Raw genomic sequence first — 113,446 nt, 5'->3', positions numbered from 1 at the left:
GCGCGCTTGATCGCCTGGGCGAGTTCGCGCTGCTTCTTCTGGGAAACGGCCGTGATGCGGGAAGGAACGATCTTGCCGCGCTCGGAAATGTAGCGCTGCAGCAGACGAACGTCCTTGTAGTCGATCTTCGGAGCGTTGGCGCCGGAGAAGGGGCACGTCTTGCGACGGCGGTGGAACGGGCGGCGTGCCTGGGAAGAGGATGTATCAGCCATTGGTCAATTCTCCTTATGCACGGTCTTCGCGCGGACGGCGCGGACGGTCTTCGCGGTCGCCGAAGCCACCTTCGCGCGGTGCGCGGGGGCCACGATCTTCACGCGGGCCACGGTCCGGACGGTCGCCGTCACGGCGCGGACGGTCGTCGCGATCGCGCTTCTGCATCATCGCGGACGGGCCTTCTTCGTGGGCTTCGACGGCGATGGTCATGTAGCGAAGAACGTCTTCGTTGATGCGCATCTGGCGCTCGACTTCATGAACTGCAGCCGCCGGAGCGTCGATGTCCATGAGAGCGTAGTGAGCCTTGCGGTTCTTCTTGATGCGGTAGGTGAGGGACTTCAGACCCCAGTTCTCGACGCGTCCGACTTTACCGCCGAACGATTCGATAACGCCCTTGTACTGCTCGACAAGTGCGTCGACCTGCTGGGCAGAAATATCCTGCCGGGCAAGGAAGATGTGTTCGTAAAGAGCCATTTAAGCTTTGCCTTTCTTGCGTTTCGTCCTTCACCCGGCAACGGCGCTAAGCCTCAACGACTGCTCTTGGGTGAGGCTGTGAAGCCTTAAAGCAAGAAAAGCGTTGTTCGAGACGGTCGAGAGCGGAGACACGGGAGGCCGGAAAAACCTTATGGTTCCTGCTGTTTCGTTACCGAAACCAGCCCTCCGTTCAGCCACCAGCCAATTGGACCGGGTGTTGTGAACAGCGCGCTTATACCCATTTTTGCCCGGAATGCAAGGACACAGGGTAAAAAAGCGCGCCGTGATGGTGTCAGATCGCCATCGGATATTTCCGATGGATCGCCGCGATCCCTTTGAGCACGTCATCCGACAAGGTCACGTCGGCGGCGGCAATATCCACCTTCAGCTGTTCCATCGTCGTCGCGCCGATGATGGCTGCGGCCATGAAGGGGCGGGTGAGGCAAAAGGCGATGGCGAGTTGTGCCGGGTCGATCCCATGCTCGGCGGAAAGCTCCAGATAGGCTTTGACCGGCGCTTCCTGGTGTGGCTGCAGGCGGCCGCCGAGCTCCTTGTTGATCGTGCCGCGGGATCCCGCAGGATATGCGCCGTTCTGATATTTGCCGGTGAGAAGCCCGGCCGCCAGTGGCGAATAGGCGAGAAGGCCGACATCCTCGTGATGGGCGACTTCCGACATGTCCAGATCGAAGCTGCGATAGAGCAGGTTATATTCGTTCTGGATGGTGGCGACGCGCGGCAGGCCGCGGGCCTCGGCGATGTCGATATATTTCTGCGTGCCCCACGCACTTTCGTTGGAAAGGCCGATGGCGCGGATCTTGCCGGCTTTCACCAGTTCACCCAGCGTATCGAGCTTTTCGGTGATTTCGGCGAGCGTGCGCTCCTTGTCCTGACCGGAGGCATCGAAACCCCAGGCGCCGCGGAAGTGATAGGTGCCGCGATTCGGCCAGTGGATCTGGTAAAGGTCGATATAATCCGTCTTCAGACGCGTGAGGCTGGTATCGACGGCCTCGCGGATGGCGGCGGCATCGATATCGCGGCCACCGCGAATATAATCGCGTCCCGAACCGGCAACCTTGGTGGCGAGCACGACCTGATCACGCTTGCCGGTCTTTTCGAACCATGTGCCGATATAGTCTTCCGTCCGCCCCTGGGTTTCAGCGGAAACGGGAGTGGTGGGGTAAAGCTCGGCCGTATCGAAGAAATTGACGCCGTTCGCAACGGCGTAGTCCATCTGCGCATGTGCTTCGGCTTCGGTATTCTGTGTGCCCCACGTCATGGTGCCAAGGCAAATTTCGGACACGGAAATACCCGTGCGGCCCAATAGTCTATGTTTCATGGAAATGTCCCGGTGCTTGGCGAGATGTTTTGAAGGGTGGCATGAAAGTAATGGGGAATTGCCGCAGTGCAAGAAAAAATATGATGAAAAGGCAGGGGAAAACAGGTCGGCAAAACTCCGGAGAAGGGCCTGCCATAGGGCCTCAAGCCTTGACTTCGCTGGCGGGAATGTGAATGGAAGTCGCAGGAATAAAGGCAAGGCCAGAAAAGAAGGACCACATCCCATGGGTATTGCATTCACATTTCCCGGTCAGGGAAGCCAGGCCGTCGGCATGGGCAAGGAGCTTGCCGATACCTATGCCGAGGCGCGCGCCGTGTTCGAGGAAGTAGACGAGGCGCTTGGCCAGAAGCTTTCCGATATCATGTGGAACGGCCCGGAAGAGACGCTGACGCTGACGGCGAACGCCCAGCCAGCCCTCATGGCGGTGTCCATGGCGGTCATGCGGGTTCTCGAAGCGCGTGGCCTGAAGCTCTCCGACGCTGTCTCCTATGTCGCCGGCCATTCGCTTGGCGAATATTCGGCGCTCTGTGCTGCCGGCACTTTTTCGATTGCCGATACCGCGCGGCTTCTGCGCATCCGCGGCAACGCCATGCAGGCCGCCGTGCCTGTCGGCGAAGGCGCAATGGCCGCGATCATCGGGCTGGAACATGATGCGGTTTCGGCAATCTGCGAGGAGGCCGGCATTCTTGGCGTCTGCCAGATCGCCAATGATAATGGCGGCGGTCAGCTGGTCATCTCCGGCTCCAGGGCCGCCGTCGAGAAAGCCGCCGCGATCGCTTCCGAAAAAGGCGCCAAGCGCGCCATCATGCTGCCGGTTTCCGCGCCCTTCCACTCCGCGCTGATGGCGCCGGCCGCAGAAGCGATGCGCGAGGCGCTGGCCAAGGTTGAAAAGAACAATCCGGTCGTGCCTGTTATCGCCAATGTGCGCGCCGCTCCGGTTTCCGATGCCAATGAGATCGCTGGCCTGCTGGTTGAGCAGGTGACCGGCCAGGTGCGCTGGCGCGAGACGGTGGAATGGTTTGCCGCCAACAACGTGACCCAGCTTTACGAAATCGGCTCCGGCAAGGTGCTGACGGGGCTTGCCCGCCGCATCGACAAGACGGTGAACGGCGTTGCCGTCAACGGTGCAGCCGATATCGACCAGCTTCTTGCCACTCTTATCGGCTGAGGCGGGCTTCGCCCCGCAACGGCTTTATTTTTGACAATTCCCGACGCAGAACCGCAAAAGCTCCTGCAGGATTTGCTCTAAAGAAGGAACGGACCATGTTAGATCTGACAGGCCGCAAGGCTCTCGTAACCGGCGCGACCGGTGGCATCGGCGAAGAAATCGCCCGCCTTCTGCACAAACAGGGCGCAACCGTCGGCCTGCATGGCACGCGCGTTGAAAAGCTCGAGGCGCTGGCGGCGGAACTTGGCGATCGCGTCAAGATCTTCCCGGCTAACCTTGCCGACCGCGCCGAGGTCAAGGCTCTCGGCGAAAAGGCCGAAGCCGAGCTGGAAGGCGTCGATATTCTCGTCAACAATGCCGGCATCACCAAGGACGGCCTCTTCGTGCGCATGAGCGACGAGGACTGGGACAACGTCATCGAAGTGAACCTGACCGCGATGTTCCGCCTGACGCGTGAGCTGACGCATCCGATGATGCGCCGCCGTTTCGGCCGCATCATCAACATCACCTCCATCGTCGGCGTCACCGGCAATCCCGGCCAGGCCAACTATTGCGCCTCCAAGGCCGGCATGATCGGTTTTTCGAAGTCGCTGGCGCAGGAAATCGCCACCCGCAACGTCACCGTCAACTGCGTGGCGCCGGGCTTCATCGAAAGCGCCATGACCGGCAAGCTGAATGACAAGCAGAAAGACGCCATCATGGGCGCCATTCCCATGAAGCGCATGGGGACGGGAGCGGAAGTCGCATCCGCCGTTCTTTACCTGGCTTCCAATGAAGCCGCCTACATGACCGGCCAGACCCTGCACGTCAACGGCGGCATGGCGATGATCTGAGGGCGCTTCAAAGGCGTCTTGAAAAGATTGCGGCGCTATTTCAGCACTTTCTTGGGTGCCTGGCGCCGCAAGGCCCTGCCGGCCGGTTTCCGGCGAAATTGCCTGTCATACGCTGTGCTTAGCGCGTTTTCAGGCTTTTCGACCGATTGAAACCGTGTTAAGCGGGCCAAGACTGTGAACAGTCGTCCCGGAGAGACAGGAAGCCGTTGCGATTTTGCGTGACGATGTCTAGCTTGGACCGGGTTGAACGGGTTTGCCAGCGGTGCCGGATTTGAACGGCGCATGAGGGCTTCTAACAGGGCAGGGTGCCGTAAGGCATTCCCTTCAAAATAAAGGTCGAGGAAACCGACATGAGCGATATCGCAGAACGCGTAAAGAAAATTGTAATTGATCATCTTGGCGTTGACGCCGACAAGGTTGTCGAAGGCGCCAGCTTCATTGACGATCTGGGCGCTGATTCGCTCGACACCGTTGAACTGGTCATGGCTTTCGAAGAAGAATTCGGCGTTGAAATTCCCGACGACGCAGCTGACTCGATCCTGACCGTTGGCGACGCCGTCAAGTTCATCGAGAAGGCCCAGGCCTGATCGACCTTCATGGGGGAGGTGCAATATCCTCCCATCTTGGCCCGGCTCGTCCGGGCCAATGTTTTATAGAGAGACGGTACGTGACCGAACCGGCGCGCGTTCCGGGCTCCGCATAAGCTTCCCGGCCGGAAACGGTGCGTGGTGAAAACTGTGCGGACATTCGAAATGCTGCAGCGTCCCGCAAACGTCAGTCCATGGCGTCCGGCCTTGCAGAGAAGACCGATGATTTGGATAAGGGCGGAGCGTTGGCGATGAGGCGTGTCGTTATCACCGGTACCGGCATGGTATCTCCTCTTGGATGCGGAACGGAAGTTACCTGGGAAAGGCTGCTGGCCGGCCAGAATGGCGCCCGTCTCGTGACTGAATTCGAAGTCGAAGACTTGCCGGCAAAGATCGCCTGCCGCATTCCCGTCGGTGATGGCTCCAACGGCACATTCAATGCCGATGACTGGATGGAGCCCAAGGAACAGCGCAAGATCGATCCTTTCATCCTGTACGGCATGGCCGCCGCCGACATGGCGCTTGCCGATGCGGACTGGCATCCGGAAACGGATGAAGACCAGATTGCCACCGGCGTTCTGATCGGCTCCGGCATCGGCGGCCTGGAAGGCATTGTCGAGGCGGGTTATACGCTGCGCGACAAGGGTCCCCGTCGCATTTCACCATTTTTCATTCCCGGCCGCTTGATCAATCTCGTATCCGGCCAGGTTTCCATTCGCCACAAGCTGCGCGGCCCGAATCATTCCGTGGTAACGGCCTGCTCGACCGGCGCACACGCTATTGGCGACGCCGCCCGGCTGATCGCGCTCGGTGATGCCGATGTCATGGTTGCCGGTGGTGCCGAATCGCCGGTTTGCCGCATCGCGCTTGCCGGTTTTGCCGCCTGCAAGGCGCTGTCCACCCAGCACAATGACGACCCGCAGAAGGCATCCCGCCCCTATGACCGCGACCGCGACGGTTTCGTCATGGGCGAGGGCGCCGGCATCGTCGTTCTGGAAGAGCTGGAACATGCCAAGGCGCGCGGCGCGAAGATTTACGCCGAAGTCGTCGGTTATGGCCTCTCCGGCGATGCCTATCACATCACGGCGCCTTCCGAGGACGGCGAGGGCGCGTATCGCTGCATGTTGATGGCGCTGAAGCGCGCCGGCCTGACGCCAGATGATATCGACTACATCAACGCCCACGGCACCTCCACCATGGCCGATACGATCGAGCTTGGCGCAGTCGAGCGGCTGGTCGGCGATTCGGCTTCGAAGATTTCCATGTCTTCCACCAAGTCGGCCACCGGCCATCTGCTCGGTGCGGCGGGTGCGATCGAAGCAATCTTCGCGACGCTCGCAATCCGTGACAACATCGTTCCGCCGACGCTGAACCTCGACAATCCCGATGTCGAGACGAAGATCGATCTGGTGCCGCACAAGGCGCGCAAGCGGCAGGTCAACGTGGCGCTCTCGAACTCCTTCGGTTTCGGCGGCACCAACGCCTCCCTCGTGCTGCGTCGTTACGAAGCCTAGAGCATGTCTCCCGAAACCGCGCTGCGGTTTTTGGGGTAGAGACTAGCCTGAAAACACGATCCAAATCGCGACGGATCTGCCGTCGCGATGGCGCCCCCGCCGCAAGCCGTCTCGGGCGGTTGCGGCTTTCTCCTGCCGGGTGCTGAAACAGGGCGCTCTTCCCTTGAAGAACGCCTTGCGGTCTGCGAAAGCCATTTCGATTTTCGCGCCGATATTGTAGTCGTTTACGGGAGATGATTTGCCGGTCTCGGGGTAATTTCCCCGGTGCGGGCGAATTTCAGATCACAGACGGCTATAGCTGACCGGGTTTTGCCCGAAACGATGTTTCGTGAAGCCGGAAAAGAGGCATTCACAATGTCTCCATGTGGTACAGGAAGATATTCCGAACCTGTTTTTGCCGCATTACCTGCGCAAAAAGCGCTGACAACGCCGAACTGAAAAGGACCGACGGTGAGCGACACGAACCAGAACAGCCAGGGACCATACGGACAGAACGGCGCGGGCGAAGGCAATCGCGGCCCGATCATTCCGAAATCCCCGACCGAGGCGTTGCGCCCGGAAAAGGTGCCGGCCCCGCCGAAGCGCTCCCGCAAGGCTCACGGCCAGCTGGTGATCTTCCTGAATTTTCTGATGACGCTTGCGGTTGCCGTCTGTGTCCTGGCCATCGCCGCGTTCTATTACATGATCAACGCGTTCCAGGAGCCCGGTCCGCTTCAGACGAACACGCATTTCACGGTGCGTAACGGCGCCGGCATTATCGAGATCGCCAATAATCTCGAACGCAACGACGTCGTTTCGAATGCCCGCGTCTTCCGCCTGATGACCGGCAGCTACCTGCAAAAGGACCAGACGCTGAAGGCGGGTGAATATGAGATCAAGGCCGGCGCATCGATGAAGGACATCATGGTGCTGCTGGAATCCGGCAAGTCGATCCTTTATTCCGTGTCGCTGCCGGAAGGCCTGACCGTCAAGCAGATGTTCGCGCGCCTCGGAGCAGACGAGGTTCTGGACGGCGAATTGCCCTCCGCCCTGCCGCCGGAAGGCAGCCTGCGCCCGGATACCTACCGCTTTACCCGTGGCACCAAGCGCGAAGAGATCATCAACCAGATGAGTGCTGCGCAGGACAAGCTGATCGACATGATCTGGGAGCGGCGTGACCCCGACCTGCCGATCAAGACCGTCGAGGAATTCGTGACGCTTGCCTCTATCGTCGAGAAGGAAACCGGCAAGGATGATGAGCGCGCCCACGTCGCCTCCGTTTTCTATAACCGCCTGAAGAAGGGCATGCGCCTGCAATCCGACCCCACGATCATCTACGGTCTGTTCGGCGGCGACGGCAAACCGTCCGACCGGCCGATCTACCAGTCGGACCTGCAGAAGCAGACGCCGTTCAACACCTATGTGATCAAGGGCCTGCCGCCGTCGCCCATCGCCAATCCGGGCCGGGCGGCGCTTGAGGCGGTTGCCAATCCGTGGCGCACCGACGACCTTTATTTCGTTGCCGATGGTACGGGCGGCCACGTCTTTGCCAAGACGCTGGACGAGCATAACGCCAATGTCCGCCGCTGGCGCAAGATCGAGGCGGAAAAGGCGGCAGCCGGCGCCAATCCTGATGTGGCCGTGGATGGCCAGCCGGGTGGCGCAGAGGCGGAAAAACCGACCAACAACTGATAATCCTGACCGGGCCCTGCCAAACGCAAGGCCCGGTTTTGTGAGGCATGACGGGGGGCTTCCAGATATGACATTGCAATCGATGACCGGCTTTGCGCGTAGCGAAGGAACATCCGGCCGTTACCGCTGGGCGTGGGAATTGCGCTCGGTAAACGGCAAGGGGCTGGATATGCGCCTGCGCCTGCCGACCGGTCTGGAAGCGCTGGAGACGGCCCTGCGGGAAATTGCGGGCGGGCATCTTTCCCGCGGCAACATCCAGGCGGGATTGACGCTGGCCATTGCGGAAAACCGGCTGGAGGCTGTCATCAATCGTGATGCTCTCGCCGCTGTTCTGGCGCTCAAACAAGAGCTTGGTGATGTCGTGGAAGACAAGCCGCTGAGCTTCGATACGCTGCTGTCACTGCGCGGCCTCGTCGATTTTCGCGAGGCGGAAGATAACGCTGAGGCGCAGGCTGCGCGCAACGCCGATGTGCTGGCCGGTTTTGCTGTTGCCATTGAGAAGCTGAAGGACATGCGCGAGCGGGAAGGCGCTTCGTTGTTTGCCATCCTGTCCGGGCAGATCGACAGGATCGAGACGCTTGTGGAGCTTATTGAAAACGATCCTTCCCGCCAGCCGGAACAGATCGCGGCAAGGCTTGCCCAGCAGATTGCCCTGATCGGCGAGGGCATGCACGGTCTGGACCGTGACCGTCTTCACGCCGAGGCGGCGCTGATCGCCACCAAGGCGGATCTGCGTGAAGAGCTGGACCGGCTGCGCGCCCATGTGCAGGCTTCGCGCGAGCTTTTGGCAAATGGCGGGCCTGTTGGCCGCAAGCTCGATTTTCTTGCACAGGAATTTAACCGCGAGTCGAATACAATCTGTTCCAAATCGAACGCCAGTGCGGTAACCGCAGCAGGTATAGAGCTGAAAGTGGTTATCGACCAGTTCCGCGAGCAGGTCCAAAATCTGGAGTAGACCCCATGGCCCCGGTGAATGATTCTCCCGTCACGATTGCCCGCAGAGGGCTGATGCTGGTGATTTCTTCACCATCGGGCGCGGGCAAATCCACGATTGCCCGCAACCTGCTCGAGAAGGACAAGAATATCAGCCTTTCCGTCAGCGTCACGACGCGCCCGCGCCGCCAGAGCGAGATAGAGGGCATCCACTATCACTTCATCTCCAAGCGTGATTTCGAGCGCCTGCGCGACAACGAGGAATTGCTGGAATGGGCCGAGGTCCACGGCAATTTTTATGGCACGCCGCGTGAGCCGGTGGAAGTAGCGATGGCCGCCGGCCGCGATATGCTGTTTGACATCGACTGGCAGGGCGCCGAGCAGTTGCAGGACAAGATGAAGGCCGACGTCGTCTCGATCTTCATCCTGCCGCCGACCATGACCGAACTGCAATCACGACTTCACCGCCGGGCAGAAGACACCGAAGAGGTGATAAAGACCCGGCTCATCAATTCCCGCGCTGAAATAGAGCACTGGCGCGATTATGACTATGTCATCCTCAACGACGACCTGCAGGCGGCCTTCGAAGCAGTAGAGGCCATCGTCAAAGCCGAACGCGTCCGCCGCGACCGCCGCCACGGCATGTTCGATTTCGTGCGGGCGCTGCTCGAGGAAGAGCCGCAGCTTTAAGCGCTTCCGGTGAGCTAAGGCTGGATTCCGAGAGCTAAATCCCTCTCATCCGCTGGGATGGGAAGATTCATCGTCCTGGCCGCATGGGATAATTTGTTTGGTCTGTTCCAGTTAGCTGCGCCCAAAAGCAAGATCGAAGCCAGTCAGGTTTCTGATTGCAGCACCGATCACACCAAAAACCGCGTTCAAAACTGTCTGGACGGTATCGTAAACGAGGAACTCAGAATAAAGCAGCACGCTGCTGAGGGCCAGCTCCTGTGTATGCATGGCCATATCCGCGTGCTCTCTGGAAATGGTGCCGTTCTTGAGGCCTGTCTGCGTTAGCCATGCCTTTTGTGCAATCGACTTAATATGAACGGCAATTTCATTTTTGACTTCGTTGAAGTGCGAAATGAGAACCGCTGAAACCTGCTGCAGAATGCCCTTATAGAGTTCCGACGCATCTTTCGGTTCAAATTTATCCAGATCTAGTGCCTTTGCCATGTGAACCTCACTTCAGCCGGGCTTCAAACAACTTCGGAACGCTGCAGGCTTCCTTCGTGGCGAATGTGGAAGCGGTCTCAACGTTAAAGGGTGCTTTTCGATGGGCAACCAATTGCGTCATCAGCACTTCCTGGCAGATCAGCAGCGCTTTGTGAATAATCTGGGCGGGTCTGCCGGAAACGCGGTTTCGAAGGTAAGTTGCACGACCTTCAGCAATATAAATCGCTGAGCGTACATTTGATACTGCGTCAACATATATGCCTTCGACCTTGGAGAAAGGAGTTTTACCTTCATAAACAGCAGATACGGCGGCATCAATCTTATCAATGTCGTTGTTTAGCGCCTCTATGTGCTTCATAAGCGCTTCGTCGAAAGTAGGCGTTACGCTAACGCATGAGGAGAGCGTGAATAGCGATATGGCCAAAACATAACTTATCTTCACGTGATCCCCCGTTATTCTGAAGCGCTGAAGTGCCAAAATGTGAAATATTAATGGATATATAATTTACAGTTGTGCGCATGGAGTCAAGTACTGGTTGTGTTTGGGCGTGGCGGATTGAGCTCTGGAGCATGCCGCTTAAGGTGGAAATCGGAAAATTTCCCAAATCGGTCAGCACCTTTTCAGGTGTTTCTTGCACACCAGCCTCCGTTAGCAGAGGTGAGCCTACTACTCTCCCGTAACGGGGATCGTCGAAAGTTCGTCATTGGAAGTTTGCAGGCCGCGCCGCAAATCAGGTTCTGTCGCAGACCTGCAGGCATCCCGTGCCAGTGGTGCTTCGCCCAAGCTTAGAGGCAGTTCGCCAATGTCACGAATTCCTCGACCGACAGCGTTTCTGCCCGCCGTGTGGGGTCAATGCCCGCCTTTTCCAGCAATGTTTCGCCGCCAAGGCTCTTCACGCTCTGCCGCAGCATCTTGCGCCGCTGACCGAAGGCGGCTTCAGTCACTTTTTCAAGCTTGGCGACATCGCAAGGCAGCGGCTTGTCTTTGGGCAGCAGGTGCACGACGGTGGATGTCACCTTCGGCGGTGGGCTGAAGGCCTGCGGCGGGACGTCGAAGGCCATTTCCGATACCGTGCGCCAGCCGGCGAGAACGCCGAGGCGGCCGTAATGATTGTCGCCTTCTTCAGCCACGATGCGTTGGCCGACTTCCTTCTGGAACATCAGCGTCATGGAGAGCCAGAAAGGCGGCCACGCCTTCGGCAGAAGCCAGTTGACCAGCAATTGTGTGCCGACATTGTAAGGCAGGTTGGCGATGATACGCACCGGTTCACCGGCGGGAATCATTGCCTCGAAATCGGTCTTGAGGGCATCGCCCTCAATCACCTCGAGACGCCCGGGATAATGCGCTTCGATTTCCGCCAGCGCCGGCAGGCAACGGCTGTCGCGTTCGACGGCGATGACTTTCTTTGCGCCGAGCGAAAGAATGGCGCGGGTGAGGCCGCCAGGGCCAGGGCCGACCTCGATCACCGTCACGCCTTCGAGCGGCCCCGCTGTCCGGGCGATCTTCTGGGTGAGGTTGAGGTCGAACAGGAAGTTCTGCCCAAGGGATTTCTTCGCATCGAGCCCATGGCGCTGGATGACATCGCGCAGCGGTGGCAGTCCGTCTATGGCCGCCATTATACGACGGCCCGGCTACGGGTGTAAATTTCCGCCGCCATCCTCAGCGCCGCCACAAGGCTCGCCTCATTGGCGATGCCCTGGCCGGCAATACCAAAAGCGGTGCCGTGGTCCGGCGAGGTGCGGATGAAGGGCAGGCCGAGCGTGACATTGACCGAATCGTCAAAGCCGAGCGCCTTGGCCGGAATGAGTGCCTGATCGTGATACATGCACACGGCGACATCATAGCGTTTGCGGGCTGCGTCATGGAACATGGTATCGGCGGGCAGGGGCCCGAAAGCATCGATCCCGTCTTTGCGTAGCCGCATGGTCGCCGGATGAACCACGTCGCGGTCCTCGGTGCCAAGCGCGCCGTCCTCGCCCGCATGCGGGTTAAGCCCGGCAACCGCCAGACGCGGCGCTTCAATTCCGAATTTCTGCCGCAGATCGGCATCGATGATGCGGCATGTCTCGACGATCAGCTCTTCGGTCAGCGCCGCTGGTACGTCTTTGACGGGGATGTGGATCGTGACTGGAACGACGCGGACCTTGGGACCGGCAATCATCATCACCGGCATCACCTGCTCGCCCGTTAGGCGTAAAGCCAGATCAGCCAGAAATTCGGTATGACCGGGAAATCCGAAACCCGCTTCGTAAAGCACGGATTTCGCAATCGGATTGGTAACGACGGCTGCAGTCTTGCCCTCAACGGTCAGGGAAACGGCTGTTTCTATCGCCTTGATAGTCGCATGTGCTGCTCCGACATGCGGCTGGCCCGCCTGAACCTCGAACCCGACGGGAAGAGGCAGGATGGGGAAAGCGCGGTCGAAAACGCTTATGGCATCCGCCACATCGCAGGTCTCGATATTGACCGGAATGCCGGTGAGCGCCGCCCGGCTCGCCACCACATCGGGATCACCGATAAAGATAAAGGGTGGTAGACCGTTCTCTTGACGTCTGGCCCAGGCGGCGACGGCGATATCGGGGCCGATACCGGCTGGATCTCCCTGTGTCAGGGCAAGCGGCAGGAATGCATGTGTCACGGAAAGACCCGGCTTTCGTATCAGTATCAGGTGTTGACGATCTGCGCCTTCTTGCGCAGCTCATCCATATACTTCTTTTCGTTCGGGTTTTCGCCGTTCTTGGCCTTCATCAGGTCTTCGGACTTGAACACCATTTCCGCGGCATAGTCGTCGGAAACCTGACGCTGCTTGCAGATGGCCAGATATTCGACACCCTTTTCGGTCACACGCGTTCCGGTGGTGCCGCCTTCCTTGGTTTTTTCCACCAAAGCCTTCCAGTCTTCCGGGAGCTCAGGCGCGAGAATGCGGCCAAGATCCTTGATCGCCACGTCGCGCATGGTCGCAGCGAAGGTCATGGCCTGGTCGCAGCCGGGATAACGCTTGCGCGAGGCTTCAGCCTCGGCCTTGCGCTTGCCGGTAATGGAATTGCGCTTGGATTCCGGGATGACGAAGATGACCTGCTGCAGGAAATATTCGGTCGTGACCGGCTTGTCGCCGCGTTCCTTCAGGCGGGTAACGAGATCCTGGTTCGACATCTTGCCGCGTGCGCCATAACGGGCGTTCACAAGGCGGGGCCAGCTCATCTGCACCGCGATGAAGGCCTTGAAATGGTCAGCGCCGACGCCCGCCTGTGACAGCACCTTCGTCAATTGCTCCGGTTTCATCTTGTTGTTGCCGGCAAAACGCGCAAAAGCGGCATCGACCTCATCAGTGCTGACCGACATTTTCACACGACCGATTTCCTCGCGTTTCAGCACCTCATCGACCAGCTGCTCGCGCGCCTTTTCGTTGAGATTGCCGGACTGACGCTGCAGCTTCAGGAAGGCGACTCGTTTGGCAATATCGTCATTGGTGATGGGTGTCTTGTTGACGACGATCTTGACCGTGGCGTCGGCGAAAGCCTGGCCGGTATAAGGCACGGCGGCCATGGGAACGGCAAATATCGCAAAGGCGAAAGCAGCGCCACGCAAAGCCGTCTTTCCGAAATTCATCATGTCCTTCTCCCTTTCGTCGGGTAGGGCCTGTCTCCCTGTCCCGCCAGTCTGTTCTGCCTGACGGTGGAAATTTCGCATTCCCCGGCCTGTCAGACCTGCATTTGCGCGTCAGCGCCGCGATTTTGCCACGTATATATCATCGCGATCCGCAAGACGGCAATGTGTCGGTTTGTTGAAAGAAAACCCGATAGGGGTTTATACCCGGCCGACACTGGCGTGTTGTTGCGGCGAAACCGTGACTTTTACTGGCCGAACGGCAAAAAGACGGGCCACGATGCTGCGTGACCCGTCTTTAAACTCAGTAATTATTCGGCTTCCAGCCGATATCCATGTCGGCCCAGTCTTCGTTTGCGGAACCGACACTGATGTCGCCGAGCGTACGGAAAGCCAGGCGGGCATTGATCGACCAGTCATTGGCGGCCTGCCGAGTGGAATTGATGTTGCCCTCGTTGGAATAGCTGACCGTCAAGATCGTGCATTCGTCCTGGTAGGCAATGCCGATACGGCGCTCGGAGGCAAATTTTCCGTTCAGATCATAATTGATCGAGCCGAATAGCGACCAGTTGTCATCCATGCGCAGCATGCCGGAAGCCTGAACGATATCCCGGTCTTCGGTGTAGCCGTATTTCGGCTGCGCCTTGACCTGCGTATAGCTGACCTTGCCGGTAAGGCGGCGATCCGAATAGCTGAGGCCCGTCTCCGACCGGTTGATGTCGAAGTTGTCCTTGTCGAGACGCAGGCTTGATGACAGCGAAAGGCCGATCGGCGCATCGAATGCCGCCATGGCAACGTAGTCCGAACGGTCGGATTCGAGACCGGAATCAGCGCCGACATTGGCCAGATCATAGGAAGCGAAGGAATTTTCGCCCGCCAGATGGAAAGACTGGCCGACAACGGCGCGAACGCCGTAGCCGTTGTCAAACGTGCCATTGTAGCGGAAGCCAAGATTGGCGCGTGTACCGCCCTCGATCCGGTCGAAACCGGAGAACTTGTCACGCTCGAACAGGTTGGTCGCATCGAATACGAATGCCTGCGCATCTTCGTTTGGAAGACGGCCGGAATATTGCTCGTTCGGACGCACGAAGATCTGCGCGATCGGTTCGATCACGTGGCTGCTGTTAAGCGCCGTGAAGAGCCAGGGATAACGCACTTCCAGACCGCCGGTGACCATGCCGCGAAACGCAGCATCGTCATGCATCATGCCCTCATAGGCATAAGATGTGCCGCCCGACGTAAAGCTCGACGGAGACATGTCCGTCCACAGCGCATCGCCGCGTGCAGCGAGGATCGGTGTGATCTGCAGACCGCTATCCATGGTGAAGGTGCGCTTCCACTCGGCTTCGGTGGAAAGGCGCGTATAGTCGCCCTCAAGTCCGTTAAAGCGCGAATATCCGCCCAGAGCGTACGCGTCCTGCTTCAGGCGGGTGATGCTCGTCAGGTTGGTGGTCAGCGAAAGCTCGCCGCCATAGATCGGATCAGGCACGAAATAACGGTAATCGACAACCGGATGAACGATCGCCTGCTTGCGCTCTTGGGATTCGGTATCGTCCGTATTCTGAACGTTGAAATAATAACCACGGGCGTCGAAGCTGTTTCGTGCGCTCGCGCCACTGAGGTAGATCTGGTTGGTCTGGACGTCGTTCTTGTAACCCTTCAGCCCATACGTGCGTGAAAAGTTGTTGTCGGTCTGCACCATCGCATCCCAGCCGAATGCCCAGCGCGGATTGATGCTGAAATCGCCCTTGCTGGCGATCATGCCGCGATTGTCGTTGAGAGCGTCGCTGGTGCCGGCCGTGAAGGTTTCGGATTTCAGCTGGCTGATGCCGGCGACCGTGACCGTGTGCATGCCGGTTTCGAAACGCTGGCGCAGTTCCGCCTGCAAGAGCAGACCCTGCGTCGTGTAATAGGTCGGCGTAACCGTCACATCCGAAGTGTCGGAAAGGACCTGGAAATAGGGAACGCCGATGCCAAAACCGAGATTGTCGGTAATGCTCATCTGCGGGAACAGGAAGCCTGATTTGCGCTTCACCGTATTGTCCGGAACCGTCAGGAACGGCACATAGGCGATCGAATGGCCAAAAAGCTGCAGACGGGCTTTTTCCAGCCGGATCGTATGGGTCTTGCCGTCCTGGACGACGCGCTCGGCCTTGACCTGCCAGAGCGGCGCCTTTTCAGGCTTTGCGGCGCAAGGCAGACAGGCGGTATAGACGCCGTTGTTGAGGACCATCAGGTCGCCTTCGAGACGCTCGGCGCTTTCACCCGCGATGCGGGTATTATCCGGAGTCTCGACGCGCAATGCATTGACGAAACCCTGACCGAAGTCATCGGTAACGTCCATCTCGTCGGCATAGATCTTGTTGCCGCCGGGCTCTATCAGCTCGATATTGCCATGCGCGATGACGCGGCCGGTCTGCTGATTATATTCCACTTGCTGGGCCACCATGCGGTAGCCCGAATATTTCATGCGAACCACGCCCTTCGCAATGACGCGCTGGGAGTCGCGATTATAGGTCAGTTCATTTGCTGTAAGCAGGAGTTTCGAATCGTCTTGGCTTGCCGACGCAAGCACCCCGCCCTGGCCGAAAGCGACCGGGCTTGATGCCAAATACGCGCACACAGCGGCACCCGTCAGAAGGGCCGTCCAAAGCCGCCTGATATTCCCGCGGTCAATTACCGCCACTAGCCGTCCTCCTGATGAAGCAGAATGGTTGCCCCCAAAGCCAACGCCACGACGACTGGAACCCAGACCGCGACGGTGGGAGGGACAACACCACCACTCCCGAATGCCCTTACGAGCACGGTTACTACATAAAGCACGAAGCCGGAAACGATTCCACCCAGAATCACGGAGCGCGATTGGGCGAAGCGGCTGAACTTTAATGAAACGGTCGCGGCGATCAAGGTCATCGCAACCAGAAGCAGGGGCGTCGATAGCAGGAAATGATACTGCGTCTCAAGCGCTTTTGAAGACAGTCCAAAAGACTTTGCAACTTCGATCTTGTGAGAAAGATCAAAGAAAGCAACGGTTTCCGTCTGCGTCATGCGTTCCTGCACGAATTCCCGTCTCAGATTGGTACTGATCCGCGTGCTCTCTTGTCGAACTGGCACATGTCCGGCGCGGGTTTCCGTAACGCCGTTAAGAAGCCAGTAACCATCTTCCAATTTAGCCGACTTGGCATCCTGCCGCGAGACGATGTTTCCGTCCTTGTCGAGGTGGATCAGAACCACATCGAGCAGCATCGTTCCGTTGTCCTCGAAGCTCTTGGCGCCGATAATCGTGTCCTGGCCGCCGCTCGCCTGACGCATCCATGGAATGATCTGCTGCTGGCGGCCGCCATTGGCTTCGTTGCGCCATCCCGCTTCCATAGCCAGCGACCGGTTCTGGCCCCATGCGGCGATGGGGTTCAGAACGACGACGGACAGAATACCGAGAAGGACCGATCCCAGGACGAAGGGAAGGATGAATTGCCAGGCGGAAACACCTGCTGCGCGCGTGACAACCAGTTCGTAACGTCGATTGAGCGAGATCAGCGTCGTCATGCCCACGAAAAGGGCGATGAAGGGAACGGTCTGCTGCAGGATCAGCGGCAGCCGAAGTGCTGTGAGGCCAAGTGCGCCCGGAACCGAATAGCCCGGCACACTGGACATGCGCCTTGCCGTCTCGCTGAAATCCGCGAGATAGATGATCGACGATACGCCGAGCACGAACCAGACGGCCGTCATCAGATATCGTTTCAGGAAATACCGGGCGAGGGTGTTGAAAATCATGCGTTGCCGCTCCCCGAATTGCGTGCCAGCCGGCTGGAGAACAGGCGACGCATGCGGCCAGCCGCATCCGCGATAATCTTCGGTATCTTCGGCTTGCGACCGGTTATCAGGATGAAGGCGGCCGCAGCGCCGCTGAGACCCGGCACGGCATAGACCAGCGGAATGAAGGCCGCGCTCTGCTTGACCTGGTTGGTGACGTAAAAACCAAGCCAGCGCAGCATGAAGGCCGTCACCAGCGCGGCGACCATCGGGTGCATGCGCGCCTCGCGATGCGAACGGGCATCGGCGGCGATGACCAGCGAGATCAGCGCGAAGGCAAAGGCGAACATCCAGTCCGACAGGCGCTTGTGCAGCTCGCTGCGGAAGTTTTCCGGAGACCGCTTGTAACTCGCATTGTTCTCATCTGGCGACAAAAGGAAGCCGAGGCTGGCATCGCCCGGAGACAGCGAGGGTTCGGAATCCTGCTTTTCCGACATGGTCGAAAGATCGAAGGCATAGGACAGGAACTTGACAATCGACACCTTGCCATCAGGGGTCTTCTGCTGCACTTCGCCGTCGCGCATGGTCAGCGATGTGCCGCTCTCATCGATCATGCCTTCCTTGGCATAATAGATGAGATCGAAATTCGGATCGCGGCGGTCGGCGACGAACAGGCCCTTGAGGATACGGCCCTGCCGCTGGGCGATCTGCACATAGAGACCGTCCTGAATGGTGCGGAAGGTCTTTTCTTCGATCACCGAGGACAGGAGGTCGGCATAGGCCGCGGCCACCATCTGCCGGGCGGAGTTACGCGCCGGCGGCTCGATGAAATTGGTGATGGTGAAGGAAAGCGCGCTCAGTACGGCGGCCAGAATGAGAACCGGGCGAAACATCACCGAACGCGGCGATCCTGCCGCATCGATGATGGCAAGCTCGGAATCATTGTTCATCGCCGTAAATGTCTGGGTGATGCCGATGACGAGGGCGAAAGGCAGCACAACGGGGATCAGCGTCGGCAGGATCAGGGTCGCGAGCGCCATGAAGGAACCCATCGACTGGCCTGTATCGGTGACGAGATTGATTCTCTGGAGAACCTGGATGGTCCAGATGATGGCCAGCACCGGCAACAGCGCGACCAGAAACATCTGCGTTGTCCGCCGCAGGATATAGTTCTCGAGAAGCTTCATACGGCCCTGTTCGACATTGTTTTCCCGTGCGCTTGCCCGCCGGATTTCCGCCTATCTAATCGCATCGTTTGCAATTGGCTATTCCGGCGTGCTCACAAATATGTTTTGCACGACGATTTTTCCATCGCCTGTGTCTTTTTGTGGAACAAGCTGTCGGTTTCATGACGTAATCGGCCCATCCGCAAAAATGTCATTCCTTTAACGAATGTGGACCTTTAAGGAATGTCTGCCTTTAAACAATGCAGGCCTTAAAAAATGTAGGGTTGCGCCGGGGGCTGAAAAGGCCATGATCGTGCGCATCATGCAATTTGACCATGAAGAGCAGGAAAACATGTCCGCCAAATTCGATATTTCTTTCGCCAATTCCGCTTCGCTTGAAAATTCCCTGGCCGTTGTGCTGCAAGCCTCCGGTGAGGCGCAGGCTGCCGCCGGTGCGTCCGAGGCCGATCCGGGTGGAGTGATCGAGAGGGCGGCGAAGATTGCGGGATTTGCCGCAAAATCCATGACGACTCTCGATGTGATTGCGCCGCAGGGGTCGAGCGCCGACCGGTTGCTCGTCATCGGCCTCGGCAAGCCGGCGAAACTTGTCGCACATGACTGGCTGCGTGCCGGCGGCACTGCCGCCGCCAATTTCCGCAAGGCAGACAAGGTCGCCATCTATCTCGACGCTCCGGGCGTGGAAACCAGCGCGCAGGCCGCTGCGGATTTCGCGCTCGGCCTTCTGCTGCGCGCCTATAGTTTCGATGCCTACAAGACCAAGAAAAAATCCGACGACGAAAAGACCCCGAAGAAAGTCGATATCGTCATCGTCACGGCCGCTCATCAGGAAGCGGAAAAGGCCTTTGCCGTCTCCGAGGCTGTCGCGGGCGGCGTTCTCCTGGCGCGCGACCTTGTCAACCTGCCGCCGAACGTTCTCGGCCCCGTCGAATTCGCCGAAAGGGCGGAAGAGCTGCGCAAGCTGGGTGTTGATGTCGAGATTCTCGGCGAAAAGGACTTGAAGAAGCTTGGCATGAACGCGCTTCTCGGCGTGGCGCAGGGCTCGGCCCGTCCGCCCCGGCTTGCCGTCATGCAATGGAACGGCGGTTCCAAGAAGGATGAACCCATTGCTTTCGTCGGCAAGGGCGTCGTTTTTGATACCGGCGGCATTTCGCTCAAACCCGGCCTCAATATGGAAGACATGAAGGGCGACATGGGCGGCGCTGCCGCCGTGACCGGCCTGATGCATGCGCTTGCGGCCCGCAAGGCGAAGGCAAATGTCATCGGCGTTATCGGTCTCGTGGAAAACATGCCCGATGGCAATGCCCAGCGTCCGGGCGACATCGTCACGTCCATGTCCGGCCAGACCATCGAGATCATCAATACCGATGCCGAAGGCCGCCTGGTTCTGGCTGATGCGCTCTGGTACACCAAGGAGCGTTTCAGCCCGAAATTCATGATCAACCTTGCCACTCTCACAGGCGCGATCACGGTTGCGCTCGGCAATCTTCAGGCCGGCCTTTTCTGCAATGACGACGAGCTTGCTGCGCGTCTTGCCCAGGCCGGTGACGCGACGGCCGAAAAGCTGTGGCGCATGCCGCTCGGCAAGGATTACGACAAGATCATCGATTCCAAATTCGCCGACATGAAGAACAGCTCGGGTCGCTTGGCCGGTTCCGTCACCGCCGCGCAGTTCCTCAAGCGCTTCGTGGGTGAAACGCCGTGGGCGCATCTCGATATTGCCGGCACAGCGATGGGATCGCCCATGACCGAGATCAACCAGTCCTGGGGATCGGGCTACGGCGTGCGGCTTTTGAACGAACTCGTTCGCGCCCATTACGAAGATTGATGCGAGCGGAGTTCGAGATCTGCGGATGACTGAAATTCTGTTCTACCATCTGACGGAATCGAAGCTCGAGGATGCGCTGCCGCCTTTGCTCGAAAAATCGCTGGAACGCGGCTGGAAGGTCGCGATCCAGACGGTGGATGAGGAGCGCCGCGATTTTCTCGACGCGCATCTGTGGACCTTTCGTGACGACAGTTTTCTGCCGCACGCCACGGATGCGTCTCCGGCGCCGCAAAGCCAGCCGATTCTCCTGACAGCCTCGGAAGTCAATGGCAACGGCGCAAATGTCCGATTTCTGGTGGACGGTGCCGAACCGCCGGCGGTGGAGGCCTATGAGCGCGTCGTCTTCATGTTCGACGGATATGATGCCTATCAGCTTGAAATGGCGCGAAACCACTGGAAAAGTCTGAAGACCGAAGGCCACGCGCTGACCTATTGGCAGCAATCGCCGGAAGGCCGCTGGCAGAAAAAGGCCTGATCGAAGGGTTCTCACACAAATAGACCGGCAAAAATTCGCATGTGGCGTCGCCTGCCGGTTTTTGCATGATGGGCCGAATCGAACGCATGGCCGTCTGATCCGCCCGGCGGGTTGCTGAGGGTGGCGTTGGCACGGCCGAAACAGCGGAAGGACATCATCATGGGGCAGGCGATTTCAAGGCCGGACGGAGAAATGGAGCGTCTGGTCGCGGTGCGGTCCATCATGTCCTTCAAGAATGCCGAGATGCCGGAACTGGAAGTTTTGTCTCGATTGGGGCAGGGCGTCTTTGACGTCCCGCGTGCGGCTGTCCACATCATCGATGAGGATTGGCTCCATATCGCCGAACAGGCCGGAATGCAGCTGTCGGAATGCCCGCGCGATCTGTCGATCTGCACCCGCGTCATTGCCAGGCAGGACGTGGTTGTCATTTCCGATCTGACCCAGCACCCGGATTTCCGCTTCATGCCCTATGTCAAAGGCGGTCCGGAATTGCGTTCCTATGCCGGCGCGCCGATCGAGCTGGAACCGGGTCTTGTCGTTGGCGCCTTTTGCCTCGTCGATACGATGCCGAGAAAATTCTCCCACAACGAAATTGACAATCTGAAGCATTTCGCGCTGCTGGCGGCTGCACTCCTGCGTCTCCAGAAGGCCAACTTCACCATGAGCCTTGCCGAGCGCGAATTGCGCGATGCGGCGATGACCGATCCGCTGACCGGTTTTTATAATCGCAAGGCGCTGGAGGCGATTGTCGATAGCCAACTCGGCGCGGCTCTGCGGGAAAACGAGACCTTCGGCGTGCTTTATCTCGATCTGGACGGCTTCAAGACGATCAACGATACGTTCGGCCATCCGGCGGGTGACCGGGTGCTGACCGTCGCCGCCGCGCGCATCCGCAACGCGATCCGTAGTGGGGATACGGTGGTGCGCATGGGTGGTGACGAATTTGCCATTTTCATGCCCCATCCCGGCACCCCTGAGGTGATGAATGGGATGGCGGACCGGCTTCTGGCCGCCTTCCGCGAAACCTTCGATGTCGATGGACAGGCGGTCGGCGCGCGTCTCAGCATCGGCGGCGCGATTGCCCCGCAGGCGGGCGCGGATCGCGCCACACTGTTGCGCAGCGTCGATGAGGCGCTATATCAGGCAAAAAAATCAGGGCGCGACCGTTTCGTCAGCCGCGCCCTTTGATGCATCTGTCGTCCGAAATTCTTTCGGCTTCTCAGTCGTAGAATGAATCCACGAACTTGTGGCGGCCAAGCAGGAAGGCGTCGGCCACATGCGTCAGCGGCGCAAGATCGACGTCTGAGCGGCCCGCCTTGATGATCTCGGCAAAACGCTCATAAAGCGCTGGATATTCCCGCTCGGGCGCGGTGAGTTTGTCTTCGCCGTTGATCGAGAGCTTGGCGCCGCCTTCCGAAAGCACCATTCGTCCGCCGGCCGTTTCGGCAACGATATCCCAGCTCTGCTTGCCGGTCTGGCGCCAGTCGAACTCGGCACGCAAAGGCATTTTCGTCACGTCGGAAAAATGCAGGTCAGCAGCGATCGGCGCGTCGCGGTTTTCCGGGAATTCCAGCGTGGCCTTGGTCAGGAACAGCGCGCGGGGCAGGATATGGGTGATGATGGAAAGTGCGTTGATGCCGGGGTCGAAAACGCCAAGGCCACCCGCCTGCCAGATCCATGCCTGGTTCGGGTGCCAGTGGCGTACATCCTCTTTCCAGATCACATGCACGCTGTCGATATTTGTGGAAGCCAGAAACGCCTTGGCCGCTTCCACCGCCGGCGCGTAACGCGAATGCCAGCTTGCAAACAGCGAAAGTCCCTTGGAATCCGCAAGGCGGACGAGATCCTGCACCTCGGAAAGCGTCGCGCCCGGCGGCTTTTCGAGAAAGACGTGCTTGCCGGCATTCAGCGCCGCGTAAGCCGCCTCGTAACGATATTGCGGCGGCATGCACAGCGACACGGCATCGATATCAGGCACAGCCTCCAGCATGGCCTCAATCGTGCCATAGGACGCGACGCCGTCCACGGTGCCGTGACGGCTTGCGGTGCAGATCAATTCAAAATCCGGATTGCCTGCAATGGCGGGAAGATGCTGGTCGCGAACGATTTTTCCGACGCCGACGATGGCAAGCTTGGTGGCTGACATGAAGTGGAACCCGTCTGAGTGCTGTATGGGATAAAGTGTGATTTTTACAAGTTTTTAGCAGAAACGCTCGAAGGAGCAAGGTGATCGTTTCCGGGCGGAACGTCTTTTTTTAGACTGTAATTCCATAACATATTTTTCGGTTTTAGTATTCCTGGAATATGTAGTGTTTGAGAAATGTAAATATTTTTTGGATTTTTAAGTGTTATTTATATTTTCAGATAGTTCAAAGTCTGATTTTTTCATGTATATTCAGTGAACATCGGTAATAATTTTAGATTTCGCTTGAATAAATTTTCCAACAGCAGGTGCATGGTGGTTTTATTTGGAAATGACCGTTCGTCCGGCTTCCTTCAGAGAGTCAATGAAAGCAGCCGTCAGTTCAATACATATGCCTTGATTTTTGGCGTCGTGCTCTACAATCTTTACCTGCTTGTGGATGTGACGCTCGTGCCTGACATCATCTGGCTGGATGTGACGGTCCGTCTGTTTCTCGTCACCCCGCTTCTGTTCCTTTATTTTCCGGCACGGTATTATGCGATCGGGATGCGGCCGGATGCGGTGGCGCACGAGGCCCTTCACGCGCTGGGCTGCATGATGGTCGTCGCATCGCTCATGTTCATCTATGCCAATGCGCGGACCTCGTCGGCCAGCGAATACTACATGGGCGTCGTCACCGTCATTCTCTATATGAATACGATCCATCGCCAACCGTTTCCGCTTGCGGTCATGGGCACGGTCGGCTGCATGGTGGTTTTCATTATCGGCATGGAATATGTCACCGTGACGAGCGAAGTGGCCAAGCTGCCGGCGATCATGTGTTCCGTTGGAATTAGCGCCGTCTCGCTGTTTGCGGCCTATCGTATCGAGCAGGTGGAAAGGCGGGACTATCTGGCTTCGCTGCGCGAAAAGCTGCTGCTTCAGCAAATTCAAAGCGCCAATCGGGACCTGCAGCAGCTTTCCAATACCGATCAACTGACGGGTATTCGCAACCGCCGCAGTTTTGATCAGGCAGCGCGCGAGATTTCCGGCACCAGCAGGCCACGTGCGCTCATTCTCCTCGATGTCGATTATTTCAAGAACTACAATGATTCAGAAGGGCATGTGGCTGGTGATGACTGTCTGCGCGCGATTGCCGGCAGGCTGCGCGCCGCCCTGCGCAGGGATGATGGTGACAGAAGTTTCGTTGCGCGTTATGGCGGCGAGGAATTTGTGGTCCTGCTCGACAATTGCGTCGTATCCGCAGCCCTTGCCGTTGGTGAAAGGCTAAGATCGGCGGTGTCGGGGGAGGCGATACCTCACCCCAATCGCCCGGACGGACAGGCTGTCGTCACGGTCAGTCTCGGAATAGCCGTTTCCGACGATGGCCTGGAGACAATACAGGACATGCTGAACCGCGCGGATGAAGCACTGTATGAGGCGAAGCATCAGGGACGCGACAGGTTGGTGCTGGCCGCCGCGCAGTCCGGAGCGATTGCCGCTCCGGAGAATCTTGCCGGGATGCGAACTGCGGGCGCAATATAGGCCGGCCGTGGCGGCGGGCTATGTGTTATAGTCCGTCCTCGCAGATACGGGAATTGTGAAAGGCGAACGCCGGAATTCCGGCGGCAGAACCAATAATAACCGGGGATTTGCAGATGATGGAATTGATCGCCGTTCAGGCGGCGGCCGCTGCCGCCGAGCTTCCATTCCTGCTGCTCCAGGCGGCCGCCGTCGTCGGCATGGTATCCGTGCTGATCCTTCTGCGGCGAGACATAGCCCTCGATGATCCGCGTTATAAGATCTACTACGGCATCGTTTTCGGTGCGACCGGGTTTCTCTTGACGTTGCTGGTGTCCGAATTCATCAAGCTGCCTTCCAAACCCTATATTCGGTCCGATCTGCTTTTCCTGGCCGGGGTGCTGGGGTCTTGGCAAGGCGGGTTGATTAGCCTGGTGCTTGTCTCCGCTGGACGCCTTGCGTTCGGCGGCCCTTCGCTCTTCGGCGCCGCCCTTCTGGATATGAGCATCATCTCGGTTTGCGGGATCATGATGTATGGCTGGTTACGCAGGCGTCGTCTTGCTGAACTCGGTATATGGGAGATGACCGGTGTATTCGCGGTCAGGATTTCCGCGGCTTTGCTCGCCTTGTCTGTACTCTATATTCTCAGCCTGATAGATCAGGAGTTGTATCTCAGTGGTCTCGGGCGACGCATCTTCGGCTCAGTCGTCGGTCTGCCGATGATTGTATGTCTGTTCGTTGTGCTACGCAGCGAAGCGCGGGCGCGGGAAGAGGTGAGGAGACGCGAAACCGCCGCCCGGACGGATTCATTGACGGGCCTGCCCAACAGGCGCGCCCTCAAGGACCATATCGAAACGGCGATGCGGCACGAGCCGGCCGTTTCGCATGCTCTCGTTCTGATCGAGATCGTCAATATTTCCGATGTCGCCGCCTGCGAAGGCGAGGACTGGGCCGATCTTTTCTGGCCGCGGCTGGCGCGGGAGGTATGCGACGGCGACAACAGCCTGCTGTCGCCCTCCAATGCACCGCGCAGCTTCATGTTCGGCGATACGACGCTTGCGGTGGTCATCGAAGGAGTTTCGCTGGAAAAGTCTGAAAGCGCCCGACTGATGATGCATCTCCATGACGGGCTGAGCGCATTTTGCCGGTCCGCGGAGGCGGGGCCGGTGCCGCATCTGAAGATCGGCGCGGCCAATCTGGACATGCTTTCCCGGCAGAACGTGGCGTCCTTTCTCAGGCATCTCAGCCTGGCGCTGAAAGGAAGCGATAATCCGGTGCAGATTTTCCCCTTTTCCTTCGCCGAGAAAGCGACACGGGACGAAGGGGTGCGGCAGATGCTGGTCAACTGGATCAAATCCGGCAGGCCGCCCATATGTTATCAGCCGAAATTTGAAATGCACAATCGCCGCATGATTGGCGCCGAGGCGCTTCTGCGGGCAACCGATGCGCGCGGGCAGGCGCTTTCGCCCTATTACGTGCTGGAGATTGCCGAGCGCCACCGTCTGCTGGTGGAATTCGAGTGGTCGACGATCGAGGCGGTCGTCCGCGACCTCAGCAATCTGCGGAGCCTTGAGCCGGATTTTCATCTGGCGGTGAATATTTCCGCCTCGTCATTTTCGACCCCGCGTTTCGGAGACCGGGTCGTGGCGTTCCTGGGTGAAATGGCGGTTCCTGCGCATCGGCTGTCGATCGAGGTGACGGAGATGAGCCGTGTACCGGCGATCGACATCGTGCAGCAGAATTTCGACAGGCTGAGCGAAGCAGGCGTGCGGCTGTCGCTTGATGATTTCGGCACCGGTTATGCCGCGCTCACTCTGCTTGCGAGGTTCCCCTTCGAAGAGGTCAAGATCGACCACTGGATGACCTCCAGGCTAAATCAGTCCCGCTTCAAGGACGCCATCGCGCTGGCATTCGAAAGCGCTGAGCGTTACGGCGCCAAGCTGGTGACGGAAGGCATAGAAACGGAGGAGCAGAGCCGGCTTCTCATGCAGATGGGCATCCGTTTCGGTCAGGGTTATCTCTATTCGCCCGCTGTACCGCTCGATCGTTTGCAGCCTCGCAGGGAATGCGCCTAGAGCGTTTCCGAAAGGCTTACGACGCGGCATGACATGAGCGAATTCCAGCGCGAGCGGCAGGGGAGCCTATTTCAGCCGGATTGAATGTTTGGCCAGTCTGTGCTGAGTGGTTGTATGACGAACCAATGTTCCGGCCGTGTTTTCCGGTCGAGCGAGCGAACAGATGCTTGAAAACAACGACGCATGGAACAGGCATTCCGGCAAATCGCCGCCGGAGGCAATGAGGGCAGGCGCGGGCAGCGTCACGCAATCGCTGCGCACCATCGCCGATGCCGTATCCGGCCATAGACCACCGTCGGGTGATCTACGTCCTGCGGCCACCTGGCCGTTTCTCAGGGTGATCATCGTCTGGCTGTTATTGATGGTGGCGGTCGTGTCCGCCCTGGCGGCCTATCAATATGTCAGCCTGCTTGGCGAACTGGAGCGGCAGAGCGACGCCTTGCAGGCCGAGGCTACGCGCCGGGCGGATCAGCATGATGCGCATGTGACGGCGCTTTCGGCGGTGGCGCAGGCGGAACAGGGATCGGATCACGGCCTGCTGCTCGCCATCGCCGCACCCATTCTGCAATTTTACCCGCGCATCGATGAAGTCCAGCTGGTCTCGTTGATGGAGGGTGGTCCTGCAGCTGGCACGAGACCGCTGGAAAATGAACTGGCGGCAGACATCCGCAACGCGGCATCGGTGTTTACGGGCAAGCCCGCATTGCTGGCAAGTACGCTGAGGCCTGGCCATTATCTCATCGTCAAGCGCAGCCCCAACAGCGAGACGGCACGGCAGGCGCTGGTGCTGGCCGTCGATGCGGCACGGCTGCTGGCATCCGATGCCCCCTTCTGGTTGGCGCAACGGGCGGTGATCCGCCTGAAAATGCCGGATGGCACCCTGTTATACGGCCCGCCGCAACTGCCCGTAGAGCCGCAATATGCCCGGCAGCTGAGCAGTGCCAGCCAGCCGCTGCTTCTGGAAGTGGCGCTTCCCATCACCTGGCGTGAACTTCTGCCGGGCCGCACCCTGCTGGCGGTGCTGGCCGGCGCCAGCATCCTTTTTGTGTTCGGCATCGTGATGGCGAGGCAGAGAACGCGTATACGCGCAGCCGAAAGGCGGGCAGAGCTGAGCGGCATGGAGGCGAGACTGACCCATGCCTCGCGGGTCAATGCGCTGGGGGAGATGGCGAGCGGCCTTGCTCATGAGCTGACGCAGCCCTTGACGGCAATCCTGGCGCAGGCGCAGGCCGGGCGACGGCTTCTCGCCCGTCAGGATGTCGCAACGCTTTCCGGTGCGCTGGACGATATGATCGAGCAGGCGCGATGCGCCGCCAACATGCTCGACCGTTTCCGCAACTGGTCGCTGCCGCATCGCCATCCGGCCACGGCCCATGACCTGCGCGTTGCGCTGCGTAATGTCGATGCACTTCTGACCGGTGAGGCGGCGCGCCAACAGGTCGTCATAGATATCCGGCAGCCAGAGGTGCCGCTTCTGGTTCGGGTTGATCCGGTAGAAATGGAGCAGGTGATGTTCAATCTGCTGCGTAATGCCCTTGATGCGCTGGCCGGTGCCGAGGGGAAAGGTGTAATCACTGCGACGCTCACCCGCGAGGGCGATCTTGCCCTGTTCGAAGTCGCCGATAACGGCCCCGGCGTGGAACCGCAATTGCGCGACCGGCTTTTTACCCCCTTCGCAACCACCAAAAACAACGGCATGGGACTTGGTCTCGCGCTCAGCCAGCGGCTGGTGGAGCGCGCCGGCGGCGAAATACTCTCAGTCGAGCAGGAAAACGGCGCCTTGTTCCGCGTCGTCCTGCCAGTCACGATGGAGGCAACGAAAACATGACGCTGCCCGTCTATCTGGTTGATGATGATGATGCCGTGCGCAAAGCACTGATATTGCTTTTGTCCACGGTCAGCATCAAGGCAAAGGGTTTTGCTGATCCGACGGTTTTCCTCAGCCATTTGCCGGGTCTGGAGCCGGGATGCCTGATCCTCGACATCCGAATGCCGGCCATTACCGGCCTGAAGCTTCAGGAAAAGCTTGTGGAGGAAGGCATCGACTGGCCGGTCATCATCATTTCTGGCCACGGAAATATTGAAGCCTGCCGCCGCGCCTTCCGCAACGGCGCCGTGGATTTTCTGTCGAAGCCCGTGGATGAACAGGATCTCATCGACGCGATACAGAAGGCGCACCGCACACTTGCCCGCACGCTGGATGCAAGGGCATTGCAGGCGGAAACGGTGGCGCTTCTGTCGCTTCTGACCGCGCGTGAGCGCGAGATACTGGAACGCATCGCACTCGGTTTCACCACCCGCCAGATCGCCGATGGGCTCGGCCTGTCACCGCGCACGGTCGACAGCCATCGCGCCGCCATCGGGCTCAAGCTTGGCACGACCTCGCAGGCGGAAATGACAAGGCTGTGGCTGGAAGCCGGCGAAGATCGGTAGAACTACTGACCACCCGGCAAGGCTTACGGATTCGCAGCCGCGTTTTATTTGCCTAGGTTGAAGTCCTCATCAGCCAAGAGGACCTTTTCATGATCCGCAATCTTCTCATCGCTTCCGTTCTGCTCGCTCCTGCTGCCGCATTGGCCCAGACGCTGCCGACCGCTCCTTATCTGCCGCTTGAAATGGCCGAGAAGGCAGCCAAGGCTGCACTACAGGCCTGTGTCGCAAAGGGCAATGCCGTCACCGTTGCCATAGTCACCCGCGACGGCGCCACCAAGACGGTATTGAAGGCGGATAATTCCGGCCCGCATACGGTCTCCAGCGCAACCGGCAAGGCTTTCGCCGCCGCATCGCTCGGGCGCGATATTGGCGAGATCGCGGATTTCATCGCCTCCAAGCCCGCCAATGATGGTTTGCGCAATATGGACGAGCGCATGGTCATCCAGGCAGGCGGTCTGCCGATCAAGATCGGTGATGCCCTGGTCGGCGGCATCGGCGTCGGCGGCGCGCCCTCGGGCGCCATTGATGCAGAATGCGCCCGTGAAGGCCTCAACGCCATCGGCGCCAAGTAAGCAGCGTCAGATAAATCCGGCGGCTTATGGGAAAGCCGCCGGAATTCGGCCCGCGCTGTCGCGCATCATCCCGCCATTGCTTCTTCATATTCGCCGGAAAGCATCAGCCATTGCTCTTCGGCGTCGGAAAGCTTGGCAGCCGCCTCGCCACGTTCCTTAACCTTCTGTGCGGCCTTGGCGGGCGCCTTTTCGTAAAGCGCGGGGTCTGCCAGTTCCGTGTCGAGCGCCTGAATCATTTTCTCAAGCTTCGCCGTCAGGGATTCGATTTCGTTGATCTTTTTCTTGAGCGGCGCAAGCTGCGCGCGCTTTTCCGCATTCGCCTTGCGTTGATCTGCCTTCGACGCCTGATCGGGAGCGGCCTCGGTCCTGTCTTCCTTTTTCTTGCCGGAGGAGACGACGATGTCGCGATATTCCTCCATGTCGCCTTCAAAGGTTTTGACGGTGCCGTCGGCAACCAGCCACAGCCGGTCCACCGTCGCTTCAATGAGATGCCGGTCGTGCGAGATGAGGATGACCGCGCCGTTATAATCATTCAGCGCCTCGATCAATGCCCGGCGGCTGTCGATGTCGAGATGGTTTGTCGGTTCGTCGAGAATGAGCAGGTTCGGCGCATGGAAGGCGGCAAGCCCCATCAGCAGCCGGGCCTTCTCGCCACCGGATAGATCCTTTGCCGCCGTCGCCATCTTTTCCGTTGCAAGGCCCATCTGCGCCACGCGTGAGCGCACCTGCGCTTCAGGCGCCAGCGGCATCAGCTTGCGCACATGTTCGACCGGCGTTTCGTCCGGCACGAGGTCATCCAGCTGGTGTTGCGCGAAGAAACCGATCTTCAGGCCGGGAGCGGTGCGAAGATCGCCAGCCTGCGGGGCAAGCCGGCCGGAAATGAATTTCGCGAAGGTGGATTTGCCATTGCCGTTGGAGCCGAGCAGCGCAATGCGATCGTCATTGTCGATGCGCAGATTGAGCTGCTTCAGGATCGATTTGCCCGGTTCGTACCCCACGGCACCGCCATTGATGGCGACGATGGGCGAGGCGGGCTGCTTTTCCGGCTCGGGGAAGGTGATTGGCTGGACGTGGTCCTCAATCACGGCGGCAACGGTGCCCATGCGCTCCAGCGCCTTGATGCGGCTCTGGGCCTGCCGCGCCTTGGTGGCCTTGGCGCGGAAGCGGTCGATGAAGCTTTGCAGATGTTTGCGCGCAGCGTCGCTTTTGACCTTGGCCTTCATCTGCAATTCGTCGTTTTCGGCCTTCTGCCGCTCGAACTGGTCGTAACCGCCGCGATAGAAGGTCAACTTCTTCTGGTCCAGATGCACGATGGAATTGACGGCATTGTTCAGAAGGTCGCGATCGTGGCTGATGATGATGACGGTATGCGGATAGCGGCGAATATATTCCTCCAGCCACAGCGTGCCTTCGAGGTCGAGATAGTTGGTCGGCTCGTCAAGCAGCAAAAGGTCTGGCTCGGCAAACAGCACGGAGGCGAGCGCCACGCGCATACGCCAGCCGCCGGAGAAGGAGGAGGCGGGGCGAAGCTGCGCCTCGTGGTTAAAGCCGAGACCGGCAAGAATGCTGGACGCGCGGGCTTCGGCTGAATGCGCATCGATATCAACGAGCCGCATCTGGATTTCGGCGATCCGGTGCGGATCGGTCGCGGTTTCCGCCTCCGCCACAAGGGCGCTGCGTTCCTTGTCGGCGGAAAGCACGATTGATATCAGTGATTCTTCCGTTCCCGGCGCTTCCTGCGCCACCTGGCCGATGCGCGCCTGTTTGGGAATGCTGACCGAACCGCTTTCGGCTGAAAAATCGCCGGTAATCACCTTGAACAGGGTGGATTTGCCGGCGCCGTTGCGGCCAACGAGACCCACCTTCACGCCGGCGGGCAGCGCCACGCTGGCATGGTCGAGAAGCAGGCGCCCGGCGATGCGGGCGGAAAGGTCGGTAATCGTAATCATGGCGCCGTTTTGGCCGAACTGCGTGGCCAAGGCAAGAGCGCCCGCGCCACATCGGATCATATATGGGCGTTTGAAGCGCGTCGGTTTAGGCGGAATTGTTGGGCCTGCGTGCAATCTTTGGTTTTGCGCGTTTTTCGGGCGCAAGACCGCGATGCATTTTCACGGGAAATGCTCTAACAGCCGAGCTGGGCCAGATAGCTGCTGCGGCTGTGCTGGGCCAGGTCCCGGGAGTAGCCGACAACGCAGTTGCGCGTGCCGCAGCGTGCCGAAAGCAATGCAAGTTCGGCATGGCTGAAAAATTCGGCGGGTGTGGCGGTGCCATCCACCGCCGCGACGCCTATAGAAACCGTCAGATGTTCGCCTTCTCCTTCGCTGGTCACGAAGCGCAGCGCCTCCACACTTTGCCGCAGCCTTTCGGCAATCGCCTCGGCGGTATTTTGCGAGACGTTGGCAAACAGAAAGGCGAACTCATTGCCGCCGATTCGGGCAACGAAATCGTCCTTCTTGATGGTCTTACGGAAGAGCGCCGCAAACCGCCGCAGCGCCTTGTTGCCGGCGCTGGCGCCATATTTGCCATTGATTTCGCGGAAGCGGTCAATGTTGAGCAGCATCAGCGAGGTGGCGGACGCCGCCTGATCGCCGGCGAAAAGGTCTGCGAGCTTTTCGAGGAAAGCCGCGCGGTTGGGAAGCGCCGTCAATGCGTCCCGCACGGAACTCGCCTGCAGTTCGGCCCGGCGTTTTTCAACCTCGCGGATCTTCATCAGCCCCATGGCGATGAAGTGCCGCAGGCTCGTCTGTTCCTCATGAATGTCGCCCATCAATCGAGCGAGCCGCTCGATTGCCGGCGGCTCCTGATGATTTTCCTCGGCAAGGCTGGCGATGAATGTTTCGGCGCGCTGCACGCCGGCTTCCAGCCGCGCTGAAATCTGATTCAGCGTTTCAAAGGCCTCGTTGGCCATCTCCTCGGCCTCGATCTTCGAAAAGCCGGGGAGATTGTGTCTCTGGCCGATAATATCGATTTCATGCTGCTGCGGCGCGTTGCCAAGGGCCAATATATCGCGCCCCATGGCCGGGTTGTGCCCCGACAATATTTCATAGATCAATTCGTAATTGCGCGGCAGCGGAGCAATATTCATCCTGGCGATGAACTGCGTGATCTTGGTAACGACAAGACCGTTTTTTGACTGTTCGCGTTTTTTATCGCCAGCAGATGTCGTCACCGTCAGCCCCAAAAAGATAATATTTGTGAATTCATCGAAATATTCAGTTTCCGAATGCGGCTATTCCTACACGCGACGGTTTAAAATAGACTAAATTCGCGGACTGTTTTCGTCACCTTGATGCTGGAATTCCCGTCCGGCGGGGTGCTTATGGCTTTTGATCGATAACATGATTAATGCTGATTTGATTTCAGGCCATTGCCGTTCTTATATCGCTGCATCGATATAGCCAAAAAGGGTGCTGCCCATGACAAACTCCAGAACCTTGTACTCGCTGTGTGGAAGCGACATTTCCCGGCCGTTTTCTCCCCATTGCTGGAAAACCGTGCTGTCGCTGGCGCATAAGGGGCTGGATTTCGAGGAGCGCCCTTTGCCCTTCACGGTCATACCGACGGTTGAGGACGGTTTTTCGAGGACGGTGCCGATCCTGCGCGACGGCGAGCAGCTGGTGAGCGACAGTTTCGAAATCGCGCTTTATCTGGATGACGCCTATCCCGAGCGGCCGTCCCTGTTTGACGGGGAGGGCGGCAAGGCAATGGCCCGCTTCGTTGAAAGCTGGTCACAGACGGTGCTTCACCCGGCTATTACCCGTATCGCCCTGCTGGATATCCACAATATGCTGGATGAGCCGGATCGCCGTTATTTCCGTGACAGCAGGACGAAAGCGCTCGGCCGCCCGCTTGAGGATGTAGCGGCGAACCGCGAAGCGGAAATCGCGGCCTTTCCGGCATTGCTGGCGCCGATCCGCCGCATGTTGAGCTTCCAGCCGTTTATCGGCGGCACGTCGCCGCTTTTTGCCGATTACATCGTGTTCGGCGCCCTGCAATGGGCAAGGATCACCACCGGCGCCGATCTGTTTTCCGATAATGACCCGGTGCGGGACTGGTTCGAAGGTTGCCTTGATCTCTATGATGCAAGAGGCCGCAGTGTGACAGCGGCGTGAAATGTCTCGCGCCATTATCGCAATATGGTCTATCCCCCTTGTTTTCGGGCCTTTGGGCGGGTAAAGACCGCCCACTTTCTATATAGGAAAAGGAAACGGACACATGGCGATTGAACGCACATTTTCGATGATCAAGCCGGACGCAACAAAGCGTAACCTGACGGGCGCGATCACCAAGGTATTTGAAGACAACGGCCTGCGCATCGTCGCCTCCAAGCGCGTCTGGATGAGCAAGCGCGAAGCCGAAGGCTTCTACGCCGTTCACAAAGAGCGTCCCTTCTTCGGCGAACTCGTTGAAGGCATGACCTCCGGCCCGACCATCGTTCAGGTTCTGGAAGGCGAAAACGCCATCCTCAAGAACCGCGAAATCATGGGCGCCACCAACCCGGCCCAGGCCGCTGAAGGCACCATCCGCAAGTCCTTCGCGCTCTCCATCGGCGAAAACTCCGTTCACGGTTCCGATGCTCCGGAAACCGCCGCACAGGAAATCGCCTACTGGTTCGCCGAAACCGAAATCGTCGGCTGATTCAAAATATCAACGGCTTGAATCGCCCTCTCAGGCGATCGCACGAAGCTGCTGAAAAGATTCGATGAAACGGAGCCGAAAGGCTCCGTTTTTTGTTCAAGATGCAGGACATCCCTGCACCGGCCGCATATCCGTCGTACCGTCAGGTTTGAATACCTCCGGATTGGGGGTGTAGAGCGGCCCGACCACCAGCGGTTTGGCGGGAAGAAGCGACTGGTCCGTGTCGGAGTGGATCGTGGTCTCGATCGTCTGCAGAATATCGCCCTCCGGCCCCTTGATACGGATGGTGACTTTATAGGGCCGATCCTGCTTCACGCATTCGATCGGCGGGCTTTGAACGGTGATCTTTTCGTCTGCTGGAAAAATCCTGTCGCTCGTCGTCAGGTCAGGACCACCTCGGGGATTTTCGAATGAGGCCTCCACCGTGCTGCCGTCGGCAATGGGTGCAACGCGCTGCAGGGTCACCAGATAGGTGGCAATCGCCACGCGATAGTTGAAAACGAACATCCGGCCCGAAATCTTCGCGACCTCACGCGGTTCGTCGCGCTGGCAGCCGGAAAGACCGAGCGTGGCCACAGCCGCCAGCAATGGAAGGGCGATCCTGTTCATGTCTGCGCCTCCTTTGTCCGGTGGTAATGCCGGCTGGCTTTCTGCCGGTTGCCGCAGACAGTCATGTCGCACCAGATCCTGCTTCTGTTCTTGCTGCGATCGATGAACAGCCAGCCGCAATTGCCGCAGATCCGCAGCCGTTCCCGTGTCTCTGCCGCAAGCAGCGACAGGGCGGAGTGGGCAGTGGCGTTGCCGAGACTTTCGGCCGCCGGAAAGGCGCGCAAGGCCGTGCCGCAGGCGAAAAGAAGGTCCGCCAACCTGGCGTCATCATCGCCGGCACCCATGATCGAAGAGCGAAAACAATCGTCGATCGCCTCTCGAAGCTTGAGAAGGATTGGCCGTTGCTCCGCTTCGGGTGCGTTGAGCGCAGGAAACCTGTCGCGCTCCGCGCCAAGCCGTGTCGATGCCTCGGCAAAAGTGGCGATCTGTTCGGGCGCAGCAAAACGGTCAACCGATTTTGCGGCGTCTGAGCGCAGGATCACACTATTGGCGACATCAAGCGCCAATGCGCCGCCTGCGAAACGATGAGCTGTCCAGCGAAAGGTCATGCCGCATATTATAACTGTCAAAGCGCATTTTAACAGTTATAATAATGCTGGGAGGATGCGCATGGCTTATTTCCTGCAACAATTGCTGAATGCCGTGCCGGTTGCCGCCCTCTATGCGGTTCTGGCCTTCGGTTATGCCATCGCCTTTTCGGTCACCAAACGTGCGGATGTCACCTATGGCGCCATATTCGCCTTCGCCGGCCAGACCTGCCTGTTATTTGCCGATTTCGGCTGGAACCGGCTATGGCTGGTTCTGCCGGCCACACTGGCGCTTGGGGCGGGGGCAGGCCTGTTCGGCGGGTTGTGGGCTGCGGGTTTCGTCGGCAGGGCGGTGATGCGGCCGCTGGCGAAAGCCTCTCCCAACGCGGTGACTGTCGCCTCCATCGGCGTGCTGATTGCGCTTACCGAAAGTGCAAGGCTCGCCGCCGGCACCCGGCAATTATGGCTGCCGCCGCTTTTGTCGCAACCGGTGCGCTTTTGGAGCGATGGCGGCTTTGCCGTGACCCTGACGCCGATGCAGATGCTGAACACGGCGGCGTTTGGACTGCTCGTCCTCTCAGGGTCCGTTTATCTCGGCCGTTCCGCTTTCGGCAGACGATGGAAAGCCGTTTCGGATGATCCGCTTGCGGCATCGTTCTGCGGTGTCAATGCGGGCCGGGTGTTCCTGCTGTCCTATTGCGCGGCAGGACTTGTTGCCGCCATTGCCGGGGTGCTGGCCACCTTTTATTACGGCACCATGGATTTTGGTGCCGGTCTCGTCTTCGGCCTGAAGATCGTGCTGATTTCGGCGGCGGGTGGTTATGCCAGCCCGCTTATCTGCGGCCTGGGGGCCGCTGCGGTGGGATTTGCGGAAACTCTATGGGCCGGTTATGGCCCAATTGTCTGGCGCGATGCGGCGGTACTGGCGCTTCTGGTCGGCTGGCTGATCGTCATGCGCAGCAGGGTGGAAGCGCCTTGAGGCATTTCCGGGAAAAGCGGACTCCGGTTCTCCGTTCGGAAACATCGGAAAAGGCGATGGATTACCGCCACCTGTCCTTCGCCGCATCGTCGGTCGTCTTGGCTGATACCCAGTTCCGCGCCGCTCCATCCTTGCCATGTTCCTTCTTCCAGAACGGGGCGGAGGTCTTCAGATAGTCCATCACGAAATTTGCGCCGTCGAAGGCCGCCTGCCGGTGGCTGGAGGCGGCGATGACGAGAACGATATTCTCGCCGGCGGCAATCTTGCCGTGACGGTGGATGGCGGTGAGACCAAGAAGGCCGAAACGTTCGATGGCGAGTTTGGCGATGCGGGTGATTTCCGCTTCTGCCATGCCGGGATAATGTTCAAGCTCCAGCGCCGTAAGCGCGCCGCCATCGTCGCGGCAGAGCCCGGTGAAGGCGACGACCGCCCCGATACTTTTGTCGCTTCGCGTTAGCCGGCGGGTTTCCTCAGTGGCGTCGAAATCCCCGGCCTGTACGCGGATCGTCGGCTGCACGGCTTTCTGCATCCGCTCATCCCCCGGTCATTGGCGGAAAGAGACCGATCTCGCGCGCGCCGACGATGCTTTCGTCATGCTCGACATGTTCCTGATTGACGGCAACGCGGATCACATCCGGAAATTCGAAAGCCGACTCGTAATTTTCGCCACGGGTTGTGAGCCATGCGATCAGCTCACCGGCCGTGGTGACGGAGGAGGGGATGTCCAGCTCCTCCTCATCGGTGCCGATCTTCTCGCGCACCCAGGCGAAATAAACGATCCGTGTCATCAGTCTTCGTCCACGATGTGCTTGAGACCGGCCTTGAAGTAATCATAACCGGTATACATGGTGAGCGCAGCCGCAAGCCAGAGAAGCGTAATGCCCATCTCGGTCGTATAGGGCAGGACCTTGTCGCCCGCCGGGCCGGCCAGCAGGAAGGCGATGGCGACCATCTGGATCGTCGTCTTCCACTTGGCGATGCGCGTAACGGGAACGCTGACCTTCAACGCCGCCAGATATTCACGCAGGCCAGACACCAGAATCTCACGGCAGAGAATGGTGATGGCGGCCCACAGCGACCATCCGGCAATAGTGCCGTCTGCGGCCATCAACAGCAGGACGGAGGCGACCAGCAGCTTGTCGGCGATCGGGTCGAGCATCCGGCCGATATTGGAAGTCTGGTTCCAGATGCGGGCCAGATAACCATCGAGGAAATCGGTCAGCGAGGCGATGATGAACAGCCAGAGCGCCGTCCAGCGCGCAAAATCTGAGCTTTCCAGCTTGCCCTCGATGAAGAAGCACAAAACGATGACAGGAACCGCGAGGATGCGGCCATAGGTCAGAAGATTGGGGATGCTGTATGCGCGCGAAGCCATGGGAAACCTGTCAGTCAAAGATCAGCTGTCTTGATGCCGCCCCTGACGCATAGGGTCAACATGTGATTATGTTTTTTTAGCAGTTCGCCACGACGGTGCGGTATCAATCGCCGCCGCTCTCGTGGAAGTGATTGTAGATTTGCCGCGCCACCGCCTCGGAAATGCCGGTGACGGCCATCAGATCATTAAGGCCGGCGCGCGAAACCGCCTTCGCCGTGCCGAAATGCTGCAGCAGGGAGCGCTTGCGACCGGGACCAATCCCCGAGATTTCATCGAGCGGATTGCGTATCATTTCCTTCTTGCGCCGCGCCCGGTGTGAGCCGATGGCGAAACGGTGGGCTTCGTCGCGCATGCGCTGGATGAAATAGAGCACGGGATCACGTGGCGGCAGGGAAAAATCGCTGCGTCCATCCGCGAAAAAGCGTTCGCGGCCGGCATCGCGGTCCACACCCTTGGCAACGCCGATGGCGGTCACACAGTCACGAATGTCGAGTTCATCGAGGATGGCGCGCACCGCTGTCATCTGTCCCTGGCCGCCATCGATCAGGATCACGTCCGGCCACGTGGGGAAGGGCATGTCGGCGGCTTCCTCCGGTGTTGGGGTCCGCTCGCGGTCAGGCTTGCCCTCTTCCTTCAGCAGGCGTGAAAAACGGCGGGTCATCACCTCGCGCATCATGCCGAAGTCGTCACCCGGGGTGATGTCGGTCGATTTGATGTTGAACTTGCGATACTGGTTCTTCACGAAACCTTCCGGTCCCGCCACCACCATGCCGCCCACGGCATTGGTGCCCATGATGTGTGAGTTATCGTAGATCTCGATGCGGCGTGGCACATAGGGAAGGCTGAAGGTTTCTGCGAAACCTTTCAGCAGCCGTGCCTGCGAAGAGGTTTCCGCCAGCTTGCGGCCATGCGCCTCGCGGGCATTGGCAAGAACATGGTCGGTAATGTCCTTTTTCTCGCCGCGCTGCGGCACGCTGATCGTGACCTTGTGCCCGGCTTTTTCGCCGAGTGCTGCGGCCAGCAACTCCTGCTCCTCCACGGTTTCGGAAAGCAGGATCTGTTTCGGCACCGGCTTGTCGTCGTAAAACTGCGCAAGGAACGCGTTGAGGATTTCCGAGCCGGGCAGGGAGGGGTCGGCCTTGGGGAAATAGGCGCGGTTGCCCCAGTTCTGGCCGGTGCGGAAAAAGAACACCTGAATGCAGGAAATGCCGCCTTCGTGATGAATGGCGAAGACATCCGCTTCCTCGATTCCGGTCGGATTGATGCCCTGGTGGCTCTGGACATGTGAAAGCGCCGCCAGCCGGTCGCGATAGACGGCGGCGCGCTCGAAATCGAGATCCTCGGCCGCCTCGTTCATCTGCCGCGCAATGGCGGTCTTGACGCTCTGGCTCTTGCCGGACAGGAAATCCTTGGCTTCCTTGACGAGTTCCGCATACCCCTGATCGCTGATCTCATGCGTACAGGGGCCGGAACAGCGCTTGATCTGATAGAGGAGACAGGGACGCGTGCGGGTCTCGAAAACGCTGTCGGTACAGGTGCGAATCAAAAAGGCGCGTTGCAGCGAATTGATTGTGCGCCCCACGGCGCCGGCCGACGCAAAGGGTCCGAAATAATCGCCCTTGCGCGCCCTCGCACCCCGGTGCTTGAAGATCGCCGGGGCGCGATTGTCGGCGGTGATGAGAATATAGGGAAACGATTTGTCGTCACGCAAAAGCACGTTAAAGCGCGGCCGCAAGCGCTTGATGAGGTTGGCTTCGAGCAGAAGCGCCTCTGTCTCCGTGCGGGTGGTGACGAACTCCATATGGGCGGTGAAACGCACCATCTGGGCGATGCGGTTGGAATGCACGCGGCCCTGGGCATAGTTGCCCACACGCTTCTTCAGCGAGCGCGCCTTGCCAACGTAAAGAACGTCACCGGCCTCGTTGAACATGCGATAGACGCCCGGCGAGTTGGGCAGGTGTTTGACGAATTCGCCGATGAGGTCCATGCCCTTCAGGCCGGATTCGTTCTTCCAGCCCGCATTCCAGTCCATGCCCACGGCGTCGCGCGCAGCCTCCGCCGCTTCTGTCGCGGCAAGGCCTGCATCGTCGTCTTCGTCGTCGGTTTCATCGAAGAGAATACCGCCATCAGGCAGCTTCTTTCCGTTCATTCAGGTATCTCCGCCACGTCAGGGGTTTCCCAGCCAAGGTGCTGGCCGCCGTCGAGCGCGATCATTTGTCCGGTGACCGACGGCGTATCATAAAGAAAGCGAATCGTCCGCCCGAACTCGTCGGGTTCAGGACCACGCTTTAATATAAGGCCGTCGATCTGCGCCTGAAAGTCCTCGGGCGCCTGTCTTTCGCTTTTGAAGGAGGGACCCGGCCCGATGGCGTTCACCCGCACACGCGGCGCAAAGCTCTGCGCCATCGTTCGTGTCGCAGTCCAGAGGGCGGATTTCGAAAGCGTATAGGAATAGAAACGTGGTGTGAGCGCCAGCACGCGCTGATCGATGATATTGACGATCAGACCGGATTTATCGACAGGCAATTGCTCCACAAAGGCAGCGGCGATGAGGGACGGTGCCCGCACATGCACGGAAAAATGCGTATCAAAGATCGCCGGATCGGGTTTATCCGCGCTGTCGTCCAGAAAAACCGAGGCATTATTGACCACGACGCCGATGGGGCCGAGGGCGGAAGAGGCCTGTTCGACAAGCGCCATTGTCGGCGCAGATTGTGTCAAATCCGCCTGAACGGCAACGGCTTTGCCACCATTTTGCCTTATTTCGTTAGCGAATTCCTCCGCCTGCGCCATCGATTCATTGGCATGGACGGCAATCGCAAAGCCATGGGCGGCCATATCGGCGGCGATCGCCCGCCCAAGCCTTCGGGCGGCTCCGGTTATCAAGACTGTCTTTTGTATATCTTCTTTCACGGCGGACCTGCATTTGCTCATACACGCCCTATGTGCTGGATATAAATGCAAATCGCAAGCTGTCCGTCAGCCCTAAAAGAATTGGGCGATTTTTTATTCGCAATGCAATTTTGATTTAATTTAAATATAACTAAGTTTAAAGCCGATCTATTGCTGATTAGGCTTCTGTTAGGGTTAATAAAACCCTTGTGGCAATTAGGCAACGTCTAATTCTAGTCACGTCTCTGCCCCAAACAATTCACATTTTGGCTCTTTGATCTCCGCATTCTCCCATCAAGTTCAGTTTCCAGAGGGGCGATTAACCCGACGATTTTTACACCGCGTCTGAAAACAATGTTTTGAGTGCAGAGCGGTCCTGAAAGGAGAATAGCATGCGTATTTTCGTAGCAACCCTTATGGCTTCGACCATGGCAGCTGCCGGCTTTTCGGCTGCTTACGCCGCTGACGCCGTAAACGAAGTGCCGCAGGCACCGGTGTCCTACGACCAGCCCGCACCGGTCAAGGATTGGTCCGGCGCTTACCTCGGTGGTACGGTCAACTATGACTGGGGCCGTTTCAGCTCCAGCAATGACGGCCGTGATGCCAAGGGCTTCGGCGGCGGCCTCTACGGTGGTTACAACATGCAGAGCGGCCAGATCGTTTACGGTGCTGAAGCAGACGTGAACCTGGGCGACGAGAAGGGCTCCGCCGGTACGGTTGCCGGCAATGCCATCGAAGGCAAGCAGGGCGTCAACGGCTCGCTGCGTGGCCGCGTTGGTTACGACATGAACCCGTTCCTGCTCTATGGTACGGCCGGTCTTGCTGTCTCCGACAACAAGGTGCGTGACGCGACCTCCAAGGACAGCGCTACCGCCCTCGGCTATACCGTTGGTGCAGGTGTTGAAGCCATGGTGACCGACAACATCACCGCCCGTCTGGAATATCGCTACAGCGACTACCAGAAGAAGGACTACGGTCTCGACTCCGGCGCATTCTCGCGCGGTTTCGACGATCACTCCGTCAAGGCCGGTATCGGCGTCAAGTTCTGATCCTTCACGGATCGGTAAAGGAAAAGCCGGGGCGCAAACCCCGGCTTTTTTGTTTTTCTGGCCTGTCGGGAGCGCCCGGCGACGTGGGCCGGGCACCATTCCGCTTCGCCTCAGGCGGCTGCCTTCATTTCCGCATAGGCTTCGAAGCGCTTGCCGAAAGTCTCTGGCCATTGTGACAGCGCATCGCGTCCTTCGGCCCATTCACCGGCAAAACGCAAGTCGAGATAACCGATCATCGCTGCCAGGGCGAAATGGCCGCCATGCAGCTTCTTGCCGGTCTTGGGCAGGTTCGCGTTGAGATGATCGAGGCCCCGGACCACTTTTTTCCACTGCTTGTCGATCCACGGCTGATGGAGCTTGTCTTCCGGGCGAAAACGGCGCTCGTAAACGATGGCCAACAGGCAATCCATGATGCCGTCGCAAAGCGCTTCCAGAATTTCCGCTTCCGTGCGCTTGCCGTCCTTTTTCGGGTACAGCTTGCCGCCGGAAAGACGGTTGAGATAATGCATGATCGCCACGCTGTCATAAACCGAGCCGCCGTCATCCAGCAGCAGGACCGGGATTTTGCCGAGCGGATTATTCTCCATCAGCGTGGCGGGCTCGGCGCTGGCGTCGACGCGCACATCGGTAATCTCGATGCCGAGATGGCGGGCGGCCATGCGCACCTTGGCGGAATAGGGGGATGCGGGCGAATAAAGCAGTTCCATGGTTGGGTCCTATGGGGTTGACTAGCGTATCGGGATGATTTCGGTTGAGCCGGCGCGGCAGCCTTTGCGGTCAAGCTCGGGGCAGTCGCGGAATGTCATGTCCCTGTTGAGGCAGATCCGTACCTCTTCCAGGCGCTTTCCATCACAGCTGATCGAGATGCCGCGTTTCGAAAGGCCGGGATTGGCGTCGGTGAAGGCGGTTTCGATGGCGTCGGCGGAAAGGGTGGCGGCTTGCGCGCCCGAGGCGATCTTGCCCGGCAGCGTCACGGCTTCAAAGGCGGCCCGCGTCACTGAAAAATAATCTTTCTGCGACAGGCCGGAACAGGAGCCGTGTTTGCGCCACTGGTGGCCGATCAGCCCCATGGAGGGCATGATATCGAACATGGTGCGGCCGATGGCGTCCGGTACACGGTCCGGTTCGCCGCTTTTGCAGAATTCGGGATAGCCGTTTTCATTTTGCGGCCAGAGCCCATGCACGACAAAGCCGTAACGCCTGTCGCTGCCGCATTGCTGGCGATTGCCGGAACCTTCCGAACTGGCGCAGAATGCCGGCGACCAGGATAATGACAGCACGTAAAAATCAAAACCCGTGCCGCGAGGGGCGGGGTTGGTGACCGTGTCACGCCGGGAAGTTTCGGGCTGGGAGTGCCCGGCGGGTTGCGACGGGGGATACATGGTCCAGCCATTCGAGGAATTGTTTGAGGCGGGTTTTTCCTGCGAGAACCAAAGGGCCGCAAGCGACAGAAGACCGAAGGCGATGAAACCGGCATAACGCTTCATTCCGTGCACGCTCTCCGGAAAATGGAAGACCTCATATCGCCTGCTGGCGACAAATCGGTCTTACATAAATTTGTGAACGAGGCAAACGGGCAAAAAGGTTGAAAGCTTCGCCGCATAACGAATAGACTCTGGCGAATCTTCCGCGAAAGACGGAAGGGGCTGGGGTGAAGCTGGAGGAATTAGGCGGCATGACCGCATGAGATTTAAGAAATATATCTGGCCTGTCGTTGGTCTGGCGACGATCGGGTTTTCAGCCTGGCTGCTTTATCATGAGCTGCGCGGTCTTTCGCTTGATGATCTCTGGGAAAGCTTCATGGCCATCCGTGTGCGAGACTGGGTGTGCTCCGGCATGGCCACGCTGCTGGCCTATGCCGCGCTTGCCGGTTACGACCGCATTGCGCTCCAGCATCTCGGTCGCAAGGTGAACTGGCTCTTCATCACGCTCACCTCCTTCACCACCTATGCGCTTTCCCACAATGTCGGCGCCTCCGTGTTTTCCGGCGCCGTGGTGCGCTACCGCGCCTACACGTCCAAGGGCTTGAGCGCTGCCGAGGTCGGCGTTCTCGTTGGCCTTTGCTCCTTCACCTTCATCATCGGAACCATCATGCTCATCGGCATGGTGCTGCTTTACGAGCCTGACATCACCGAACGCTTCACCGGCATTCTTCCCGTCGAGGCCTCCACAACAACGGGCATCCTGCTGCTTGTTATCGTCGGCCTTTACGTGCTTGGCAGTCTCCTGAAGTTGAAACCGCTGAAAATCCGCTCGTTTTTCCTGCCCTATCCGGCACCGAAACTGGTGGCGCAACAGCTGGTCATCGGTCCGATCGAGCTGATCGGTGCGGCGGGGATCATCTATTTCGCCCTGCCGGAGGCCGGAAATCCGGGTTTCATGATTATCCTCGGGATTTTCCTGATTTCCTTTTCGGCGGCGCTGATTTCCCATGCGCCGGGCGGGCTTGGCGTGCTGGAACTGGTCTTCGTCACCGGTCTGCCGGATATGAACCCGGCAGACGTGATCGCGGCGCTGCTGGTTTTCCGGCTGTTCTACCTCATCATCCCGTTCATCATGGCCCTGTTCGTGATCCTGTTCTTCGAACGGTCACAGCTTGCGCAGGCGCAGAAGCGGGAAGGGCTGAGGTAACTCAGTCCTCCTCCGGCTTTTCCTCGCCGCGCAGCCAGAAGGCGCGGTGAGAGGCGTAGCGGTCCTGCGCCATCACCGTTTTCAGGAAGGGCAGGAGCGTGTGCAGCTCGTCCTTCAGCGTATAAGGCGGGTTGACGATGATGAGGCCGGAACCGCTCAGGCCCTCCAGCCGGTCGCTTTTCACGGAAAGCTCGGCGCACAGCATCTTCGGAATGTCGAAGGATTGCAGCCTTTCATGGAAATCCTTGATCGGCGCGCCTTTTTTCAGCGGATACCACAGGCAATAGGTGCCGGTGGAAAAACGCCGATAGGCTTTGTTGAGGCCATCGGCCAGTCGCTGATATTCGTTTTCAAGCTCGAATGGCGGGTCGACGAGGATGAGGCCTCGCTTTTCCTTAGGCGGAAGATGTGCGCCGAGCGATAGCCAGCCATCCAGCTCGGTGACGCGCGCCTGATAGTCGCCCTCGAACAGGCGCGACAGGGCACGTGCATCATCCGGGTGCAGTTCCATTGCCGAAAGCCGGTCCTGCGGACGAAACAGCATGCGCGCGAGTTTTGGCGAGCCGGGATAGAATTGAATGCCGCCCTCCGGATTGAGTTCCTTCACGGCGGTGAGATAGGGTTCCAGCAGTTCGGCAATGGGGGCAGGCAGGTCGGCTTCCACCAGCTTGCCGATGCCGGTCTGCCATTCGCCGGTCTTCTGCGCCTCTTCCGAGGTAAGATCGTAAAGCCCTATGCCTGCATGGGTGTCCAGCACCCGAAACGCCTTGTCCTTGTTCTGCAGGTAGCGCACGAGGCGGGCGAGAACCGCGTGTTTGAGAACATCCGCGAAATTGCCGGCGTGATAGATGTGGCGGTAGTTCATGGATGGGTCTCGCTTGCAGATGGTCAGGATGAATATTCTTGATGGACGTCACTTCGGCCTTTTGGCCGCATCATTGATGCAATATACAAAAGCCATGAACGTTGCGACCCCGATTTCCGCTGAAAAAGCCACCAACAAGACCGAAGCCCGCGTTGGCCACACCGTCTGTCCGCATGACTGTCCGAGCGCCTGCGCGCTGGAGGTCGATATCAATGCGGAAGGCCGCATCGGCCGCGTGCGCGGCGCCAATAGCAATACATACACCGCCGGCGTGATCTGCGCCAAGGTGGCGCGGTATTCCGAGCGCATCTATCATCCCGGCCGTTTGCTGACCCCGAAGCGCCGCAAGGGCGCCAAAGGAGCCGGAGACTGGCAGGAGATTTCCTGGGAAGCCGCGCTGGACGAGGTGGCGGATGCTTTCGTCAAGGCGGAAGCCCGGCATGGCGCAGAGGCCATCTGGCCGTATTTCTACGCCGGAACCATGGGGCAGGTGCAGCGCGATTCCATCGAACGGCTGCGCCACGCCAAGAAATATTCGGGCTTCTTCGGATCGATCTGCACCAACATGGCCTGGACGGGTTACGTGATGGGCACCGGTGCGCTGCGTGGTCCCGATCCGCGCGAGATTGGCAAGGCCGATGTCGTCGTCATCTGGGGCACCAATGCGGTGGCCACGCAGGTCAATGTCATGACCCATGCGGTGAAGGCCCGTAAGGAACGTGGCGCGAAGATCGTTGTCGTCGACATCTACGACAATCCGACGATGAAGCAGGCGGATATGCGCATCGTTGTTCGCCCGGGCACGGATGCAGCACTCGCCTGCGCCATCATGCACATCGCCTTCCGCGATGGTTATGCCGACCGCGACTACATGGCGCGCTTCGCCGATGATCCGGCAGGACTGGAAGCACATCTAAAGACAAAGACGCCGCAATGGGCGTCGGAGATTACAGGTCTTTCCGTCGACGAGATCGAGGATTTCGCAAGGCTCGTCGGCACGACGAAAAAGACGTTCTTCCGGCTGGGTTACGGTTTTGCCCGCCAGCGCAATGGCGCGGTCGCCATGCACGCCGCCCTGTCGATCGCCACCGTGCTCGGCTCCTGGCAATATGAGGGTGGCGGCGCGTTCCACAATAACGGTGATATTTTCCGGCTCAACAAGGCGGAGCTGATGGGCACTGCCTATGCCGACCCCGATGTGCGCCAGCTCGACCAGTCGCAGATCGGCCCCGTGCTGACGGGCGATGCCAATGCGCTGCGCCACGGCGGCCCGGTGACGGCGCTGCTCATCCAGAACACCAATCCCGTCAATGTCGCGCCCGAACAACGGCTGGTAAAGCAGGGTTTCCTGCGCGACGATCTTTTCGTCGCCGTGCATGAGCAGTTCATGACCGAGACGGCCGATATGGCCGATATCGTGCTGCCGGCCACCATGTTCCTCGAACATGACGATATCTACCGCGCCGGCGGCCAGAACCATATTCTGCTTGGGCCCAAACTTGTGGAGCCGCCGGAAACGGTGCGCACCAATCTTTTCGTCATCGAGGAACTGGCGAAACGCCTCGGCGTCGATCATATGCCGGGTTTCGGCCTTTCGGCCCGTGACCATGTCGACCGCATGCTGAAAGTCAGCGGTTGGGGTGATTTCGACACGCTGGCGGAGGAGAAGTGGATCGATGCGCAGCCGTCTTTCGAGGTGGCGCATTATCTCGAGGGCTTTGGTTATGGCGACGGAAAGTTCCGGTTCAGCCCGGACTGGGCAACGGGGCCGTCTCCGAACAAACCGCCGAAAAATATCGGTGTCATGGGGCCGGTATCGGAGTTTCCGAAATTCCCGGATCAGGTGGATGTCATCGAGGTTGCCGACGCGGATCATCCCTTCCGACTGGCGACATCGCCGGCGCGTAATTTCCTGAACTCCACCTTCGCGGAAACCAAAACCTCCGTACAGAAGGAAGGCCGCCCGGAATTGATGATCTGTGCCGACGATGCCGCCGGTCACGGTATCGCCGATGGCGACGTCATCCGCATTGGCAATGCACGCGGCGAAGTACGCCTCCATGCGAAGATTGTTGAGGGTGCCAGGTCAGGCGTGCTGATTGCCGAAGGGTTGTGGCCCAACAAGGCGCATCTGGATGGCGAGGGCATCAATGTTCTCACCGGCGCCGATGCCGTTGCCCCCTATGGTGGCGCGGCTTTCCATGACAACAAGGTTTGGCTGCGCAAAGACTGACGGGACATGGAATGAGCAAGTTCGACAATGTGAAGATTGAAATTCTGAAAGACGAGACGCTCTCGAAGAACTGGTATCATCTCCGCAACATCACCTATGATTACACCAATTCGAAGGGTGAAACGAAAGTCATCCGGCGCGAGGCCTATGATCGCGGCAATGGCGCGACCATCCTGCTTTACGATCCGCGTCGCGAGACGGTGGTGCTGGTGCGGCAGTTTCGCGTGCCAACCTATGTGAACGGCTATCACGGCTGGCTTCTGGAGGCGCCCGCCGGCTTGCTGGACGGTGACGACCCGGCCGAGGCCATTCGCCGCGAAGTCATGGAAGAAACCGGATATGTCGTGAAAGATGTGCGGTTTCTGTTCAAGTCCTTCATGTCACCCGGTTCCGTGACCGAAATTCTGCACTTTTTTGCTGCCATCATCGATTCATCGGACCGGCTGGAGGAGGGCGGCGGTGCCGCACACGAGGACGAGGACATCGAGGTTCTGGAGTTTTCACTGGCGGATGCGATGAAAATGATAGAAACCGGCGATATCTGCGATGGAAAGACGATCATGCTGCTGCAATGGGCGGCCCTGAACAAAGTGTCCCTTTCCATCTGAGGGATTGCCTACGGAGTGATTATGGACCGTTCATTGAAAATGGCTGCTGCCGGCGAGGCGGACAGAATACGGCTGGTGGAAAAAGAGACGGTCTGGAAGGGCTTCGTGCATATGCAGAAGCTTATTTTCGACCAGCGCATGCCGGATGGCAAAACGATCCGCATCGTGCGCGAAGTGCACGACCACGGCAGCGCCGCCGCCATTCTGCTTTACGACAAAAAGCGCGACAGCGTGGTGATGGTGCGCCAGTTCCGCCCCGCCGCCTTCGTAAACGGCGATCCAAGCTTCATGATCGAAGTGCCGGCAGGCCTTCTCGATGACGACAATGCCGCGGACGCCATTCGCCGTGAGGCGATGGAGGAATCCGGCTACGCGGTCGAGAAGGTCGATTATCTCTTCGACATGTATGCCAGCCCCGGAACATTGACGGAAAAGGTCAGCCTTTTCGTTGCGCATATCGATCTCGACGTGCAGGCCGGTCACGGCGGCGGCCTAGAAAGCGAAGGCGAGGATCTGGAAGTTCTGACTTACGGTCTCGACGAAGCCTTTGCGATGATCGCGTCCGGTGAAATTACCGATTCCAAGACGATTATCCTGCTGCAATGGGCAATGCTCAACCGTCACAGCCTTTAATATTAAAGACTATGCGAAAACAAATAATGTTTCCGATATTATACTCTAAATTACTTTAAATTCAATTAAAGATTGTTATTGATTAATTTATCAACCCAGATAAGCTTGTCGTGTCTAGGTTCACAAGCGGCTGGGGGCTGGCTATGATTTTGGAAAAAGGTTCGCGCGGCAGTGCCGTGCAAGCTGTCCAGGAAATTTTGAATTTTCTGCATTTCGAAGGGCGTAAATCGGCTTCTGCCGATTACGAAAGCCTCGAGACGGACGGCGTCTTCGGTGCGGATACGGAAGAGGCAGTTCTGTCTTTTCAGGCGCATAGTGGGCTTTACGAAGACGGTCGTGTTGGGCCGGTGACGCTTGCTGCACTCGAAAAAGAGTTCGCGATAAGGCAGCGTGAGTTGTCGTCGCCAATGTCACTTGGATCGCCTGCGGGTTACAGCGTGGAGAGTTGCCCTACAAACGAATTCGGTTCCGGCAAAGAAAAGGGCTATAGACAGGTCAAACTTCGCAGCGATGTGATGATGGCTTACCGGCAGGTTAGCGATGAGGTCCATCGCCAGGGTGGATTGGTGACATCTTCCGGCGGCATCCGCGATTTGAACGCCACGGTCAGCAAAAACCGCAGCGCCACTTCCTTTCACTACTCAGGGCGGGCGCTCGATCTTTTCATCTGGAGCGGCATGCAGGATCCGGCGACCGACGCCTATGTCGCTCAGCGTATCGGTGAGCGTCGCTACAATGTTTATGCCCGTTGCTGGCAGGATAAGGCTGAAAAAGGTGCTTTGCCGCCGCAGCAGACGATCGCCGATGTCGTGACCAACAAGAACCGCGTCAAGGGAGTGTCCGTCACGGGTCATTTCCTCGACCTGACCGCCCTTTTTGCCAAGAACGGTTTCAAACCGATCCGCGCACGCGCAGCCTTCGAGAAGGGTGGCGATTATCTCGGTGCGGAATGGTGGCATTTTCAATGGGAAGTTGGGCTTGTTCCTGGTGCTTCAACCTTCGGTGCCGAATTGTTGAAGATATATTCCAAGGCAACCTTGGCCAACACGCCGCCATGGGCCTACCGTGATTATGTCTGGCAGCAGGACTGGTTTTAGATGCTGGCTGGGCACTGTGCCCATAAATTAAAGCCGCGCCTTTAACGAGGCGCGGTTTTTGGGCGGACCTCATTGGGTGTCAGAACCGGCCCTTGATACCAGCGCCCACGAAAATCGACTGCAGGTCGCCGCCGCCGGCATTCTTTTCCGATGTCATGTTCCCGGCGCCCGCGCCGCTATAATGCGTGTCTCCGCGCCCGAGGCTGGTATATTCATAGGCGCCATCTATATAGATCGAGGCATTCTGGGTCAGGTCATAGGCAACACCCGCCTTCACCCCGAACATGCCGGCAACGTCGAATTTGTCGGTAAAGCGCATATCGCGCATCCAGTGATCATCCGTCGCCTTGGCAAAAACCATCGCGCCGCCCTCCAGGCCAGCATTGAGCGACCAGTTGCCGAATCTCTGGCCGCCGGTCAGGTTGCCGTAGAAGGCGGGAATTTGCTGGCGATAGGTAATGCCCTTTTCACCGTCCTTGAACCTGATATTCAGATCTCTTCGAGAGAAAAGGCTGTAGACGGCGCTGCCGCCATAGGCCGACCATTGCACATCCGTATAGCGAAAACCCACGCCTGCGCTCAGATATTGCTGCGGATCGTCCAGCAACATGCGATTGAGTTCGAGACTGCCTGAGAAATAGTGGTCAAGCCGGGTGTCATCGTGCTGGGAGCGACTGGCCCAGTTGTTCTTGGAGGTGTCACGGGAAAACGGTCGATACCAGTCATAGTCGGTCATGTAGCCGTCGCCCTCGAAGCCAACGCGGCCTTCCGCCTTGACGCGCCAGCCGGGTGCAAGCTCAAGCCCGAGAGAGCCGCGCAGCGCCATGGCGTTTTTCGTTTCCCATTCCAGCTCGCTCAGCTTGCTGCCGCCGATATGAACGGTTTCAGTTGCCCTGAGATTGAGAACACCGGCGTCCAGCGAGGCGGTAATGCCGCTTTGTTCGGCGGCGAGTGGCAGGCTGGTGCTCATCAGCAAAATTGCCGAAAGCGGCAGGGAAAATCTCGAAAATGGCATAATCGCTCCTGAATGACCGGAGGGCCCGAAATACGGGGCCGTTGCAGGCATTAGAGATGATTATGGTAAATGATCGGTTTATTTTGCCGGAAATACCACTTTAAGTATTGTTGTACTTTAGTGGTGCCTTTATCAGAAAGTGGAAATCAGACTGGAATACTCGGATTTACTTTCATTGCCCGTGAAGACGGCTTTACCGCCTTCCATCCGCACCTTGCCTTCTGCAAGTCGCTTCAGGGCGAGTGGGTAAAGCTGATGCTCGATGCTCAGGAGCCGCGCCGCGAGCGTCTCGGCCGTATCGTCGGAAAGGACGGGAACAGCGCCCTGAGCGATGGTCGGGCCTTCATCCATGCCTTCGGTCACGAAATGCACGGTGCAGCCGGAAATCTTCATACCGCTGTCGATGGCGCGCTGATGGGTGTTGAGACCGGGGAAAAGCGGCAACAGGGAAGGGTGGATATTGATGATGCGGCCTTCATAGGGAGCGATAAACTCCCCGGATATCAACCGCATGTAACCGGCAAGGCAAATGATGTCGGGCGCGATTTCGCCGAGTGCGGCAAGAATGGCGCCCTCATGCTCGGCCTTGCTGGCATAGGTCTTGCGTTCGAAGACGAGCGTCGGAATGCCGAGATCCCGGGCTTTTTCCAACCCGCCCGCTGAAGCCTTGTCAGAGATGACGCAGACGATTTCAGCCGGAAAATCCGCCGCCTGGCAGGCTTTCGCCAGCGACACCATGTTGGAGCCGCTGCCGGAGATGAAAACGACGACACGTGTGCGACCGGACGACAAGGCGGCGCGCATCATAGGCCGAGAGCACCCTTGTAGATCGTGCCATGCGCGCCCTCTTGCCGGGCGACCATACGGCCGAGCGGGAACACGGTTTCGCCTTCCGCTGTAAGAGCGTCGGTGACCTTGCCGGCATTTTCAGCCGAAACGACCACGATCATGCCGACGCCGCAATTGAAGGTGCGCAGCATTTCCTTGGCCTCGACGCCGCCGGTCTTTGCCAGCCACGAGAAGACCGCCGGAACCTTGATCGCGTCGAGATCGATCTCGGCGGCGAGATGTTTGGGCAGAACACGCGGAATATTCTCCGGAAAACCACCGCCGGTAATGTGCGCCAACGCCTTCAGCGCGCCGGTCTCGCGGATCGCCTTCAAGAGCGGCTTCACATAGATGCGCGTCGGTGTCAGAAGTGCTTCACCAAGCTTCCTGCCTTCGGCAAAGGGGGCAGGGGCGTCCCAGCCAAGACCGGAAACCGAAACGATCTTGCGTACCAGCGAAAAGCCGTTGGAGTGAACGCCGGAAGAAGACAGGCCGAGAATGACATCACCTTCGGCAATGTCGCCGGCCGGCAGAAGTTGCCCACGTTCGGCCGCACCAACCGCAAAGCCTGCGAGATCATAGTCGCCATCGGAATACATGCCGGGCATCTCGGCGGTTTCGCCGCCGATCAGCGCACAGCCGGATTCGCGGCAACCGGCGGCGATGCCGGAAACGATGGCAGCACCTTGATCCGGGTCCAGCTTGCCGGTGGCGAAATAATCGAGGAAGAACAGCGGCTCGGCGCCCTGAACGACGAGATCGTTGACGCACATGGCGACAAGATCGATGCCGACGGTGTCGTGATAATCCGCGTCGATGGCGATCTTCAGCTTGGTGCCGACGCCGTCATTGGCGGCCACCAGAACCGGATCGGTAAAGCCAGCTGCCTTCAGATCGAACAGGCCGCCGAAGCCGCCGATCTCACCATCCGCGCCGGGACGCCGTGTCGAGCGCACCGCCGGTTTGATCTTCTCGACCATCAGATTGCCGGCGTCGATATCCACACCTGCGTCACTATAGGTAAGACCGTTCTTGCCCGACTGGCTCATGGCTCTCGTCTCCGCTGGTTCCTTTGGCGTCGCCATTCGCACGGCACGGGGCCTTATGCAAGGGTTTGAGTGGCAAAAGCTCCGGTTTTTAACGGCTTTGGCAGGGCTTGCGATGTGAGGCGCTCATGATGCCGGATAACCGATGCGACAGACGAGATTGAGCAGGCCGTCATTGGACGTATCGGAATTTTCCTCGATCGGTCGGCCGTTCTCGCCGAAACGGGCGACGATTTCGAAGCCCACCGTTTCCAGCTGGCGGGTCTGGGTGGCAAGGTCGATGAAATAAAACAGGCCGCTCCAGCGATGCGCCTGATCCACCAGAATGGCATATTCAGGCGTCTGCCGGGTGGCCGGCTGCAGGCGCAGATAGTTGATCCAGCTTTGCGGATGCAGCGAATTCACCACTTCCCGCGGGTGCCAGGATCGCCGGTGCAACGGCATGCCGCCGGCCCGTTTCCACTGCCGGTTATGAAACGAGAAGATGAAATAACCGCCGGGCGCCAAAATGCGGCTGATGGCATGGATGATGGCGAGCCGATCGTCATGGCCGAAGGCGCTTAAAATCGCGAGCGCCCCGAGCACGCAGTCAAAGCGTTCCGCATCAAATTGTCCGATCGCCCGCACATCCATGTCGAGAAAGGTGGCTGTCGGGAAATTGTGCCGCGCCCGCGCCAGCATGGGTTGCGAACGGTCGATGCCGATATAATCGCCCACCAGCGGCAGGAGCGGTTTCGTCGTCCTTCCGGTGCCGACCCCAAGATCAAGCAGCCGTTTGCCGGCATAGGCATGCCGAAACTGGTCGAGAATGATGCGTTCGGCAGGGTAAAGCTGCTGGTTGTCGTACCACTCGGCAATGTCGGGGTGGTCGAAAAGACCGGCATTGTGTTCCGCGATGCCATTTTCACTGGTGCCTTGCATCGTGCCTCCGGTCGCCGGACATGACAGAGCGCTGCGGGCTCACCCGACTATTATTTGATATTTGTCCAATATCGGCGGTCGGTCAACCTGCCGTTGCGGCCAGAAGCCCCGGAAACGCGGGATTTTGCCGGCCGGACGAGCCTGCATGGGAAAAAGATGGTCAGGCCTGCGGTCGCCTGTGGCCTGTGCGCAACCGCGGCGGTCTTGACCATGTGCATATGGGCATCCTATTTCCATCTTGGGCGGTGACGGCACGGCGACAAGAGGATGAATGAATGCAACCCCATGTAAGCGGTATGAGCCTGCGCCGGCAGGTGTTTTTCTGGATCGGCGTGCTTGCCGTCTTTGTCCTTTTCCTGATGGTCTTCAGCTCCATTCTGCTGCCCTTCGTGGCGGGCATGGCGCTTGCCTATTTTCTTGACCCGGTTGCCGACTGGCTGGAGCGTCGCGGTCTCAACCGGCTGATGGCGACGGTCGTCATTCTCGTCTCCTTCGTGCTGATCTTCGCGCTGTCGCTCATCATCATCATTCCGCTCATCGCCGCCCAGGCCTCGGAATTCATCACCCGTATTCCGCAATATATCTCGTCCTTGCAGCAGCTGATTGCCGGTGCCGATACCAACCTGCTGCCGGACTGGGTCAGCAGCCAGATCGACGCCGTGAAGGAGAATTTCTCCAAGCTCCTCACCGAAGGCGCCGGTTTCATCGGCACCCTGCTGACGCAGATCTGGAATTCCGGCAAATCGCTGGTCGATGTCGTGTCGCTGCTAGTCGTCACCCCCGTTGTCGCCTTCTACCTGCTGCTCGACTGGGACCGGATGATCGACAAGGTCGATAGCTGGATACCGCGCGACTACGTGCATACCGTCCGCCAGATCGCCCGCGACATGGACAAGACGATCGCTGGTTTCGTGCGCGGGCAGGGGTCGCTCTGCATCATTCTCGGTGTTTATTATGCCGTCGGCCTGTCGCTGGTAGGCCTGAATTTCGGCCTGCTGATCGGTCTCTTCTCCGGCCTTATCAGCTTCATTCCCTATATCGGCTCCATGGTCGGCCTCATCCTTGCCGTCGGTGTCGCCATCGTGCAGTTCTGGCCGGATTACATCTATGTGTTTCTGACGCTCGCCGTGTTCTTTTCCGGCCAGTTCATCGAAGGCAATATCCTGCAGCCGAAGCTCGTGGGCAAAAGCGTCGGTCTGCATCCGGTGTGGCTGATGTTCGCTTTGTTCGCCTTTGGCGCATTGTTCGGTTTCGTCGGCTTACTGGTCGCGGTTCCGGCGGCCGCCGCCGTCGGCGTGCTTGTCCGCTTTGCATTGTCGCGGTATCTTGAAAGCGATCTCTATCACGGACACGCTGCCAATCTTCCCTGGGAAGCCAATCCTGGCCTGGAAGAAAAGGAAACGTCCTCCGCCAAGGTGGATGGTCAGGGCTGACGATGACTGACCCAATCAAAACCGATAACGCCCGGTCGAAGGCCGAGCAGCTGCCGCTCGCATTTTCACACCAGGCCGCCTCCGGCAGGGACGATCTCCTTGTGTCCGCGTCGCTTGCGGCCGCCGTCAGCCTTGTCGATGAATGGCCGAACTGGCGCGCGCCGGTCGTCGTGCTGGCCGGGCCGCCCGGTTCGGGAAAATCGCATCTCGCCAATATCTGGAAAAACATCGCCGGAGCCCGGGATATCCACCCGCAGGCCGGCGGCGATGCCGCGCGCGCGGCTGAGAGCGGACCCGTTCTTTTCGAGGATGCCGACCGCCGCGGTTTTGACGATACCGAACTCTTCCACGTCATCAACAGCGTGCGCCAGCACGGCACGACGCTTTTGATGACAAGTCGGCAATGGCCGGCGGCGTGGCCGGTGACGCTGCCGGATCTGCGCTCACGCCTGAAGGCTGTGACGGTGGTGGAGACTGGTGAGCCGGATGAAGGGCTGCTGGCGCAGGTGCTGGTAAAACTCTTCGCGGACCGGCAGCTTTACATGGATGACAAACTCATAGGTTACATCGTCAATAGAATGGAGCGCTCGCTCGATACGGCCCAGACGATTGTGGACCGCATCGACAGGCTGGCGCTTGCGCGCGGAACGAGAATAACACGCCCGCTGGCGGCGGAAGTCCTCAATATGATGGACAGCGCAGCGGCGGGCGGCGGGCTGGACGTCGATTGACGACTGTCACAGTTCCGTCGTCAAACTGTTATACGGGCAAGAAGGACGATCACGCGATGCAACAGGATCACGGGACGGAAACAGGTCAGGGGATGGAACAGGGCATGGACGCTATCGCGCAGGAAGACTTCAACAAGGTTCAGCCGGTGACCGAGGGCGAGAGCCTCTGGGATAGCCCCGCCCGTTTTGTGAACCGCGAATTCTCCTGGCTCCAGTTCAACCGCCGCGTTCTCGAAGAAACGCTGAATACGGATCATCCGCTTCTGGAGCGGCTGCGTTTCCTCTCCATCTCTGCCGCCAATCTCGATGAATTCTTCATGGTCCGCGTCGCCGGCCTCGAAGGCCAGGTTCGCCAGAAGATCACCGTCCGGACGCCGGATGGCAAGACGCCCGCCGAGCAGCTGGAAGACATTCTGAAGGAAATCGACAATCTGCAGATGGAGCAGCAGGCCTCGCTCGCCGTGCTGCAGCAATATCTCGCCAAGGAAGAAATCTTCGTCGTGCGGCCTGCCGCACTGTCCGATGCCGACCGCACCTGGCTGGGCACCGAATTCGAAGAGCGCATTTTCCCGGTGCTGACGCCGCTGTCCATCGATCCCGCGCACCCGTTCCCCTTCATTCCCAACCTCGGCTTCTCGATGGGCCTGCAGCTCGACAGCGTCAACGGCCGCGAGCCTATGACGGCGCTGCTGCGCCTGCCGCCCGCACTCGACCGCTTCGTGCGCCTGCCGGATGACAAGAACGCCATTCGTTACATCACGCTCGAAGATGTGGTCGGCCTGTTCATCCACCGGCTTTATCCGGGCTACACCGTTCGCGGCTTCGGTACCTTCCGCATCATCCGCGACAGCGATATCGAGGTGGAGGAAGAGGCGGAAGATCTGGTCCGTTTCTTCGAAAGCGCGCTGAAGCGCCGCCGTCGCGGCTCCGTCATCCGCATCGAGACCGACAGCGAAATGCCGCAGTCGCTGCGTCAGTTCGTGGTGCATGAGCTTGGCGTGCCGGACAATCGCGTCGCGGTTCTGCCCGGTCTTCTCGCGCTCAACACCATTTCGGAAATCGTGCGCGCGCCGCGCGACGACCTGAAATTCGAGCCTTACAACGCCCGTTTCCCCGAGCGCGTGCGCGAACATGCCGGCGATTGCCTTGCCGCCATCCGCGAAAAGGACATGGTGGTTCACCACCCCTATGAAAGCTTCGATGTGGTCGTGCAGTTCCTGCTGCAGGCAGCGCGTGATCCTGAAGTCCTCGCCATCAAGCAGACGCTTTACCGTACCTCCAATGACAGCCCGATCGTCCGTGCGCTGATTGATGCGGCCGAAGCCGGCAAGTCCGTCACCGCTCTGGTGGAATTGAAGGCGCGCTTCGATGAAGAAGCCAACATCCGCTGGGCGCGCGACCTGGAACGTGCCGGCGTGCAGGTGGTGTTCGGTTTCATCGAACTGAAGACTCATGCCAAGATGTCAATGGTGGTGCGCCGCGAGGATGGCAAGCTTAGAACCTATTGCCACCTCGGCACCGGCAACTATCACCCCATTACCGCCAAGATTTATACTGACCTTTCCTTCTTCACCTGCAACCCGAAGATCGCCCACGACATGGCGAATATCTTCAATTTCATCACCGGTTACGGTGAGCCGGAAGAGGGTATGAAGCTGGCGATTTCGCCCTATACGCTGCGCTCGCGCATCGTGAAGCACATCAACGAAGAGATCGAGCATGCCAAGCGCGGTGCGCCGGCGGCGATCTGGATGAAGATGAATTCGCTGGTTGATCCTGAGATCATCGATTCGCTTTACCGCGCCAGTGCGGCGGGTGTGGAGGTTGATCTGGTGATACGCGGCATCTGCTGCCTGCGTCCGCAGGTGGCGGGACTGTCGGACAATATCCGCGTGAAATCGATCGTCGGCCGCTTCCTCGAGCACAGCCGGATTTTCTGCTTCGGCAACGGTTTCGGGCTGCCGTCCGACAAGGCGCTGGTCTATATCGGCTCGGCCGACATGATGCCGCGCAACCTTGATCGCCGTGTCGAAACGCTGGTGCCGCTCACCAACCCCACCGTGCACGAGCAGGTTCTTTCACAGATTATGCTGGGCAATCTCATTGACAACCAGCAGAGCTACGAGATACTTGCGGACGGAACGTCGAGGCGCATCGAGGTGCGTAAAGGCGAAGAACCGTTCAACGCGCAGCACTATTTCATGACCAATCCCAGCCTTTCCGGACGTGGTGAAGCCTTGAAATCCAGTGCGCCCAAATTGATTGCCGGGTTGATTTCTTCCCGCAAGAAACAGGCTGAATGACTCGATCAGAAGCACAGGGGCGGCTGACCGGCCTTGCCCCCGTTTCCGTCATAGATATTGGTTCGAACTCCGTTCGTCTCGTCGTATATGAAGGTCTCTCCCGCGCCCCCGCGGTGCTGTTCAACGAAAAGGTCCTCTGCGGCCTTGGCAAAGGACTGGCGCTGACGGGCCGCATGCATGAGGAAGGTGTCAGCCGGGCGCTGATGGCGCTCAGGCGCTTCCACGCGCTTTCCGAACAGGCGCAGGCGCAGGAACTTTACGTGCTGGCGACGGCGGCGGCGCGTGAAGCGGAAAACGGTCCGGATTTCATCCGCGAGGCAGAAGCCATTCTCGGCTGCGAAGTCGAAGTGCTGTCAGGTGAAAAGGAAGCGCTTTATTCCGCTTATGGGGTGATCAGCGGCTTCCATGATCCGGATGGCATTGCCGGCGACCTGGGCGGAGGTTCGCTCGAACTCATCGACATCAAGGGCAAAAGCTGCGGCGAGGGCATTACGCTGCCGCTCGGTGGCCTGAGGCTTTCCGAGCAATCGGATGGTTCGCTCGAAAAAGCAGCGACCATTGCCAGAAAACACGTCAAATCCTTTGCAAAGCTGCTGACGGCGGGTGAGGGGCGCACCTTTTATGCCGTGGGCGGCACCTGGCGAAACATCGCCAAGCTGCATATGGAAATCACCGGTTACCCGCTGCATATGATGCAGGGATATGAATTGCCGCTGGAGGAAATGCTGAATTTTCTGGAGGAGGTCATTCTCTCCAGGGACAGCAAGGATCCGGCCTGGCAGGCAGTTTCCAAGAACCGCCGTTCGCTTCTGCCCTTCGGCGCCATCGCCATGCGTGAGGTTCTGAAGGTGATGAAGCCGGCAAAGATCGCCTTCTCCGCGCAGGGCGTGCGTGAAGGTTATCTCTATTCGCTGCTGACGGAAACGGAGCGTGATCTGGACCCGCTGCTGGTCACGGCCGACGAACTTGCCATTCTGCGTGCCCGTTCGCCCGAACATGCGCGTGAACTGGCGGACTGGAGCGGCCGCACCTTTCCTGTCTTCGGCATCGACGAGACGGAAGAAGAAAGCCGTTACCGCCAGGCAGCCTGCCTTCTCGCCGATATCAGCTGGCGCGCCCATCCGGATTATCGCGGCCTGCAAGCACTCAACATCATCGCCCATTCCTCCTTCGTCGCCATCACCCATCCGGGCCGTGCCTATATTGCGCTCGCCAATTATTATCGCTTCGAGGGACTGAACGACAACGGCACCACCGAGCCGCTGGCGGCCATGGCGGGCGACCGGCTGCTGGAGCTCGGCAAGTTGCTCGGCGGCCTGCTACGCGTCGTTTACCTGTTCTCGGCCTCGATGCCGGGCGTTGTCGACCACCTGAAATTCCGCAAATCCACCAATCCCGATCTCGATCTGGAATTCGTGGTGCCGCACGATTATTGCGATTTTGCCGGCGAGCGTCTGGATGGGCGTTTGCAGCAGCTGGCGAAACTGACGGGCAAGCGGCTGGCGTTTGTGTTCGAGTAACGCAACGGGAGAGTTTTATTTTGCGATAGGCGTTGCCGGCGGGGTCCAACGCTCGCAGAAGGCTTCGATGTCGCTTGACTGAAAATCGGCAAGCCGCGCCATGATCGTCTCGAACGGCCAATCCCACCACGCGATGGCGGCAAGCTGCTCCGCGATGGGTTGCGAAAACCGCTTGCGAATGATTTTCGCGGGAACTCCGCCAACGATGGTGTAGGGCGGCACGTCCTTGGTAACGACCGCTCCGGCTGCCAACACGGCACCGTCTCCAACCTTTACACCCGGCAGCACAATAACGCCGTGCCCAATCCAGACGTCGTTGCCGATGACGGCGCGGTCCTGCTTTCGCCGGTCGAAAAACGCGTCGTCGCGAACGGCATCCGCCGAGTAATATTCCGGGCAGTAGCTGAAACGATGCATGGATGGCCGGTCCATCGGATGGTTGGGAGCGCCTATCCTGACCTCCGCGGCAATGGCGCAGAACTTTCCGATCGTCGCATCACCAACCATGCAACGGGGGCCGAGATACGAGTAGTCCCCCAGCTCGGCATTGTTCAGCGCCATATCCGCCAAAATTTCACAGCATTTGCCTATGCTTGAATCCCTGATGCTCGCTGTCGAATGGACAACGGTTTCGGCGATCTTTGGGCGATTGAATTGCGCGGTCGAATCCATGTCAGTCTCCGGATTTGCGCCTGCCTATCCGGAGATGATGAAGGACTTGTGACGGTAAATCTTAAGAGGACCCGGTTGCGCCGGTTGCTCCTATTAAAGATCAACCCTGTACGCCACTCGTGTCGCGCAACACCCTGCGTTCAGACAGAAAATCACGCAGAAGGCATTTGCCGTCAGTCGTGAGTTTCATCCGCCTTCGCTTGGCTCTTGTTCCAGTAATGGTCGGATATGTTCTGCGCATTCCGGATGATATGGGATGCGACTTCAGGGTCCCCGCCTTCGAATGTTTCCCCGTCGGCTCCGCATAGTCGCAGGAAGAGCTGCTGATGCGCGGTGGCGACAAAATATTCATAGGCGGGAGGCTCGATATCGGAGCCAATGGCCTGAAGTTCTTCGGCGGCCTTCGTGCTGGCCCGCTCAAGCGCCGCGTAAATTGCAGCCATCATCGCTTCTTCTGTTTGTTCAAATATATCCTGGGCTTGCTGTTCGGCGGGTGTCAGGATGGGGCAGCTGTCATTCACGGGGCATTTCTCCTCTTGGTGCGCCTCGTTTCGTTGCCCGATCATATGTCATGGATTGTGTCCGCATTGCGGGAAACGCCGGGATCAATGCATTTTAAAGTGGATTAACCGTGCCCCAACGCCTTCCTGATGCAGGCGCTGAGATAGGCATATTGCAGTGGTGTGATCTTTGCCATCGCTTCGGTGCGGGTGGCAGGCCTGTCTTGATAACCGACTGGAATATCAAACTGGGCGAAGGTGAAATCCCAGCGAATGTCATCGACGATATTGTAGAAATGATCGGCGCCGCTGACGGCGGTTTTGGCGATCTCACCGCCGAAAATATCCTGAACCACCAGGGCGGTAACGCTGCCCTGTCCGCGGGCGGGGTTTTCCCGCGACCACAGGCTGCTGGTCTCGCCCGACCAGCTTTTCCTCAGCGCATAATAAAGTCGTTCGGCATGATCCTGCATGAAGGGGTCTTTCCCGTTTCGGAGCCGGGCTCCGGGTCAGGCATGACTAGAAAAAAGCGGAGCGCCGCGCCTCCCCTGGAGGCTGCAAGGACGCTCCGCCCTGTTGAATATGCGCGGTCGCGCGGGTGGTGCCGGAACCAGTTCCGGCACCGTTTTGCTTACTTGGCGTCGAGCAGATCCTTGACTTCAAGGAGGACGAATTCGTTATCATCAGCCTTGTCCAGCGCGCGGCCGGCCGAGAAGGGCAGGTTGTTGTCGTTGCCGACGATGATGTGCGTGGCGTCAACGCGGTCGACATTCTCGATGGTGACGAAAGGCATGTCGTAATAACCGTTGCCGCCGCCCTGGCGCTTCTTGTTATCAGGATCGGAGATCTTCAGAAGATCGATATAGCCGATCTTGCGCGCGGCCTTGCCGACATTGGTGTCGTTAAATTCGATCTTGTAGATGCGCTTGACCTTGGAAGCCCGGGCGAAGCAGTCGGCGGCCGGAGCCTTGGGGTCGGCGCAGGCCTTGTCGGCGGTGCCGGCACCGTTGTCGCGCTCGATGACAAGAGCGGTCGCGTCATCAAGCATGTTGAAGTCGCCGATCGCCTCGCCGCCTTCCGCCAGCGGATAAAGCCAGGTGCGGCCGGTCCACTCTTTCTTGGCGGTGTCGAGTTCGATGATCCGAAGGCCGGTCGAACCGTCTTCGGTTTTCTCTACCTGTCCGTCAGCGGTGTAGAGCGGGCCTTCCAGCAGGCCGTAGAGCTTCGAACCGTCCTTGGAGAGCGCCATGCCTTCATAACCGCCTGATCGTTTCAGGTTGAAGGCGGGCATTTTCTGCGTCGGGTTGCCGGGCAGGGCCAGAGCCGGGTGATCCGGGGACTTCACCTCGATGTCACCGGCCTTGGTGGCGATGACGTCGGTCAGCTTGCCGTCACGTGTGAATTTCAGGATGTAAGGACCGAATTCCTCGCCCACCCAGAAACCATCGGCAACCGGCTGAATGGATTCGACATCGAAATCGGCGCCCGTCAGGTAACGCTTTGCGGTGCCTTCCAGAACGATCGGGAACGGTGCCTTCATGTCCGGGTCGGAGAGGAAGACGGTTTCAAGCGCGTTGACCTTGCCGGCATCCCAGTCGAACTTCAGATGGTGAAGCATCAGCATGGCGTCGCTGGAATTCAGCTTGGAACCGAAACCATTGTCGGAAAGGCTCCAGAAGCTGCCGTCCGGCATTGCCTTGATGCCGGAAAAGCCCTGCATCGGCTGGCCGTTGAACGGCATGGAAAGGCCGGTCGGGCGAACGCCGTCCTTGCCGGGCACGGTGCCGAGGCCTTCAGCGCGCTTGCGGTCTGCCGTGGTGAACTTGGCGGACGTCTTGAGGTGCTCCGGCGCATCGGCCGGTGCGGCGATGATGGTGTTGGCCGGCAGAATGGCGTGGGAGACCAGCTTTGCCGGAAACTCCTTCTCAGCCGCGTGCGATGCGGTGGCGAGCGCGAGAACCGCGCAGGATGCGAAAAGAATGTGCTTCATGATGGAGACCCCTCGATACCTGTTGAAGACAGGATTGAGGCGATAGGGTCGCCGCATGACAGGCAGGTGATTGTCGTTTGAAGCTTTGATGAATTTTGATGACGGCTGCCGTATCCAAACAGTACGGCGCGGCATTTTCCAGCCAATTGCCCTTATGCGGCAGGGGCCTGATACTGGCTGAGCGTGCATACACCCAGCGTTTGGCCACGGCCCTTGACCGCGTGTTCGCCGAGATATTCGCTGCGCACACCCTTTGGAAGCACCAGCTGATGGGCAAGGTCGGCGGAAATCAGCACCGGGTGGCCGAGCATTTTGCTCAGTGATTCGAGTCGCGAGGTCGTGTTCACCGTATCGCCGAAATAGGTGATCTTGTGATGGTCGACGCCGATTTCTGCGGTAATGACAGGCCCGCCATGGATGGCAAAGCGCAGGCGCGGCACTTCACCGAAGCGGGAAATCCACATGTCGCGTTTTTCTTCGATGGTCGCCAGAATATCGAAGACACAGCGCACGCAGGCCGCCCGCCTGATCGCCATGTGATAGGGCCAGGTGATGATGGCGGCGTCGCCAATATAGTCATCGATGACGCCGCCGTGTTTCCTGACCGGTGCGGCATAGCTCGCGAAGATTTCGCCGAGAAACTCCTGGGCCTTCAGGTCGCCGTTGGTTTCGGCAAAGGAGGTGGAGCCGACAAGATCGATGAAGATGAAGACGCGGTCTTCGCTGACCGGCCGGCGATAGCGCCCGAGAATGAGATCGATGAAGATGTCGCGGCCAAGAAGTTCACGCACCCGCATGATAAAAACGATGATGCCGCAGACGATGAGGGTGAAGACGAGCGTCTGCACTTCGGCATGCACCGCCCGTTTCCAGGTGCCGGGAAATATCCCGCTCAGCCACAGGATGGTGCCGCCAAGCCCGAAACCACAAAAAACGAGAACGGCATAGATGATCAGACCGACGGCGATATAGACCGGTGTCGGCAATGCGCTGACCCGCCGCGACAGGCCGGGCATGATGTAACCGCGCTCAAAAGCGAGAATGGGTGCGCAGGCAAATAGCGCATAGGTCGCGCCGATCAGCGCGCCGCCGCCATATTCCAGAAAGGCGTAGGCCACCCCGGCGCCGGCCACGGCAACGAAGAGCACCACGTAATCCAGAATGGGCAGCAATTTTCTCATGTCGGTTCTTGGGTCTCGGGAAGGGAAGCCTTGGGTCTCGGGAAGGAAGAACTGGCCGCTCCCGTCTGCGAAGCTTCTGTTGCGGTCATATGCGACATTAATGTGGAAAATGCGCTGCAAAAAGTGACCTTTCGGTAAGGTCACATGAAGGATTGGAAAGGTTGTTGCCCTGTTGCCGCAAAACGGGCACCGATGCCGCGTTACGTCTAATATGATGTTCTGTAATAGACCGTTTCAAGCGGGGATTGCGGCCGGTCGTCCGGTGACCGGTTGGACCATTCGACGGGAAAGGCGGCAAAACGCAGCCGGTTGCCGTCGATCCATGCCCGGTCGAACAGGGTATCTCCCTTGCCGGCGAAGTTGGCGGCCGCGCAGGTCCTGCCTTCGACATTAAAGGGGGTGTTCTCCTTCCAGCCGCTCAGGCCGCAGCCGACGCCTTTCGGGTCGCCATTATAGTGCGCAACGACGTCTGCGTCGTTCGGCGTCATGGTGATCGAGGTGACGGTATGGGCAAAGAGCAGGCTGTCGTGCTCTTTCAGACCGCCATCCAGCGTGCCTTCGTAACGCACCTGCACCGTGGGTTGCTGGCAGCCGTTGCGGGCATAGATCTGCGAAACGGCGTGCATGCGGTCGCCGCGTATCGTGATGCGGGTGATGACGCCGTGCCAGTCGCTCTTGCCGATCCTCAGGCAGTCGGTCGTCCATTCGCCCTGAAGGTCGACCTTGCCGTCGTCGGCGCGGGCGGGAAGGGCGGCAGGGATGGGGAGAATACCTGCGGCCGCCAGAAGGGCGACCAGCAGCGGCGTGCGGGCAGGTTTCATGGAAAGACCCTCAAAGCGCAAACATCGGCAAAGAGATGGAACGCGATACGGGCAAAATTGGGGTAGAGCAGTTCCAGTCAAAGCGGAAACTCTCCAGCGGCGGGCGGGTGATTACGGCTCGCTTGCCGCAACCTCAACCGCCTCGACCTTCTTGCCGGCAAAACGCAGGGCCACTTCGCCGTTGATGAGTTTCAGCGCCACATCGCCGAAGAGTTCGCGCCGCCAGCCGCTCAGTGCCCCCACGGTCGCGTTTTCGCCTTCAGCGGCGATCTTGTCCAGATCGTCGCTGTTGGCGATGACCTTGGCGGCAACGCCGTGTTTGTCGGCCGTCAGCTTCAGCAGAACCTTTAAGAGTTCCACGGCAGCACCGGAGCCTTCCGGCGCGTGGCTGTGGCGCGGCGCCTTGGGCATTTCCTCTTTCGGAAGCGCCAGCGCGGCATTTACGGTTTCGACGATGGCGGTGCCGGAAGTGGAGCGTTCCCAGCCTTTGGGGATTGTGCGCAGGCGCGACAGCGCCTCGGCATCCTTCGGCTGCTGCTGGGCGATTTCGAAGATCGCATCGTCTTTCAGGACGCGGGAACGCGGCACGTTGCGGGAACGCGCCTCACGCTCGCGCCAGGCGGCGACGAATTTGAGGATGGCGAGTTCGGTCGGCTTGCGCAGGCGCGATTTCAGCCGCAGCCACGCATCGTCGGGATGCATGTCATAGGTGTCACGCGATTCCAGAATATCCATCTCTTCGGTCAGCCACAGCGAGCGGCCTTCACGCTCCAGCTGCGCCTTCAACGAGAGATAGACGTCGCGCAGATGGGTCACGTCGGCCAGCGCGTAATCCAGCTGCTTTTCGGTCAGCGGGCGGCGGCTCCAGTCGGTGAAGCGCGAGGATTTGTCGATCTGCACGTTCTTGATCTTCTGCACCAGCTGGTCGTAGGAGATCGAATCGCCGAAACCGCAAACCATGGCGGCGACCTGCGTGTCGAAGATCGGGTGCGGGATGAGCCCGCCGAGATGGTAGATGATTTCGATATCCTGCCGCGCGGCGTGGAAAACCTTCACGACAGCAGGATTGGCCATCAGCTCGAAAAGCGGCGTCAGATCGAGACCCTTGGCGAGCGGATCGACCAGCACCTCAAGCGTCGGGCTTGCCATCTGCACGAGGCACAGCTCCGGCCAGAAGGTCGTTTCCCGCAGGAACTCGGTGTCGATGGTGATGAATTCCGATTTCGCCAGTTCCGTGCAGGCTTCGGCGAGGGCGGCAGTCGTTTCAATCATTGCAAATGGCCACTCGTGAAAATTATCCGTCTTACTTTCCCTTTGCCGGGCGCATGTCAATACAAAGCCCGCTTTTGAAGGCTCAAGGATCGTTTTTCTCGGGCGGATTGGGCTCCGTCCCGTCCTTTTTGGGCGGCATGGGGGCGGCGAGCTTCTGAAAATATGCGGATGTGCGCAAAAGCGAACGGAACCGCCAGTTCCTCTCCTCCACTGGAACGCCCTCACGCACCCGCAGCCGGTATATGGTGTAGGCGATGAAAACGATCTGGATCGCCGCCGTATAGCTGAACAGCGCCTTCGGGCCGAACTGGTCGATCAGGACGGAGGCGAGCAGCGGCCCGACGGTGGCCCCCACCGACCAGAAGAACAAAAGCCCGGCCGAAACCATCGCATGTTCGCCTTCCTTGGCATGGTCGTTGCCGTGGGCGGAACTGAGCGAATAAAGCGGCAGGGCGAATGCGCCGAACACGAAGACGCCGATGATGTTGCTCCATTCATCCGTGCCGGCGAAGAAGGCAAGAAACAGGCCGACGACGACAGAGCCGGCGGTGGTGGCGAGAATGATGATGCGCCGGTCATAGCGATCGGAATAGACGCCGAGCGGATATTGCAGCACCACGCCGCCGATGATGCCGGCGCTCATGAAGGTGGCGATCGCCGTTACCGAAAGGCCGATCTGTTCGGCATAGATGGGGCCGATATTGCGAAACGCCGCCATGCTGAGACCGACGGCGACGCAGCCGACCACGGCAAGTGGTGAAATGCGCCAGACGGCGAACAGATTGAAGGGGATCTGTTTCGGCGGTGCGGGGTTGGATTTGTCGGCAAGCGAGATCGGCACCAGCGAAAGCGTCAGTGCCATGGCGATCAGCGAAAACACCACAGGTCCGTCGATGCCGGCGACGGGAATGACATATTGGGCGAGCGTGACGGAGCCGAGATCGACGAAACGATAGATGGAGAGCGTCCGCGCCCGGTTGGAATTCGTCACCTGTGCATTGATCCAGCTTTCGATGGCCGCAAAAAGACAGGCGACCGCAATGCCGATGATGAAGCGCATCGCCAGCCAGAACAGCGGATGCAGGACAAGCGGCATGGCGATCGACGCGGCCGACGCCACCGCCGCCATGGTGGCGAAAGTGCGGATATGACCTATCTTGCGCAGCAGGCGCGTCACCGAAATGCAGCCGAGTGCGAAGCCGAGACTATAGGCGGCGCTGATGAGGCCGATGGTACTGGCCGAAAACCCTTCGGACAGGCCGCGCAGCGCGATATAGGTTCCCTGCAGGCCGTTGCCGCCGATCAGAATGCCGGCGGTGACGAGAAGCGGGATAAGGGGTCTGATCTGGCTCATTGCGGGCCGACTCGGTTTGGCGGGCTGAATAAGCACTATCTAAAGCCAAGGCGGGGGAAAGGACAGTCTGGAGGCGACAATCTTGCGCTTTGCCTTGACAAATCAGGCTGGTCATGCGTTTTTCCGGCCAATTTCGACAGTGCGGCCCATATGGCGCACGACACGTTCCAGGATATAAAAATGCATCGTTACCGCAGCCACACCTGTGCCGCTCTCCGCAAGTCCGACGTCGGCGAAACCGTTCGCCTTTCCGGTTGGGTTCACCGCGTGCGAGATCATGGCGGCGTTCTCTTCATCGACCTTCGCGACCATTACGGCATCACCCAGGTGGTGGCCGATCCTGATAGCCCGGCCTTCAAGGTTGCCGAGACGGTGCGCGGCGAATGGGTCATCCGCATCGACGGCCTCGTCAAGGCGCGCTCAGAGGACACCATCAACAAGGGCATGGCGACCGGCGAGATCGAGCTTTATGCGCAGGAGATCGAGGTTCTTGGTGTTGCCAAGGAACTGCCGCTGCCGGTGTTCGGTGAGCCGGAATATCCCGAAGACGTACGCCTGAAATATCGCTTCCTCGACCTTCGCCGCGAGACGCTGCACAAGAACATCGTCAAGCGCACGCAGATCATCTCTTCCATGCGCAAGGGCATGGGTGAACTGGGCTTTGCCGAATATACCACGCCGATCCTCACCGCATCCTCGCCGGAAGGTGCGCGCGACTTCCTCGTTCCCTCGCGCATCCATGAAGGCCAGTTCTTCGCGCTGCCGCAGGCGCCGCAGCAGTACAAGCAGCTTTTGATGGTGGCCGGTTTCGACCGCTACTTCCAGATCGCTCCCTGCTTCCGCGATGAAGACCCGCGTGCCGACCGCCTGCCGGGTGAATTCTACCAGCTCGACGTCGAAATGAGCTTCGTGACCCAGGAAGATGTCTGGACCACGATGGAGCCGATGATGACGGCCGTGTTCGAACAGTTTGCCGAAGGCAAGCCGGTGACGAAACAGTGGCCGCGCATTCCCTACGACGAATCGATCCGCAAATACGGCTCCGACAAGCCGGACCTGCGCAACCCGATCGTCATGGAAGCCGTAACCGAACATTTCGACGGTTCGGGTTTCAAGGTCTTCGCCAACATGATCGCTTCCAACCCCAAGGTTCAGGTCTGGGCGATCCCTGCCAAGACCGGCGGCTCGCGCGCTTTTTGCGACCGCATGAACGTGTGGGCGCAGAGCCAGGGCCAGCCTGGCCTCGGTTATATCTTCTGGAAGGAAGAAGACGGCAAGGTCGGCGGCTCCGGCCCGCTCGCCAAGAACATCGGCGAGGAACGCACCGAGGCACTGCGCACGCAGCTCGGCCTTGAAGCGGGCGATGCCTGCTTCTTCGTCGCCGGCGATCCCGCCAAGTTCTACAAGTTCGCAGGTGAAGCACGCACCCGCGCTGCCGACGAGCTGAACCTGATCGACCGCGACCGTTTTGAAATGTGCTGGATCGTCGATTTCCCCTTCTTCGAATACAACGACGAAGAAAAGAAGATCGACTTCGCCCATAACCCCTTCTCCATGCCGCAGGGTGGCATGGAAGCGCTGGAAGGGCAGGATCCGCTTTCCATCAAGGCGTTCCAGTATGACGCGGTCTGCAACGGCTTTGAAATCGCCTCCGGCTCGATCCGTAACCAGTCGCCTGATTTGATGGTCAAGGCCTTCGAAAAGGTCGGCCTGTCGCAGAGCGATGTGGAAGAGCGCTTCGGCGGTCTCTACCGCGCCTTCCAGTACGGCGCGCCTCCGCATGGCGGTTGCGCTTTCGGCATCGACCGTGTGGTCATGTTGCTGGTCGGCGCCAAGAACCTGCGCGAAATCACGCTGTTCCCGATGAACCAGCAAGCGCAGGATCTCTTGATGAATGCCCCGTCGCCGGCAACGCCGACGCAGCTTCGCGAACTGGCGCTGCGCGTTATTCCGTCCAAAAAGGACTGATCTGGTTTATTCAGGTTCAAACAAAGGGCTGGCGGCAACGCCGGCCCTTTTTGTTTTTGCAACGAACGCGGCAAAGTCACAATTTTACCGCGAGTTAAACCGAATTCCGCGCACAATCAGCCGAAATCCGCTTCCAGTATAGGCCCCGCGTTCACCTAGGGGACGCAAGACTATTTGGGGTTTTAAACTTGGGACAGCGCCGGCCGAACTTCGCGTTCGGTTTCGGCGCGATCATATTTATAAGGATTTCAGAATGGTACATGAAACGGAAAAAGATATCGCGCCGGCGGGTGGATATGCACATTCGGCCCCGCCACGCGGCAATTTCGCCGTCAGCCTGCGCTCGCCGGGCGCCAAGTTCCTGATGATCGGCTTCATATCCATGGTTCTGCTCGTGCCGCTCCTGCTTGTCTGGGGGTTGACGGAAGAGCGCGCCTCGCGGGCGGAAGATGTGTCGGGCCGGATTGCCAATGGCTGGGGCGGTGATCAGGTGGTGAACGGACCCTATCTTGCCGTGCCTTTCGACGTGGACCGCCGCCGCGAGGTGAATGGCCAGAGCATCGTCGACCGCACGACCGAATGGGTGCTGGTCATGCCGGAAACGCTTGATGTTGCGGCCGATCTGAAGACCGAGGAAAAGCAGCTGTCGATCTATAGCCTGCCGGTCTATAACGGCAACGTCATGCTGAAAGGCCGCTTCGGTTCCGGCATCCTGCAGGATCTTGCGCGCTTTTCCGGCACGCCGCGACTGGAGAACGCCATTCTCGTCCTCAGCATACAGGATATTACCGGCATCCGCTCCAGCGCCGGCGTCAAAATCGACGGCGGCCCGGTTCTGCCTTTTGATCCCGGCATGCGGGATATTTCGGCACTGACCAACCGCGCCGGTCCGGAAATCGCCATCAGGTCCGATGCCGGAGTGCACAGGGTGATTGAAAGAAACCTCATCGAAACCGGCTTCGCCTTCGATATCGCCTTTTCCCTGAATGGTTCAGGCAGTTTCGCCGTGGCGCCGGCCGGCCAGACCACGAGCTTTGCGGCAAACGCCGATTGGCCGCATCCGGGCTTCGAAGGCCTGTTCCTGCCCGAGCAGAAGACCGTCACCGCTACGGATTTCAAGGCGAACTGGACCATTCCTTATCTTGCCAGGGGCATAGATCGGGTGGTGGAGGGCACGCGTCTGCCGCTGTCGGGCAGCCTGATGACGATCAACCTCGTTGAACCCGTGAAATTCTACCAGATCATCGCCCGGACGCTGAAATATTCGATCGGTTTCATCTCGCTGGTCTTCCTTGCCGTCTTCATCGTAGAACTCAGGGGCGGCACTGTCGTGCACTGGATACAATATGTGCTGACGGGGTTGGCGCTGATTATTTTCTACGTGTTGCTGCTGGCACTCTCAGAGCATACCGGCTTCACGGTTGCCTATATCACGGCATCAACATCAACGGCGGCACTGATCGCATCGTATCTCGGAAGCGCAACCAATAGTCGCAGGAACGGTGTGGCATTGTTTACTGCATTGGCGGTCGCCTACGGCGTCATGTATCTGGTTTTGAACGAAGACGAGTATGCGTTGCTGGCAGGTGCTGTGATTTCCTTCATTGCCATAGCCGCAACCATGTACGCCACCCGCCGGGTCGATTGGTCGGGGGCAGGGGCATTGCAGATTCGCAACTCCGCAAACGAGGCGGCATAGTCCAGCCTACTCCAGCCAGATTGGTCTCGAATCGTCGTAACTCCCTGTTTTTACTTGTCCGAATTGGTGTCAGATGAGAAAAGCGGGGAGCGAATACTGGGGCGGGATGACAACGCTTTCCCGCCTGTTGTCTACTCTGTTTTTGCTAGAGGCATCTTAATCGTGGAGCGTCTTTTGCTTGCGGGCATCCGCTGTGTATTCTGTTTAACCTGTGGGTTGTCATAAAAACTTAATCAAACTGACAAATCCGGTAGAGAACTTCTTAAGCCTTGTCGATCATTCATCGCCCCACGAAGTTTCACAAACGAGGGTTGAATGTTTTCGCTGGTCTCGACGTTCAAAATTGCGCATCGCGTGTCCATGCTGGCGCTGGCTGCGCTGTGCGGTATCGCCGTCATCGCCGGCATGCTGCTGTGGCAAAGGCAGATGGAGGAGCGTTATCGCGTCGCTGAAGACACGCTGATCCAGAGGGACGGGGTGTTGACGACGCTGGTGGACGCTCTGCATGAAAGCCGCCTGCACCAGAGGGACTTCCTGCTTTCCAGGGACATGAATTCCGTGGCGCAGTTCGACCAGACGATGGGCAGGGTTGCGCAGTCCGTCAATTCCCTCGAAGGCAGCGCGACATCGCAGACCCGCGTGAAACTTGATGCGCTGGCGCAGGGTGTTGCTGCCTATGGTGAACGCATGAAAGCGCTGGTTTCCAAAAATCAGGAGCTGGGTCTCACCCCCGCAGACGGACTTGAAGGCGCGATGCGTAATGGTGTGCATTCCATTGAAAAACACATCGACACCGTTGCCAATGCCGAAATCCGCGCCAGCATGTTGATGATGCGCAGGCACGAAAAGGATTTCATCCTGCGGCGCGACGAAACCTATGCGACGAAACATGCCGCCGAGGTGGAAACCTTCAAGGCGCTGGTAAAGCTGGAATACCGGCCGGGCGCGGAGCGCCAGCGCATCATGGACGCACTGGAAATCTACACCGCCTCATTCCGCTTTTATGCGCAGGCGGTGCTGGAGGAGCAAAAAGCGCGCGAAACGGTCGCTTCCGCCTACAATGCGTTGCTGCCCGTTGTCGCCGATATTTCCTCGGCCTATCGGCAGGAGCGGCAGGCAAGCGCGCTGGAAAACAAAAATGCGGCGGAAACCACGGTTTCGATCGTCGTCGCCCTCATTGCCCTGACCGTCGTGATCCTTTTTGCCGGGGTCTATTTCATTGGCCGTTCGATAACCCGCCCCGCGACCTTGATCACCGGCGCGATGCGTCGCCTTGCCGAAGGTGAAACCGAATTCGCCGTTCCCGGCCTGCGCCGCAAGGATGAATTTGGCGCCATGGCGCAGGCGCTGGAAATTTTCCGGCAGGCCGCCATCGCCAAGATTGAACTGGAGAACCAGACTTTTGCGGCCCGGCAACAGGCGGAAGATCAAAAGGCCCGCTTCCAGCGAGAGGCGGAGGCCGAGGCACAGGCGCGGCTGATGCAGGCGACCAGCGGTCTGGCGGCAGCGCTACACCGCCTCGCCGCCGGTGATCTCTCCTTCGAGTTGAACGAGCCTTTCGCCCCGGATTTCGAGACTTTGCGCCACGATCTCAACCGCACCATCCGCCAGCTGGATGCCGCCATGTCCGGCGTCGTGCAGTCGAGCGTTGCGATTGACGGCGGCAGCCAGGAAATCAGCCAGAGCGCTGCCGATCTTGCCCGCCGCACCGAGCAGCAGGCCGCCTCGCTGGAAGAGACCGCCGCCGCTCTCGATGAATTGACCGCGAATATCCGCATTTCGGCGGAACGCGCGGTGGAAGCCCGCACGGTCGCCCATTCGGCCGATGAGGATGCCACCCGCACGGCCGATCTTGTCGTCGATACCATCATGGCCATGGAAAAGATCGAGCAATCATCCGGCAAGATCGGCAGCATTATCAGCGTCATCGATGAGATCGCCTTCCAGACCAATCTTCTCGCGCTCAACGCTGGCGTGGAGGCCGCGCGTGCAGGCGAGGCGGGGCGCGGTTTCGCCGTCGTCGCGCAGGAGGTGCGCGAACTGGCGCAGCGCTCTGCAAAAGCGGCGGCCGAGATCAAGGTGCTCATCCGCAACTCCAGCACCGAGGTGAAGGACGGTGCGCGTTTCGTGCGGGAAACAGGTGCTGCCCTGTCGCGCATCGGCGGCTCGGTCAAGACGATCAACGGCCATATCGAAGCCATCGCCGTCGCGACAAAGGAGCAGTCGCTCGGGCTTTCCGAGATCAATACCGCCGTCAACCACCTGGATCAGGGCACACAGCAGAATGCTGCCATGGTCGAGGAAAACAATGCCGCCAGCGCCATGCTGGCGAGCGAGACGGCCCGTCTCAAGGATCTGGTCTGTCAGTTCCGGCTGAGTGATATGCATATAGAGGAGCGTGGCTTGCGCGAAGCGGCCTGATACCTCATTTCGCTGCATCGAAAAGCGGGCGCGCAACTTGCCGCCCGCTTTTTTGCTGTTTATAGGTGGGGCACTCACCACGGACCCGGTGAAATCCCGGGTGGCTCTTCTGGCCGCCGATCCGCCAGACAACGCAAAGCACCGACATTCCTTTTCAATCTACCGGACATGGCTCCGGCCGGTGCGTCATTCTTTGCGAAAAAATCAGATGAACAGATTTCAGACTTACAGACGTGAGTGGTTTTCCAATATTCGCGGCGATGTGCTTTCCGGCATCGTTGTCGCGCTCGCCCTCATTCCCGAAGCCATCGGCTTTTCCGTCATTGCCGGCGTCGATCCGAAAGTGGGGCTGTTTGCCTCCTTCGCCATCGCCTGCGTTTCCGCCTTCACCGGCGGCCGACCGGGCATGATTTCGGCGGCAACCGCTGCCACTGCCGTGCTTATGGTCACGCTCGTCAAGGAGCACGGCCTGCAATATCTCTTTGCCGCCACCATCCTCATGGGCGTGCTGCAGATCGCGGCGGGTTTTGCGAGGCTTGGCCGGGTGATGCGCTTCGTCTCGCGCTCTGTCATGACCGGTTTCGTCAACGCGCTGGCGATCCTGATCTTCATGGCGCAATTGCCCGAACTGATCGGCGTGCCGGTTGAAACCTATGTCATGATCGCGGCTGGCCTTGCGATCATCTATCTCTTCCCGCTGGTCACGAAGATCATCCCGTCACCGCTGGTCGCCATCGTTGTCCTGACCTGCGTTGCGGTGTTTTCCGGCATGGACATCCGCACGGTCGGCGATCTCGGCGAGTTGCCGTCAACATTGCCGATTTTTGCATTGCCGCAGGTGCCTTTTACCTTCGAGACGTTGCAGATCATCTTTCCCTATTCCGTGGCGCTCGCCGCCGTCGGCCTGCTGGAATCGCTGCTGACGGCTCAGATCGTCGACGACATGACGGATACGGGCAGCAACAAGAGCCAGGAATGCATCGGGCAGGGCACGAGCAATATCGCCTCTGCCCTCATCGGCGGCATGGGCGGCTGCGCCATGATTGGCCAGTCCGTCATCAATGTCAGCTCCGGCGGTCGCGGCCGCTTGTCCACCTTCATCGCGGGTGCGTTCCTGCTGTTCCTCATTCTGGTGCTGGACGATCTCGTGCGCATCATTCCCATGGCGGCTCTGGTGGCAGTCATGATCATGGTGTCCATCGGCACCTTCTCATGGCGTTCGATCCTTGATCTCCGCCGCAACCCGCCATCTTCAAGCATCGTCATGCTGGTAACCGTCGGCACGGTGCTCGCCACCCATGACCTTGCAAAGGGCGTGCTGGCGGGCGTGCTTCTTTCCGGTGTGTTTTTTGCAGGCAAGGTGTCTAAGCTCTTCCATGTCAGGCCGGAGCTTTCAGCCGATGGCCGGGAGCGGATCTACCGCGTCGACGGCCAGATTTTCTTCGCTTCGACGGAGAGCTTCATCGCCGCCTTTGATTTTGCCGAAGAGGTGGAGGCGGTGACGATTGATGTGACGGAGGCGCATCTGTGGGATATTTCGGCGGTCGGCGCGCTGGATAAGGTCGTCCTGAAATTCCGTAAAGTCGGCAAGCGGGTCGAAGTGATCGGTGTCAACGAGGCGAGCGCCCACATGATCGACCGTTTCGCCCTGCACGACAAGCAGGGTGCGGCGGCAGCCCCGCTGCATTGAGTACAAATAAAAAGCCCCGGCAAAACCGGGGCTTTTTTGTTTATTCGTTTGCCGTCACCGTCACGCCGAGCATTTTCGGCAGGGTGTTCGGCGCGCCCATCGCAGCGCCCATGATCATGGGGAACGGAACCGGCTTTTCCGGTTCTGCGGTGATGGCGAAGTTCTTCGGATTGTCGATATAGGCGTTGATCGCCACCGACACCATGTTCTGCAATTCCGGAACGTTGAGCGAGGCCATCATGATGGGGGCCATGCCCTTGATGGTCTGGGCAAGCTGGTCGCTCGTCATGCCCTGCTGGCTTGCCGCGTAATCGATGGCGCGCTTGGTGATGCTGGCGTCTTCAAAGCTGATTTCGGCGTTGATGAAGGAAAGCTGCTGCATCAGGCCGAGCATGGCAAGGCTTGCCGCCTGGTCCGCCTGTTCCTTGTTCGGATTGGCGGCCTGAGCCTTTACCGTCTCCTGCATCGACTTGATGAAGGCGAGCGTGTAGCCGGAGAAGCCGAACGACATGTTGAGGCGGCCGACATTGTCGAGGTCGATGGCATATTCCTCGACATCGACGGTGCCGGAGGCGACTTCCCAGCTGCCGCTCATGGTCATGTCGCCGGAAAGGGCCTTGAGTTCGAGCTTCTCGATTGCGTCCTTCGTGGCCGGGTCGGTGACTTCGCTGAGATCGGCCTTGAAGCCGGATGCATCGAGTTCGAAACCGATCGAGGCCTTGTCATCGCTGACGGACATTGTCGCGGTGCTTTCTTCAAGCGAGAAAGCCGGCTTGCCGTCGATGGAAACCGAAACCGGACCGCTATGCGCTTCGTCGTAGAACATCAGTGCATCCACGGTGCCCGTGGTCGCGTCAGCGGGAATGACGAGGCCCGACATGTAGATGTCGCTTGCCTTGATCTCCACGTTTTCTTGGCTGTAGTTGATATTGTCGAAACGGGCGTTCTTGATCGTATAACCGCCCTTGTTTTCCTCGACGCCTTCAAGCGTGATGTTGCCAACCGGTATTTTCTTGGCCGGATCGGCAGCTGCGTTGAAGGTCACGCTGTTCAGAGTTACCGTCGAGCCGTTGACGGCAACCGAGCCGGCGGCGATCTCGCCGCCCTGCGCGGCATAGGCTGCATTGATCTTCTTCAGCACATCACCGCCATCCAGCGCAAAAGCCGGTGCCGAAAGCGTAAGAAGCGCGGCACTGGCGAAAAGAACCTGCCGGGTGGATTTCAGTCTCATGATGTTTCTTCCCTCAACGTACGGATGTGCACCGTGTCAGAATGCTAATGGTGATACTTATATTCACGATTATTCAAAGGTCTATAGGATTTAGATCGATTCGCATGACGGCGGCATTGCGGCATTTAGATCGCGGTTAACAAAAAACCTCGTGAGAGAGGTGCTTTCATCCACAGGGCAGACCCCCGAATTTCTTGCCGGGAATCGGCATTTCCGCTAGTCAAGCACCATGGGAAAAAATCTTGTACCTCCGTCTGGCGGAGACGATAACATTCATCCGGTCGATTTGAAGGCGGCGCTTGAAGAGCGCTACCTCGCTTACGCCTTGTCCACGATCATGCATCGTGCGCTGCCGGATGTGCGTGATGGCCTCAAGCCGGTGCATCGCCGTATCATTCACGCCATGAGCGAAATGGGCATCCGTCCCAATTCGGCCTTCAAGAAATGCGCCCGTATCGTCGGTGACGTTATCGGTAAGTTCCACCCGCATGGCGACCAGTCGGTTTATGATGCGCTGGTGCGTCTCGCGCAGGATTTCTCACAACGTTATCCGATCGTCGACGGGCAGGGCAATTTCGGCAACATCGATGGCGACGGTGCTGCTGCCTATCGTTACACCGAAGCGCGCATGACTGACGTGGCGGCGCTGCTGCTGGAAGGCATCGGCGAAGACGCCGTGGATTTCCGCGCCACCTATAACGAGGAAGACGAGGAACCGGTGGTCCTGCCGGGCGCTTTCCCGAATCTTCTGGCAAATGGCGCCTCCGGCATTGCCGTCGGTATGGCGACATCGATCCCGCCGCACAATGCCCACGAACTTTGCGATGCGGCGCTATATCTCATCAAGCATCCCGATGCGACGGTCGAGAAGCTGGTGGAGTTCATTCCCGGCCCCGACCTGCCGACCGGTGGCATCATCATCGAAAGCCGCGAGAATATTCTCGAGGCCTACAAGACGGGGCGTGGCGGTTTCCGCGTGCGCGCCAAGTGGGAAACGGAAGATCTCGGCCGTGGCGGTTACCAGATCGTCATCACCGAAATTCCCTTCCAGGTGCAGAAATCGCGGCTTATCGAAAAGATCGCCGAGCTGCTGCTCGCCCGCAAGCTGCCGCTCCTGGAAGATGTTCGCGACGAATCCGCTGAAGATGTGCGCATTGTGCTGGTGCCGAAGAACCGCACCGTCGATGCGACGCTCCTGATGGAATCGCTGTTTCGCCTGTCCGACCTCGAAAGCCGCCTGCCGCTCAACATGAACGTGCTGTCGCTGGGCAAGGTGCCGAAGGTCATGGCGCTGAATGAGGTGCTGAGCGAGTGGCTGGCGCACCGCAAGGACGTTCTCGTCCGCCGCTCCCGCCACCGTCTTGCCGCCATCGACCGCAGGCTTGAGATTCTGGGCGGCCTGTTGGTCGCCTATCTCAATCTGGATGAGGTTATCCGCATCATCCGCGAGGAGGACGAGCCGAAACAGGTGATGATGGCCAAATGGTCGCTCACCGACAATCAGGCCGAAGCCATCCTCAACATGCGGCTGCGCAATCTGCGCAAGCTCGAGGAATTCGAAATCCGCAAGGAGTTCGATGAACTCAGCAGCGAGAAGGCCGAAATCGAAGGTCTGCTCGCCTCTGACGACAAGCAGTGGCAGACCGTCGCCTGGGAAATCGGCGAGGTCAAAAAGAAATATGCCAAGGCAACCGAGATCGGTCGTCGCCGCACGCAGTTCGCGGATGCGCCGGATGCCGATATCGAGGCCATCCAGCAGGCGATGATCGAAAAGGAACCGGTCACCATCGTCATCTCGCAGAAGGGCTGGATCAGGGCGTTGAAGGGCCACATGTCCGATACGTCGACCCTGACCTTCAAGGAAGGTGACGGCCCGAAGCTTGCCTTCCCGGCGCAGACGACCGACAAGCTGCTGCTTTTGACCACCGGCGGCAAGGCCTATACGCTCGGCGCCGACAAGCTGCCCGGCGGGCGCGGCCATGGCGAACCGATCCGTATCATGGTCGACATGGAGAACGATCAGGACATCCTGACCGCCTTCGTGCACGACCCGTCGCGCAAGCTGCTGCTCGTCTCCACGGCCGGCAACGGTTTCATCGTGGCGGAAAGTGAAATGGTCGCGAATACCCGCAAGGGCAAGCAGATCATGAATGTCTCGATGCCTGATGAAGCCAAGCTCGCGGTGCCGGTGACGGGCGATCATGTCGCCGTCGTCGGCGAAAACCGCAAGCTCCTGGCCTTCCCGCTGTCGCAGGTGCCGGAAATGTCACGTGGCAAGGGCGTGCGCCTGCAACGCTACAAGGATGGCGGCGTCATTGACGTGAAATGTTTCGCCGTTGCCGAGGGTCTGAGCTGGTCCGACACGGCCGGGCGTCTCTTTAATAAGGTGGGTGACGAACTCCGCGAATGGCTGGCCGACCGGGCAACGGCGGGCCGCACCGTGCCAAAGGGTTTTCCGCGTAGCGGGAAGTTTGGTGGGTAATATTTTAGTGGCGTCCCGGAAGTTTACTCGGGACGTCTTTCATGTGTTTTTGCTATCCGAATTGAATAGGACGTGGCGCCCCCGTTATTCTTCGCCAGGCTCATAAACCTCCCAGCCGCGGGGCGTCAGATGCTCCTGCGGGTGGTAGCGGGTTTTATAGCCCATCTTTTCCGAACCATCGACCCAGTAGCCGAGATAGACATGCGGCAGGCCAAGTGCGCGGGTGCGGGTGATGTGATCGATGATCATGAAAGTGCCGAGCGAGCGTTTTTCAAGATCGGGGTTGAAGAAGGAATAGACCATCGACAGCCCGTCGCTCATCACGTCGCTGAGCGCCACGGCCAGCAACTCGCCGCGTTTGCTGGAATCAATGCCTGAGCCCGGCTCGCGCACGCGGTATTCGATGATGCGGGTGTTCACATGTGTGTCTTCGACCATGATCGCATAGTCCAGCGCCGACATGTCGGACATGCCGCCAGACTGGTGGCGGTGGTCGAGATAACGGCGGAACAGGGAGAACTGCTCGGTGGAAGGCTCGGCGGCGTGAACGGTGGCGACGACATCCTTGTTGATGGACAATACGCGCCGCATCGATTTCGTCGGCTGGAACTGCTCGGTCAGGATGCGCACGGAAACGCAGGCGCGGCAGTTTTCGCAGGCGGGGCGATAGGCGATGTTTTGCGAACGCCTGAAACCGCCCTGGGTCAGAAGGTCGTTCATTTCCGAGGCGCGCGGGCCAACCAGATGCGTAAAGACCTTCCGCTCCATCTGGTTCGGCAGATAGGGGCAAGTGGCCGGCGCCGTAAGATAGAATTGGGGGGAGGGCGTCGCCTGCGTGTTCATCGAACCGTGATCGCCTCCTGCGTCTGTTATGAAAGCGCGCCGCGATTTCACGGGGTTGGCGGCGGCGCTTCAAGCGACATGCATAATGTCACAGAATGGCAAAATGACGGAAAACGTCAACTGCGGGATGAGGTATTTACCGCCTTTGAAAGCCACGTTTTCGTGGCTTTCTTCGATATCAGCGTGTTCTGACCATGACGGTGCCGAGCAGGAAGTCGTGAACGAGGCGCGAGCGCTCGGTAAACAGGCCTGCCAGAAGAATCAAAGGTGTCAAAACCGAGTTGATGACCCAGAAAAGCACGATGTGCACGGTCGCCAACAGGAAATCGATTCGCCGTCCGTCCATGCGCGCCATCGCGATGCCCATCGCCCGCATGCCGGGTGTGGCCTGCGAGGGGCCGCCGAGTGATACGCCGAAATAAAGCACCGCGACGATGACGAACAGCGCCGGGAAGAGAAACCAGCCAAGGCCGAATGTAATCACGCCGAGGAAGAAGACAATCACGGCGGCCGGAATGCAAAGCAGCAGAACGATCGCGTAATCGATCAGGAACGCGAAGACGCGCCGGCTCAGGACGCCGCTATAGGCGCGCCAGTCGTCCGGTGCGGCATAGGTGGGGTTCTGGTCGAGGCTCATCGGTCGTTTTCTCCTGAGAAGGTCTGACAACTCGGCATATGTGCCGTGTCAGCAGACAATATGGGAAGAAAACGACCGAATACAATAAGTGCTGGCTTCAGCCCTTTGCCAGTTTGCGTGCGGCCTCGATGGCGAAATAGGTCAGAACACCATCGCAACCGGCACGCTTGAAACAGAGAAGCGTTTCCATCATCACCCGCTCGCCGTCGATCCAGCCATTCATCGCGGCAGCCTTGATCTGGGTATATTCGCCGGACACCTGATAGGCGAAGGTCGGCAGGCCGAAATTCTCCTTCAGCCGCCAGCAGATGTCGAGATAGGGCAGGCCGGGTTTGACCATCAGCATATCGGCGCCTTCCTCCACGTCGAGTGCTGCGTCGCGGATCGCCTCCATGCCGTTGGCAGGGCTGATATAATAGCTGTTCTTGTCGCCTTTCAGCAGACCGGCCGTCGAAATGGCTTCACGGTAGGGGCCGTAATAGCCGGAAGCGAATTTCGTCGCATAAGCCATGATGCCGACATTCTGGTGCCCAGCGGCATCAAGGCCGCGACGGATGGCGCCGATGCGGCCATCCATCATCTCTGAAGGGGAGATAATGTCGGAACCGGCTTCGGCCTGCAGGATTGCCGCCCTGACGACCTGTTCCACAGTCTCGTCATTGACGATCTCGTCGCCGCGCAGAATGCCGTCATGTCCGTGGCTGGTGAAGGGATCGAGCGCGACATCGGTGATCATGCCGATATTTGGAACGGCTTTCTTGACGGCGATGGTCGCCTGATTGATGAGATTATTCGCCTCGAGCGCGTTCGAGCCGGTCTCATCGCGCAGGTCCATCTCGATATTCGGGAAGGTCGCGATCGCCGGGATGCCGAGATCTGCGGCTTCCTTCGCCGCTTCCACCAGCCGGTCGATACTCATCCGGTTGACGCCGGGCATCGCCGGAATGGGATCGAGGATATTGCTGCCGGGCACGATGAAGACCGGCCAGATGAGATCGTCGACGGTCAGGCGGTTCTCCTGCACCAGACGGCGCGTCCAATCCGCCTTGCGATTGCGCCGCATGCGGCGATGGCCGGTTATCTCGTCGACCAGATGCGTTTTGTCCTGCATGTCAGAATGTCCTTCGGTCAAATTTGGAAAGCTGCATAACATGAAGCATGCGGCGTGCGAATGCGACAATGTTGCCCTGGCTTCCCCTCCTGTCTGCCTTGCCCGGCAACGATGCTTTGACAAGGCAGGCCACCGGATTCAATATGGGCTGGTCGCCCGCCCGTCGAGACCGTATCTTCCGGCCATGGAACCTGATTCTCAACCTCTGCCGAAGCGTCCGCTTACGGAAATCCTCTTTCTGGTCTTCATGAGGCTGGTCGCGGTCTCCTGTTTCTGGTTCGGCCTGCAATATTGGGCAATGCTCACGGGGTATTCGCTGGGCGGGCAGGGCCGGTTCGACATGCTGAACCTGCCCTGGCGTGTGGCGGGCAGCGCGCTGGCGGTCATTTTCCCGGTTGCGGCACTTGGCCTCTGGCTCGGGGCCTCCTGGGGGGCGGTCATGTGGGTCATGGGGGCGGGCGCGCAGATCGCCATGTATAAGGTGTGGCCCCACATCTTCGGCGCCAACACGCTGGTACCCGTCATGCACGGTCTCGTGGCAACCATTTATATACTATTTCTGGTCGCTTTCTGGCTGGATCACCGCCAGAATGAAGAACGCGCAAGAATTGATTTACCATAAGAATAAAGCAATACGGCCTGTTTTGACGCCGTTTTTTATCTCTAAGTCATTGATTTATAATGCATGACTGTAGGCCATTCCCGCTTCGCCACAAGTTGGCCCCTCCAGGGAAAATGCAGGTAACCATTTGTTAATCGTAGCTTTTAAGTAGAATTTTATGCGCATTGATTAGGTTCTCACTCAAGGCGGGAGACAAACAAACACACCGCCAAACAAAACAGTGAGGCAGTCATGATCAATAGCAAAGTTAAGCCGCAGGCCGTTGTTGCCGACGCACACGAAGATACCATCCGTTCGCTCTACATGGAGTCGCTGCATCTGGTGGAACGCCTCCATCGCCGCCTCCTCGATGTCATCAAGGACGAGTTCGATCGTCAGGGTCGTGATGACGTCAACGCCGTACAGGCGCTCCTGCTGTTCAACATCGGCAATTCCGAATTGACGGCCGGTGAACTTCGCTCCCGCGGTTATTACCTCGGCTCGAACGTTTCCTACAACGTCAAGAAGCTGGTCGACCTCGGCCTCATCAACCACCAGCGCTCGCGTGTCGACCGCCGCTCGGTCCGCATCAGCCTGACCGAAGAAGGCCAGGCCATCGCCGAAACGGTTGCCCGCCTTTATGAACGCCACGTCGGTTCGATCGAAAAAGTCGGCGGCATCGGCACCGGCGAGTTCTCCGAAATGAACAAGCTGCTGCAGCGCCTCGATCGCTTCTGGAACGACTCGATCGCTTATCGTCTCTAATATCCGCGACGGTTTCACTGTTTAAGCCGGGGGCAACGCTTTGCCTCCGGCTTGCGGATTCCGCGCAACGCCGGCGCTCATTTTTCATGTCAAGCCCGGTGTCTTATCCGAGCCTTCGCCTTTATTTTCAGGCAACACAGCTTTGTGAGAAAAGGCTCGTGACACGAATTGGCCATATTGATATGGGACCGGCAAGGGTGAGGGAGCCGGCTGTTTCTCCTGCTGTCGCGGCAAGTCCCGACTGTTCCGCCAGACTGTAGTGCCCAGACCCTGGGCCTCGAGCATTACCGGCCGGCAGGCACGTTGTACGTGTTTGTTAATCATATTGATTTAGGCATTGTTGAGAATGCCGAAGAGAGTGGCTGGTAGGTAAAATGACAAAGAAATCCGTTTCCGATTCCGTATCGCGCCGCGCGCTTCTGCGCTCAGCCGTTTCCGTTGGTGTTGCAGCACTTGCCGCGCCGGCCTTGGCGCAGAATGCGCTGAACGACCTTATGGGTTCGTCGCGCCGCGGCAACTGGGATGACCAGTTCGACGCCAATACGTCGCGTTCCACGGTGGGCGTCGTTTCCAACAATCCGGTTCTCGGTCGGGAAGCGCCGGTCTACATGCAGCAGGCGATCATGCAATATCAGCAGATCGTGCAGAATGGCGGCTGGCCGGATGTGCCCGTCAGCCAGCAGCGTCTTCAGATCGGCGTCTCTGATCCCTCCGTACAGGCGCTTCGCCAGCGACTGATGGTTTCCGGCGACCTGCCGCGCGAAGCCGGCATTTCCAGCGCCTTCGATAGTTATGTCGATGGCGCACTGAAGCGCTTCCAGGCCCGCCACGGCCTTCCGGCCGATGGCGTCAGCGGTGAGTATACCACCAAGGCGCTCAATGTTTCGGCCCAGATCCGTCTGGCGCAGTTGCAGACCAACCTGGTTCGCATCCAGTCCATGTCGGGCGATCTCGGCCAGCGTCACCTGATGGTCAATATTCCGGCCGCCGCCATCGAGGCGGTGGAGAATGAGCGCGTTGTCCTGCGCAACACGGCCGTTGTCGGCCGCGCCAGCCGCCCGACGCACGTCATCAATTCCAAGGTCTACGAAGTCATCCTCAACCCTTACTGGACAGCGCCGCGCTCGATCGTCGAAAAGGACATCGTGCCGCTGATGCAGAAGGATCCGACCTATCTGGAGCGGAACAATATCCGCCTCATCGACGGCAAGGGGCAGGAGGTGTCGCCGACCGCGGTCGACTGGTTCGCGCCGAAGGCTCCGAACCTGATGTTCCGCCAGGACCCCGGCAAGATCAACGCCATGTCCTCGACGAAGATCAACTTCCACAATCCCAACAACGAATATATGCACGACACGCCGCAGCAGGGCCTGTTCAACAAGCTGATGCGGTTCGAATCTTCCGGCTGCGTGCGTGTGCAGAACGTGCGCGACCTCACGAGCTGGCTGTTGCGCGACACGCCCGGCTGGTCGCGTCAGGAAATGGAACGCGTCATCGCCACCCGCGTCAACACGCCGATCAAGCTGGCGCAGGAAGTGCCTGTTTATTTCGTCTACATCACCGCATGGTCTGCAAAGGACGGCGTGGTGCAGTTCCGCGATGACATCTATGAAAAGGATGGCAACGCCGAACTGGCGCTGAACACCACCACCGGCATCGAGCAGCCGGCCGGCCCTGTTGATGACGACCTTCTGCCGCGCAACTGATCTGCGCTTTTATCGATGAAAACAGGCCGCATCTTCGGGTGCGGCTTTTTTCTTGGCGATTTTCTGAAAACACGTGCCGTTTTTTGTCGCACCGTCGCGTTTTGACGGGCAAATCTCGCACCTCGTATTGCTCTTGTCCGGGCGGAACGCTAAGACGCCATCGCATTACTGTTTCAGGAGCCTTCACCATGTCGAACACAGATGCTTTCTTCTCCCGTCCGCTTGCCGAAGTTGATCCGGATATTTTCGGCTCGATCGAGAAGGAACTGGGTCGCCAGCGCCACGAGATTGAACTGATCGCCTCGGAAAACATCGTTTCCCGCGCCGTGCTTGAAGCGCAGGGTTCGATCATGACCAACAAATATGCCGAAGGTTATCCGGGCAAGCGCTATTACGGCGGCTGCCAGTTTGTCGACATTGCTGAAGAGCTTGCCATCGAGCGCGCCAAGAAGCTGTTCGGCGTCAACTTCGCCAACGTCCAGCCGAATTCCGGTTCGCAGATGAACCAGGCCGTGTTCCTCGCGCTCCTGCAGCCGGGCGACACCTTCATGGGTCTCGATCTGAACTCGGGAGGTCACCTGACACATGGTTCGCCGGTCAACATGTCCGGCAAATGGTTCAACGTCGTGTCTTACGGCGTGCGCGAAGGCGACAACCTGCTCGACATGGACGAGGTGGAGCGCAAGGCCAAGGAAACCCGGCCGAAGCTCATCCTCGCAGGCGGCACCGCCTATTCGCGCGTCTGGGACTGGAAGCGTTTCCGCGAGATCGCCGATGAAGTCGGCGCTTACCTGATGGTCGACATGGCCCACATCGCCGGTCTCGTTGCCGGTGGCCAGCACCCGTCGCCGTTCCCGCATTGCCATGTTGCAACGACGACGACGCACAAGTCGCTGCGCGGCCCGCGTGGCGGCATGATCCTCACCAATGACGAGGATCTGGCCAAGAAGTTCAACTCGGCCGTATTCCCCGGCCTGCAGGGCGGCCCGCTGATGCACGTCATCGCCGCCAAGGCCGTTGCCTTCGGTGAAGCGCTGCAGCCGGAGTTCAAGGACTATGCCGCACAGGTCGTCAAGAACGCCAAGGCGCTGGCTGAAACGCTGGTCGAAGGCGGTCTGGATGTCGTCTCCGGCGGCACCGACAACCACCTGATGCTGGTTGACCTTCGCAAGAAGAACGCCACCGGCAAGCGTGCAGAAGCCGCACTCGGCCGCGCTTACATCACCTGCAACAAGAACGGCATTCCCTTCGATCCGGAAAAGCCCTTCGTCACCTCCGGTGTCCGTCTCGGCACGCCGGCTGGCACGACGCGCGGTTTCAAGGAAGCGGAATTCCGCGAAATCGGCAAGCTGATCGTCGAGGTTCTCGATGGTCTGAAGGTTGCCAATTCGGACGAGGGCAACGCCTCCGTCGAGGCTGCGGTGCGTGAAAAGGTCGTCGGCCTGACCGACCGTTTCCCGATGTACCCGTACATGTAAGAAAGGCCGCATGTACCTGTACATGCACCTGAAAAGAGAGGAAAACGATGCGCTGCCCATTTTGCGGTTCCGAAGACACACAGGTCAAGGACTCGCGTCCGGCGGAGGATAACACCTCCATCCGTCGGCGGCGCATCTGCCCCGATTGCGGCGGCCGCTTCACGACCTATGAGCGCGTGCAACTGCGCGAGCTGATGGTCATCAAGAAAAGCGGCCGCAAGCTGCCCTTCGACCGGGAAAAGCTGGTGCGATCTTTCGAGATCGCGCTGCGCAAGCGCCCGGTTGATCGCGACCGGATCGAGCGGGCCGTTTCCGGCATCGTTCGTCGCCTGGAAAGTTCGGGCGAGACGGAAATTCCCTCGGAAGAAATCGGCCTTCAGGTGCTGGAAGCGCTGAAAAGTCTCGATGACGTGGCCTTTGTGCGTTACGCCTCGGTCTATCGCGATTTCAGCCATGCCGAGGATTTTGAAAACGTGATCGCTGAAATCAACGCCAAGATCGCCCGCGATACGGACGCCGGAGTCTAGCCGTGACGAGCCGTGCCGATGACGAAAGGTTCATGGCAAGGGCAATCGAGGTTTCGCTTCGCCACCAGGGCCAGACGCTTACCAATCCCTCCGTCGGCTGCGTGCTCGTCAAGGACGGGAAAATCATCGCCGAAGCCGTGACCGCCATCGGCGGTCGACCTCATGCCGAACGGCAGGCGCTGGAAATGGCCGGTGAGGCGGCGCGTGGTGCAACCGCTTATGTGACGCTCGAACCCTGCTCCCACTGGGGCAAGACCCCGCCCTGCGCCAATGCGCTGGTGGAATACGGCGTCGCGCGTGTCGTCGTGGCGGTGAATGACCCTGATGAGCGGGTTTCCGGTAGAGGTTATACGATTTTACGCGATGCCGGCATCGTTGTGGAAACCGGCCTGCTGCGGGCGGAAGGCCAGCGCGCGCTTGCCGGCTACCTCACGCGTCAGGTGAAAAAACGTCCGCATGTGATTCTGAAGCTTGCTGTTTCCGCCGATGGGATGATCGGCAGGAAAGGTGAGGGGCAGGTCGCGATCACCGGTCCTGAGGCGCGCCATGCCGTGCATGAGCTGCGGGCGCGTTGTGATTGCATTCTTGTGGGGATTGGCACGGCGATTGCCGACGATCCGGAGCTGACGGTGCGTATTTCCGGCATGGAACAGCGCTCGCCGGTGCGGATCGTGCTGGATCGGCAGTTAGAGTTGCCGCTGACGTCGAAGCTAGTGAGGACTGCGCGGGAGGTGCCGGTGGTGGTTGCGGCTTTACCCCCCTCTGCCCTGCCGGGCATCTCCCCCTCAAGGGGGGAGATTGATGGAGCGCCGTCTAGCCCGCTTTCCAACGAAGGCGAATGGGAAAACGGGAAAAAATCTGCGCGAGCGGCCAGCCCCTTGCCTATCTCCCCCCTTGAGGGGGAGATGCCCGGCAGGGCAGAGGGGGGTAACCCCGACCGCCGACGCCAACACCTCGCCAACGCCGGCGTCCAGATCCTCGAAGCCCCAACCCTCGAAAACCTCCTCCACACCCTAGCGGATAGCGGCATGTCGGAACTTCTGGTCGAAGGTGGGGCCTTTGCCGCAAAATCATTCCTTGAAGCCGGGCTGGTGGACCGTATCATGCTGTTTGAAAGCCCGGTCGTGATCGGTGAGGGCGGCATTGAAACGCCGCTCAGCCGTGCCGATATCACGGGCGATTATGCTCTGGTCAGCGAAACCGCCTATGGGCCGGATCGCTGCTTCGATTATGAAAGGCCGATTTGATGTTTACCGGAATTGTCACCGACGTTGGAACCGTTTCCGAGCTGGAAGCCCTGGCTGAAGGAATTCGTCTGCGGGTGGCGACCAATTACGATCCCAAGACTATCGATATGGGCGCGTCCATCTCCCATGGCGGCATCTGCCTGACGGTGACGAGGCTGCCGGAAGACGGCAGCAACGAGCGCTGGTATGAGGTCGAAGCCTGGGAAGAAGCGCTGCGCCTGACGACGATTGCCGGCTGGAGACAAGGCACCCATGTCAACCTGGAGCGGGCGCTGAAGATCGGTGACGAGCTTGGCGGTCACATCGTCTCCGGCCATGTCGATGGCAAGGCGGAAATCCTGGCCGTGGAGCCGGAAGGCGAAGCGGTACGTATCCGCCTGCGCGCGCCGGAGCATCTGGCGAAATTCGTTGCGCCCAAGGGTTCCGTGGCGCTCGACGGCACCTCGCTGACCGTCAATGCCGTCGAAGGCACGGATTTCGACGTGTTGCTGATCCGCCACACGCTCACCGTCACCACATGGGGCGAGCGCCAGCCGGGCGATTTCGTCAATTTCGAGGTCGACACCATGGCACGCTACGCCGCAAGGCTTGCGGAATTTCCCTCGGCGTAAGCTGAGGAGGCTCGGCATTGTGCTGTTATGCACTTCCGTCATTCCGGCCTTGAGCCGGAATCCAGCCAGCCCAAGTCTTTGGGCTGAAAGGACTCTCCCCGCCGCACAGACGTGCGTCGACTGGATTCCGGCTCAAGGCCGGAATGACGGATGGGGAGTGGCGAGCACGCCAAACCGGGTATTGGGCGTTACCCTGCTTCCGATGAAGTCGGAAACGCTATAAAGACGTTTCTTCGGCTGCTTTCATGTTGGTAGCGGGCCAAACGGGGTAGGGGAATTTCGACATGCCGTCATTTGAACTGCTGACCGCCTTTTTCATAACCACCGCCCTGTTCGCCTATATTCCCGGCCCCGCCATGCTTTATGCGGCGGCGCAGACCATGGCGCGTGGCCGGTTTGCCGGGCTGATGGCGGTACTTGGCATCCATGTCGGCTGCTATTTCCACATCTTTGCCTCTGCGGCAGGGCTTTCAGTGCTGTTTCAGGCTGTTCCCTGGCTTTATCTCGCCGTGAAGCTCTGCGGCGCGCTTTATCTCGTCTGGCTCGGTTTCTCGATGCTGCGCAGCAAGCTCGAGGGCGAGACGGTCAATCTGACCATCGAGCCGAAATCGGCCCGCCGCGCTTTCATCGACAGCATCATCGTCGATGTGCTCAACCCGAAGACCGCGCTGTTCTTTCTGGCCTTCCTGCCGCAATTCGTCGATCCGGCAGCCGCCTTTCCGGTCTGGTTGCAGCTCCTGATCCTCGGCATCGCCGTTAATTTCATCTTTTCCTCTGCCGATCTCGTCGGCGTGCTTCTGGCAGGTGCCATGGTCGGGCGTTTGAAACGCTCCAGCGCGGTGCAGGTGCTCGCCCGGCGCGCTGCCGGAACGGTGCTGATGGGGCTTGGCGTGCATCTGGCCTTCCAGAAAACCTGATTGTCGCGGAGCCCCGCCGGGAGGCGTGAAACCCGGCCAAATGCCCCGTAAACGCGGCCTCCTGCGCCTGTGACATATGAAATTACTTGCCAAAAACGGCCAGCCGTGGTTTGACCGCCGCAAAAGCCGGTATGATCCGGCATCAAGCTTTTCAGGAAAATATCATGTCCAAACCCCATCTTCTTATCGTGGAAGCACGTTTTTACGACGATATGGCGGATGCCCTTCTCGAAGGTGCGAAATTCGCGCTCGATGAGGCTGGCGCCACCTATGACGTCATTACCGTTCCCGGCGCGCTCGAAATTCCCGCCGCCATCGCCATGGCGCTTGACGGTGCCGACAATGACGGCACGGAATATGACGGTTTCGTCGCGCTCGGCATGGTCATCCGCGGTGAGACCTACCACTTCGATATCGTCTCCAACGAATCTTCCCGCGCCTTGATGGATCTCGCCGTCAGCGAGTCGCTGCCGATCGGCAACGGCATCCTCACCGTCGAAAACGACGAGCAGGCCTGGGCGCGCGTGCGCCGTTCCGACAAGGACAAGGGCGGTTTTGCCGCCCGTGCAGCGCTGACCATGATCGAACTGAAGAAAAAACTGGGTGGCTGAGCGCATGTCGAATGTTGATAATGGCGGCGAACCGCGCCAGCCTTCGGTAAAGCCGGCCAACCAGCGCGGCGCGGCCCGCCTTGCGGCTGTGCAGGCGCTCTACCAGATGGATGTCGGCGGAACCGGCGTGATGGAAGTCGTGGCCGAATATGAGGCGCACCGTCTCGGTCAGGAAGTCGATGGCGATACCTATCTGAAGGCCGATCCGTCGTGGTTCCGTTCCATCGTCTCCGGCGTCGTCCGTGACCAGACGAAGATCGATCCCCTGGTGCGTTCCGCCCTTCTGGAAGACTGGCCGCTGTCGCGTCTCGATGCCACCGTGCGCGCCATCCTTCGCGCCGGCACCTTCGAGATTCTCGAGCGCAATGACGTGCCGGTCGCCGTCATCGTCACGGAATATGTCGAAATCGCCCGTGCTTTCTTCGAACACGACGAGCCGAAGCTGGTGAATGCGGTGCTTGACCGCATTGCCAAGCAGGTGCGCGGCGAGGCAAAACGCTAAGATACGTTAAGTGAGGAAGACATGAGCGCCGTTTCCGTCCCCGGGCTTGAAGTTCAACTGGACGAGGCGAAGCGCAACGTCTTCCTCTTGACTATGGCGCAGGCGATCATGGGATCGGCCGCGCCTTTGAGCTTTTCGGTCGGCGCGCTTGCCGGTTATCAGCTACTGGGCGCGGACAAGTCACTGGCAACCGCGCCGCTCACCGGCTTCAATATCGGCGTGGCGCTCGGCGCCATCTGCGTTGCGGTGGCCTCACGGTTCCTCGGCCGCAAGGCCGGTTTCATGGTCGGCGCGCTGATGTGCTCGATTGGCGGCGGCATCGCCGCGGTGGCGCTCTTCCGCTCGGATTTCTGGCTGTTTGCCGTCGGCCTGCTGCTGATCGGCATTTCCGGCGGCTTCACGCAAAAAATCCGTTTCGCCGCAGCCGATGCATCGCCATCCTTTTACAAGCCGAAGGCGATTTCCTGGATTCTGGCAGGCGGGATCATTTCGGCCATCGTCGGGCCGCAACTGGCAATTCTCGGCAAGGACCTGCTCGCACCGGTCACGTTTGCCGGCGCGTTCATCGCACTGGTGCCACTCGGCCTTGTTTCGATCGCCATTCTGGCATTCCTGAAATTGCCCGACCCGAAGGCCGCATCCACCCATACGGAGGCCGTGCGGCCGCTGTCGGAAATCGTCCGCACCCAGCGTTTCATCACCGGCATGATCTGCGGTATCGGTTCTTATGCGCTGATGACCTTCATGATGACCGGTGCGCCGCTTGCCATGGTGGTCGGCTGCGGTTTCCCCACGGAACTCGCTACGCTCGGCATCCAGTGGCACGTTCTGGCCATGTTCGCTCCGAGCTTCTTCACCGGCATGCTGATTTCCCGATTCGGTGCGGAAAAAATCGTGGCGGCCGGCCTTATCGTGCTGATGGCCTGCGCCATCGTTGCCCATATGGGCATCGAATTGTGGAATTTCTGGGCGGCGCTCATCCTGCTCGGACTTGGCTGGAATTTCGGTTTTATCGGCGCAACCGCCATCATCACGTCAAGCTATCGCCCGCATGAAGCGGACAAGGTGCAGGGCTTCCACGATATCGTACTGTTCGGCACCGTGGCGCTCTCGTCCTTCTCTTCCGGCAAGGTGTTTACGGCATGGGGCTGGTCCGTGATGAACCTCGTCATCTGGCCGGTTGCAGGCCTTTGCCTGCTGCTCGTCCTCTCGCTGCTGCTGAGGCAGCGCAAAACCGCCGCATAAGGTCGCGTTCCTTCTCTACCCCTTTCATGTTTCAGGCAAATTTGTGGGCTTGACGCCGCACCTTTCGCCAACGCAATCTTGCCGCGCAGGTTGTTTTTCCTTGGGAGGGGAATAAACGGCCCCGACAGGACCTGGTGCGCGTGTGAACGCCCATGTCCTTGCACATGGTTCGCCGCGCCGGGGAGGGAGTGAGACCCGGCCTTTTGGGAGGTAAGTGCGCATGACCGTAATACCGTTAGTGATTTTATGTGGGGTCCTGTCCGTGGTGTACGCGGTGTGGACGACCAAGAGCGTTCTCGATGCCGATCAGGGCAACGAGCGTATGCGTGAAATAGCAGGTTTTATCCGTGAAGGTGCGCAGGCTTATCTCACCCGTCAATATCTCACCATCGCCATCGTCGGATTGATCGTCGCCGTTCTCGCCTGGTATCTGCTGTCGGCCATCGCGGCCATCGGTTTCGTTATCGGCGCGGTACTGTCCGGCGTCGCCGGGTTTGTCGGCATGCATGTTTCCGTGCGCGCCAATCTGCGCACCGCGCAGGCCGCGTCCCACAGCCTTGGCGCTGGCCTCGATATCGCCTTCAAATCGGGCGCCATCACCGGCATGCTGGTTGCCGGCCTCGCGCTGCTTGGCGTTTCCATCTATTATTTCATCCTGACCTCGGTCCTTGGCCATCCGCCCGGCTCGCGCGCGGTCATCGACGCGCTGGTGTCGCTCGGCTTCGGCGCATCGCTGATCTCCATCTTCGCCCGGCTCGGCGGCGGCATCTTCACCAAGGGCGCCGATGTCGGCGGTGATCTCGTCGGCAAGGTCGAGGCCGGCATTCCGGAGGATGATCCGCGCAACCCGGCAACCATTGCCGACAATGTCGGCGACAATGTCGGCGATTGCGCCGGCATGGCGGCCGACCTGTTCGAGACCTATGCCGTCTCCGTTGTTGCGACGATGGTTCTCGCCGCGATCTTCTTTGCCGGGACGCCGATCCTGGAAAGCGCCATGGTCTATCCGCTGGCGATCTGCGGCGCCTGCATCCTGACCTCGATTGCCGGCACCTTCTTCGTCAAGCTCGGCACCAACAATTCCATCATGGGCGCGCTCTATAAGGGGCTTATCGCCACCGGCATCTTCTCGGTCGCCGGTCTTGCGGTCGCCACCTATGCAACGGTCGGCTGGGGAACGATAGGCACGGTCGCCGGAATGGAAATCACCGGCACCAACCTCTTCCTCTGCGGTCTGGTCGGCCTGGTCGTAACGGCGCTGATCGTCGTCACCACCGAATATTATACCGGCACCAACAAGCGCCCGGTCAACTCCATCGCCCAGGCATCAGTTACCGGCCATGGCACCAACGTCATCCAAGGCCTTGCGGTCTCGCTGGAATCGACGGCGCTGCCGGCCATCGTCATCGTCGGCGGCATCATCGGCACATACCAGCTCGGCGGCCTGTTCGGCACCGGCATCGCGGTCACCGCCATGCTTGGCCTTGCCGGCATGATCGTCGCGCTCGACGCCTTCGGCCCGGTAACTGACAATGCCGGCGGCATCGCCGAAATGGCGGGCCTTGATCCGGACGTGCGCAAGGCGACCGACGCGCTGGATGCCGTCGGCAACACCACCAAGGCGGTGACCAAGGGCTATGCCATCGGCTCTGCCGGTCTTGGCGCGCTGGTGCTGTTTGCCGCCTATGCCAACGACCTTTCCTACTTCGCCGCCAATGGCGACACCTATCCTTACTTCAAGGATATAGGCGAGATTTCCTTCAGCCTTGCCAATCCTTACGTCGTTGCCGGCCTGCTGTTCGGTGGCCTCATCCCCTACCTCTTCGGCGGGATCGCCATGACGGCGGTGGGTAAGGCGGCAGGTGCCATCGTCGAGGAAGTACGCCGCCAGTTCCGCGAAAAACCCGGCATCATGGCGGGCACGGAAAAGCCTGACTATGGCAGGGCGGTGGATCTGCTGACGAGAGCCGCGATCCGGGAAATGATCATCCCGTCGCTTCTGCCGGTTCTCGCCCCTCTCGTCGTCTATTTTGGCGTGCTGCTGATCTCGGGCTCCAAGGCGTCAGCCTTTGCCGCACTTGGGGCGTCACTGCTCGGTGTCATCATCAACGGCCTGTTCGTGGCGATTTCCATGACGTCAGGCGGCGGCGCATGGGATAATGCCAAGAAGAGCTTCGAGGATGGTTTCATCGACAAGGATGGCGTGCGCCACGTCAAGGGTTCGGATGCCCATAAAGCGTCGGTGACGGGTGATACCGTCGGCGACCCCTATAAGGACACCGCCGGCCCCGCCGTCAATCCGGCCATCAAGATCACCAATATCGTGGCACTGCTGCTGCTGGCGGTTCTTGCTCACTGAAAGCTTGATGCCTGACACACAAAAAAGGCCCAGGGAGCAATCCTCGGGCCTTTTTTGCGAATGCTTTTGCCTGCCGGTCAGGGCGTATTGTTGCCCTGGCCGAGAATGCTCTTGGCGATGTTGGCGCCCGACGTGCCGCCGGAGAGCAGCTGCTGCAGGAAGGTGAGATCCTTGCCACCCGTCGGGGTGGTGCGCGAAATCGTGTCGAAGACCTTGCCGTCCTGCAGCGCGTAATTGGCCTTGCGCTCGATCACGCCGTCCTTGTTGAAATAGATGGCGAGAATGTTCTGCTCGACCAGCGTCGGCTTCATGAAGGCGGCGCGGCGCACGCGCTTCTGCGAGATGTAATAGAACACCTCGTTGCCGAAGGTCGCCGTGGTGGAGGGCGTGCCCATCGTCAGCAGAACCTGTTCGCGGCTGGAGCCTTCCGGGATCAGCTGCAGCGACTGCTCGTCCATGACGTAGCCGTTGTGGAACACGTCGGTGGTGCTGGTGCAGGCGGAAAGCAGGCCGGATGCGAGAACAATTGCGATGGCCGTCTTGCTCAGAATTTTGCCGTGACTTGCGGATTTCTGCTTGCTCAACTGCTTTTCCCCGACTGCGATCATGAATGGCACCTTCCGGCATTGCGTGGTGCACAGTGTCTGTGCACATGATTGTGTCAATCCGGGGACGGAAAATCCCGATCACCCCCCGAATTCAATGCTTTCCCGGCCTTTTGGAACTCCTCCGGTTCTCTTCGACTGTTTCAGCCGAAAGACGAACGTGACCGCGACAGCATTGCAATTCGTGGATGCTTCGGTAAACCAGCTTTGACGATCATGCAACAAGTGCGATGGGCGGTAAATGAATTCACCGGTCCCGTTCGGAAAAAAACGATGATATTCGGGCTGTTCAAGAAGAAAAACAACAATCGCGCCATAGTCGACCGGCAATATGAGACTTTGACGGCTGCTGCCCGCACGCCCGGTTTTTATCTCGATCTCGGCGTTCCCGATACCGTGATGGGCCGTTTCGAGATGCTGTCGGTCATCATGATTCTCTATTTCCGTCGCACCAAATCTTCCGGGGTCAGCGGCCAGGAGATTGCGCAGGAGATCGTCGACGCCTTTTTTCAGGATATCGATCATTCCATCCGTGAACTCGGTATCGGTGACCAGGGTGTGCCGAAACGCATGAAGAAATTTGCCGGCATGTTTTACGGGCGGCTCGAATCCTATGCGGCGGCACTGGATGCATCCGACCCCGTTGCCCTTGCCGCAGCGCTCCGGCGCAATATATATCCGCAGGCAGACGAGACGGCGCCGGCGCTGGACGGACTGGCGGGCTGGATGATGGAAGCCTCTTCAGCCCTTTCCGCCGGCTCCGAAGAAACAATAGCAACCGGAAGCCTGACGCTGCCCTTGCCTGGACGATGAGGTTCACCATGAACACGCGACACGCCGCAAATGACGACCTGCCTTTTTCCTATCCCGTAAAGGTAGGCCATATTTCCGCCAATCCCGTCAGGATTGGTCTGGAAGCCAACGCCGAGGAGCTGAAGGCGCTGGCGAAATTCTGGAATGTGGTTTCTGTCGATTATCTGAAGGCGGAATTGCAGGTTACCCGTTGGAAGAAGGACGGCGTGAAGATCAAGGGCGAGGTGCATGCGGCCGTGACCCAATCCTGCGTCGTGACGCTGGAGCCGGTCACGAGCAAGATCGACGAGCCTGTGGAGCATATTTTCGTGCCGGAGGGATCGAAACTGGCGCGGATGGTCACCAATGAGGAGGGCGAGATCGTACTCGACCCCGATGGCCCTGACATTCCCGACCAGTTCACCGGTGACAGCATCGATGTCGGCGCTGCGGTTGCCGAATTCGCCGCCCTTGCGATCGATCCCTATCCACGCAAGCCGGATGCGGAATTTCCGGAAGCCGCAGACAAAGAGCCCGAAGAGGAAAAGCGCCCGTCGCCTTTCGCCGCGTTGAAAGATTGGAAAAAAGACTGAATGGCCCGGTTGGGCTGAAATAATTTTATTGTAACAAAAGCCGGAAAAGGTATTTTCGCGCAAAATCCGCTTGAGTGGCGGCAAAAAGGATAAGGGACGAGTGATCAGAATTGCAATTGACGTCATGGGTGGCGATTTCGGCCCAGATGTTGCCATACCCGGTGCCGCCAAGGCGCTTGAACGGCACAACGATGTAACTTTTCTGCTCTACGGGCAGAAGAGCAAATGCGACCCCATTCTGGCACAATATCCCGCACTTCGGGAAAAGTCGGTCTTTCACGATTGTGAAGTCTCGGTCAGCATGGACGAAAAGCCGAGCCAGGCGCTTCGTCGCGGCCGCTACGTCTCCAGCATGTGGCGCGCCATCGAGGCCGTGAAGCTTGGTGAGGCGGATGTCGTGGTCTCCGCCGGCAATACCGGCGCGCTGATGGCCATGGCCAAATTCTGTTTGCGCACCATGGCGCGGGTGGAACGTCCGGCCATCGCTGGCATCTGGCCCACTTTGAAGGGTGAAAGCATCGTTCTCGATGTCGGCGCGACGATCGGTGCCGATTCCCAGCAATTGCTGGATTTCGCCCTGATGGGCGGTGCTATGGCGCGTGCGCTGTTCGATATCGACCGCCCCACCGTCGGCCTGCTGAATGTCGGCGTTGAGGAGGTCAAGGGTCAGGAAGAGGTGCGTGAGGCCGGACGGCTGATCCGCGAGGCAGACCTTGGCACCATCGACTATCGCGGTTTCGTTGAAGGCGACGATATTGGCAAGGGCACGGTGGATGTGGTGGTGACCGAAGGTTTCACCGGCAACATCGCGCTGAAGGCCGCCGAAGGCACGGCACGCCAGATCACCACGCTTCTGCGTGAGGCGATCTCCCGCAGCTTCTTTGCCAAGATCGGTTATGTTCTGGCGAAAAGCGCCTTTGATGTGCTCAGGGAAAAGATGGACCCGCGCAAGGTCAATGGCGGCGTGTTTCTCGGCCTGAACGGCATCGTCATCAAGAGCCATGGCGGCACGGATGCCATCGGTTTTGCCTCCGCCGTGGATGTCGGCTACGACATGGTTCACAACGGTCTGACGGCCAAGATTGAAAATGATCTGAAAATTTACCACGCAAGACGGCTTCCGCCCCCGGCGCCCGAAGCTCTCGTGGCTGACGAGGAATAAGGGAATGATCCGCTCTATAGTCCGTGGTTTCGGGGCAGCGCTTCCGAAGCGTGTCATGACCAACAGCGAAATCGAAGGGGTCGTCGAGACGACCGACGAATGGATCGTGCAGCGCACCGGCATCCGGCAGCGCTATATCGCCGGCGAAGGCGAAACGACCGCTTCGCTCGGCGAGGCTGCGGCCCGCGCTGCGCTCGACAATGCCGGCCTGACCCCTGATGATATCGATCTCATCATTCTGGCGACGTCCACTCCGGACAACACCTTTCCGGCAACCGCGGTGAATATCCAGAATCGCCTCGGCATGACCCATGGTTTTGCCTTCGACATGCAGGCCGTCTGTTCCGGTTTCGTCTATGCCGTTTCGACCGCCGATCTCTATATTCGCGGTGGCATGGCCAAGCGCGTTCTGGTCATCGGCTCTGAAACGTTCTCCCGCATTCTCGACTGGAAAGACCGGACCACCTGCGTTCTGTTCGGCGATGGCGCAGGCGCTCTCGTTCTGGAAGCTGGTGAAGGCGAGGGGACTTCTGGCGATCGCGGCATCCTGACCGCGCAGCTGCGGTCCGACGGTTCGCACAAGGAAAAGCTTTATGTCGATGGCGGACCGTCCACGACAGGCACCGTCGGCCATCTGCGCATGGAAGGCCGCGAAGTGTTCAAGCATGCCGTCGGCATGATCACCGACGTCATCGAACAGGCTTTCGAAGCGACGGGCACGACGGCTGATGATCTCGACTGGCTGGTGCCGCATCAGGCCAACAAGCGCATCATCGACGGATCGGCGAAGAAGCTCAACATCGATCCGGAAAAGGTGGTCATCACCGTCGACAAGCACGGCAATACCTCGGCCGCATCCATTCCGCTGGCGCTTGCCGTTGCGGCCAGCGACGGTCGCATCAAGAAGGGCGATCTGGTCATGCTGGAGGCCATGGGCGGCGGTTTCACCTGGGGTGCGGTGCTGCTGCGCTGGTAACGGTAAATTCATTGCGCGGGCAGGCGTCGACGCGAAATCGGTTGTGTTTTTCGCAGTCGGGGCCTGATCTGTCGCGCCTTAGCACCCTGTCGTTGCGGCAAAACCGCGCTCAGCGCCCTAAGCCCTTGCACTGATTGCCGAAAGCCTCAAATGAATCTGGAACAATCCCTTGACCGGTCGCCACAAGGGAAATAATCTCGGCGGCTCCTAGAGAAAAATTCAGACACGGTTTGTGGGGAAAAATGGCCGGGAAGACAGTGACACGCGCAGATCTTGCAGAATCTGTGTTTCGTAAAGTCGGGCTGTCCCGCACCGAATCCGCAGAACTGGTCGAGACGATCATCGACGAGATTTGCAACGCGATCACCCGTGGCGAGGTCGTCAAGCTTTCGTCCTTCGCGACATTCCAGATCCGGGAAAAGAACGAACGTATCGGGCGCAACCCGAAAACGGGTGAGGAAGTTCCGATTTCGCCGCGCCGGGTCATGACCTTCAAGGCGTCGAATGTGCTGAAGCAGCGCATTCTCAAGGCGCACACGGCCCGCAAGGCCAAGCAAAAGGGCCAAAAGGCCGGGGCGTAAGCCGGCTGCGGCACAGCATTTTTGCCATATGGCAAGCCCTTTTCCCCATTCTTCTTGTGAACATGCTTGAATTTCAACGTGCAAGCCGTTGAAATCCGGTCGACTCGCATCATAATCAATTTTAATAATTGGTATCTTGCCGTGACGGGCATCGGCGTGAAGATCGAATACGGTTTTCGCGACGGTGCAATGTGCGGCGGATGATAGGCGTTCTGTTCAGCACCCGGCTGGATGCATGGCGCTCCAGGTCCGGATGGGAGTGGAAATTTGGACAAAAGCCCCGACGCGTTTCGGACGATCAGTGAAGTGGCGGATGAGCTGAACCTGCCGCAGCACGTGCTGCGTTTCTGGGAAACACGCTTTCCGCAGATCAAGCCGATGAAACGGGGCGGGGGCCGCCGTTATTACCGTCCTGATGATATCGATCTCCTCAAAGGCATTCGTCACCTTCTTTATGACCATGGTTACACCATCAAGGGCGTGCAGAAGCTGCTGAAAGCCAATGGCAACCGTTTCGTGGCGGCCATTGCCTCGGGTGATCTCGCCACCATGGAAGCCATAATGGCGGCGAGCGGTGAGAAGGAAGTTGCCGAACCGCGCGTCATCGATACCGATGGGGACGAGGTCGTCGGCCGTCCAAAGGCCAAGCCGAGCGGTCGCTTCTTCGGCTTCGGCGGCGGCAACAGCGATGCGGAAATATCGGTCGGCAAGTCGGGCATCGGCAAGGATGATCAGGCGCTGCTTCAGGAAGCCCTGTTCGATCTGCTCGAATGCAAGCGGCTTCTCGATCAGGTTCGCTGATCGTTTATCCACAGGTCTGTTCGAGCATTTCCAGGAAAAATGAATCCCGATTTTCCGTCCGGAAATGCGCCAAAACAAAGAGTTAGAGCGCTTTTGTGATTCGAAGAATGCGCAAATGCTCTAAAATGCCAACCTTTCGGAAACTCCTTTGGCTGATAATGCGGCTCCGTAAAGAAGGAGTCCGATCGTGAGCAATCGAAAATCGACAGGGCGACGCCGGACGGCGAAGAAATCGGCTGGTGGCAGCGTCTGGCCATGGGTGCTGATGCTGGGCCTCGTCGCCGGCGGTATTCAGGCTTACGAATATCGCGATAGTCTTCTGCCGCAGCGCCATGTTGCGAAGGCGACATCCGCGACAACGAATACCCCGAAACTCGCAACCGCAGCGAAACGCGAGGCCGCACCAGAAAAAGTGGCGAGCATTCGGCCTGCATCGCCGGTTTCGCCCGGCAACGGGCCGGTTCCGCCACGCTCCATCGCCATGCCATCCCCATCATCGCAGAGCCAGGTCGCCGCCATTCTGCCGGAAGCCCGGCCCACGATCGAAAAAATCTCTATTGGTGAAAAGAGCGGTGCCTTTGCCTTTTGTGGCCGCTCCGGGCTTAACAATTGTGTGGCCGACGGCAACACGTTCTGGATGAAGGGCGTGAAAATGCAGCTCGCCGGCATCGAGGTTCCGCAGATCGACCGGGCGCGCTGCATGGAAGAACGCCAGCGCGGTTTCGTCGCCAAGGTCAGGCTTCGGGACATGCTGAATGCCGGTACCTTCGATGTCGCCTCTTCCGCGGGTGCCAGCGGGCAAGCCATGGAACGCAAACGTCTTTCGCGTTCAGGCGTCTCCTTTGCCGATCAGCTCGTACGCGAAGGACTGGCACATCCGGCATCTGCAAAAAATCAGTCCTGGTGTGGCTGAGGCCCCGTTGACCGAGACCGTTCTGCCTGTGTAGATGAGGCGCTGTCAGCATTCGGGATCGGAACTGTTTAATCCTGTCCCGACTAATGACGAAGCAAGTTGCAGCGCCGGAGCCGGATCGGCAGGCGGCGCGGCAATGCGGACGTGGCGAAATCGGTAGACGCAGCAGACTTAAAATCTGCCGACCATTGGTCTTGCGGGTTCAAGTCCCGCCGTCCGCACCATCTTTCCTTTGATTTATGCCCTATCCCAAGTCCTGAGCCGGCGTAAAAACGCGCATTCATGTGCCGTCGTCCGTTCTTGAAAATCATCAAAAAGAACCTATTGACCTTGCCACGATGGGAAGCCCTATCTTTTTCGATATAAAGAAAAGAGGGGTCATACGCATGTCACAAATAGAGATCCGGGCGAGTCATCAGATTGCGATCGATGGCATGACATGCGCCTCCTGCGTCGGTCGTGTCGAGAAGGCGATTGCCAGGGTGCCGGGGGTCCTGAAGGCCTCGGTCAATCTCGCGACCGAGCGCGCCGATATCGCCTTTTCCGGCCCACCCGATGTGATGGCTGTCATCGCAGCCGTGCGGAATGCGGGTTATGGCGTCGATGAGAAAACCATCGAACTCGATATTGAGGGCATGACCTGCGCCTCCTGCGTCGGGCGCGTAGAGAAGGCGCTGAAGGCTGTCGCCGGTGTCTCCGATGCAAGCGTCAATCTTGCGACGGAACGCGCCACCGTCCGCATTGCCGGCAACGCCGTCTCTGCCGCCAGGCTGGCGCAAGCAATCAGCCAGGCTGGCTACAAGGCGAGCGAGATCGCCGCAGATAAGGCCAAGGGTGATGAGCCGGACCGGCGCGAAGCCGAATTGCGTGGTCTGAAAATCAGCCTTGCCGTGGCCGTTGTTCTGACGCTGCCGGTCTTCGTGCTGGAGATGGGCTCGCATCTGGTCCCCGCCATCCATGATTTCGTGATGGAAACGGTCGGCATGCGGGAAAGCTGGTATCTGCAATTTGCGCTGACCACGCTTGTTCTCTTCGGACCCGGTCTGCGCTTCTTCAAAAAGGGCATACCCGCACTTTTGCGGCTCGCACCCGACATGAATTCGCTGGTAGTGCTTGGCACCGCTGCCGCCTGGGGATTTTCGGTGGTCGCGACTTTCCTGCCGGAAATCCTGCCAAGCGGTACGGCCAATGTCTATTATGAGGCGGCGGCGGTCATCGTCACGCTCATTCTGCTCGGCCGTTTTCTCGAGGCGCGCGCCAAGGGTCGCACCAGCGAGGCGATAAAGCGGCTGGTTGGCTTGCAGGCCAAGTCGGCCCGTGTCCTGCGCAATGGCGAAACCATCGATGTGCCGTTGCAGGATGTGCAGACGGGTGATGTGATCGTCGTTCGTCCGGGCGAAAAGGTGCCCGTCGATGGCCTGGTGCTCGATGGCTCCTCTTATGTCGATGAATCGATGATAACAGGTGAGCCGATCCCGGTGACCAAGGCGGCGGGTTCCGAAGTCGTCGGCGGCACGGTCAACCGCAATGGCTCCTTCACCTTCCGCGCCACCAAGGTGGGCGCTGATACGCTGATCGCACAGATCATCCGCATGGTTGAGGAAGCGCAGGCCGACAAGTTGCCGATACAGGCGCTGGTGGACAAGGTGACCAACTGGTTCGTGCCGGCGGTGATGCTGGCGGCGCTCGCCACCTTCATCGTCTGGTTCGTGTTTGGGCCGGACCCGGCTTTGACCTTCGCGCTTGTCAACGCTGTTGCCGTCCTCATCATCGCCTGTCCCTGCGCCATGGGCCTCGCCACGCCCACCTCCATCATGGTCGGCACCGGCCGCGCTGCCGAGATGGGTGTGCTGTTCCGGCGCGGCGACGCGCTCCAGACCCTGCGCGACGCCGATGTTATCGCCGTAGACAAGACCGGCACGCTGACGCTCGGCAAGCCGAAAATGGTATATTTCACCACAACCGAGGGCTTCGACCCTGACGAGGTGCTGCGTCTTGTTGCCTCGCTTGAGAGCCGTTCCGAACATCCCATCGCCGAGGCAATCGTTGAGGCTGCGAAACATGGCGGACTGACGCTTGCCGATGCGGAAGGTTTTGAGGCCACCCCCGGTTTTGGCGTGGCGGCGATAGTCGACGGCCGTAAGGTCGAGGCGGGCGCGGATCGCTTCATGACGAAGCTCGGCTACGATGTCGCCACGTTCGCCGGTGATGCTGAGCGGCTGGGCAGGGAAGGGCAGTCGCCGCTTTATGCCGCCGTCGATGGCAGGTTGGCCGCGATCATCGCCGTTGCCGATCCGGTGAAGCAGACGACGCCGGAAGCGATTGCGGCGCTGCATGCGCTGGGTCTCAAGGTCACGATGATTACGGGCGACAACCGCCGCACCGCCGAAGCCATCGCTCGCCGTCTTGGCATCGATGAGGTGGTGGCGGAAGTGCTGCCGGATGGCAAGGTCGAGGCCGTGAAGAGACTTGCCGCCGGCGGGCGACGCGTCGCCTTTGTCGGCGATGGCATCAACGATGCGCCGGCGCTTGCGGCAGCCGATGTCGGCCTTGCCATAGGCACGGGCACGGATGTCGCCATTGAAAGCGCCGATGTGGTGTTGATGTCGGGCGATCTTCGCGGCGTTGCCAATGCCATCGCTCTCTCCAAGGCGACGATCCGCAATATCGGCCAGAATCTGTTCTGGGCCTTCGCCTACAACGCCGCACTCGTTCCCGTGGCAGCCGGAATATTGTATCCTGTCAACGGCGTTCTGCTGTCGCCGGTCCTTGCCGCCGGAGCCATGGCGCTTTCCAGCGTATTTGTCCTGACGAACGCGCTGCGCCTGAAAAGCTTCCGTGCCCCGCTGGTGGACAAAGCGGCCGGCATGCAGCTCGCAGCGGCCGAATAGGAGGGCGGATATGATGACGCCTGGCAACACAATCTATCTGCCGCAGATCGGACGCAGCATCATGGTGGCGCAAGGTGAAACTGTGCTTCAGGCCGCGCTGGCGGCAGGCATCACCTATCCGCACGGCTGTCGCATGGGCCGCTGCGGCGCCTGCAAATCGCATCTCGTGTCCGGTGAGGTCGATCTTCTTAAGCACACGCCCTTTTCATTGACCGATGAGGAAAAGGCGGAAGGCCTGACGCTCGCCTGCCGCGCCGTGCCGCTGAGCGACGTGACGATCGGCTGGCTCAATGGCGAGGACGAATTCGCCGATATTCCGACCGGCCGCTTCGAGGGCGTGGTGGCGGAAACTGTAGATGCGACACATGATATCAAGCTCATCCGCATCAGGCTCGACGATCGGGCGCAGTTCGCCTTCAAACCCGGTCAATATGTGCGCCTGCTGTACCCGGACTGTTCGCCGCGCGACTATTCCATCGCCAGCCGGATCGACGAGGAGTTGATCGAATTCCACATCCGGCATGTGCCGGGCGGCCTGACAAGCGGCCATATATTCGCGCAGGCCAAGGCAGGCGATCCTGTCATATTGGTAGGGCCTTTCGGGTCGTCATTCCTGCGGGAAAAACATTGCGGGCCCATCCTTGGCATTGCCGGCGGCTCGGGTCTGGCGCCGGTCAAGGCGGTTGTCGAGGCTGCTCTTGCAACGGGGAAAATGACGGGCCGGGACCGTCCTATTCATGTCTATTTCGGCGCCCGCGCCCTGCGTGACCTTTATATGGTCGATCATTTCGAGGCGCTTACCGCGCGGCACGGCAATCTGAGCTTCGTTCCGGTTCTCTCCAATGAGCCACATGCGCAGATGCGGTGCGGTTATGTCGGCAATGCGGTGGCGGATGATTTCGACGACCTCGACGGCTGGAAAGCCTATCTCGCAGGCCCGCCGGCGATGATCGAGGCGACCGTGCCGCAACTGGTGGCGCGGGGTATGCGCACCGCCGACATTCATGCAGACGTGTTTTTCACCCCGGACAGATAGGAGCAGGATCCATGAATATCGGCTCAGCCGCCACCGCGTCAGGTGTTTCTGCGAAGATGATCCGTCATTACGAGATGATCGGCCTGATCAAATCGGCAAACCGCACGGATGCCGGATACCGGGTCTACACGGCCAATGATCTGGAAACGCTGCGTTTCATCAGGCGCGGACGCGACCTTGGTTTCTCGATAGAAAAGATCAGGCAGCTGATGACCCTGTGGCGTGATCCCGGCGGCGCGTCCTGCGATGTCAAACGCATCGTCATGGAACATGTCGTGGATCTGGAAGCCAAGATGCATTCGCTCCGCGACATGGCCGACACGCTTCGAAATCTCGCAACCTATTGCCCTGATAATGGCGAGCCGGATTGCCCGATCATTCAGGATCTGGCGCAATCCGAAGATCCCGATTTTGTTCCGGTGGCGGTTGTACCCAAGCGCTCCGGAATGCTGAAGGGCACCTCCGGCGTGGCGACGGAGTTATCGCGCCTTATGAAATAAACAGCGGTTCCCATCGGGAACTGATCGTCGATTGCAGCAAACGCCAATTGTGGTGAAGGGAACCGGGCCATGTGGATACAGATATTGCAACGATTCCTTATTCTGTGCCTGATGCTGACGATCGTTTCCGTCATCGCGTTTCTTTTGCCCTATATGGCGGGTGGCGATCCGGCCCGCACCATCCTGTTTTCCCGTATGCGCGATACCGCGCTCGATCCGCACGCGGTGGAGGCGCTGCGGATAAGTCTCGGGCTCGACCGGCCGCTTTATGTGCAATATTTCGCCTGGCTCTCAAACGCGCTGCGCGGCGATCTGGGCTTTTCCTTCACCAGCAGCCAGCCGGTGGCCGGTGAGCTTCTGCGCTCTCTCGGCGTATCGGTAACGCTGGCGCTGACGGCGCTTGCAATCGCGGTCGCCGTTGCCCTGCCGCTCGGCACGCTGGCGGCGATGCGCCCAGGCGGGCGGCTCGACAATTTCGCGACACTGATGATCCAGACCTTCGTTGCGACGCCGGAATATTGGTTCGCGCCCATGTCGGCGCTGGTCTTTGCGCTCTATCTCGGCTGGTTGCCGTCGGCGGGATGGGACAGCTGGCGTTCACTGGTGCTTCCCGCCTTGACCCTGACGTTGCGCCCGCTCGCCTATTTCACGCAGGTGACACGTGCAGCGATGGCCGAGGTTCTGCGCGCACCCTATATCACCGCGGCCCGCAGCCGGGGTCTCGGCATGCATAGCACGGTCTTGCGGCACGGCGTCCGCAACGGCTCGCTGCCGGTCGTCACCTTCTTTGCATTGTGGCTCGCGGGCCTGCTTGGCGGATCGGTGGTCGTGGAAGTCATCTTCGCCATCCCCGGCATGGGTCGGCTTCTGTACGACGCCGTGGTCAATCGCGACATCCCCATGCTGCAGGGTGGTTTCATCTGCATCGTCGCCCTGTCCATCCTGATCAATACCCTGGCCGACGGCTTTTATGTCCTGATCAATCCAGCAATGCGAGGTCACAATGACCATTAGCCACTTCCCGAACGCGCCGGTAGCCGCCTTGCCCCTGAGCAACACGCCCATGACCGCCACCCCCAAGCGCCCGTCAACCTTCAGTCGGTTCACGGACTTCATCAGCCGGCGGCATTGGACCTTTTATGCGGGATCGGCGATCTTTCTCGTCATCATCCTGCTGCTGGTCATCGCGCCATGGATATCGCCCTATAATCCCGCACAGCAGAACCTTCGCCTGCGGTTGAATGCGCCAAGCGCCACCTACTGGCTGGGAACGGACCATCTCGGCCGCGACGTGCTCAGCCGGTTGCTGATAGGCGGTCGTTTCACGGTCACGATTGCCGCCATCACCGTCATTCTGTCGGTCGCCATCGGCACCTTTGTCGGCATCATCAGCGGCCGCAGCCGCGGTATCCTTGACGAAGTCCTGATGCGCGTGGTCGACCTGCTCATCGCCATTCCAGACGTGGTGATCGCCATCTTCCTCGTCGCCATCTTCGGGCCGGGATATGGAACCTTGATCGCGTCGCTGACGATTGTCGGCTGGACGCCTTTTGCGCGGCTGGCGCGCGGGCTGACGCTGTCGATCAATTCCCGCGAATATATCCGTGCGGCGGAAGTGCTTGGCTGCACGCGGCGCTTCATCATCTTCCGGCATATCATTCCGAACACGATCTGGCCGATTGCGGCCGTGGCGTTCCTGCGTTTCGGCCACAAGCTGATCACGGTGGGCGGCCTGTCGTTTCTGGGTCTCGGCGTGCAGCCGCCGGCCGCCGACTGGGCGCTGATGCTGGCCGATGCACAGGCTTATGCAGAGCGCATGCCCGTTCTCGTCATCGCACCCGGCCTGGCGATTTTCCTCGCAGCCTTGAGCGTGACGTGGATCGGCCACGGGCTGAACCTGGAGACCAAAAAACAGAATGGTCATTGATGCCTGTCGGCAGGTAATGGCCGGCTTGATCATCGTCAAACATAGCTGACGCAAAGGAACTGGAAGGAGAGTAATATCGTCTGAAGCCGCATGAAAATACGCAAATGCCTCCGATTCAATAAAAATAAGGGGAACTCTTATGAATATCGAAGGACAAACGCATGCCATTACGGCCATGTCTCCCGAATGCGCACCGCTTCTGGAAATAGAGGACCTGCACGTTTCGGTGCCGGCGCAAAATGGCCGAAAATTTGTCATTTCTGGCCTCACTCTTTCCGTCAATGCCGGTGAAGTGGTCGCTCTCGTTGGCGAATCCGGTTCCGGCAAGAGCATGACGGCCCTGTCATTGATGCGGCTTTTGCCGCAGGGTGCGGAAATCAATTCCGGCCGCATTTCCTTTGCCGGGCGCGATATCCTCGCGCTTTCATCCTCCGAACTCGATGCGCTGCGCGGTGCCGATATCGGCATGCTGTTCCAGCAGCCACAGGCCATGCTTGATCCGACCAGCCGGGTTAAGACGCAGGTTGCCGAACCGCTGTGGGTCCATCGCAAGATGAGCAGGAGCGCTGCGCTCAACCGGGTCGTCGGCCTGCTGTCAGATGTCGGCATTCCAGACCCGTCGGCGCGGGCGCAATGTTTCGCGCATGAGCTTTCCGGCGGCATGGCGCAGCGTGTCATGATTGCCGCGGCACTCTCGGGCAATCCACAACTGCTGATCGCCGACGAACCGACAACGGCTCTCGATGTCACCGTTCAGGCACAGATATTGCGTCTGCTTGATGACGAACGTCGCAAGCGTCGGCTCGCCACCCTGCTGATCACCCATGACCTGTCGGTCGTTGCCGCCTTCGCGGACAGGATTGCGGTGATGTATGCCGGCCGTATCGTTGAGGAGGGGCCGACACAGGCGATCCTCAAGGCGCCGCAACATCCTTATACAAAGGCACTGATCAGCTGCTCGCTTCTGACCACGGACAGTGAGGGACAGTTGCTGACGATCCCCGGATCGAGCTCGCAGGCCCATGACATGTCCTGCGGCTGCCGGTTTCATCCGCGCTGCGCGCTCGCCAAGTCGACCGACATGGGCAGCCGGTGCATGGCGTCGGAACCGGATCTGAATGCCCTACCGGAAGGGCGCAAGGCGCGGTGCTGGGCGGTCGGTGAGGACCATGCCGGCGACCATACCAACCACGCTATCTGCTGAAGGAGGGGACGATGCAATTGACAGCTGTAAAACAGACCCCGCCATCCGCCGATAGTGACACTCACCCCTATGTGGTGGCGAAGAACCTCTGCAAATATTATCCGATATCCGGCCTCAGTCACCGGGTGGTGAAATCAGTCGACGATGTGTCCCTGACCATCGGTGAAGGAGAAGTGCTCGGCCTTGTCGGCGAATCCGGATGCGGTAAAAGCACTGTCGCCGGGCTGATCACCCGGATGACCCACGCGACCAAAGGCGAGGTCAGCATCGGCGACCACGACATATTGCACATGCAGGGCGAGACGCTGCGGCGCATGCGCCGGGTCGTGCAGCTGGTGTTTCAGGACCCATATTCCGCGCTTGATCCGCGCATGCGCATCGGGCAGAGCATGGAAGCGCCGCTGGCCCAGCACGGCATCGGCACCCGTGAGGAGCGCACCGCGCGTGTGTTCAGGATGCTGGAGGAAGTCGGTCTCGATTCATCGTTTTTCGACCGTTATCCGAGCCAGTGTTCCGGCGGGCAGTTGCAGCGCGTCGTCATCGGGCGCGCACTTCTGCTCAATCCAAGCTTCCTTGTCTGCGACGAGCCGACCTCGGCGCTCGATGCTTCCATGCGCACGCAGATACTCAACCTCTTGATGGACATGAAACGCCGCCATGGTTTGACGGTTCTGATGATTTCCCACGACTTGCGTGTTGTGCGTTATCTCTGCGATCGCATCGCGGTGATGTATCTCGGGCGGATCGTCGAAATCGCCGATCGGGAAGAGCTTTTTCGTGCGCCGAAACATCCCTACACCAAGGCTTTGATCGCTTCGTCGATGCTGGATGAAACCGGCCTTTATGCGCCGGAAATGCTGCTGGACGGCGATTTGCCGAGCCCGCTCAATCCTCCGAGCGGCTGCAAATTTCACACCCGCTGCAAATATGCGACGCCGATTTGCAGTGAAAAGGAGCCGGTGCTGGAGGGCGTTGCGGGCGAGCATTTCGCCCGTTGCCACCATTGGCGTGAATGGGGTTGAAGCACGAAGCAGTTGCGGTTTTGTGCTTTGGTAAAAACAGATGAATCGTGTGTCTGAGGTTTAATATCGGAATTAAATTCCGAGTATAGCGCAATAAAATAAATGATATTCAGATGGATATTCGTTGAATATCCACCGGATATTCTTTTGTCTTATGACTTGAGGAAATTTAATCGGCAATTTTATGAAAATAAGTGAATTGTGAGCGTTATCATCAAAAATAAAAGGGGAATATTCCATGATGAAGCACGCACTTTTGGCGACATGCGCCATCGTGACTGCGTTTGGAGCCGATGCAGCCAAGGCCGGCACGATTACCTATGACGATAATTTCGGGGTGAAGACCGGCTGGCAGATGGCGTCCGACGATGCCTATCTCGGCTCTCGCGCGGGTTGTTTCGAAAGCCTGATACGTGTCGGCTACGACATGAAACTGGAGCCGAGTCTGGCTGAATCCTGGGCACAGACCGGCCCTAAGGTATGGGAATTCAAGCTACGCAAGGGCGTCAAGTTCCAGAACGGCGAAGCGCTGGATGCCAAGGCCGCGGTCAATGCGCTCTCCAATCTTTTGCAGGCACCGGTTCCGGCCCGTGCCTTTTCACCCAAGCTGATCGCTAGCGTCGAAGCGGGCGGCGATGATACCGTGAAGATAACCACGATCGAGCCATCGGTGCTGCTGCCCGCGCAGATGGCGAGCCCTGCCACCTCCATTCTCGCGCCATCGGCATATAAGGATGGCAAGGTCGATCCAGTCGGAACCTGTACCGGACCTTTCAAGATCACGGAGGTCGATCCCAGCCAGCATATGATGCTGACTGCCAATCATGATTATTTGGGTGGCATGCCGAAACTTGCGGGCGGCCGCGTGAATTTTGTGCCCGATGCCGACACCCGCGCCACCCAGGCAAGAACCGGGGAAGCACAGATTTCGCGCCTCGTTCCGCCATGGACCGTCAAGACCATCGAATCGACCGACGGCGTCAAGGTTGCGCCTATCCCGTCGCCCCGCATCACGGAACTGTTGCTGAACAACTCCAGGCCGCCTTTCGACAATATCAAGGTGCGGCAGGCGATCCAGGCCGCCATCGATACGGGGGGCATCGCCGACAGCATCTATGAAGGTGCGGTGAAAGGCGCCGCCATGCCCTTTGCATCGGGTGAGCCATGGGCTGCAAAGGAGGCCAAACCCGCCTATGACGTGGAAAAAGCCAAGGATCTGCTGAAGGAAGCGGGCATTGCACCCGGCAGCCTGAAGGTGACGCTGCTTGCCTATACGGCAAAGACGGAACTGAAGGATGTCGCGGCGATCATTCAGGCGCAACTGCAGGAACTCGGCATCAAGGTTGATGTCCGCGTTGCCGATTACAGTGCGATCGAACCCGACCTTCTCGCCGGCAAGTTCGATATGGCGCTGCTGTCGCGCGGTTATGCCACGGATGTTGCCGAACCGGCCGGTTTCCTGAATGCCGATTATACCTGCGGCGGCAGCTACAACATCTCGCATTATTGCAATGAGGCGACCGACAAGCTGATCAAATCCGCCTACGCGACGGCCGAACCCGCCAAGCGCTATGCCATTTACAGCGAGGCGGCGCAGAAGATTTACGACGAAGCCGTCTCCGTCTTTCTGATCCATGAGACGGTGTTTGATGCCTATTCGGCCAAGCTCGAAAACTACAAACCCCATCCGCTCAACTACTTTGTCATGACCAAGGATCTGGCGACCAAGTAATCTGGCGCGATATTGCCGATGAAGAGGGACTCGGCTCGCAAGAGCCGGGTCTTTTTTGATGGTAAATCGGAGAGCTTCTCCTCCCGCATTTCGGCTCGTGGCCCAGATGACGGTATGTGATGATTTACGTCATTAACATCGGGAAAACCTCCACCGTCATCTCTGTCGAAGGGAGAGGGCATTTGCCCTATCGGGAGGCGAGGGGGACGAATACATATGTCGTCCAAGGGCTGTCACAGAATTTGAGTGAAGCTGGGTAGAGCGATCCGGCGGCTGCTGGGATAAAGCGCCGCCGGTGTCTCTTCAGATCAGGCGCGTGCTTCCGGCGTATAGCCTGCAGCGGTAATGATTTCAGCAATACGTGCAGCATCTGAAACGCCGCCGACGACAACGGTGCGGCTTGCCGGATCGGCATGCACGGCGGCACCGGGAACGGTCTTTTCGATCGCACCCTTGATCACACCGGCGCAGTGACCGCAGGTCATGTCTTCAACATGGAAAGAAAGATCGGCATCAACCGGTGCCGTGGTGGTTTCGGCGTGATGCTGGTGAGCGGTGCACATGGGGCGGTTCTCCTTGGTTGGAATTCGTAACAGGGAGAGCCTGGACTATTCCAACGTGGGAAGGTCAAGCGCTTTATTCACGCAGGATCAACGATCTCAATTCTTCCAGAAAATCGGCATCAGCAGCACCAGAACCGTCAGGATTTCGAGACGCCCGAGCAGCATCATCACCGAGAGGAGATAAAGCGCGGGGTCGCTGATCGTGGAGAAATTTCCCGCCGGACCGATGATTGGGCCAATGCCGGGGCCGACATTGGCAAGCGAGGTCGCAACGGCCGAGGTGGCGGTGAGGAAATCATATCCCATCAGGCTCATGGCGAGGCTGCCGGCGATCCACAGCGCAATGAAACAGCTGACAAACAGGAAAATCGTCCGGATCGTATCCGGATCAACGATCTGCTGTCCGTAACGGACCGAATAAACGGCATTCGGATAGATCAGCTTTTTCAGCCCGGCCCGCACCACGTTGAACATGATGAGGAACCGGTACGCCTTTATGCCGCCAGCCGTCGAGCCGGAGCAGCCACCCATGAAGGTCGCAAAAAAAGCGACGATGATGACGAAGGGACCCCAGAGCGTATAGTCGTCGCTGGCGAAACCGCCTGTGGAAAGGATCGACGTCATGTTGAAGAAGGAATGGCTGAGCGCGTCATCCAGCGGCACGCCGTTTCTAAGGTGATGATAAACGCCGACTGCAATCGAAATCGCGCAGAGGTAACCGAGGAAGACGGCGATCTGCGGATCGCGCAGCGTCTCCAGCCGGCGGCGCACGGCAAGCAGGATCATCACCGAAAAGGGCAGGCTGCCGAAGATCAGGAAGACGGTGGCGATCCACAGGAGCGCCGTGTTGTTGAAATAGGCGAAAGATGCGTCATGGGTCGAAAACCCGCCGGTTGCGACGGTCGACATGGCATGGTTCAGGGCATCGAAATGCGACATGCCGGCAAAGTCGTAAGCAACCGTGCAGGCCAGCGTCATGATGATATAGATCGCCACGAAAGCGCGGGTGAAGCTTGCCAGCCGCGCGAAGGGCCGGTCGTTGCCGGTATCGGAGGATTCCATGCGGAAGAAGGTCATGCCGCCGACGCGCAGCAGCGGCAGGATGAAGAGACCCAGCGCGACGATACCGATGCCGCCCAGCCAGCACAGCAGCGAGCGCCAGAGCAGGATGCCCTGCGGCGCGTTGTCGAGACCGGCAATGACGGTCGATCCCGTCGTCGTGATGGCGGAAATGGATTCGAAAAGGGCCTGGCCAAGCGTCAGGTTGAGTTCGGACAAATAAAGCGGAACCGCCCCGACGATGGAAAAGACCAGCCAGAGAATATTGACGAGCAGGAAGCCGAAACGCTTGTTGAAGGCGGCAATCGGCCCGCGCGTCGCAAGCGCGCAGGCAAGCGCAAAGCCGCCGCACATGAAACCCGACAGTGCAAAAACCATCCAGTCGTCATTGCCGTAATAAAGGTCGGTCAGCGCGGGAAGGAACATGGCCGTTGCCATGTAAAGCCCGAAGATGGACGAAACGTATATGACCGAGCGCAGAAGGTTGCTGTTCAAGAAATGAAACCCAGAGTTCGTGGCCGCGCTGAAATGAGTCTTTGTCTCCGACGCCTTCCTATGGCATAGCGGGTGCCATTATGAATTTCAATGGATTGACTATCGTGGACAAGCAGCTTGTGGAAGCAGCGCGGCGGGAAGTGCGGGAAATATTCCCGGAAACGCCGTTGCAGTTGAATGAACATCTCAGCCGTCGGTATGGCGCGTCGATTTGGCTGAAGCGTGAAGATCTGTCCCCGGTTCGTTCCTACAAGATTAGAGGCGCATTCAACTTTCTCCGCAAGGCGGTGGCCAAGGCCGGCAAGGACAAGGTTTTCGTCTGTGCGTCCGCCGGCAACCACGCCCAGGGCTTTGCTTTCGCCTGTCGCCATTTCGGCGTTCACGGCGTCGTTTTCATGCCGGTGACGACACCCCAGCAGAAGATCGAAAAGACCCGCATCTTTGGTGGAGAATTCATCAAAATCCGGCTGGTGGGCGATATATTCGACCAGTGCTATGCAGCCGCGCGTCAACACGTGCAGGACAATGACGGTTACATGGTGCCGCCGTTTGACCACGAGGATATCATCGAGGGTCAGGCGACGGTCGCGGCCGAGATCATGGACCAGCTTCCGGAAGGCACCAAGCCTGATATCGTCGTCATGCCGGTTGGCGGCGGCGGGCTTTCGGCCGGCCTCACGGGTTTCCTCGCCGGCACTGTCAGTAAGGAGAACTTCGTGTTCTGCGAGCCGGAAGGCGCGCCGAGCCT

At 59.2% G+C, this 113,446-nt stretch carries 104 protein-coding genes, 1 tRNA gene and 1 other annotated feature (2 of these 106 running past the window's edge); of the genes, 62 read left to right on the top strand and 43 right to left on the bottom strand.

The genetic code is table 11. The features are described 5' to 3' along the window. The 3 genes from rpsR to ACQZ5F_RS07780 form a co-directional block, all read right to left on the bottom strand. A protein-coding gene (rpsR, locus tag ACQZ5F_RS07790; protein WP_003496832.1) for a 30S ribosomal protein S18 crosses the window boundary here: on the bottom strand, positions 1–212 show its 5' portion. 37 nt of this gene lie to the left of the window's left edge; 212 of the gene's 249 nt are visible here — the first part of the coding sequence; its start codon is at positions 210–212; the stop codon falls past the left edge of the window. Positions 213–225: 13 nt separating this feature from the next. Beyond that, positions 226–687 carry a 30S ribosomal protein S6 gene (gene rpsF, locus ACQZ5F_RS07785; protein WP_003496829.1) on the bottom strand — a complete coding sequence of 154 codons (462 nt, stop codon included), beginning with the start codon at positions 685–687 and terminating at the stop codon, positions 226–228. 292 nt (positions 688–979) lie between these two features. Beyond that, entirely contained in the window at positions 980–2,023 is a 1,044-nt protein-coding gene (locus ACQZ5F_RS07780; RefSeq protein ID WP_225339975.1) for an aldo/keto reductase, read from the bottom strand. 223 nt (positions 2,024–2,246) lie between these two features. On the opposite strand from ACQZ5F_RS07780, the gene fabD reads away from it, so the two are divergent. The 7 genes from fabD to gmk all read left to right on the top strand — a co-directional run bounded on the left by fabD (position 2,247) and on the right by gmk (position 9,419). Continuing rightward, positions 2,247–3,191: an ACP S-malonyltransferase gene (gene fabD, locus ACQZ5F_RS07775; RefSeq protein WP_225339974.1), complete on the top strand. Its 945-nt coding sequence runs from the start codon at positions 2,247–2,249 to the stop codon at positions 3,189–3,191. A 95-nt stretch (positions 3,192–3,286) separates the two neighbouring features. Further along, on the top strand, positions 3,287–4,024 hold the full coding sequence (fabG, locus tag ACQZ5F_RS07770; RefSeq protein ID WP_006314577.1) for a 3-oxoacyl-[acyl-carrier-protein] reductase: 738 nt from the start codon (positions 3,287–3,289) through the stop codon (positions 4,022–4,024). A gap of 350 nt (positions 4,025–4,374) precedes the next feature. Continuing rightward, entirely contained in the window at positions 4,375–4,611 is a 237-nt protein-coding gene (locus tag ACQZ5F_RS07765; protein ID WP_003502080.1) for an acyl carrier protein, read from the top strand. A gap of 251 nt (positions 4,612–4,862) precedes the next feature. Next, on the top strand, positions 4,863–6,125 hold the full coding sequence (gene fabF / locus ACQZ5F_RS07760) for a beta-ketoacyl-ACP synthase II (RefSeq protein WP_046798965.1): 1,263 nt from the start codon (positions 4,863–4,865) through the stop codon (positions 6,123–6,125). Positions 6,126–6,575: 450 nt separating this feature from the next. Next, on the top strand, positions 6,576–7,796 hold the full coding sequence (mltG, locus tag ACQZ5F_RS07755) for an endolytic transglycosylase MltG (RefSeq protein WP_046798810.1): 1,221 nt from the start codon (positions 6,576–6,578) through the stop codon (positions 7,794–7,796). A gap of 67 nt (positions 7,797–7,863) precedes the next feature. Then, on the top strand, positions 7,864–8,751 hold the full coding sequence (locus ACQZ5F_RS07750; protein ID WP_225339973.1) for a YicC/YloC family endoribonuclease: 888 nt from the start codon (positions 7,864–7,866) through the stop codon (positions 8,749–8,751). Between the two features lie 5 nt (positions 8,752–8,756). After that, positions 8,757–9,419 (top strand): guanylate kinase, encoded by a 663-nt coding sequence (gene gmk, locus ACQZ5F_RS07745; RefSeq protein WP_137083960.1) that lies wholly within the window; start codon positions 8,757–8,759, stop codon positions 9,417–9,419. Positions 9,420–9,530: 111 nt separating this feature from the next. On the opposite strand, the gene ACQZ5F_RS07740 is transcribed toward gmk, so the two are convergent. The 8 genes from ACQZ5F_RS07740 to lptF all read right to left on the bottom strand — a co-directional run bounded on the left by ACQZ5F_RS07740 (position 9,531) and on the right by lptF (position 18,449). After that, the gene (locus ACQZ5F_RS07740; RefSeq protein ID WP_080817280.1) at positions 9,531–9,902 is read right to left on the bottom strand and encodes a hypothetical protein; all 372 of its coding nucleotides are present in this window, start codon (positions 9,900–9,902) and stop codon (positions 9,531–9,533) included. Positions 9,903–9,909: 7 nt separating this feature from the next. Then, positions 9,910–10,260 (bottom strand): hypothetical protein, encoded by a 351-nt coding sequence (locus tag ACQZ5F_RS07735; protein WP_225339972.1) that lies wholly within the window; start codon positions 10,258–10,260, stop codon positions 9,910–9,912. A 428-nt stretch (positions 10,261–10,688) separates the two neighbouring features. Continuing rightward, positions 10,689–11,519 (bottom strand): 16S rRNA (adenine(1518)-N(6)/adenine(1519)-N(6))-dimethyltransferase RsmA, encoded by an 831-nt coding sequence (gene rsmA / locus ACQZ5F_RS07730; RefSeq protein ID WP_046798814.1) that lies wholly within the window; start codon positions 11,517–11,519, stop codon positions 10,689–10,691. After that, positions 11,519–12,541 carry a 4-hydroxythreonine-4-phosphate dehydrogenase PdxA gene (gene pdxA, locus ACQZ5F_RS07725; protein WP_225339971.1) on the bottom strand — a complete coding sequence of 341 codons (1,023 nt, stop codon included), beginning with the start codon at positions 12,539–12,541 and terminating at the stop codon, positions 11,519–11,521. The genes rsmA and pdxA overlap by 1 nt, the downstream gene beginning before the upstream one ends. 26 nt (positions 12,542–12,567) lie before the next feature. Continuing rightward, complete coding sequence (locus tag ACQZ5F_RS07720) at positions 12,568–13,515, bottom strand: SurA N-terminal domain-containing protein (protein ID WP_137083966.1); 948 nt, start codon at positions 13,513–13,515, stop codon at positions 12,568–12,570. 298 nt (positions 13,516–13,813) lie between these two features. Then, a complete protein-coding gene (locus ACQZ5F_RS07715) occupies positions 13,814–16,195 on the bottom strand; it encodes an LPS-assembly protein LptD (RefSeq protein WP_046798817.1) in 2,382 nt (793 codons plus the stop codon). Further along, positions 16,195–17,283, bottom strand: a complete 1,089-nt coding sequence (gene lptG / locus ACQZ5F_RS07710) for an LPS export ABC transporter permease LptG (protein WP_046798818.1) — start codon at positions 17,281–17,283, stop codon at positions 16,195–16,197. The genes ACQZ5F_RS07715 and lptG overlap by 1 nt, the downstream gene beginning before the upstream one ends. Further along, the gene (lptF, locus tag ACQZ5F_RS07705) at positions 17,280–18,449 is read right to left on the bottom strand and encodes an LPS export ABC transporter permease LptF (RefSeq protein WP_052820354.1); all 1,170 of its coding nucleotides are present in this window, start codon (positions 18,447–18,449) and stop codon (positions 17,280–17,282) included. Before lptF ends, lptG begins: the two co-directional genes overlap by 4 nt. Positions 18,450–18,780: 331 nt before the next feature. On the opposite strand from lptF, the gene ACQZ5F_RS07700 reads away from it, so the two are divergent. The 3 genes from ACQZ5F_RS07700 (at position 18,781) to ACQZ5F_RS07690 (ending at position 21,937) form a co-directional block, all read left to right on the top strand. Beyond that, positions 18,781–20,274, top strand: a complete 1,494-nt coding sequence (locus ACQZ5F_RS07700; protein ID WP_225340007.1) for a leucyl aminopeptidase — start codon at positions 18,781–18,783, stop codon at positions 20,272–20,274. Between the two features lie 25 nt (positions 20,275–20,299). Beyond that, positions 20,300–20,749: a DNA polymerase III subunit chi gene (locus ACQZ5F_RS07695; RefSeq protein ID WP_052820355.1), complete on the top strand. Its 450-nt coding sequence runs from the start codon at positions 20,300–20,302 to the stop codon at positions 20,747–20,749. 159 nt (positions 20,750–20,908) lie between these two features. Then, a complete protein-coding gene (locus ACQZ5F_RS07690; RefSeq protein ID WP_225340006.1) occupies positions 20,909–21,937 on the top strand; it encodes a sensor domain-containing diguanylate cyclase in 1,029 nt (342 codons plus the stop codon). A 31-nt stretch (positions 21,938–21,968) separates the two neighbouring features. On the opposite strand, the gene ACQZ5F_RS07685 is transcribed toward ACQZ5F_RS07690, so the two are convergent. Next, positions 21,969–22,895, bottom strand: coding sequence for a Gfo/Idh/MocA family protein (locus tag ACQZ5F_RS07685; RefSeq protein ID WP_046798822.1), 927 nt, complete (start codon positions 22,893–22,895; stop codon positions 21,969–21,971). Positions 22,896–23,288: 393 nt separating this feature from the next. Between ACQZ5F_RS07685 and ACQZ5F_RS07680 the strand changes: the two genes are divergently transcribed. The 5 genes from ACQZ5F_RS07680 (at position 23,289) to ACQZ5F_RS07660 (ending at position 29,472) form a co-directional block, all read left to right on the top strand. Next, the gene (locus ACQZ5F_RS07680; RefSeq protein ID WP_225339969.1) at positions 23,289–24,416 is read left to right on the top strand and encodes a GGDEF domain-containing protein; all 1,128 of its coding nucleotides are present in this window, start codon (positions 23,289–23,291) and stop codon (positions 24,414–24,416) included. A gap of 113 nt (positions 24,417–24,529) precedes the next feature. After that, a complete protein-coding gene (locus tag ACQZ5F_RS07675) occupies positions 24,530–26,467 on the top strand; it encodes an EAL domain-containing protein (RefSeq protein ID WP_225339968.1) in 1,938 nt (645 codons plus the stop codon). A gap of 163 nt (positions 26,468–26,630) precedes the next feature. After that, the gene (locus ACQZ5F_RS07670; RefSeq protein ID WP_448730566.1) at positions 26,631–28,295 is read left to right on the top strand and encodes a sensor histidine kinase; all 1,665 of its coding nucleotides are present in this window, start codon (positions 26,631–26,633) and stop codon (positions 28,293–28,295) included. Then, positions 28,292–28,900, top strand: coding sequence for a response regulator transcription factor (locus ACQZ5F_RS07665; RefSeq protein WP_137083972.1), 609 nt, complete (start codon positions 28,292–28,294; stop codon positions 28,898–28,900). Before ACQZ5F_RS07670 ends, ACQZ5F_RS07665 begins: the two co-directional genes overlap by 4 nt. Before the next feature lie 89 nt (positions 28,901–28,989). Further along, positions 28,990–29,472, top strand: a complete 483-nt coding sequence (locus tag ACQZ5F_RS07660; RefSeq protein WP_046798826.1) for a GlcG/HbpS family heme-binding protein — start codon at positions 28,990–28,992, stop codon at positions 29,470–29,472. 65 nt (positions 29,473–29,537) lie between these two features. Here the strand turns inward: ACQZ5F_RS07660 and abc-f are convergent, their stop codons facing one another. Together abc-f and ACQZ5F_RS07650 are read right to left on the bottom strand one after the other, a co-directional pair. Next, on the bottom strand, positions 29,538–31,421 hold the full coding sequence (abc-f, locus tag ACQZ5F_RS07655) for a ribosomal protection-like ABC-F family protein (protein ID WP_052820382.1): 1,884 nt from the start codon (positions 31,419–31,421) through the stop codon (positions 29,538–29,540). A 173-nt stretch (positions 31,422–31,594) separates the two neighbouring features. After that, positions 31,595–32,641 carry a GGDEF domain-containing protein gene (locus tag ACQZ5F_RS07650; RefSeq protein WP_225339966.1) on the bottom strand — a complete coding sequence of 349 codons (1,047 nt, stop codon included), beginning with the start codon at positions 32,639–32,641 and terminating at the stop codon, positions 31,595–31,597. Between the two features lie 247 nt (positions 32,642–32,888). Between ACQZ5F_RS07650 and ACQZ5F_RS07645 the strand changes: the two genes are divergently transcribed. Both ACQZ5F_RS07645 and ndk read left to right on the top strand, forming a co-directional pair. After that, a complete protein-coding gene (locus ACQZ5F_RS07645; protein WP_052820359.1) occupies positions 32,889–33,584 on the top strand; it encodes a glutathione S-transferase family protein in 696 nt (231 codons plus the stop codon). A gap of 103 nt (positions 33,585–33,687) precedes the next feature. Next, positions 33,688–34,110 carry a nucleoside-diphosphate kinase gene (ndk, locus tag ACQZ5F_RS07640; protein WP_003502118.1) on the top strand — a complete coding sequence of 141 codons (423 nt, stop codon included), beginning with the start codon at positions 33,688–33,690 and terminating at the stop codon, positions 34,108–34,110. Between the two features lie 96 nt (positions 34,111–34,206). Here ndk and ACQZ5F_RS07635 read toward each other — a convergent pair whose 3' ends face one another. Together ACQZ5F_RS07635 and ACQZ5F_RS07630 are read right to left on the bottom strand one after the other, a co-directional pair. Continuing rightward, positions 34,207–34,719, bottom strand: a complete 513-nt coding sequence (locus ACQZ5F_RS07635; RefSeq protein WP_225339965.1) for a hypothetical protein — start codon at positions 34,717–34,719, stop codon at positions 34,207–34,209. Then, complete coding sequence (locus tag ACQZ5F_RS07630; protein WP_225339964.1) at positions 34,716–35,267, bottom strand: CGNR zinc finger domain-containing protein; 552 nt, start codon at positions 35,265–35,267, stop codon at positions 34,716–34,718. The genes ACQZ5F_RS07635 and ACQZ5F_RS07630 overlap by 4 nt, the downstream gene beginning before the upstream one ends. Positions 35,268–35,328: 61 nt before the next feature. Here ACQZ5F_RS07630 and ACQZ5F_RS07625 point away from each other — a divergent pair, with 61 nt between their 5' ends. Continuing rightward, positions 35,329–36,225, top strand: coding sequence for a branched-chain amino acid ABC transporter permease (locus tag ACQZ5F_RS07625; RefSeq protein ID WP_137083978.1), 897 nt, complete (start codon positions 35,329–35,331; stop codon positions 36,223–36,225). Positions 36,226–36,286: 61 nt separating this feature from the next. Here ACQZ5F_RS07625 and ACQZ5F_RS07620 read toward each other — a convergent pair whose 3' ends face one another. The 5 genes from ACQZ5F_RS07620 to ACQZ5F_RS07600 all read right to left on the bottom strand — a co-directional run bounded on the left by ACQZ5F_RS07620 (position 36,287) and on the right by ACQZ5F_RS07600 (position 40,534). Further along, positions 36,287–36,754, bottom strand: coding sequence for a molybdenum cofactor biosynthesis protein MoaE (locus tag ACQZ5F_RS07620; RefSeq protein ID WP_225339963.1), 468 nt, complete (start codon positions 36,752–36,754; stop codon positions 36,287–36,289). Positions 36,755–36,758: 4 nt separating this feature from the next. Beyond that, a complete protein-coding gene (gene moaD / locus ACQZ5F_RS07615; protein ID WP_225339962.1) occupies positions 36,759–37,013 on the bottom strand; it encodes a molybdopterin converting factor subunit 1 in 255 nt (84 codons plus the stop codon). Continuing rightward, the gene (gene pgsA / locus ACQZ5F_RS07610; protein WP_046798832.1) at positions 37,013–37,600 is read right to left on the bottom strand and encodes a CDP-diacylglycerol--glycerol-3-phosphate 3-phosphatidyltransferase; all 588 of its coding nucleotides are present in this window, start codon (positions 37,598–37,600) and stop codon (positions 37,013–37,015) included. The genes moaD and pgsA overlap by 1 nt, the downstream gene beginning before the upstream one ends. Before the next feature lie 103 nt (positions 37,601–37,703). Continuing rightward, entirely contained in the window at positions 37,704–39,749 is a 2,046-nt protein-coding gene (gene uvrC, locus ACQZ5F_RS07605) for an excinuclease ABC subunit UvrC (RefSeq protein ID WP_052820365.1), read from the bottom strand. After that, on the bottom strand, positions 39,746–40,534 hold the full coding sequence (locus ACQZ5F_RS07600; protein WP_225339961.1) for an SDR family oxidoreductase: 789 nt from the start codon (positions 40,532–40,534) through the stop codon (positions 39,746–39,748). Before ACQZ5F_RS07600 ends, uvrC begins: the two co-directional genes overlap by 4 nt. 350 nt (positions 40,535–40,884) lie before the next feature. On the opposite strand from ACQZ5F_RS07600, the gene ACQZ5F_RS07595 reads away from it, so the two are divergent. After that, the gene (locus ACQZ5F_RS07595; RefSeq protein WP_046798835.1) at positions 40,885–41,541 is read left to right on the top strand and encodes an outer membrane protein; all 657 of its coding nucleotides are present in this window, start codon (positions 40,885–40,887) and stop codon (positions 41,539–41,541) included. Positions 41,542–41,651: 110 nt separating this feature from the next. On the opposite strand, the gene ACQZ5F_RS07590 is transcribed toward ACQZ5F_RS07595, so the two are convergent. Both ACQZ5F_RS07590 and ACQZ5F_RS07585 read right to left on the bottom strand, forming a co-directional pair. Continuing rightward, complete coding sequence (locus ACQZ5F_RS07590; RefSeq protein ID WP_046798836.1) at positions 41,652–42,248, bottom strand: glutathione S-transferase; 597 nt, start codon at positions 42,246–42,248, stop codon at positions 41,652–41,654. 21 nt (positions 42,249–42,269) lie between these two features. Further along, on the bottom strand, positions 42,270–43,028 hold the full coding sequence (locus ACQZ5F_RS07585; RefSeq protein ID WP_052820367.1) for a ribonuclease T2 family protein: 759 nt from the start codon (positions 43,026–43,028) through the stop codon (positions 42,270–42,272). Positions 43,029–43,224: 196 nt separating this feature from the next. On the opposite strand from ACQZ5F_RS07585, the gene ACQZ5F_RS07580 reads away from it, so the two are divergent. Beyond that, positions 43,225–44,172 (top strand): lysylphosphatidylglycerol synthase domain-containing protein, encoded by a 948-nt coding sequence (locus tag ACQZ5F_RS07580; protein ID WP_046798838.1) that lies wholly within the window; start codon positions 43,225–43,227, stop codon positions 44,170–44,172. A gap of 1 nt (position 44,173) precedes the next feature. Here ACQZ5F_RS07580 and ACQZ5F_RS07575 read toward each other — a convergent pair whose 3' ends face one another. After that, the gene (locus ACQZ5F_RS07575) at positions 44,174–45,037 is read right to left on the bottom strand and encodes a 23S rRNA (adenine(2030)-N(6))-methyltransferase RlmJ (protein WP_052820368.1); all 864 of its coding nucleotides are present in this window, start codon (positions 45,035–45,037) and stop codon (positions 44,174–44,176) included. Between the two features lie 28 nt (positions 45,038–45,065). Between ACQZ5F_RS07575 and ACQZ5F_RS07570 the strand changes: the two genes are divergently transcribed. From ACQZ5F_RS07570 to ACQZ5F_RS07555, 4 genes are all read left to right on the top strand, one after another. Beyond that, complete coding sequence (locus ACQZ5F_RS07570; RefSeq protein WP_225339960.1) at positions 45,066–47,270, top strand: molybdopterin-containing oxidoreductase family protein; 2,205 nt, start codon at positions 45,066–45,068, stop codon at positions 47,268–47,270. A gap of 11 nt (positions 47,271–47,281) precedes the next feature. Further along, positions 47,282–47,878 carry an NUDIX domain-containing protein gene (locus tag ACQZ5F_RS07565; RefSeq protein WP_225339959.1) on the top strand — a complete coding sequence of 199 codons (597 nt, stop codon included), beginning with the start codon at positions 47,282–47,284 and terminating at the stop codon, positions 47,876–47,878. A gap of 21 nt (positions 47,879–47,899) precedes the next feature. Beyond that, on the top strand, positions 47,900–48,511 hold the full coding sequence (locus ACQZ5F_RS07560) for an NUDIX domain-containing protein (protein ID WP_046798842.1): 612 nt from the start codon (positions 47,900–47,902) through the stop codon (positions 48,509–48,511). Positions 48,512–48,654: 143 nt separating this feature from the next. Beyond that, positions 48,655–49,608, top strand: coding sequence for a peptidoglycan-binding domain-containing protein (locus ACQZ5F_RS07555; protein WP_225339958.1), 954 nt, complete (start codon positions 48,655–48,657; stop codon positions 49,606–49,608). Between the two features lie 79 nt (positions 49,609–49,687). Here the strand turns inward: ACQZ5F_RS07555 and ACQZ5F_RS07550 are convergent, their stop codons facing one another. The 4 genes from ACQZ5F_RS07550 to ACQZ5F_RS07535 all read right to left on the bottom strand — a co-directional run bounded on the left by ACQZ5F_RS07550 (position 49,688) and on the right by ACQZ5F_RS07535 (position 53,418). Continuing rightward, positions 49,688–50,623 (bottom strand): omptin family outer membrane protease, encoded by a 936-nt coding sequence (locus tag ACQZ5F_RS07550; RefSeq protein WP_448730567.1) that lies wholly within the window; start codon positions 50,621–50,623, stop codon positions 49,688–49,690. Positions 50,624–50,755: 132 nt separating this feature from the next. Next, a complete protein-coding gene (gene purN, locus ACQZ5F_RS07545; protein WP_052820372.1) occupies positions 50,756–51,430 on the bottom strand; it encodes a phosphoribosylglycinamide formyltransferase in 675 nt (224 codons plus the stop codon). Then, positions 51,427–52,500: a phosphoribosylformylglycinamidine cyclo-ligase gene (gene purM, locus ACQZ5F_RS07540; RefSeq protein WP_052820373.1), complete on the bottom strand. Its 1,074-nt coding sequence runs from the start codon at positions 52,498–52,500 to the stop codon at positions 51,427–51,429. The genes purN and purM overlap by 4 nt, the downstream gene beginning before the upstream one ends. Before the next feature lie 123 nt (positions 52,501–52,623). Then, entirely contained in the window at positions 52,624–53,418 is a 795-nt protein-coding gene (locus ACQZ5F_RS07535; RefSeq protein ID WP_225339956.1) for a class I SAM-dependent DNA methyltransferase, read from the bottom strand. Between the two features lie 275 nt (positions 53,419–53,693). On the opposite strand from ACQZ5F_RS07535, the gene ACQZ5F_RS07530 reads away from it, so the two are divergent. The 4 genes from ACQZ5F_RS07530 (at position 53,694) to ppx (ending at position 59,405) form a co-directional block, all read left to right on the top strand. Continuing rightward, the gene (locus ACQZ5F_RS07530; protein WP_046798848.1) at positions 53,694–54,851 is read left to right on the top strand and encodes an AI-2E family transporter; all 1,158 of its coding nucleotides are present in this window, start codon (positions 53,694–53,696) and stop codon (positions 54,849–54,851) included. 2 nt (positions 54,852–54,853) lie between these two features. Continuing rightward, positions 54,854–55,582 carry a DnaA regulatory inactivator HdaA gene (hdaA, locus tag ACQZ5F_RS07525; protein ID WP_080842175.1) on the top strand — a complete coding sequence of 243 codons (729 nt, stop codon included), beginning with the start codon at positions 54,854–54,856 and terminating at the stop codon, positions 55,580–55,582. Between the two features lie 104 nt (positions 55,583–55,686). Next, positions 55,687–57,885 (top strand): RNA degradosome polyphosphate kinase, encoded by a 2,199-nt coding sequence (locus ACQZ5F_RS07520; protein ID WP_046798971.1) that lies wholly within the window; start codon positions 55,687–55,689, stop codon positions 57,883–57,885. Continuing rightward, positions 57,882–59,405 (top strand): exopolyphosphatase, encoded by a 1,524-nt coding sequence (gene ppx / locus ACQZ5F_RS07515; protein WP_046798850.1) that lies wholly within the window; start codon positions 57,882–57,884, stop codon positions 59,403–59,405. The genes ACQZ5F_RS07520 and ppx overlap by 4 nt, the downstream gene beginning before the upstream one ends. 15 nt (positions 59,406–59,420) lie before the next feature. On the opposite strand, the gene ACQZ5F_RS07510 is transcribed toward ppx, so the two are convergent. The 8 genes from ACQZ5F_RS07510 to ACQZ5F_RS07475 form a co-directional block, all read right to left on the bottom strand. Then, positions 59,421–60,077 (bottom strand): DapH/DapD/GlmU-related protein, encoded by a 657-nt coding sequence (locus ACQZ5F_RS07510; protein WP_225339954.1) that lies wholly within the window; start codon positions 60,075–60,077, stop codon positions 59,421–59,423. Positions 60,078–60,250: 173 nt separating this feature from the next. Continuing rightward, positions 60,251–60,598: a hypothetical protein gene (locus ACQZ5F_RS07505; protein WP_225339953.1), complete on the bottom strand. Its 348-nt coding sequence runs from the start codon at positions 60,596–60,598 to the stop codon at positions 60,251–60,253. 104 nt (positions 60,599–60,702) lie between these two features. Continuing rightward, the gene (locus ACQZ5F_RS07500; RefSeq protein ID WP_046798852.1) at positions 60,703–61,050 is read right to left on the bottom strand and encodes a YunG family protein; all 348 of its coding nucleotides are present in this window, start codon (positions 61,048–61,050) and stop codon (positions 60,703–60,705) included. Between the two features lie 158 nt (positions 61,051–61,208). Next, a complete protein-coding gene (locus ACQZ5F_RS07495) occupies positions 61,209–62,567 on the bottom strand; it encodes an esterase-like activity of phytase family protein (RefSeq protein ID WP_225245269.1) in 1,359 nt (452 codons plus the stop codon). A 152-nt stretch (positions 62,568–62,719) separates the two neighbouring features. Continuing rightward, on the bottom strand, positions 62,720–63,748 hold the full coding sequence (locus ACQZ5F_RS07490) for an adenylate/guanylate cyclase domain-containing protein (RefSeq protein WP_052820378.1): 1,029 nt from the start codon (positions 63,746–63,748) through the stop codon (positions 62,720–62,722). Positions 63,749–63,954: 206 nt separating this feature from the next. Beyond that, positions 63,955–64,569, bottom strand: a complete 615-nt coding sequence (locus ACQZ5F_RS07485) for a hypothetical protein (RefSeq protein WP_046798855.1) — start codon at positions 64,567–64,569, stop codon at positions 63,955–63,957. Positions 64,570–64,680: 111 nt separating this feature from the next. Next, positions 64,681–65,841, bottom strand: coding sequence for a ribonuclease D (rnd, locus tag ACQZ5F_RS07480; RefSeq protein WP_052818588.1), 1,161 nt, complete (start codon positions 65,839–65,841; stop codon positions 64,681–64,683). 82 nt (positions 65,842–65,923) lie between these two features. After that, entirely contained in the window at positions 65,924–67,195 is a 1,272-nt protein-coding gene (locus ACQZ5F_RS07475) for an MFS transporter (RefSeq protein WP_046798857.1), read from the bottom strand. A 180-nt stretch (positions 67,196–67,375) separates the two neighbouring features. Between ACQZ5F_RS07475 and aspS the strand changes: the two genes are divergently transcribed. The 4 genes from aspS (at position 67,376) to ACQZ5F_RS07455 (ending at position 74,973) form a co-directional block, all read left to right on the top strand. Next, positions 67,376–69,163: an aspartate--tRNA ligase gene (aspS, locus tag ACQZ5F_RS07470; protein ID WP_225339952.1), complete on the top strand. Its 1,788-nt coding sequence runs from the start codon at positions 67,376–67,378 to the stop codon at positions 69,161–69,163. A gap of 253 nt (positions 69,164–69,416) precedes the next feature. Further along, positions 69,417–70,862 carry a cell envelope integrity protein CreD gene (creD, locus tag ACQZ5F_RS07465; protein ID WP_225339951.1) on the top strand — a complete coding sequence of 482 codons (1,446 nt, stop codon included), beginning with the start codon at positions 69,417–69,419 and terminating at the stop codon, positions 70,860–70,862. 315 nt (positions 70,863–71,177) lie between these two features. Beyond that, the gene (locus ACQZ5F_RS07460) at positions 71,178–73,283 is read left to right on the top strand and encodes a methyl-accepting chemotaxis protein (RefSeq protein WP_052818586.1); all 2,106 of its coding nucleotides are present in this window, start codon (positions 71,178–71,180) and stop codon (positions 73,281–73,283) included. Between the two features lie 78 nt (positions 73,284–73,361). After that, positions 73,362–73,417, top strand: a sequence feature (sul1 is cis-regulatory element that is thought to sense ions involved in sulfur or methionine metabolism; They are found in Alphaproteobacteria). A gap of 74 nt (positions 73,418–73,491) precedes the next feature. Continuing rightward, complete coding sequence (locus tag ACQZ5F_RS07455) at positions 73,492–74,973, top strand: SulP family inorganic anion transporter (protein ID WP_052818614.1); 1,482 nt, start codon at positions 73,492–73,494, stop codon at positions 74,971–74,973. A 40-nt stretch (positions 74,974–75,013) separates the two neighbouring features. On the opposite strand, the gene ACQZ5F_RS07450 is transcribed toward ACQZ5F_RS07455, so the two are convergent. Next, on the bottom strand, positions 75,014–76,204 hold the full coding sequence (locus ACQZ5F_RS07450; protein WP_137084016.1) for a hypothetical protein: 1,191 nt from the start codon (positions 76,202–76,204) through the stop codon (positions 75,014–75,016). Positions 76,205–76,433: 229 nt separating this feature from the next. Here ACQZ5F_RS07450 and parC point away from each other — a divergent pair, with 229 nt between their 5' ends. Further along, the gene (parC, locus tag ACQZ5F_RS07445) at positions 76,434–78,686 is read left to right on the top strand and encodes a DNA topoisomerase IV subunit A (protein ID WP_225339949.1); all 2,253 of its coding nucleotides are present in this window, start codon (positions 76,434–76,436) and stop codon (positions 78,684–78,686) included. A gap of 84 nt (positions 78,687–78,770) precedes the next feature. Here the strand turns inward: parC and ACQZ5F_RS07440 are convergent, their stop codons facing one another. From ACQZ5F_RS07440 to hemB, 3 genes are all read right to left on the bottom strand, one after another. Then, on the bottom strand, positions 78,771–79,529 hold the full coding sequence (locus ACQZ5F_RS07440; RefSeq protein ID WP_046798863.1) for an arginyltransferase: 759 nt from the start codon (positions 79,527–79,529) through the stop codon (positions 78,771–78,773). A 178-nt stretch (positions 79,530–79,707) separates the two neighbouring features. Continuing rightward, positions 79,708–80,166, bottom strand: coding sequence for an RDD family protein (locus ACQZ5F_RS07435; RefSeq protein WP_174008197.1), 459 nt, complete (start codon positions 80,164–80,166; stop codon positions 79,708–79,710). Positions 80,167–80,263: 97 nt separating this feature from the next. Beyond that, on the bottom strand, positions 80,264–81,277 hold the full coding sequence (hemB, locus tag ACQZ5F_RS07430; RefSeq protein WP_225339948.1) for a porphobilinogen synthase: 1,014 nt from the start codon (positions 81,275–81,277) through the stop codon (positions 80,264–80,266). A gap of 184 nt (positions 81,278–81,461) precedes the next feature. Between hemB and ACQZ5F_RS07425 the strand changes: the two genes are divergently transcribed. The 12 genes from ACQZ5F_RS07425 to ACQZ5F_RS07370 all read left to right on the top strand — a co-directional run bounded on the left by ACQZ5F_RS07425 (position 81,462) and on the right by ACQZ5F_RS07370 (position 93,846). After that, positions 81,462–81,899 carry a DUF6163 family protein gene (locus tag ACQZ5F_RS07425; RefSeq protein WP_046798867.1) on the top strand — a complete coding sequence of 146 codons (438 nt, stop codon included), beginning with the start codon at positions 81,462–81,464 and terminating at the stop codon, positions 81,897–81,899. A gap of 234 nt (positions 81,900–82,133) precedes the next feature. Then, entirely contained in the window at positions 82,134–82,643 is a 510-nt protein-coding gene (gene ldtR, locus ACQZ5F_RS07420; protein WP_169539083.1) for a transcriptional regulator LdtR, read from the top strand. A gap of 374 nt (positions 82,644–83,017) precedes the next feature. Next, positions 83,018–84,349 carry a L,D-transpeptidase family protein gene (locus tag ACQZ5F_RS07415; protein WP_225339947.1) on the top strand — a complete coding sequence of 444 codons (1,332 nt, stop codon included), beginning with the start codon at positions 83,018–83,020 and terminating at the stop codon, positions 84,347–84,349. Between the two features lie 188 nt (positions 84,350–84,537). After that, entirely contained in the window at positions 84,538–85,827 is a 1,290-nt protein-coding gene (glyA, locus tag ACQZ5F_RS07410) for a serine hydroxymethyltransferase (protein WP_225339946.1), read from the top strand. 47 nt (positions 85,828–85,874) lie between these two features. Continuing rightward, positions 85,875–86,354 carry a transcriptional regulator NrdR gene (gene nrdR / locus ACQZ5F_RS07405; RefSeq protein WP_003496675.1) on the top strand — a complete coding sequence of 160 codons (480 nt, stop codon included), beginning with the start codon at positions 85,875–85,877 and terminating at the stop codon, positions 86,352–86,354. A gap of 2 nt (positions 86,355–86,356) precedes the next feature. Beyond that, positions 86,357–87,601 (top strand): bifunctional diaminohydroxyphosphoribosylaminopyrimidine deaminase/5-amino-6-(5-phosphoribosylamino)uracil reductase RibD, encoded by a 1,245-nt coding sequence (gene ribD, locus ACQZ5F_RS07400; protein ID WP_225339945.1) that lies wholly within the window; start codon positions 86,357–86,359, stop codon positions 87,599–87,601. Then, positions 87,601–88,212, top strand: a complete 612-nt coding sequence (locus ACQZ5F_RS07395; RefSeq protein ID WP_046798871.1) for a riboflavin synthase — start codon at positions 87,601–87,603, stop codon at positions 88,210–88,212. Before ribD ends, ACQZ5F_RS07395 begins: the two co-directional genes overlap by 1 nt. 284 nt (positions 88,213–88,496) lie before the next feature. Continuing rightward, on the top strand, positions 88,497–89,129 hold the full coding sequence (locus ACQZ5F_RS07390; RefSeq protein ID WP_225339944.1) for a LysE family translocator: 633 nt from the start codon (positions 88,497–88,499) through the stop codon (positions 89,127–89,129). A gap of 164 nt (positions 89,130–89,293) precedes the next feature. Beyond that, on the top strand, positions 89,294–89,740 hold the full coding sequence (locus ACQZ5F_RS07385) for a 6,7-dimethyl-8-ribityllumazine synthase (protein ID WP_020809943.1): 447 nt from the start codon (positions 89,294–89,296) through the stop codon (positions 89,738–89,740). 4 nt (positions 89,741–89,744) lie between these two features. Continuing rightward, a complete protein-coding gene (gene nusB / locus ACQZ5F_RS07380) occupies positions 89,745–90,242 on the top strand; it encodes a transcription antitermination factor NusB (RefSeq protein WP_046798873.1) in 498 nt (165 codons plus the stop codon). Positions 90,243–90,263: 21 nt separating this feature from the next. Next, the gene (locus ACQZ5F_RS07375) at positions 90,264–91,487 is read left to right on the top strand and encodes an MFS transporter (RefSeq protein ID WP_448730568.1); all 1,224 of its coding nucleotides are present in this window, start codon (positions 90,264–90,266) and stop codon (positions 91,485–91,487) included. Between the two features lie 220 nt (positions 91,488–91,707). Beyond that, entirely contained in the window at positions 91,708–93,846 is a 2,139-nt protein-coding gene (locus ACQZ5F_RS07370) for a sodium-translocating pyrophosphatase (RefSeq protein WP_225339943.1), read from the top strand. A 77-nt stretch (positions 93,847–93,923) separates the two neighbouring features. Here ACQZ5F_RS07370 and ACQZ5F_RS07365 read toward each other — a convergent pair whose 3' ends face one another. Beyond that, entirely contained in the window at positions 93,924–94,454 is a 531-nt protein-coding gene (locus tag ACQZ5F_RS07365) for an outer membrane protein assembly factor BamE (RefSeq protein WP_046798876.1), read from the bottom strand. A 270-nt stretch (positions 94,455–94,724) separates the two neighbouring features. On the opposite strand from ACQZ5F_RS07365, the gene ACQZ5F_RS07360 reads away from it, so the two are divergent. From ACQZ5F_RS07360 to ACQZ5F_RS07285, 16 genes are all read left to right on the top strand, one after another. Beyond that, positions 94,725–95,264 (top strand): ubiquinol-cytochrome C chaperone family protein, encoded by a 540-nt coding sequence (locus tag ACQZ5F_RS07360; protein WP_046798877.1) that lies wholly within the window; start codon positions 94,725–94,727, stop codon positions 95,262–95,264. Between the two features lie 8 nt (positions 95,265–95,272). After that, on the top strand, positions 95,273–95,836 hold the full coding sequence (locus ACQZ5F_RS07355; RefSeq protein ID WP_052818613.1) for a YceD family protein: 564 nt from the start codon (positions 95,273–95,275) through the stop codon (positions 95,834–95,836). 100 nt (positions 95,837–95,936) lie between these two features. Continuing rightward, on the top strand, positions 95,937–96,998 hold the full coding sequence (gene plsX, locus ACQZ5F_RS07350) for a phosphate acyltransferase PlsX (protein ID WP_003496661.1): 1,062 nt from the start codon (positions 95,937–95,939) through the stop codon (positions 96,996–96,998). Positions 96,999–97,002: 4 nt separating this feature from the next. Then, positions 97,003–97,974 carry a beta-ketoacyl-ACP synthase III gene (locus ACQZ5F_RS07345; RefSeq protein WP_225339942.1) on the top strand — a complete coding sequence of 324 codons (972 nt, stop codon included), beginning with the start codon at positions 97,003–97,005 and terminating at the stop codon, positions 97,972–97,974. A 242-nt stretch (positions 97,975–98,216) separates the two neighbouring features. Further along, entirely contained in the window at positions 98,217–98,555 is a 339-nt protein-coding gene (locus tag ACQZ5F_RS07340; protein ID WP_003502236.1) for an integration host factor subunit alpha, read from the top strand. Between the two features lie 267 nt (positions 98,556–98,822). Next, positions 98,823–99,356 (top strand): MerR family transcriptional regulator, encoded by a 534-nt coding sequence (locus ACQZ5F_RS07335; protein ID WP_046798879.1) that lies wholly within the window; start codon positions 98,823–98,825, stop codon positions 99,354–99,356. 187 nt (positions 99,357–99,543) lie between these two features. Next, positions 99,544–100,269: a hypothetical protein gene (locus ACQZ5F_RS07330; protein WP_052818573.1), complete on the top strand. Its 726-nt coding sequence runs from the start codon at positions 99,544–99,546 to the stop codon at positions 100,267–100,269. Positions 100,270–100,407: 138 nt separating this feature from the next. Continuing rightward, positions 100,408–100,493: transfer RNA gene (locus ACQZ5F_RS07325), tRNA-Leu, on the top strand. Positions 100,494–100,655: 162 nt separating this feature from the next. Next, the gene (locus ACQZ5F_RS07320) at positions 100,656–103,160 is read left to right on the top strand and encodes a heavy metal translocating P-type ATPase (RefSeq protein ID WP_448730569.1); all 2,505 of its coding nucleotides are present in this window, start codon (positions 100,656–100,658) and stop codon (positions 103,158–103,160) included. Positions 103,161–103,173: 13 nt separating this feature from the next. Beyond that, entirely contained in the window at positions 103,174–104,196 is a 1,023-nt protein-coding gene (locus tag ACQZ5F_RS07315) for a 2Fe-2S iron-sulfur cluster-binding protein (protein WP_225340005.1), read from the top strand. A gap of 11 nt (positions 104,197–104,207) precedes the next feature. Further along, on the top strand, positions 104,208–104,696 hold the full coding sequence (gene cueR, locus ACQZ5F_RS07310; RefSeq protein WP_052818572.1) for a Cu(I)-responsive transcriptional regulator: 489 nt from the start codon (positions 104,208–104,210) through the stop codon (positions 104,694–104,696). A gap of 69 nt (positions 104,697–104,765) precedes the next feature. Next, entirely contained in the window at positions 104,766–105,710 is a 945-nt protein-coding gene (locus ACQZ5F_RS07305) for an ABC transporter permease (protein WP_046798882.1), read from the top strand. Further along, positions 105,700–106,623 (top strand): ABC transporter permease, encoded by a 924-nt coding sequence (locus ACQZ5F_RS07300; RefSeq protein ID WP_225339940.1) that lies wholly within the window; start codon positions 105,700–105,702, stop codon positions 106,621–106,623. Before ACQZ5F_RS07305 ends, ACQZ5F_RS07300 begins: the two co-directional genes overlap by 11 nt. Positions 106,624–106,762: 139 nt before the next feature. Next, positions 106,763–107,827, top strand: coding sequence for an ABC transporter ATP-binding protein (locus tag ACQZ5F_RS07295; protein ID WP_225339939.1), 1,065 nt, complete (start codon positions 106,763–106,765; stop codon positions 107,825–107,827). Positions 107,828–107,838: 11 nt separating this feature from the next. Beyond that, complete coding sequence (locus ACQZ5F_RS07290) at positions 107,839–108,849, top strand: ABC transporter ATP-binding protein (RefSeq protein WP_448730570.1); 1,011 nt, start codon at positions 107,839–107,841, stop codon at positions 108,847–108,849. Positions 108,850–109,087: 238 nt separating this feature from the next. Continuing rightward, on the top strand, positions 109,088–110,581 hold the full coding sequence (locus ACQZ5F_RS07285) for an ABC transporter substrate-binding protein (protein ID WP_448730571.1): 1,494 nt from the start codon (positions 109,088–109,090) through the stop codon (positions 110,579–110,581). Between the two features lie 308 nt (positions 110,582–110,889). Here the strand turns inward: ACQZ5F_RS07285 and ACQZ5F_RS07280 are convergent, their stop codons facing one another. Together ACQZ5F_RS07280 and ACQZ5F_RS07275 are read right to left on the bottom strand one after the other, a co-directional pair. Further along, the gene (locus ACQZ5F_RS07280) at positions 110,890–111,144 is read right to left on the bottom strand and encodes a heavy-metal-associated domain-containing protein (RefSeq protein ID WP_003521591.1); all 255 of its coding nucleotides are present in this window, start codon (positions 111,142–111,144) and stop codon (positions 110,890–110,892) included. 96 nt (positions 111,145–111,240) lie between these two features. Further along, positions 111,241–112,698, bottom strand: coding sequence for a TrkH family potassium uptake protein (locus ACQZ5F_RS07275; RefSeq protein WP_046798887.1), 1,458 nt, complete (start codon positions 112,696–112,698; stop codon positions 111,241–111,243). A gap of 80 nt (positions 112,699–112,778) precedes the next feature. Between ACQZ5F_RS07275 and ilvA the strand changes: the two genes are divergently transcribed. Then, positions 112,779–113,446: the 5' portion of a threonine ammonia-lyase gene (ilvA, locus tag ACQZ5F_RS07270; protein WP_448730572.1), read on the top strand. It continues 607 nt past the right edge of the window; 668 of the gene's 1,275 nt are visible here — the first part of the coding sequence; its start codon is at positions 112,779–112,781; its stop codon lies beyond the right edge, outside the window.

The organism is Agrobacterium sp. 22-210-1, from assembly GCF_053522525.1.
The sequence above is the reverse complement of the archived record's forward strand: the minus strand, read 5'-3'. Positions and strand labels throughout refer to the sequence as shown.

Bases quoted from the DNA above. Each gene is read 5' to 3' on its own strand.
- ACQZ5F_RS07395 (WP_046798871.1), top strand. From the start codon at position 87,601: ATGTTTACCGGAATTGTCACCGACGTTGGAACCGTTTCCGAGCTGGAA.
- purM (WP_052820373.1), bottom strand. From the start codon at position 52,500: ATGAGCCAGTCGGGCAAGAACGGTCTTACCTATAGTGACGCAGGTGTG.
- ndk (WP_003502118.1), top strand. From the start codon at position 33,688: ATGGCGATTGAACGCACATTTTCGATGATCAAGCCGGACGCAACAAAG.
- ACQZ5F_RS07365 (WP_046798876.1), bottom strand. From the start codon at position 94,454: ATGATCGCAGTCGGGGAAAAGCAGTTGAGCAAGCAGAAATCCGCAAGT.
- ACQZ5F_RS07635 (WP_225339965.1), bottom strand. From the start codon at position 34,719: ATGAACAGGATCGCCCTTCCATTGCTGGCGGCTGTGGCCACGCTCGGT.
- ACQZ5F_RS07370 (WP_225339943.1), top strand. From the start codon at position 91,708: ATGACCGTAATACCGTTAGTGATTTTATGTGGGGTCCTGTCCGTGGTG.
- ACQZ5F_RS07585 (WP_052820367.1), bottom strand. From the start codon at position 43,028: ATGAAGCGTTATGCCGGTTTCATCGCCTTCGGTCTTCTGTCGCTTGCG.
- ACQZ5F_RS07660 (WP_046798826.1), top strand. From the start codon at position 28,990: ATGATCCGCAATCTTCTCATCGCTTCCGTTCTGCTCGCTCCTGCTGCC.
- ACQZ5F_RS07565 (WP_225339959.1), top strand. From the start codon at position 47,282: ATGAGCAAGTTCGACAATGTGAAGATTGAAATTCTGAAAGACGAGACG.
- ACQZ5F_RS07665 (WP_137083972.1), top strand. From the start codon at position 28,292: ATGACGCTGCCCGTCTATCTGGTTGATGATGATGATGCCGTGCGCAAA.
- ACQZ5F_RS07440 (WP_046798863.1), bottom strand. From the start codon at position 79,529: ATGAACACGCAGGCGACGCCCTCCCCCCAATTCTATCTTACGGCGCCG.
- uvrC (WP_052820365.1), bottom strand. From the start codon at position 39,749: ATGAACGGAAAGAAGCTGCCTGATGGCGGTATTCTCTTCGATGAAACC.
- ACQZ5F_RS07685 (WP_046798822.1), bottom strand. From the start codon at position 22,895: ATGTCAGCCACCAAGCTTGCCATCGTCGGCGTCGGAAAAATCGTTCGC.
- ACQZ5F_RS07690 (WP_225340006.1), top strand. From the start codon at position 20,909: ATGGGGCAGGCGATTTCAAGGCCGGACGGAGAAATGGAGCGTCTGGTC.
- ACQZ5F_RS07625 (WP_137083978.1), top strand. From the start codon at position 35,329: ATGGCTTATTTCCTGCAACAATTGCTGAATGCCGTGCCGGTTGCCGCC.
- fabD (WP_225339974.1), top strand. From the start codon at position 2,247: ATGGGTATTGCATTCACATTTCCCGGTCAGGGAAGCCAGGCCGTCGGC.
- ACQZ5F_RS07425 (WP_046798867.1), top strand. From the start codon at position 81,462: ATGGAACCTGATTCTCAACCTCTGCCGAAGCGTCCGCTTACGGAAATC.
- ACQZ5F_RS07575 (WP_052820368.1), bottom strand. From the start codon at position 45,037: ATGAACTACCGCCACATCTATCACGCCGGCAATTTCGCGGATGTTCTC.
- ACQZ5F_RS07280 (WP_003521591.1), bottom strand. From the start codon at position 111,144: ATGTGCACCGCTCACCAGCATCACGCCGAAACCACCACGGCACCGGTT.
- ACQZ5F_RS07510 (WP_225339954.1), bottom strand. From the start codon at position 60,077: ATGGATTCGACCGCGCAATTCAATCGCCCAAAGATCGCCGAAACCGTT.
- ACQZ5F_RS07455 (WP_052818614.1), top strand. From the start codon at position 73,492: ATGAACAGATTTCAGACTTACAGACGTGAGTGGTTTTCCAATATTCGC.
- ACQZ5F_RS07285 (WP_448730571.1), top strand. From the start codon at position 109,088: ATGATGAAGCACGCACTTTTGGCGACATGCGCCATCGTGACTGCGTTT.
- ACQZ5F_RS07355 (WP_052818613.1), top strand. From the start codon at position 95,273: ATGAACACGCGACACGCCGCAAATGACGACCTGCCTTTTTCCTATCCC.
- moaD (WP_225339962.1), bottom strand. From the start codon at position 37,013: ATGACACGGATCGTTTATTTCGCCTGGGTGCGCGAGAAGATCGGCACC.
- ACQZ5F_RS07560 (WP_046798842.1), top strand. From the start codon at position 47,900: ATGGACCGTTCATTGAAAATGGCTGCTGCCGGCGAGGCGGACAGAATA.
- ACQZ5F_RS07360 (WP_046798877.1), top strand. From the start codon at position 94,725: ATGATATTCGGGCTGTTCAAGAAGAAAAACAACAATCGCGCCATAGTC.
- ACQZ5F_RS07320 (WP_448730569.1), top strand. From the start codon at position 100,656: ATGTCACAAATAGAGATCCGGGCGAGTCATCAGATTGCGATCGATGGC.
- gmk (WP_137083960.1), top strand. From the start codon at position 8,757: ATGGCCCCGGTGAATGATTCTCCCGTCACGATTGCCCGCAGAGGGCTG.
- ACQZ5F_RS07390 (WP_225339944.1), top strand. From the start codon at position 88,497: ATGCCGTCATTTGAACTGCTGACCGCCTTTTTCATAACCACCGCCCTG.
- ACQZ5F_RS07735 (WP_225339972.1), bottom strand. From the start codon at position 10,260: ATGAAGCACATAGAGGCGCTAAACAACGACATTGATAAGATTGATGCC.
- ACQZ5F_RS07290 (WP_448730570.1), top strand. From the start codon at position 107,839: ATGCAATTGACAGCTGTAAAACAGACCCCGCCATCCGCCGATAGTGAC.
- ACQZ5F_RS07340 (WP_003502236.1), top strand. From the start codon at position 98,217: ATGGCCGGGAAGACAGTGACACGCGCAGATCTTGCAGAATCTGTGTTT.
- ACQZ5F_RS07485 (WP_046798855.1), bottom strand. From the start codon at position 64,569: ATGAAACCTGCCCGCACGCCGCTGCTGGTCGCCCTTCTGGCGGCCGCA.
- ACQZ5F_RS07295 (WP_225339939.1), top strand. From the start codon at position 106,763: ATGAATATCGAAGGACAAACGCATGCCATTACGGCCATGTCTCCCGAA.
- aspS (WP_225339952.1), top strand. From the start codon at position 67,376: ATGCATCGTTACCGCAGCCACACCTGTGCCGCTCTCCGCAAGTCCGAC.
- ACQZ5F_RS07780 (WP_225339975.1), bottom strand. From the start codon at position 2,023: ATGAAACATAGACTATTGGGCCGCACGGGTATTTCCGTGTCCGAAATT.
- ACQZ5F_RS07645 (WP_052820359.1), top strand. From the start codon at position 32,889: ATGACAAACTCCAGAACCTTGTACTCGCTGTGTGGAAGCGACATTTCC.
- ACQZ5F_RS07765 (WP_003502080.1), top strand. From the start codon at position 4,375: ATGAGCGATATCGCAGAACGCGTAAAGAAAATTGTAATTGATCATCTT.
- nusB (WP_046798873.1), top strand. From the start codon at position 89,745: ATGTCGAATGTTGATAATGGCGGCGAACCGCGCCAGCCTTCGGTAAAG.
- ACQZ5F_RS07530 (WP_046798848.1), top strand. From the start codon at position 53,694: ATGCAACCCCATGTAAGCGGTATGAGCCTGCGCCGGCAGGTGTTTTTC.
- ACQZ5F_RS07740 (WP_080817280.1), bottom strand. From the start codon at position 9,902: ATGGCAAAGGCACTAGATCTGGATAAATTTGAACCGAAAGATGCGTCG.
- ACQZ5F_RS07720 (WP_137083966.1), bottom strand. From the start codon at position 13,515: ATGATGAATTTCGGAAAGACGGCTTTGCGTGGCGCTGCTTTCGCCTTT.
- creD (WP_225339951.1), top strand. From the start codon at position 69,417: ATGGTACATGAAACGGAAAAAGATATCGCGCCGGCGGGTGGATATGCA.
- ACQZ5F_RS07450 (WP_137084016.1), bottom strand. From the start codon at position 76,204: ATGAGACTGAAATCCACCCGGCAGGTTCTTTTCGCCAGTGCCGCGCTT.
- ppx (WP_046798850.1), top strand. From the start codon at position 57,882: ATGACTCGATCAGAAGCACAGGGGCGGCTGACCGGCCTTGCCCCCGTT.
- ACQZ5F_RS07570 (WP_225339960.1), top strand. From the start codon at position 45,066: ATGAATATTCTTGATGGACGTCACTTCGGCCTTTTGGCCGCATCATTG.
- parC (WP_225339949.1), top strand. From the start codon at position 76,434: ATGGGAAAAAATCTTGTACCTCCGTCTGGCGGAGACGATAACATTCAT.
- lptG (WP_046798818.1), bottom strand. From the start codon at position 17,283: ATGATTTTCAACACCCTCGCCCGGTATTTCCTGAAACGATATCTGATG.
- ACQZ5F_RS07590 (WP_046798836.1), bottom strand. From the start codon at position 42,248: ATGGAACTGCTTTATTCGCCCGCATCCCCCTATTCCGCCAAGGTGCGC.
- ACQZ5F_RS07600 (WP_225339961.1), bottom strand. From the start codon at position 40,534: ATGAGCAAATGCAGGTCCGCCGTGAAAGAAGATATACAAAAGACAGTC.
- ACQZ5F_RS07415 (WP_225339947.1), top strand. From the start codon at position 83,018: ATGACAAAGAAATCCGTTTCCGATTCCGTATCGCGCCGCGCGCTTCTG.
- ACQZ5F_RS07700 (WP_225340007.1), top strand. From the start codon at position 18,781: ATGTCCGCCAAATTCGATATTTCTTTCGCCAATTCCGCTTCGCTTGAA.
- ACQZ5F_RS07520 (WP_046798971.1), top strand. From the start codon at position 55,687: ATGGACGCTATCGCGCAGGAAGACTTCAACAAGGTTCAGCCGGTGACC.
- ACQZ5F_RS07670 (WP_448730566.1), top strand. From the start codon at position 26,631: ATGCTTGAAAACAACGACGCATGGAACAGGCATTCCGGCAAATCGCCG.
- ACQZ5F_RS07750 (WP_225339973.1), top strand. From the start codon at position 7,864: ATGACATTGCAATCGATGACCGGCTTTGCGCGTAGCGAAGGAACATCC.
- ACQZ5F_RS07460 (WP_052818586.1), top strand. From the start codon at position 71,178: ATGTTTTCGCTGGTCTCGACGTTCAAAATTGCGCATCGCGTGTCCATG.
- purN (WP_052820372.1), bottom strand. From the start codon at position 51,430: ATGATGCGCGCCGCCTTGTCGTCCGGTCGCACACGTGTCGTCGTTTTC.
- glyA (WP_225339946.1), top strand. From the start codon at position 84,538: ATGTCGAACACAGATGCTTTCTTCTCCCGTCCGCTTGCCGAAGTTGAT.
- ACQZ5F_RS07595 (WP_046798835.1), top strand. From the start codon at position 40,885: ATGCGTATTTTCGTAGCAACCCTTATGGCTTCGACCATGGCAGCTGCC.
- ACQZ5F_RS07550 (WP_448730567.1), bottom strand. From the start codon at position 50,623: ATGCCATTTTCGAGATTTTCCCTGCCGCTTTCGGCAATTTTGCTGATG.
- rnd (WP_052818588.1), bottom strand. From the start codon at position 65,841: ATGATTGAAACGACTGCCGCCCTCGCCGAAGCCTGCACGGAACTGGCG.
- ACQZ5F_RS07580 (WP_046798838.1), top strand. From the start codon at position 43,225: ATGAGATTTAAGAAATATATCTGGCCTGTCGTTGGTCTGGCGACGATC.
- ACQZ5F_RS07630 (WP_225339964.1), bottom strand. From the start codon at position 35,267: ATGACCTTTCGCTGGACAGCTCATCGTTTCGCAGGCGGCGCATTGGCG.
- ACQZ5F_RS07675 (WP_225339968.1), top strand. From the start codon at position 24,530: ATGATGGAATTGATCGCCGTTCAGGCGGCGGCCGCTGCCGCCGAGCTT.
- abc-f (WP_052820382.1), bottom strand. From the start codon at position 31,421: ATGATTACGATTACCGACCTTTCCGCCCGCATCGCCGGGCGCCTGCTT.
- pgsA (WP_046798832.1), bottom strand. From the start codon at position 37,600: ATGGCTTCGCGCGCATACAGCATCCCCAATCTTCTGACCTATGGCCGC.
- ACQZ5F_RS07695 (WP_052820355.1), top strand. From the start codon at position 20,300: ATGACTGAAATTCTGTTCTACCATCTGACGGAATCGAAGCTCGAGGAT.
- ACQZ5F_RS07345 (WP_225339942.1), top strand. From the start codon at position 97,003: ATGATCCGCTCTATAGTCCGTGGTTTCGGGGCAGCGCTTCCGAAGCGT.
- ACQZ5F_RS07620 (WP_225339963.1), bottom strand. From the start codon at position 36,754: ATGCAGAAAGCCGTGCAGCCGACGATCCGCGTACAGGCCGGGGATTTC.
- ACQZ5F_RS07385 (WP_020809943.1), top strand. From the start codon at position 89,294: ATGTCCAAACCCCATCTTCTTATCGTGGAAGCACGTTTTTACGACGAT.
- cueR (WP_052818572.1), top strand. From the start codon at position 104,208: ATGAATATCGGCTCAGCCGCCACCGCGTCAGGTGTTTCTGCGAAGATG.
- rpsF (WP_003496829.1), bottom strand. From the start codon at position 687: ATGGCTCTTTACGAACACATCTTCCTTGCCCGGCAGGATATTTCTGCC.
- ACQZ5F_RS07375 (WP_448730568.1), top strand. From the start codon at position 90,264: ATGAGCGCCGTTTCCGTCCCCGGGCTTGAAGTTCAACTGGACGAGGCG.
- ACQZ5F_RS07315 (WP_225340005.1), top strand. From the start codon at position 103,174: ATGACGCCTGGCAACACAATCTATCTGCCGCAGATCGGACGCAGCATC.
- ACQZ5F_RS07490 (WP_052820378.1), bottom strand. From the start codon at position 63,748: ATGAGAAAATTGCTGCCCATTCTGGATTACGTGGTGCTCTTCGTTGCC.
- lptF (WP_052820354.1), bottom strand. From the start codon at position 18,449: ATGAAGCTTCTCGAGAACTATATCCTGCGGCGGACAACGCAGATGTTT.
- hdaA (WP_080842175.1), top strand. From the start codon at position 54,854: ATGACTGACCCAATCAAAACCGATAACGCCCGGTCGAAGGCCGAGCAG.
- rsmA (WP_046798814.1), bottom strand. From the start codon at position 11,519: ATGGCGGCCATAGACGGACTGCCACCGCTGCGCGATGTCATCCAGCGC.
- ACQZ5F_RS07305 (WP_046798882.1), top strand. From the start codon at position 104,766: ATGTGGATACAGATATTGCAACGATTCCTTATTCTGTGCCTGATGCTG.
- hemB (WP_225339948.1), bottom strand. From the start codon at position 81,277: ATGCAGGACAAAACGCATCTGGTCGACGAGATAACCGGCCATCGCCGC.
- ACQZ5F_RS07500 (WP_046798852.1), bottom strand. From the start codon at position 61,050: ATGCAGGATCATGCCGAACGACTTTATTATGCGCTGAGGAAAAGCTGG.
- ACQZ5F_RS07300 (WP_225339940.1), top strand. From the start codon at position 105,700: ATGACCATTAGCCACTTCCCGAACGCGCCGGTAGCCGCCTTGCCCCTG.
- ACQZ5F_RS07475 (WP_046798857.1), bottom strand. From the start codon at position 67,195: ATGAGCCAGATCAGACCCCTTATCCCGCTTCTCGTCACCGCCGGCATT.
- fabG (WP_006314577.1), top strand. From the start codon at position 3,287: ATGTTAGATCTGACAGGCCGCAAGGCTCTCGTAACCGGCGCGACCGGT.
- nrdR (WP_003496675.1), top strand. From the start codon at position 85,875: ATGCGCTGCCCATTTTGCGGTTCCGAAGACACACAGGTCAAGGACTCG.
- ACQZ5F_RS07495 (WP_225245269.1), bottom strand. From the start codon at position 62,567: ATGAAGCACATTCTTTTCGCATCCTGCGCGGTTCTCGCGCTCGCCACC.
- ACQZ5F_RS07435 (WP_174008197.1), bottom strand. From the start codon at position 80,166: ATGAGCCTCGACCAGAACCCCACCTATGCCGCACCGGACGACTGGCGC.
- fabF (WP_046798965.1), top strand. From the start codon at position 4,863: ATGAGGCGTGTCGTTATCACCGGTACCGGCATGGTATCTCCTCTTGGA.
- ACQZ5F_RS07555 (WP_225339958.1), top strand. From the start codon at position 48,655: ATGATTTTGGAAAAAGGTTCGCGCGGCAGTGCCGTGCAAGCTGTCCAG.
- ACQZ5F_RS07535 (WP_225339956.1), bottom strand. From the start codon at position 53,418: ATGCAAGGCACCAGTGAAAATGGCATCGCGGAACACAATGCCGGTCTT.